The sequence below is a fragment of the Sphingobacterium kitahiroshimense genome, from assembly GCF_025961315.1.
GTDB classification, from domain to species: domain Bacteria; phylum Bacteroidota; class Bacteroidia; order Sphingobacteriales; family Sphingobacteriaceae; genus Sphingobacterium; species Sphingobacterium anhuiense.
This window is the reverse complement of the sequence record NZ_JAOQNK010000001.1, coordinates 5,305,779-5,421,121: the sequence shown is the minus strand read 5'-3', so window position 1 is coordinate 5,421,121 and position 115,343 is coordinate 5,305,779. Positions and strand designations below refer to the sequence as shown.

Genomic DNA, 115,343 nt, shown 5'->3' with positions numbered 1-115,343 from the left:
GCACGAGATAGATCCAGATCTTTCAACTTGATAGATTCTTGCGCAAACATAGATTGCCCTATTAAAAGCCCAGCACTGATCAATAATGTAGTTTTCAACATATTTTAAGATTCCTCTTTTTTAAGGTCAGTGAAAAATACATTTGATCACTGCCCTTGTAAATAATATTAGGTTACAAATTTAATTTCTAATCAATAAAATTAAAGTTCCATTATCCCCTCCCATTCTTGGCAATATTTACCAAGTGTTCCTTATTTACTAAATTGAATAGAGGTGACATTATTTTAAGATTATAATGGTTTATAAATGCTAAACTTAGATAATTTTGATTACATCCGCAATAAAATAGCACTGATTATAATCTTTAAAGCTATATATCGGTATTTATTCACGAATCTTAAAGATATGTCGACTTGTTTATCAATCCAAAACTTTCATTATTCATATTTATGATCTGAAATCAACTTTCTTTATAATATTTACATTATTTTTGCTAGTTACATTGATCTATTCTTATTATTTAGGAATTTAATTTACAAGGGTAAAACCAAAGATGTCTACAGTCTAGAACAAAATCAAGTACTATTGAAATTTAAAGACGACGTAACTGGTGAAAATGGTGTATTTGATCCTGGAGCAAATACTGTTGGGCTAACCATTGATGGTGCTGGAAAGTCAGGACTTAAAATGACCCAGTTCTTCTTCGAGCGTTTAGCTGAACAGGGTATTGCAACACATTTTGTCTCCGCTAATTTAGATGAGGTTAGTATGGTGGTTAAAGAAGCGACTCCATTTGGGAAAGGATTGGAAGTCATTTGTAGATACCGTGCTGTAGGCAGTTTCTTGAGAAGATACGCTGCTTATTGCCAAGAAGGTGATGCGCTAGATGCTTTTGTGGAAGTAACGATTAAAGATGACGAAAGAGGCGATCCTACAATTTCGGATGATGCTTTGGAATTATTAGGTATTTTATCAAAAGCTGATTATCAAGAATTAAAATCTTTAACAAAAAAAATCTGTGGAATCATAAAAACGGAATTGGCAAAGAAGGATTTAGAACTTTACGATATCAAATTGGAATTCGGAAGAGATAAAGCTACTGGAGATCTATTATTAATCGACGAGATTTCAGGTGGAAATATGCGCGTATACAAAAATGGAAGCTATATTGCCCCTTTAGATTTAGAAAAAGACTTTTTAGGAGCTTAATAGCCTACAATCAATAGTATAAGGGCTACCATTATCTCAGGTAGCCCTTTATTACTAGCCGTTAATCCCAACCGCCACCAAGGGCTCGATACAATTGAACCACAGCATACAATTTTTGACTTTGATCTGCTATATTTTTCAATTCTGCACGTAACAGATTTTGCTCTGCTGTTAGTACGTCGGTATAATTGGTGTTCTGGTGGTTCAGGAACAATTCTTTATTAAATGCAACAGCCTGCGTTAATGCTTCAAGTTGTTTTTTGCGGGATTTCATTTTTTTCATAGCCGTATCATATTCAAACAGCGCATTAGAAACTTCCTGGCTGGCTACCAATAGAGATTTCTCGAATTGATACAACGCCTGTTGCTGTCTTGCTTGAGCAGTTGACAGTCTTGCTTTATTGACACCTTTATTGAAAATAGGTTGTGCAATCCCCCCTGCTATAGAACCAAATAAACTAGCACTCGAAAACCATTGATTCCAACCAAGATTTGAAAAACCTCCAGCAGCTGTTATAGATAATGCAGGATAGAAATATGTACGTGCTACATTCGTTTCCTCAAATGCCGCTCTAAAATTAAATTCTGCCATTTGAACATCAGGACGGTGCGCGAGCAATTGTGCGGGAATTCCAGGATTTAAATCATAATTCACCTGTTGTTTCATTAGAGACTGTCTAAGGATGGCACCAGGATGTCGACCTAATAAAAAACTAAGCCTATTTTCGGTTTCTTTAATCTTTTGCTCAATATCCGGTACATCTAGTTCTGCTTCATAATAGTTTGCTTTACTCTGTACTACCGCTACGCCGTTAAGCATTGCATTTTCAAAAAGTTCCGCTATTGCGGCTGCATCTTCAGCACGATTCTCAGCAGTTTTTTTAATTATCATCAACTGTTGATCCAGTGCCAGTAATTCGTAATAATCTGAGGCGATATTGGCAATTAACTGTGTTTGCACTGCACGCTTTGCGGCATCAGTCGCTAAAAGCTGTGACAATGCAACTCGTTTAGCACTTCCAAGTTTACCCCAGATATCAATTTCCCAGTCCGTATTTAATCGCATATCATATTGGGTATTATTACGCGGATAACCAAAACTTTGAAAAGTAGGCACCTGTTGTTTATTGGCAGAGATACTAGCTTCCAATGAAGGTAAAAAAGCCGCTTTTTTTAATAGCACATTTACCTGCGCCTCTGTAATCCGCTCAACTGCAATTTTGATGTCTATATTTGCCTGTAACCCCTCTGTGATCAATTGCTGCAACATCGTATCTGTAAAGATATCAGACCATTTCACTTTAGCTATATTGGTCGTATCATGAGCTATATTCTTCACATAACCTGAATCAAGAGCACTATAAGTAGGTGACCGAAAGCTGTCTTTTACCTTATTTTCCGGTGCATTATAGGGACGGGTTACTTGACAAGAACTCCAGGCCAAAAGTCCCAGTATTGACATGAATGCCAGTCCATAGGATTTTTTTTTCAATTGAATATAATAATGTATCATATCTTAATTTTTAAATTTTCACACTAGCTTTCTCTGTTTGATCAACATGAAGCTAGCATAAGGTTACATGCGCTAAGCACGAAAATTTCATTTATTAAACGAGCGAATAACTAGAATCATAAGATGTTACTGTTCATCTTCTAATATACGGGCTGTATGACTTGGCTCCTTGACACCAAAGAGTTTCTCCTGTAATGCCTGGAAAACAATAAATAAAATAGGAATAACAAATACACCAAATACAGTCCCGATCAACATCCCCCCTACAGCCGCAGTGCCGATAGATTTATTACTTAATGCACCGGCACCAGTAGCTAGCATCAATGGAATCAATCCGAAAATAAATGCAAAGGAGGTCATTAAAATAGGTCTTAACCTTGATTTTGCGCCATAAATTGCAGACTGCACCAATGTTCTTCCGCTCAATCGATGCAAGAGTGCAAACTCCACAATAAGAATCGCATTTTTAGCCAATAAACCGATCAACATGATGAGGCTGATCTGTAAGAATATGTTATTATCTACCGCAAATAGCTTCGCAAAAATAAATGCTCCTGCCAAACCGATTGGCAATGATAAAAGAACAGAAAGTGGCAGGATGTAACTCTTATATTGAGCGCTTAAAAGGAAATAGATAAAAAGAAGGCACAGTGAAAATATTAATACTGTTTGACTACCGCTGGACAGCTCTTCGCGTGTCAAACCCGAAAATTCATAAGCATAGCCACGGTCTAAAGTTTGAGCCGCTGTCTCCTCTATTGCTTTAATAGCATCTCCAGAGCTATATCCTTCATTCGGTATCCCTGTTATGGTACTTGAAGTAAATAAGTTAAAACGTTGAATAAATTCCGGTCCATACGTCTTCTTCAAAGTAACAAATTCAGATATCGGTGCCATATTACCTTTTAAAGTTCGCACGTAAATCTTATTAATATCTTCTTCTTTTGCTCTATAATCAGCTCCTGCCTGCATCATGACGCGGTATTGCTTTCCAAAGCGATTAAGGTCGGAGGCGTAGATACCTCCAAAATATCCCTGAAGTGTCGTCAGTACCGTATTAACACTTACACCTGCGGCCTTACATTGGGCTACGTTGACATTAATTTCCAACTCAGGAAAACCAATATTAAAAGAGCTCGTAGCATAATTGATTTCAGGGCGTTGATTTAAAGCACCAATGAACGTATCGATATTTTTATTAAACTGTAGATAATTTCCACCTGTTTTGTCTTGTAGCTGCAGCTCAAAACCATTACTATTACCAAACCCCTGCAATGTCGGTGCAGCAAAAAAGATAATACTTGCCTCTTTGATATGAGCAGTTTTTTGAAATAATTTCTGAACAACAGCTGCAGCACTTTGATCTTTCCTGGCACGTTCTTTCCAGGGTTTTAATCGGATGAACAATGCTCCATAAGAACCTCCTGTACCGTGCAATAAATCCATGCCTGAGAGTGTAGAAGATAATTCGACTTCCGGTATACTGCGCGCAATACTGTCGACTTCAAATGCAATCTTTTCCGTACGTTCTAGAGTAGATGCCGGGGGTAAAACCACATTTCCATAGATAGCACCACCATCTTCATTAGGGACAAAACCAGTCGGTGTTGTTTTAACCAAGAAATAACATACCTGCGCAAATGTTGCAATACCTACAAATGAAATCCATTTATGACGGATTAAAAGGCGCACGACACCAATATATTTATTGGTTACTACTTCAAAAGCTACATTAAAACTGGTAAAAAACTTTGGCAAGAAACCCTTTGGTTTTTCAACATCTGCTACATGGGGCTTTAACAGTAAAGCACACAGAGCGGGACTTAATGTCAACGCATTTATTGCCGAAATAATAATGGCTACTGCCAATGTCAGTCCAAACTGTTTGTAAAACACTCCAGCAGATCCTGTAATGAAAGTGACTGGTACAAAAACCGCCGACATAATCAAAGTAATTGAAATAATGGCACCACTGATTTCGCTCATGGCATGCAATGTAGCTTTCTTGGCCGATTTAGCCCCATGATCTAATTTTGCATGAACTGCTTCGACCACCACAATAGCATCATCAACCACAATGCCTATGGCTAACACCAGTGCAAACAAAGTAAGGAGGTTAATGGTGAAACCAAAAAGCTTCAAAAAGAAAAATGTTCCAATAATGGCTACCGGTACTGCGATTGCTGGAATCAAAGTCGAACGCAGATCCTGTAAAAAGAGAAAGACCACTAAAAAAACCAATATAAATGCTTCAATAATTGTATAAATAACCTTCTCAACCGAAGCATCCAAAAAATCATTCGCATTCAAGAAAGTATGATATTCAACTCCTGGAGGAAAATCCTTTGACGCTTCTTTTAAAATATTTTCACAAGCAATGATCAAATCTCTTGCATTAGATCCCGAAATCTGGCTAATGGCACCTCCCGAAGAAAGCTTTCCCTGCGTAATTAGCGATGTGGTATAATCCAGAGCGCCAAATTCAATATCTGCGACCTCCTTTAACCGTAAGTAATCGCCCGCAACACCATTTTTCAAGATAATATTTTCAAATTGTTCAGGATCTTCGAGGCGCCCCGTATATTTCAATGCATATTGTAATGATTGACGGCTATTTTCGCCTATTTTCCCCGGTGCAGCTTCAATATTTTGTTCCTTTAATGCTGCCATAATGTCTTCCGGAATAAGACCATGAGTAGCCATGACATCCGGTTTCAACCAGATACGCATGGAGTATTCCTGATCACTATAAATCTCTGTAGCCCCAACACCTTCAACCCTTTTCATCTGAGGCATAATATTTATACGCAGGTAGTTATCAAGAAATTTCCTGTCGTATTTCCCATCTTTGCTGTAAAGCAAAAAACTAAAAGCCGTACTGCTCAACTGCTTGCTTGTTGTAATTCCTGCTTTAATAACTTCTGCTGGTAGCAGGCTGGTAGCTTTACTCACCCGATTCTGCACATTCACTGCGGCCATATCCGCATTCGTTCCCTGTTTAAAAAAGATGGTAATAGTTGCAGCACCATTATTGCTCCCGGTAGACGTCATGTAAGTCATATTCTCTACACCATTAATCTGCTCCTCCAATGGTATGATCACACTTTTCATAACAACATTCGCGTTTGCTCCTTGATAAGAGGCTGTTACAACAACTGTCGGAGGTGCAATTTCAGGATATTGTGAAATAGGAAGTGACATCAGTCCCAGGATTCCCAGCATTACAATTATTATCGATATTACCGTCGATAGAACGGGGTTTTCTATGAATTTTTTCAGCATCTCTTCTCTATTATTTTGTGGATACAGGACTAGGTTGAATTTGCATGCCATCTTTTAGGTTTCCAATTCCCTCAGTGATAACCATATCACCAGGCGCAAGCCCATATTGCACCACATAGTGTTGTTCCGTTGCTATCGGCAATACCTTTATTTCGGTAAGGTGTACAGTATTTTTAGCATCTACCGTATAGACATAGTAATTTCCTTGCATTTCAAAAACCGCTTTTTTAGGAACCTTCACTGCTTCATCAATTGTCGTCGGGAGCTGTAAAGTTGCGCTCGCTCCGCTCCATAATAAACCATCAGGATTTGGAAATAATGCTCTAAAATTTGCAGATCCGGTTTCTAAACTTATGACCCCGCTCAGACTCTGAATTTTTCCTTTAGACCCGTAATCTTTTCCATCAGCAGTCCGTAAATTAACTTGAGGTATATTCCTTAACTTCTCAGCCATGCTCTTACCTGCATATTGATTTAGAAAGCTATTAAGCTGTTTCTGACTCAAAGAAAAATGCGCATATACTTCCTTCGTATTCGCAATTGTTGTCAAAGCAGTTTCAGAAGTACTACTGACTAGACTGCCCTTTTTAAGTGGCAACCGTCCTACTATACCTGATATTGGGCTAACAATCTGTGTAAATGCTAGTTGTGATTGTGCATCTGACAATGCTGCTTTTGCCTGACTAAGTTCAGCCTTTTTAACCCTTTCTACATTCTTCGCTGTCGTCAGTTCAAATGAATTTACGATTTTCTTGTCCACAAGAGACTGCGTTCTCAACACTTGAATACTAGCCGTTTCTAGGGCTGCTTCCACTGCTAATACTGCCGCTTTTCGTTGATTCACATCCTGCACGAATCGATTGGCATCTATTTTAAATAGCTTTTGCCCAGTGTGCACAAGACTGCCTTCTTCGATAAAGACTTCCTCTATATAACCATCTACTTTTGAACGAATCTCTACTGTCTGCAATCCCTCTAACGTCGTTGGATACTCAACCGACAGAGTCGCTTTTTCAGATTTTAGTGTAAGTACAGGATAGGCAATTATTTCACTTGTTGCTGTTTCTTTCTTTGAATCGCAGGAGACTATTCCCGAGACGAGAAATAACAATAGATATAAGTGCATTTTTTTCATGATAATAATTTAGTAATGAAACAATAAGTAATAAACTAGGCATGAGCTTTTGCCTGAGATTCCATACATATTATCGTTAAATGACTAGACATAGGAATCCCGCTCCCCGCTCAAACCTGTATTTAGCTTGGGGATATTTTTACTCTTTTCTAGTGATAAAAACTAGATTTTAATCTTTATAGTAGTGAAATTACCTCTTCAGTATATTCCAATAGGGAACAACAGTTGTAAAGGCAAGAAATGCTGACTGAGCAATCTTTTTCGGACGGTGTATTTCTGGTGTATCTATCCACATAAAAATAATTATTACAATTCTTACTTAGCATTTACCAAATTTGATAATCAGAAGAAGTAGACTTACAGGTATCGATTTTGATAAGTGTGACAAAAGTAGTAATTTTGAATAATAAAACAACCAAATACTTGTTTTATTATTTTATGACGACAAACCGAATTTTAATGTTACTGAAAATGCGAGGTCCGTTAACGGCACTCGACATTGCCCATGAATTAAAAATAACCAAAGAAGGTGTTAGACAACAGCTGGTTAAATTTATGGATGAAGGCTTGATTGAAGTAGAGACAGAATCAAAGGGAGTCGGGCGGCCACAAAAATATTTCAATATTTCAGAACTCGGAAACAGCAAATTTCCGGATACCCATGCAGAGTTAACGGTGAAATTATTGACAATAATTAAAGAGTCAATAGGGACAGAAGCTTTACAGACGATCATTGAAGTCAATGAAGCAACAGGAAAAAAAAGATATCATGAAGAGATCGATCCTTTACCCAATCTAAAGTCTAAGATTGAAAGATTAGTCGCCATTCGTACCCGAGAGGGCTACATGGCAGATTATACTGAAGATGACGAGGGATATCTGCTTGTAGAAAATCATTGTCCTATTTGTGCAGCGGCTAAAGTCTGCCAAGGATTTTGTGCTTCAGAACTTCAGATTTTTCAATCCGTCTTAGGCGAATCCGTCTTGGTACAACGTACCGATCATATCATAGCAGGGGCGAGACGTTGTGCATACCGTATCGTATCTTCTGCAAAAGGTTTCGAATAGCATTACACAGAAAATCCTCTCAAATTAAATGAGAGGATTTTCTGTATAAATAGGAATTATATAGTATCGGTGACTGAATGACTTCGTCCAAGCCAAAGCAAATCAATATGCTCTAAAGCGTATTGATTAAACCCTTATTTATGACATTTTATCAAAACGGTCGGCATTCATCACTTTATTCCAAGTTTTTACAAAAGCATCCACAAATGACTTTTCATTGCCAGACTCAGCATACACTTCTGCAACAGCCCGAAGTTCAGCATGCGAGCCAAATACGAGATCAGCACGTGTCGCAGTCCACTTCGGTTGACCCGATTTACGGCAAGTACCTAAATACAATTCTTTCGTTTCATCCATTGGTTTCCACTGCGTTGCCATATCTAAAAGATTTACGAAAAAATCATTGGTCAGCTGTCCTGGACGTGAGGTAAATACACCGTGTTTAGATTCATCAAAATTAATATCAAGTACACGAAGACCTCCAATTAGAACAGTCATTTCAGGAACTGAAAGATTTAATAATTGCGCTTTATCGATCAATAATTCTTCGGTAGATACTGCTTTGTTTTTTAATTTACGATAATTTCTAAATGCATCTGCTAGTGGTTCTAAGAAGGCAATCGACTCTACATCAGTTTGGTCTTGAGTAGCATCTGTACGTCCCGAAATAAAAGGAACTTCCACATCGTAACCCGCCTGATGTGCCGCTTTTTCAATAGCAGCCGCACCCGATAAAACAATCAGATCAGCAATTGAAACTTTTTTCCCTCCAAACTGTGCATTATTAAACCGTGTTTGAATGTCTGTTAATATTGTTAATACCTTATTTAATTGCATCGGTTTATTGACCTCCCAGGCATTCATCGGAGCTAAGCGGATTCGAGCTCCATTTCCTCCTCCCCGTTTATCCGAATTACGAAAAGTTGAGGCCGAAGCCCATGCTGTAGATACCAGTTCCGAAATCGATAGACTTGTATTTAAAATCTGTGCTTTTAGAGATTGAATATCTGTCTCATCAATCTCAGCATAATCAACCTTAGGAAGTGGATCCTGCCATATAAACTCTTCATGAGGCACATCGGCACCTAAATAACGCGAACGAGGTCCCATATCACGGTGCGTTAATTTGAACCAGGCACGAGCAAATGCATCAGCAAACTCTTGTGGATTATCCTTGAAGCGACGTGATATTTTTTCGTATTCAGGATCAAAACGCAAAGACAAGTCTGTGGTCAGCATAGTCGGTTTTAATTTTTTATTCGGATCGTGCGCGTGCGGAATAATATCACCAGCATCTTTAGCTACCCACTGATGAGCTCCAGCAGGACTTTTTGTTAACTCCCATTCAAAATCAAACAAGTTTTCAAAAAACAGATTTGTCCACTCTGTAGGTCTACTTGTCCAGGTCACTTCCAGACCTGAAGTAATGGTATCTCCACCTCTCCCTGTACCAAAAGAATTTTCCCACCCGAGTCCTTGAGATTCTAAACCAGCAGATTCAGGTTCCTTACCAACATGATCAGCAGACGCTGCTCCATGCGTTTTACCAAACGTATGCCCGCCGGCAATCAATGCGACCGTTTCTTCATCATCCATAGCCATACGTCCAAAAGTATCCCGGATATCTTTTGCTGCCGCAATAGGATCGGGATTACCATCAGGTCCTTCCGGATTTACATAAATTAAACCCATTTGAACTGCTGCCAATGGGTTTTCTAAATTTCGGCTATGAATCTTACCATCAGCGTCATCGTCAGACACCAATACGCCATGTCCTTCCTTTACTCCCTCAGATCCATCTGCATAACGAACGTCGCCACTAAGCCATGTTTTCTCTGAGCCCCAATATACATCCTGATCTGCTTCCCAAACATCCTCACGTCCTCCTGCAAAACCCAAAGTTTTAAAGCCCATTGATTCCAAAGCCATATTCCCGGTTAAAATCAATAAGTCTGCCCAAGAAATCTTACGTCCATATTTTTGTTTTATAGGCCATAACAATCGTCTTGCTTTATCTAAGCTCACGTTATCTGGCCAGCTATTTAAAGGTGCGAAACGTTGCTGTCCACGACCTGCCCCCCCACGTCCATCACCAACACGGTAAGTCCCTGCACTATGCCAAGCCATACGAATAAATAATGGTCCATAATGACCAAAATCTGCAGGCCACCAATCTTGAGATTGTGTCATTAATTCCTTTAAATCATTTTTTATTGCATCCAGATCCAAACTTTCAAATTCTCTTTTATAATCAAAATCCAAACCCATAGGATCAGACTTTACATCATGTTGACGCAATAAATTAACTTTTAACTGGTTTGGCCACCAATCTTGATTTGTTGTACCTCCACCAGCAACAGCTTTACGCAATGTTCCATTATGAAATGGACACTTATTAATGTCATTGAATTCGTTTTCCATGGGTTTCTAATTTTTCAAAAAATTAACGTTCTATTTTGGTTATCTCAACTAACTAAATTTAAACAAAAAAAAATATCAAATGAAATTTATCTGATCTTTAAACCTTCCTAATAAATTAAGATTCAGTGAAGTATAATTACCAGAAATACAATTGTTGGAAAATCCCATAAATAGATAAACTTTTTATTTTTCTTTAATAAAAAAGAAGATAATTTTTTGCACGAACATCATTATTCCTGAAAGAAACTGCTGTACAACAATTTAAAATAAAAATAGATAGTTTCTAATAAGTAGCAATAATTACATCATAAGATAAATGATTGAATTTTATTTCGTATATTAACCCTATAATTATATACTATTTTTAAAATAAATCTAACAAACACGTTAAAGCTTATATTTCACATGGTTTGTGAGAATCAAAAAAGGATTCACGTCACGATTTATAAAGGATTCACGATCATATACCATTTATTTAATGATTAGAAAGTTTTGATACACCGAGGTACAACAAAAAGTTAGTTACCTATAAATAACCAGTATTATGAATAAAGAAGAAAACCGAAAGCCAAAATTAAGATTAAAAAGAGAAATTCAGGATAAACTTGAGGCTGAGAACATTACTCTAGAAGAATTCTTCGAGCAAAAGGAAAAGGAAAAAAATGACCGATTCACTCAAGAGCTTCAAGATTATCGTTTAAAATATCCTGAGCCTCCACAAATAGTGGCTGAAATTGAATTGACTGAAAATATTCAAAACTTAGGCTATAAAAGACAGTTTTTTAACCGTAATGATGCTAATTTTTTGGTCAAAGAGATAGAAAACTGGGAAAATGAAAATAGCTATATGGAAATAGAACCCTTCACCGGTGATCAAAAAGAAAAAATGATTCAGACTTATATCACTACTGGCATACGATATGATTTTAAAAACATCGGCATTACATTATATTATGCTCCGATATTCTACCAAAACAATTACGATAATGGTAGATCCTTGTTGAATTATGGCACTTCATTATATAAATATGATCATTTCAAAAAAGAATTTTCAATCGCTGATAACGATGATTTTCACGATATAACTTTTTCGTAAGTGAGCAGTTAAATATCTCAATTCTCAGATCTTTACCATATGTACAACAGCAAAAAAGAGCTAAATCAGATGGACATGAATTAGCTCTTTTTACTTTGACCTTTAAGCTGACTATAACTTTAGGCAAACTCACTACAAAGATAGTAGCGGTATTAGTTCTTAATATTTAAAGGAAGTTATGTTCTCTTAAAAATACCTATTTTTTTATACCACTAGATCACAGGTGTTGCTCCTTCAAACTCTGTCAATTCATATCTATTTTTATAACTGAGATCCTGCAAACAATTTATTTTCTTATCCTGATCATAAAATATTTTAAATGTTCGCGTCTCTTTATTAATTAAAGTAAGAGACATTTGAATCATATTTTGTCAGCTTCATCAGTATGCTTGAACTAATTCTACACTCTACATTAGTATCCTTTTTTCGCTCTTTTTTATCCCTAACTTCCAATCTTTAAAGGAAGCTCTGCTATCAACCCGATTACCACTTATTTCGATCACCTCTCTAAAAATAACATTTGGGGCTAGGGTCGTATCTACATTTATTTCCAAGCAAAAGCCTCGGGGAAGATAATTCAGTTTCTTTATATTCTTCATGAATTACAACTGTAGGTTGTCCAGTTATATTTGTCTTTTTGGTAGTAGCTTTTTTAGCAGATTTTGTTTGTGTATAGTCATTAGTAGCAACTAAGCTTAAACCTATGGGCAAATATTTGATGATTTTCATTTTCGAATCAACTTAATTTTCGTAATTTTTATATTTATTATTTCAGACAATCAACTAGCAAAATATCTTCTACTTGAATAGCCATTCTTTTTGCTTTGAGCAAATCGGAACAATAATCTACATCATTCAAAAGCTGTTTAATTTGCCCTCTGACATAATATGAAAACCCGTTATTAGGATCCAGCTCAATTGCCTTATTACAATCTCCCAAAGCATTTAACAGATTTGGTATATCTTTTTTGGATTTCATAACCCAGTTCATTTTAAACGGTTGATTCGGCAATTTACTGCTGATAATTATATTTGACTGTTTCGATTTTTCAGATAAACATACTTGAGCAATTGCTCTATTGACATAAGCTAACGCATATTTTTCATTGCTCTGGATGCTCTGATCAAAATCTGCCAAAGCAAGTTTATATTGATGTTGAAGCAAATAAATATATCCCCTTCTATTCCAATATAACTCCTTTTCAAAACTACTACCATTAGACATTAACGTTATTGCGCTATTTATAGCAGATAACCCTTCATCCAGATTATCAGATTGAACTTTACATTCAGCATTATTATAATATATACTTGCTGTTGATGCATTGTAATAAGATTGTATATCTTGCTCACTCATATATGCAAACCTCGGATTACGTTTTAATTCCCTCATCAACCCCTCTTTATTGACTAATGCATGATCATAATTTAATGCTGCATTTTTAAAATCTTTTAGCGCAAGATGTGTGTTACCCCGAAAAGATAAAAGCATAGCGTTATTGGGAAATTTAGTGAGCCCGGCATCATAAATTTCCAGCGCTTTATCAAACTTTTTTAAATTATAAAAAGCCACTCCGCGTTGGTAATAAAAGCTAGCTTTACTATTATCGCAAAAATCCAGCAATGCATCATCTATCCTTTTAAAAAATGCGGGGTCATTAACTTTTAACTGTTGTGCAAGCAATTTTGCAGTAGTATAATCCTGACAAGAGGCATCCATATCTTCCAACTCAAAGTGCACTTCAGCTTTGTTCAAGTAAGCTTGCAAATTATTCGGATTTAATTGGATCGCTTTAACATGATCTACCAAAGCCTTTTCCGGTTGTTTTAAATGATGATATATTGTACCTCGAGCATCAACCACTCGATCATCCATAGGATCAATCGCCACGGCCGTATCCAAGTAAGTTAAAGCTTCAGTAAAATCGCTCTTGGCGGCATAAATAAGAGCTATATTCAAATAGCAACGTGCACAGGAAGGGTTGATGGAAAGTGCCTTCCTATAGTATTGTTCGCCCAGTACTAAATTACCTATCTGGAGATATTGGTATCCCGTTAAGCGTAACAAAACCTCATTTTCAGGATGATTTTTTACCTGCATCTCCAAATATGGGATGATCTTTTCAGATTGACCAATCAAATTTAAAGAATCTACAGTCTTTTCAAAAACACTTTTACTCTGCCCATACACCTGTACAGTAAACAAAAATGAAAAGAATAACATCGTCAACACCGATCTCATAATATGAAATTTAAAATCTGATAGAGTTTATGAAACATTAGGTCTAGTAAATCGGCAAGTATTATAAAAACCTATCTTCAAAACAATTTATGCACTAATCATGCCTCATTTTTATAAGCACTTTCATAATTTACTTATATACTAAGCTACCTAATCTATTTACTTGTTATAATAAGGTAATTGGATACGCTCTTTTATTTCTTTTTTCCCTTTTCCGTCAAAGAGCTTTGTTATTTTTTTCACCAATTTACTTGATGCAATTCCTAGCACAGTATTGAACACTTTGATTCCAAACTTTGTTTTCGGATGTGCTAGCCATGGTACTCCCGGGGGTAGATTCTGAATATCTTCAACATAAGGGCGCATTAACTTTTCATAAGCTTCAAAGGCATCTTGATGATTCTGGTGTCTCGACAATTCTCCAGCCAATACATATGCACCAACTATAGAAAGACTTGCCCCCATTCCTGACATCGGAGTTGGACAATAAGCCGCATCCCCAACCATAGCACATCTTCCATTGGTCCATCGAGGTGCCTTCACTTGACTTATACTATCAAAATAAACATCTTTACTTTCCTCCAATCCTTGTAGCAGACGTGGTGCCTGCCAACCAGCATCAGCAAACTTTTGCTTCAAAATTCCTTTCTGCTCTTGCAAACTAAGTTTTTCGTACCCTTTCTCTGGCGATAGAAAAGAAAATGATGCACGGGTGGTTCCTACATTATCTGGTCTTAGGTTTAATACTCTTGATTCTGGTGCATTATACCAATAAGCCCATGACGTGTCAGAATCAATACGTGGAATAGTCAAATAAGAGCAGTAAACTCCAATATATTTGATCACGGGCTCATCTCCAAAAATTAGCTTCCGTGTTGACGAACGAATTCCATCAGCAGCAATGACCAAATCAAAGGAGCGCGGAGTACTATTTTTAAAAGTAACATTCACTTTATCTTTATCTTCTACTAAAGCTAGAATCTGATCTCCAAAAATATAGGGAATATTATCTTTAGTCGCATTAAAAAATACCTGCGCAAGATCTCCACGCAAAATCTCAAGTTCTGCGGTTCCGAATCCACCATTAGTTTTAGGAAATTCAGCTAAAGTATGATTGTTAACATCAACAAAACGGATTCCTAGTTCACCTGTATTTGCTGCTCTGATTTCATCTTCGAGCCCCATTAGCTGTACTACTTTCTGAGCTTCATCTCTAACATCTATATTTTGTCCGCCTAATCTCAATTCTTCTGCACGCTCTACGATGGTGACATCAAAACCAAATCGATGTAACCAAAATGCTAAAGCCGGACCAGCAATACTAGCGCCTGATACAAGTACTGTTCTTTTTTCCATTGATTTTTATGTTTTATGACTCATCTACAATACGAATAACAGTTGAAATTCACATCGTACTGAATTTTCACACTGCTCCCTTTATGTACCGGTTCAATTAGTCCAGAAATATTTTCACTTTCTCTAATGTAAACCTATTTTTCCAAAACTAATAATTCTTGCTATATGATTATAAATTACAAATGCATCATCATGATGATTAAATATCAAGCCACTGCGGCAGCCTGCTATTAAATAATGAAACCTAAAATTCACATTTAATTAATACCACTTACCTGCCTATCTGCTTTTTACTTCATCCAAATCACTCAACTAAAACAACCTACATATTAAATCCATATTAATTAAAAACACACTTTATGACAGATATTTTACCGATAAGCAACAGTAATAAAATAAATTCGGTATATTCAGTTATTATTAACCGTACAGAATTATAGTGATTTGAGCCAATAATATACAAAATCAGCATCATTATGTTTTTAGCAACCAAATCGAAAATCATTACAACAGCCTTATTTATAGGGTTTATGACGTCCTGCTCTGTTAATAAGAATACAGCATTTATGCTGACCCTTAAAAATAGTTATTGCATACCACCAACCTACTTTCTAAAGGCAGAGCAGACATTACCTAATTACGCTATAGATTCTCTAGCCATCCACGATGAATTAAACAGTGTATTCTCAAGACAAAATATCCTTATGCTTTATGCTCTTGGACTGACCAAGGAGATAAAAGAATTACAAAAACTTAAAGGCAATACTAGTGTTAGTGCAGAAATTCGTAAGCTAACGATCAACAATAAGGTCAATAGAACACTGCTTCTAGCACTATCAGATATCAATGCCGCAGCAGCCGAACTAGATTGTGAAGCAGAACGCGTCGATCAGGTCGCTGGATATATAGATAATATCAATGCTTCAAGAAATAATAAACTTGTCGTGGGCTCTATTGCACTGGGTGCGGCTGCATCAATAGCCGGAGCTCTCATTACCAATAATAATGTCAATAATGCAGTAGGTATTACAGGTGGGGTACTTGGTGGAGGCCTTGGTTTTTTCACCTTGAATCCCAAAGGAAAAAAGATAGAGTTTTTTCATCCTCATAACCTATTGCGAAATGTATGGACTGAAAATGATTCGGATCAAAGCTTTTCACCTTTTATCTGGTATATGCTGAGCGAGAAAGAATTTAGTAACGATGGTAATAGCTCGCTATTGCACAATCTCAAAACACGATGGATCGATTATCAGTTTGACAGCAACGAAAATCAGGGAAACCAATCTGTTATATTTTCGGATGGAGGCATTTACTTTGCTGATGATTTACACTCCAGAGCAGCTATGATCAACCAGTTACAAGCCGTTATCCGCTCCATTAACCAAAGTATCAACAACTTAATACTGGAAGCAAATAAAACACTTGAATAAATTAATTACCCAACATACTCACGCTAAAATCAATAATGATAAAACTTACCTTATTAGTTGCTTTAATATTCATTTACTTTAATCCGCTTGCTAGTGATATATATTATCTTCATGAATATTATAAGTTTATGAAGATCTTTTCCCGAAGCGTAATATTCTTGAACGCGCTTTCCGTTTAATTTAACCAATTAATACTGCTCTAAATCAAAACATAAAGAGAAATAGTCTAAGCGTAGGTAATTAGTAATTATAATAATGGTTTGGCCCCAACTTTTCATCATTTACTTTTCTTCCTGTTGTTAGATTTAGAGATGCTGTACTTGTAAGCTTATCTTATAAGGACAGAAAATTACCTCCTATCACTATATTTTATATAAAATCACTTATAAAAATCACGCAATTATTTGTCAATAATAAAAAAATATATCACAACAATAATTGACTTTTCCCCGATTTGATAGTTATAAAAAGCTATTTTCTAAAAATAATTTAAATCCATAAGTAATTGCAAATGAACACATTTTGTTCAAATTAAAATATTTTTAAAATAAAGACTACCAAAATGGTAGATTTAATATTTTTTTCTAATATATTTACATCACAATCAACAGAAATTAGCTAACCCTATGCCTTATAAAAATCATTTCTCACTGCTTCGAATGTGCCACTGGCACTTCACTAATTCTACCCCAAAAGCAACAAGTGTCTATACATCGACATTTCCATAAAAAAACATTTAGTTACTACTAAACAAATCGTCGTTTACTAAAAATTTAAATTTTCAATGAAACATATTCAATTTTCTAAATACACCCGTATTTGGCCGGGGATACCTTTGCTCATATTTACCCTCTCCACTGTAGTGGCATATGCACTTGAAAATCCCCAGTTGAAAGGCAAACAACTACAATTACCTGCATCACCTCATACTAGGTATTCCCAACTGTCAGATCAAAAAACAGTAGTCCGTGGCAAAATCCTTAACGAGTCGAATAAACCCATACGTGGGGCTACAGTTAAGTCGAAAACCTCCGGCGTGCTGGTACATTCTGACGCAGGGGGAAACTTTGAGATTCCTTCCAGTAAAGGAGATATACTAATTATCTCCTATATTGGATTTGAGACCGTTCAATACCCTTTACACAACCCGAAGGAACGAATTGATATTACGTTACGTATTCGTCAAAATGCACTTGAGGAGACCGTCGTTGTCGCCTACGGCCGTTCCAAAGCAAAAGATATTACCGGATCAATGACACGTCTTACTGAAGCTGATCTAAAAAATGCTCCTATGGGGGCCAACATCCAAAGTCTGCTTCAAGGAAAAGCTGCAGGAGTCAATGTAGCCATTCAGTCAGCCTCCCCTACATCACCAGTCAGCGTCATTATTCGAGGAGCATCTTCTTTGACCGGAAACAACCAGCCACTATGGGTCATCGATGGTGTACCTGATTATTCGAACAATACATCTGGCAATATAGCCAATACCCTTTATAATCTGAATCTCGAAGATGTTCAAAGTGTTGACATTCTAAAAGATGCATCTGCTACGGCTTTATACGGATCAAGGGCCTCAAACGGTGTCGTTTTAGTAACTACAAAAAAAGGTAAACAAGGTCAGGCACCGACTATTGAAGTTTCTTCCCGACTGGGACTACAGACTCAGAATTTCAATGATTACTCTTACTTTGACGCACCCCAATACATTGATTTTGCAGATAAGGCGGCACGCGAAGAAGTAATAAGTAGAGGATCCTTCGATTATTTCACTCGCTTATATTTAGATGAGCAAGCATTTTTTAACTTACGTACTAGCGAATATGATAAATCCGATCTCCGTATATTACCAGGCGCTTTTTATGAAGGAAACACCAACTGGTTAAACGAAATGACACAATCCCCCTGGAACCATACCCACACATTATCTTTACGTGGAGGAACACAAGATGTAGTTTATTACGTTTCCCTCAACAATCAGAATTATTATGGAGTAATACAATCAGGAAAAAGTCGACTTTATGGGGGCCGTGCAAATCTAGAAGCAAAGCTTAGAAAAGGATTAAAATTTGGTCTACAGATAAACGGTTCATCCCGCAACACTGATGATAAAGATTATATGCTCAACGTGATTAAAAAAATAAGACCTGACATTCCAGTTTACAATCCAGACGGAACACTTTTCACCCGAGATCCTTATACTGAAAACCCCTATACTACTTTATTGAATACACAAAATGGGGAGAACAAAAATTTTAATGCTACTACTTTTTTAGAAGTAAATGTATGGAAAGATTTCCTCTTTAGAACTGCCTATACCGCCAATTATAGCAATAATGAATTTCTTAAATACATGCGACGGGGCAGTACCTTTAATTACGACGGCAACCGAAACTGGCAGTATCAAAAAACGAACTCTCAAGTCTGGGAAAACACACTTACGTATGCTAAACAACATGGCAACCATGATGTGCTGGCCTTATTAGGTTATTCCTTTGAGAAAACAGGTCTCACCAATTTTGGCATGATAGCATCTAATTTCCCTGACGATGACATCCTCAATAATTTTTCTTCGGGAGCAAACAGAGGTGCTTTGGCAGAGGATTACACAGCCTACGCATTGGTATCTCAGTTCTCAAGACTACAATACAAATATAAAGACCGCTACATCCTAGGTGGAACCTTAAGAAGAGACGGCTCATCCCGTTTTGGTCCTAATAACCGTTGGGGAATTTTCCCCTCCGGCTCTTTTGCCTACCTGATCCACGAAGAATCTTTTTTTAAGAACGCAGCTATTAAAGAAAAGATCTCCTACCTTAAATTAAGGGGATCAATCGGAACAGCAGGATCACAAAATCTTGGAAATTACAGTTGGCAGACTTACATCGGCTCGGCTCGGTACAATGAAAGTCCGGCCATAAGTCCCAGCTCGATCGGCAACCTTGGCCTCAAGTGGGAAGAAACAAAAATGGTCGATATTGGGCTAGACTTTGGTTTATTCAAAGAGCGTCTCCGTGGTTCCTTTGGCTATTACTCCAAAAAATCCAACGACCTCATATATTCCAAACCCCTACCGCCCAGTTCATCATTCAGTTCCATCAGCTCTAATGTTGCTTCAATCAAAAATGAAGGAGTAGAATTTGACATCAGATATGATGTTATTAAGCACCCTAATTTCACACTTACTGTAGATGCCAATATTGCCAGCAACAAGGGAAAGGTTCTTAAGATCAACGGATCCGCCACAGAACTCAATTTTGGCAACATCGTAATCAAAGAAGGAGAACGTACAGGTCAATGGTTTGGTTATGAAACCTATAATCGTCTTTTCGTGACACAAGAAGAAATCATTGCGCTTCAGAGCACAAATGCAACAGGTGGCAAACAATATTATAGAAGTGCACAAGAAAGTATCGGAGATCTCTACTTTAAAGATCAGAATGGGGACGGTATCATCAATACCGACGACAAAGTCTCCTTAGGAAGTGCCGAACCTAAATATTTTGGAGGATTTGGTCTGACTGCTATTTACAAAAATTTCTATGCCAATGCCACTTTCACTTATGCATCAGGGATGAAAAGACTATGGAGCATGCCTATGGAGGATGTAGGCTACGTGGGCAACTACAACCACAGTAACAAGATTGCTGGGCAGAGTGCTACTCTATTGAATCCCTACACCGCCACTATCCCTCGGATGACACAGTATGGTGATGGAGCAAACAGTACTTTTTCAGATTTCTGGCTTTATGATGCTTCCTATATTCGCCTGAGTGCGCTTAACCTAAGCTACAGAATACCGCAAAAAACACTTGCCAATTCGTTAATACAAGGCATCGACTTAACTTTTCAGGCAACCAACCTACTGACCCTTACTTCATATCCAGGGTTTGATCCACAAGGAAATTGGTCCAGCTCCAGTATTGGTACTGGAATGGGGACAGACAACAGTGCATATCCAGCTGCCCGGAATTTCAACTTAGGTGTAAAACTAACTCTTAGATAATAACAATAATACTTATGAAAAAACTTACCATACATATGTTCTTGGTTTTATTTTTTGCATCGCTCGTCGGTTGTGAGAAATACTTAGATCAACAGCCTAAATTTGCCCTCACAGAATCCAATGGCATTACAAATTATGCTAAAGCTAAAGCCGCTGTCAATGGGATATATTCCACTTTCCGCAATGACAGCTGGTCTGGAGCTCTTTATGTAGCTCAAACCACCAAAGCTGGTTTTATTAACTTTTCAAGTGTAGCAGATTACAACTTATCTTATACACAGGAGTCAGGAGGAGGATCTGCCATCTGGAGCGCCTTTTACCGCAGCTTAAATGCTGCTAATTTCGCTATAACAGGCATTGAAGCACTTCCACAAACCGCTTTTACCAACAATGAACAGCGCAACTCGTTACTTGGAGATGCTAAAGCTGTACGTGCATGGATTAACCTTAACATTCTTTGGAATTTCGGTTACTGGTGGGCTGAAGATGCTAGCCCTTATGGACTTGTCTTTAGAGACAAACCCGCTTCTTTAGACAATGTCAGGGCTCCTCGAATATCCGTCGGTGAAAGCTATCGCATCATTAATGAGGATTTAGATTTTGCAATACAGCACGCATCGCAATTTGATAGCCCACGTTATATTTCCAAGCAATTTGCTCAAGTATTAAAAGCCAAAGCACTTTTGTATCGGTCAGGCTACCGCAATGAAACAGAACCGCTCAAACAAGCTCTTACTTTAATAAATAATGTCATGGAACAAGCTAGTAGTAAATTCCAGCTTCAGAGTGACCTAGCACAAGTATACCAAAGATCCTGGGAATCACCCGAAAATCTATTTGTCAAATACTTGGAGGACGATGGTTCACGTACTTCTGCAGGTGGTTATTGGTACACTTACGGCATCATATACCAAGGCAATACACTTCCTTTAGCACCTGGTGGGGCACGTACCGCTGGTCTCCGCTACGGTACAGACTGGTTTACTGGCGACCCACGCTGGCCTATTGCTACCGGAGAAGTCCGCGCTCCTGAAACATGGGACAATACTTTTCGGTATACCTTTAAAAAACTAGCGCGTTTAGGTAGCTATCAGGGCAAAGTCAATTCACCAGTTGATGAAAAATATGCGACCTATTATTTTCGTTTTGCAGAACTTTATCTGCTCAAAGCCGAACTGTTAGCACGTACAGGCGCCAGCGTAGCACAAGCTATCGCGCCGATCAATGAGCTTCGACAAAAAAGAACAGCACAAGCTTTCAACCTCCTTCAGCCTGGTAATCAGGAACAGCTTTATGACGCTATTTTTAAAGAAATATTTTTAGAATTATGCTTAGAAAATGGAAGTGAATTTTTCGCTAGTATCCGATTTAAAAAAGATAATCAACCTTGGATTGTAGCAATCAAAGATGGCTTAACTTTCGATATCACCAGAGTATCTTGGCCAATCCCAAATTCCGAGATTATCAATAATCCTGCTGCATTTCAAAACCCAGGGCAAGAGTAAACAACACTATTATTTTTACAATTATTAATTCAAAACATGAATATATTTAGAACACTCAGTTATCTCTCACTATTGGGTCTGACATTTCTCACAGCATCATGCAAAGATGAGGTCAAAGATGCTTTGGTTCCTTACCCGGAAGATATCACCTTCAATGAAATCATATTGGAAAGGTTTTCCAGCCGCATACCAGATGCACCTTTTCGATCAGGCGCCACATCCACAGGCTTTGTACAGATTAATATCCAAAAAAAAGGTGCTACAGATTTCAGTGGTTTTGCATTGTCCAATAAAAACTACCGTTCCTACCCTTGGGTCCTAAGTCCAGATTTCAGACCATCGACAGGGGTATCGGCAGATTTAAAAAGATCAGCTATAGATTCGACAGTATTTAGCGTCTACACGACCACCCCCAATAGAACAGAAACTTACCTCATCGGACACGCAAAAGATGATCAGGCATTTTTATCGTTTGATGACGCTGTCGCGCCTCAACATGTACTAATTGCTAACACAGCTTATACATATCTTCTGGCAAACTATGGATCGAACTATTCGGGCACATTGGATCCTGCCACCCAACAGTACAAGCTTGACGGAACCAAAGTTCGGAATCCCAACATTTCAAGTACCTCCACAGCAGACTATGGTCGATGGTATCTGCCCACATTAGCAGGAAAAGATCTCACCCGAATAGCAGGCTATACTGCTCTGAGCAAGACTCCAACTTATATCCGCTTGCTGATAACAGGACACCTTAAAGGTTCGCTGACAGGAACCACAACATTCTACCTGGGCACGACCAAAGGTGGTGATATTCAGAACCCAACGGTGGAGACCATTCGTTCCAACTGGACAAAAGTTGATTTGCAGCCTTTAGGGCGGGTTGACAAGATATTATTTACAATTGATGGAAATTATCGGGATGCGGAGCAAACATTATTAAGTCCCGCATATTTTGCATTAGACGGCTTACGCATTCAACATTAATACTAAAATATACAAACATGAAAAAAATCACAAAACACATCTTGCTTTTATTGCTTGCTCCGATTGTTTCGCAAGCACAGGTTTCAAAATTTGAAATCCAGGGCCATATTCCTGTTGTAAAAAAGGAATACAAAGCTTACCTGCTTAAAGGCAGTCAAACAGATTCTGTAGACATTAATCCTCAGGGTAAATTTATATTTTCCGGAGAGGTAGAAAGCCCTATAAAGGCACATCTTTTGGTTGGCTCAAGTCTAAGACAGGCCTACCGATATGCCTTTCCATTTTACATCGAGGCAGGTAAACTTGTGGTATCCAGTAAAGACTCTATAAACAACGCTACTATCAAAGGCGGTGCAGTCAATGCCGATGATCAAAAATTAACAGCACTGCTCAAGCCGTACAACGACGAGCAGACCAAACTTTACGAATGGTACAGAAACCTACCTGATACAGAAAAAGAAACCTTAACTGTGAAGCATAAAATTGATGAAACAAATAAAGAGATCAACCAAAAACGAACGACTATACGCAAGGAATTTTTAACCAAAAACCCCAACAGTCCCATTGCCTTAGATGTAGTGCAGGCAATCGGCGGGTATTCGCCTGAGTACAAAGAAATATATCCGCTTTATGATAAACTATCATCTACTGTTAAAAACAGCACTGCAGGAAAAAAATACTACGAACAGTTATTATTACACAAAGCCGTAGGTCTGGGGAGTATTGCCCCTACTTTCAGTCAGCAGGATACTTCCGGCCGAATAGTAAAATTAGAAGAATACAGAGGCAAATATGTGCTTTTAGATTTTTGGGCTAGCTGGTGTGGTCCATGTAGAGCTGAAAACCCAAATGTCGTAAAAGCATTTCATACCTTTAAGGATAAAGGTTTTACTATTATCGGCATCTCTTTAGATGATGAAAAAGGTAAAAATGCATGGCTTAAAGCGATCAAAGATGATAAACTTCAGGATTGGACCCAATTATCTGATTTAAAAGGCTGGAAAAATGATATTTCTACTCAATATGGTATCCGCGCAATTCCTTCTAACTTTTTACTAGATCCCGAAGGAAAGATTATTGCCAAAAACTTAAGAGGAGCTGATTTAGAAAAAAAACTAGCAGAAATTTTGAAACCTTAAGTATTTATACTTATAAATCCTATTACCATTAATTAAAACATTTATAAGGGTCGCCAGCCATGTGCGCTCTTTATAGATGTTTTAATTCCCAAAACGTCTCATCTTACTTAATTAATCACTCTTCAATTCGTTCACTCAAATATCATATGCATTCCTGATATATGTGTCTACAATACATTAACACGCTCTCCTTTAGAATCAACCGAAATATTATTTTAATTGATCTTCCAAATGCGAATCCAGTTTAGATTACGCTCCTGTAAACGGCATTCTAAGGTATGTTAGCTTAGCACCAACAAAAACTATAGCATAGTTGTTTTCTTGATAATTATCGTGGCACCTATCTACGGTTATTAAACCAAAGAGCTAAACCACATATCCTTTAAAAAATAAATTGTTATATTCAAAAAGACTGAGACATAGATACACAAAGAGGCACATATTAAATATCGATTTGATACAGTAACAGAATTGATAAAATATTAAAAAACGAATAACATGAAGTTTAAAACAATAATCGGTTTACTACCTTTTTTGATCTTGAGTTGCAACAATTCAAAATCAAAAAAGGTAGATGAAAGAAAAATTAGTAAAGACAGTTTAAGAGTAGATACAGTTGATTTTCCAACAAAAATAGAGGTTCCAAAAATCGATACATTAGCGCGCATAGAATCAGAAAACAACGCATCTGTTACAGTTTCTGCAGATGATGTAACAAAGGCCTACGTGGATCTGAATACTTCGGATAGCATCCTAACGCTAAACGCCAATATGAGACTTGATCATCGTATATTTGGCTATGAAAAACCTGACACCAATTCCAAAAGACTATTTTTACTATCCATTTTCACCAACGACGTTAAGAACAATCCCTTTAAACTTCCATTAGGCGCCTATTATGAAACTTCCGGCTTGGATGAGAAAGGCCTAAAATTAAAATATAAAAATATCACTGGGAACTTTGTTCAAGCCACATTTATAGATGCAACCAAAATCAAAGGAACGACCCTATACTTGGAAAAAAAATGGGTAGAAATTATCCCTAAAAAATAATTAAACTATGCAAGCAGCTGTAATAAATACATAACATTTCAACTACTCTCTCCGTATAAAAAAGCAATTCACTATCTTTGAATTATGTAATTAATTAAAAAGATGCAAACAGAAGATTTATTAGGTTATTATACCAATATAAAGAAAGAAATCCCTTTAGATCTCATCCATTCTCAACGGAATGCTTTACATTTCAATGTCATCAAAACGGAGAGCTGTATGCTAAGTCTCCCCTATGCACGCAGAGACTATTACAAAATAACACTCACACAGAATCCCGGAATTTTAATTACAGATCAGGGTGAGCTAAAAGTAGACCGGCCCACCATATTCTTCTCACGCCCGGAAGTCAATTATGGCTGGGAACCACTTGCTGCAAATCAGGACGGTTACGTCTGCCTTTTCAATGAATCATTTTTAACCAAAGAAATGAAACTAGAATTCGACCGCGTGCATGAAGAGATGATAGCGAAACCGTTTACCTACATCCATCTCGATCAGGCAAAATTCCAGGAGCTCTTTTTTTATTTTGAAAGACTTGCGTCAGAACATATGGATGGACATATGTTTAAGAATGAAATCATTGACAGCATACTGCGTCTCATTATATACAACGTTATCAAAGTACATCGCGAAACCATCGATGGACAGCGCATTCCGGCAAGCAACCGATTAGTACATCAGTTTTTCACCCTATTAAATAATCAGTTTCCACTAGAGTCACCGCAACAGATTCTGTATTTAAAAAGTCCTGCTGATTATGCCAATCGTTTAAATACCCATATCAATCATCTCAACCATCTGCTTAAGGCAATGACCGGAAAGTCGACTTCTCAGCATATTCAGGAACGCTTATTATTAGAGGGTAAAAAACTATTGGAAAATAGCGACTGGACCATCGGACAGATCGGTCAGGGTCTAGGTTTTGAATATCCGCAACACTTTACTTCCTTCTTTAAAAAGCATGCGCTTATTACGCCTAAAATTCACCGCGAAAGATTTATGAAACAAGTTTGATTTTCGTAAAAATAACTTTGAATCCTGTCTTTTTAATACATCGATCTTCCTTTAATTTTGCTGACAGCATTAAGGAAACAGGTTGATCAAGATAATATGATTTTAGGATGAGAAGACAAGAAAAGAAACACGAGGGTATCAGTACTATTTTGACATTTATGCTTATACCGCTTTCCGGTTTTGCGATGGACATTTACATCCCTTCTTTTCCGGATATGGTAACCGCATTGGGAACCTCCATATCAAGTGTCCGATTAACCCTGACAGTTTATCTCATTTTTTATGGACTGGGACAACTTCTTCTAGGAAGTTTAGTGGACAGTTATGGCCGTTACAGATTAAGCATGTTAGCATTAGTACTATTTATCCTGAGCAATATCTTACTGATCAACTCTTCCAATATTTATTTTATAATCGGTATGCGGGCCATCCAAGGCTTAGTCATTTCTATTATTATGGTATCCAAACGTAGCTTTCTCGTGGATGTTTATGACGGTGATAAATTAAAAAATTACACCTCATTACTATCTATTGTATGGTCATCCGCCCCCATTCTTGCACCATTCTTAGGCGGGTTTCTGCAAAATTATGTTGGCTGGAAAGGAAATTTTTATTTCCTTGCTATTTATGCACTCATCATGTTTCTATTGGAATACCGGTTTACAGGAGAAACACTAAAAGAACAAAAACCCTACCGCATTTCGGGTACAGTTAATGCTTTTAAAGTGATGTTGAGCACTAAAGACTTCAGCATGGGCATCGTGCTATTGGGATTCAGTTACGCTATGGCTATTGTATTTGGGATGTCTGCACCTTTTATGATCGAGCATGACTTTAATTTTTCTCCTGTCATGACCGGAAATATGTCTCTTCTTTCTGGCTTATTTTTACTGTTCGGAGGCCTACTGAGTAAAGCTATGTTAGCAAAGTCTATGCAAAAAAAACTACGACTAGCAACAATCGGACAAGCCACATTAGCCTGTTTAATGTTTGCAACAGCATTCTGGTATTACAGCTTATTTTCTCTGATGTTTTTTGCTTTATTAATGCATTTCCTGATGGGATTTATGTACAACATCTACTTCACCTATTGTTTGACACGGTTCCCACAATATGCAGGCGCAGCAGGTGGATTAACCAGTGGCGGGGCTTATATCGTGACTTCTTTTGCCAGCTACAGCCTGGTCAGTCTATTGAATGTTGGTGACCAACAGACATTAGCGATCTGCTATTTTATCTTATCCCTCTGTATAGGTTTAACTTTATTAGTAATCGGAAATAAACTAAAGAGAGCAGACTCACAATGAGCTTTCCATTTAGATATTCAATTAAAACATAAAATACTACTTCCAGTTTTTTGCTTAAACCGTCAAAAGTCTAAAATGAGAATGGAAAATTATCAGAAATAAAAAACATCATTACCTTTGTTTGGTTTTTAAATTAGAGCGACAAACTAATTCGTTAGAGAAACCGGGTCAAAAAGAAGAACTCATGGAATCGTTTTTTAAATTTAATAAAACAAGTAGACAATGGCATCTTCCCATCGTCGCAGGATTAAGTGTAGGCATTCCTATGATTCTGGGCTGGTATATGGACAACATTGAAGCTGGAAAGCTGGGATCCCTAGCTGGACTATCAATCTTATACATTCAATCAGATAAGCTTATCGAACGCATGATCTTACTGATGACTTGTTGTTTTGGGCTTATGCTATCTTTTTCGGTTGGATTGTTATTTTCGTTCAACCCAATGATTGCTCCTATTGCATTGGGTCTTTTCTCCTTCGGAGTACATTACTCCCTGCATAAGCTTCAACTTACCCGTCCACCAGGCAATTTCTTCTTCATCATGCTGGCATCTACTGCCATTTGTTCCCCTTTTCAACCTGAAAATATAGCCGAAAAAATTGGTTATGTTGCAATGGGAACCATATTAACCTGTGGTATCGGTTTAATATATAGCTTACTGACTCTAAAAAAGAATAATCAGCCCGAAAATAGCATTCATCGTAAATCGAGTTACACCAATATTGTAGAATCTCTCATTTTTGGACTCATTATGGCTTTCTCTTTAGCTGTAGCATTTTCGTTAAACATTGAAAAACCATATTGGATCCCCATCTCTTGCTTAGCGGTAATGCAGGGAAGTAGCTCTAAGCATGTTTGGCTTAGAGCAACACAGCGTATAACCGGAACATTAGTTGGTCTTGGAATTACCTGGCTAATTGCGTCCGGAAACCCAACGCCACTTATTATGGTCATAAGTATTACCCTATTGCAAGTCATCGTAGAATTTTTAGTCGTAAGGAATTATGCAATTGCAGTTGTTTTTATTACGATCCTAACTATTTTCCTCTCTGAATCTGGTAAACAGTTAACGCAAGACACCAACGAGATCTTTTTTGCACGTATGATTGATATTTTTATCGGAAGCGTCATCGGAATGATAGGCGGATGGATTTTATATAATGCCAAATTACTCCATCATGCCACGTTGCAATTAAGAAAAGCTAGAATATTAATGAAGAAGACAAACCGCGGTACAGAATAAATAACAAGAAACTATATCGGTGCTTTACATATTTGTACGCTAAACCTTTATTTACTATTAACAATAGTGAATAAATTTAACATATTATGTGAGGATGGTATTCATCTAAAAATGAGACCGATGTAGTTTACTTTTTAAACTGGCTCGGGATAACACCAAATTTTCTTTTAAAAGCCGCCGAGAAATGACGTGGATTTTTATATCCTATACTGTCAGAAATCTCACTGATACTCATATCCTGCTCGGTAATCATCAGTTTAGCCTGATTCATTTTAGCATCCGTCCAAAATCCAAAAACTGTTGTTCCAAACAACTCTTTAAAACCCTTTTTAAGTGTAAACTCATTTGTACCCACATGATGTGCCAGCTCAATCAATGAACAAGCATTATTGAGATTATTCATAATAAACTCCCGCACCGCATACACTTTATGAATATCTTCCTTTCTTAAAGAAACATGGATGTGAGCCACTTCGCTCAGTTGTTCAAACTGCAGCAATAGGAGCTCAATTACCTTTGCCTCGAGGAACATTCTTTTAAAAACACTTTTTCTCTGACAGTTCATAATGTCATCTATAATCTCATACATCTGACGACTAATTCGATTATTTTCAACATTTATTGTCTCTGAATATCCCTTTTCAATTGCATTTCGAAATCTGTCAAATAAAAGAGTATCCTCCGGAAGATATCTTTTAAAGAATGACGGGGCCAAATTAATCTCAAATAACTGAAAAACATCACTTTCCCATTTCATCTTCCCATGTAGCTGGTTGGCATAAATGATATTATGTTGGTGAGAATCAAAACTTACCTCTTTTTTAAAATGCTCTGTGACCGCAGTACTTTTACCTTTTAGAGCAAAATGCATCTCTACTGTTTCAAAATCACTTTCAAAATACAGCATTAGATTATTGGACAAAATAGCATCACCAAAACCAATATGTACTCCCTCAAAATATATTTCACGGTAACATCCCTTTCCGATTGGAAGTTCGAGATGAGTTGTATATTCCTGTATTCCACCATCCGATGCAGGTAAAACATCCGGATACTCTTTTTCCAAAAGCAAATTAGAGATATCGGTATTGTACAATCGTAGCGTCATTATATGTTTAATTTTGATTCAGTTTCTCCTTATCGCGGATCTTTTATTCCTTTTCACAGACCTTTTTAGGGTAATTAACTTCTTATATTTGCACAAATATATAAATTATTTAGAACTATTCTTAATAGTAAAGTTGAATATGCAACGCTCCACTTATCATTATTCCCATCAAGTAAAGATGCCCAAAATGAAATAATCACATAGCAGATTTTCAAGAGATCATTAAGCAAATAAGTTAATTAACGTATAAAATGAGTAAACAAAATTTCAAACCCCTACAGGCTACATTAACGGTAAGCCGTAAAGCATATATTACACCGCATTATATTCGCATATACCTCACGGGCGAAAGTGTTCCATCATTCAGTAATACGACAATCGGAGTCAATAACAAGATACTTATACCTCCCGCGGGAATCGGCACTGTTTATTTTCCAGAATTTGATTATGACAAAAAGCAGTGGAAACCCCAACCCGATGAGATTCGCCCTATAGTTCGAACCTACACACATAGGGGTATCAATCTTCAAAAAAAAGAAATTTATATTGACTTTGTTGCACATGGTGATGAAGGACCTGCATCTTCTTGGGCCATTCATGCTCAAAAAGGTGATCTACTGGGTGTTTTAATGAAAGATGGTAAAAGTGAATTATACGGTAAAGCAGCGAACTATCTCTTAGTAGGCGATGCAACTGCCATTCCGGTACTTGGAGCAATATTAGAGGATCTGCCCGAGACAGCAAAAGGTATCTGTATCATCGAAGTACACAGCAAAGAGGATGAACAGCAATTATCGACCAAAGCGGATATCAAATTTATTTGGCTCTACAACTCCAGTCCTCAATTAGGTAGTAACATAGCAACAGTTGTTAAACAACAATCACTTCCAGAGCACTCCCGCTCGGGTTATGTAGCGGCAAAATTTTCTTCTGTGAAAGAAATACGTCATTATTTACGAAAAGAAAAAGGCTGGAGACAAGAAGAACTTTATGCGTACTCCTACTGGAAATCTGGTGTAGCTGAAGATAAATCGGCCACAGAAAGACATGAGGAAAATGAAAGTGGAAAATGATAAAAACGAATGCAATAACTATCTTAGTTAAATGATTATCACAGGGGTGATTTACTTGTAAACACCCCTTATTTCAGATTTGGTTAGTGTAGAATTGCATAGACAATATTAAAATGCTTTTTGCCCATGCATAACACAACAAATTCATTTTAAAGGTCAAAATATGAAAATATCAAAAATACAACCTCCACCGGATCTAAGAAGTGTAGTTTATGAATTCTGGCACACTGTTGTCCCTAATTCCTCTTCCGCTATTGAATCCTATAAAATCTTTGCTGACGGAGCACCGGGTATAATTTTTCAGCATAACAACGGAAATTCAAACTTATATAGGGATACTGTCCCGCTACCCATTACTTTTATGTACGGTCAAAAGAGCGCCAGCCCTTGTACCAACTTCATACATAGACAATCTAGCATCTTTGGCGTCAGTTTTCAACCTGCCACAGTCAAACAATTATTTTCGATTAACAGTTACGAACTGACCGATTCACTGGTGGATATGAATATTTTTTTTTCAAAAACCTTCACCGAAAGATTATTAGAAGCTAGATCTGTCCAGCATCTTGTTGAGTTATTCAGTCAAGAAATTTATCAAAAGCTCTTACGGGCAAAAAAGGAGCACATCATCCAAGATAGTGTCCATAGAATCCGTAATTGTGAAAGTAACATTGATTCTGCTTTATTGGCTCAACAATATTGTCTATCCAGAAGGCAATTTCAGCGTAAATTCAAAGAAGAAGTAGGTGTCAGTCCTGAATCATATTTCAGAATTGTTAAATTTCAGAAATCCCTCCAGTTATTAAAAAACGGGCAGTACAATAGACTAAGTGATATTGCATATAAACTTGGATATGCAGATCACTCACATTTTAATAGAGAATTTAAATTATTTTCCAGCTTTTCTCCAAAAGAATTTTTAGAATTACAATTGCCCAAAAATACTTATGAAACTGACAAAATTGAAGATATAGGCCCACTGCGTATTATGAAACATTAACAATAATGTCGCTACAGTTCTATGATACCAACAACAGGGACCTTTTCTTTGTCTTATAGAACAACTCATAATGGAAAAAATAAAAATACATCATCTAAATTGTGTAGAAATCCAGTCTTCAATGGATCTTAGGGCTATAGGTCACTGCCTATTATTGGAAGCTAAAAATAGACTCATAATGATAGATACAGGAATTGGATTAGCTGACATACAAAATCCTATCGAACGGATTGGTAAAGAAGCTATTGAAATGGTTGGCTACCGGTTTGACGAATCTCAAACTGCTATTCGTCAAATCGAAAAGCTAGGTTTAGATCCTTCAAGAGTTACCGATTGTATTATATCACATTTGGACAACGATCATATTGGAGGTCTTCCCGACTTTCCGAACGCAACAGTTCATGTTGGTTTAGAAGAATATATTAATTTCAACTCTGGAAACCCAAGATATCTGCAAACACCCTTGCTCCATAATCCAAAGATCGTAACTTATGGGCCATCAGAAAGTAATTGGTACGGGCTTGAATCCAGACCCATCAACGTTGGTTCAATAGGCTTATCGTTCATCCCTTTGTTTGGACATAGCCACGGTCATTGCGGGATAGCAATAGATCTTGATTCGAGTAGCCTTTTTTACGTTGCAGATGCCTATTATCTTCGAGAGGAGTTAAAGGATGATACTCATCCGGTGTGTAAACTCGCGGAAAATAGAGCCGACAATAATGAGCTCAGAATAGCAACATTAAACAACATACGTCAGTTTGTCGCTCAAAATCCTGAAATAAAAGTTTTTGGTTATCACGACATTAACGAATTCAATCAATTTAGCATTAATTTATAAGGTAAACGCATGTCATAAAAATAACTACCTTTAATATGTCCATTAGCAAGCGGAGTACAAATTTCCGTAAAAACGTATAGAAATCAAAGTTAGCATTTAAAGAAATCTGCTTCATTAAGGGAAAAACAATATTTACGCTTAACCAAAATAATATGCCTAAAGTAAAACCGGAATTATTCGCTTTTTTAGATGATTCAAAAATAGAAGCCACACTTTCCAGACTATATACAGAAGCATTGAAACAAGGATGGTCAATGGTATTTCATTTCCTACCAAAAGCATTCAAAATGTTTGGAAAAGGAATTGATTGGAAAACGGAAAAAGAATCTTTTTATGATGACAAATATATCCCCATATTGCCTTACCAAGGTACATTTTTATATATGCAGGCTAGGGCATTAAATGCCAAAAACATTGTCGAATTCGGAACTTCTTTTGGGATTTCAACAATCTACCTTGCAAAAGCGGCAAAAGACAATGGTAGAAAAGTGATATCCACAGAATATATGCCGCATAAAGTCAAAATAGCGCGACAAAATATTGAAGAAGCAGGATTATCCGAGTACGCAGACATATGGGAGGGCGATGCTAGAGAAACTTTAAGAAACATAAACGAACCTATTGATTTTGTACTGCTTGACGGATGGCCGGATCTTGTTTTTCCTATTTTCAAGTTATTGGAACCAAATCTAAAAAAGGGTGCAGTTATTATAGTCGATGATGTCCAGGGCTTTCAGCCTTCTATGCAGGACTATCTGGATTATATGAGAAAGCCTGAAAACGGCTATATATCAACTACAATACGGCCTAAAAAAGCGATGGAATTTACCATTAAAATAAGTTAAAAGACTAAGAACTTAGATTTACAAGGAAAATAATAGTTATTTATAGATTATAAGCAAGCATATGTGGAGTATATTAAGAACAAATTCAGATCATCAAGATTTTAAAACTCTAACAATCCAATTAGACCAAGATCTCGCTATTAAAAATGGTGATATAAATGATTTTTTTGCGCAGTACAACAAAATAGAATTGATTAAGCATGTTGTCATTGTTTATATAAATGACGAACCTGTGGGGTGTGGTGCATTAAAAGAATATGAGGAAAGCACGATCGAGATTAAACGTATGTTTGTTTCTATTGGGCAAAGAGGAAATGGAATTGCCGGCACAATATTAAAAGAATTGGAGCATTGGGCAAAAGAATTGGATTATAAACGATGTATTTTAGAAACCGGTAATAAGATGATTGAAGCCATTGGTTTATATAAAAAACATGCATTTACTATAATTCCAAACTATGGTCAATATACAGGTATCGCAAGTAGCATTTGCTTTGAAAAAAATATTTAACTTTATTTTTTCCACAGCAAGTGCTAAACAAGTAATATCATTCCCAGAAACTTTTGATAGACTAAAACATGTAAATTTAATGTGAATCCAAATCTATTGAACTATACTTAGCAATCTATATTAAGATAAATAAAACATTATACCTTTAATAATATCTAAAAACTGTCGTTTAAATTTGCTTTCCTCAAGCTTGTAAACTCCGAATATTCCATGCCATGAGCACCCATACTTGAATTTAAGAACAGTTTTTCTATAGTTACATCGTTGCAATTCTTCTTCGCTGCTCAACAAGCTGTAATTTTTACGTGCCAAATTGAAGCCTATATCAACATAATTTCTAGTTTCACAATAAAACAAGATTAAGCTTGCTTTATTAAGTTAATCTCTTTAAATTTGTTCAAGGATTTAATTAAAACAGTTATACTATGAGCAAATTTGAACTCCCTGCCCTTCTCTATACCTACGAAGCACTAGAGCCACACTTTGACACCCTGACCATGACCATCCACCATAGCCGCCATCATCAAGCATATGTGGATAATTTAAACAAGGCACTTGAACAAGACGACATCAAAAATCTGGAACTTCCTGATTTAATAAAACATATCAGTAAATACAGTCCAGCGGTGCGTAATAATGGAGGCGGTCATTATAATCACTCCCTTTTCTGGAGTATCCTTTCACCCACAGCAAGAACTACTCCCGAAGGAAAATTGGTCGAGGCCATCAACCGGAGCTTTGGTAGTCTTGATCAACTTAAAGAAGAAATTAAAAAACTAGGGTTAGGACAGTTTGGTTCAGGCTGGGCTTGGCTATTTGTTTCCTACAGTGGTGCGCTAGCGATAAGCAGTACGCCAAATCAAGACAATCCACTGATGGATATTAATGTAACAAATCGAGGATTGCCTATACTAGGGGTGGACATTTGGGAACATGCCTATTACCTCAAATATCAAAACAAAAGAGCCGATTATCTAGATGCTTTCTGGTCAGTATTAGACTGGGCTGCTGTTGAAAAAAAATACGAAGAGGCTCTTTTAACAATTTAAATTAGTGCAACCATCTATAAATAAACGCAAAATGGCAGAGGAACAATTTATAAATAAAGTAACTGCATCTGGCATAATCGCTTTCGATCTGCTGGACTTTATGCCAGCAGATGAAATAGCAGAATTTGATATTAAAAACCTACTTTTTATGGGCATGATTGTAAAAGAGAAAGAATTCAAAATAGCTATTTCAGAAATTGATTTTTCCGTATTTGTGGCAAAAACAGTTGCAGTGTACTGTTCAGCTGATGCTATTATTCCACCCTGGGTGTATATGATTATAGCCGATAAACTACAACCTCATGCCGCTCATTTTGATTTCATAGATGTTGATTCTATGAAATTAGAACTGTGGAAATCAAATATTGAAAATGCATCTATCTCATCATTTAAAAATCAAAAAGTAGTCCTCCGCGCACGGCCTGATTTACATCCCGCACTCTATATGTTAGCAACTCAACGTTTAAAACCTATTGTAAGAACACTTATGTATGGTGAAATCGGTCTGCCTAAAGTCATTTTTAAATAATAAAATAAACGCTATGAAAGCAATAATATTTAACGGAGCATTAGAACGAAGATCATTTTCTACCTCAAACCTATTATCCAGATACATAAAATCAGGATTAGAAAATTTCGGCATTGAAAGTCACATATTTGACCTTGCAGATAGTGGTATTCCGCTATTCGACTGTACATTGACCAGAATACCTAATGGTGTACAGGTTATGAACAACCTGTTTCGGGAGGCCGATATACACTTCTGGTTAGCTCCTTTATACCATGGAAGCATCCCTGGGGTCATGAAAAACTGTTTAGACTGGCTAGAGGTAAGTGCTAAGAAAAATAATCCATACCTAACGGATAAAACAGTGGGGCTAGTATGTTGGGCAGATGGGGTACAAGCGATGCAAGGAATCAATACCATGGATGCGATCGCCAAATCACTCCGGGCATGGCCACTTCCTTACAGTGTGCCAATTTCAAAAAAAGAATTATTTGATCCGAACATAAGTGGAGAAATTTCGCAGACATACAAAGACAGACTAAATCTGTTGATCAATTTAGCTACAACAAAAACCATTACAGCTATACCAGCAATAAATCAATAAGAATGATCAAAATAGTTTTTTTAATAATTGAAATAGCTACAACAGATCTATTTATGTTATTTAAGACCGATTTACATGTCTATTACACTGTATAATGATCATAGCTAACGATACACAGTACAGCCGCTGTTATGTGATCAAAATTTCACCTTTCAAAAAATAATTATCAAAATCTAAGATATAAGCTTTAGATTTTGATAATTAACAAACCATACCTTGATTCATCTCGTTGATATCGATTACATCATAAAAAGGTTTATATCGCGAGGTTTTCTATTGGAGCGTGAATAGTGATTAACCAAAAATAGTACTGAACATTTCATCAAAAGAATTAAATATTGGTCTAACCAACTCTTTTCATTATACAGTGCCGACTTTCTAGGCTATTGAAATCATTTTAATCCCAATACTATTCTCGTATTATAAATACCCCCAATTTCGGCTATAGTTTCAAAAAGGCAAAGCTTCTAAATTTGGGGAAAATAAAATAATTAGTTATGAGAGAGAATAAAAACATTTCGGCAGACACCAATAATGGAAAGACAGTTGCAATAATAGCCTATTTAACCATCATCGGCCTTGTCGCCGCACTTGTTATGAATAGTAAAAATGCGACCAATTTAGGAAGATTTCATATTCGCCAAAGTATCGGAATAACCGTTACTGCACTAGTTGCCGGCATTTTAAGATTTATTCCCATGGTTGGTAATATTTTAGTATCGGTCATCGGAATTGCTATTCTTGTGATGCTTGTTTTAGGTATCCTAAGTGCTGCTAAAGGAGAAGAAAAAGAGTTGCCATTTATTGGACATCTTTACCAAAAATGGTTCTCAGTGATTTAACATCATAAAAAAGGAAGTGTTCTAGTTGAATACTTCCTTTTTTATACACTCCTTCACAATCACCCTCTTTTACATAGAAGCCCATCTTATAACGAATTTAAATTCATCTTTAACGAATTTAAAATGCTGTTCAAAATTTATTCAATAAAATTGTATTTTTATAAAAATAGAGAACTAACCATACAATAATAAAACGCTATATGGCATCAAAAATAAAAATACCAGCTCTGCTGTTAGCATCCCTTGGTCTTATATCCCTATCCTCTTGCAATGGTTCATCCATCGATACCATTAAAGCAATGGAATCCAATTATGACAATGAGGATAAATCTATAACATTAATTGGTGAATTTGATGCTCCCCTATTTACTTTTTCATCAGGTAAATCAACGTTCATACCGATGAATTTCGTTGTAAAATCCAGTGCATTCAGCTCGGAAAAATTTACTGCAACCAGTGTTATTCTTCCTATTGGAACGAATAAGAATAACGTGTTATTTGAGATTCCAATGGACCAAAAAAAATACTCACTTAAAGATTTTTACGTTGTTGATAATACTGGAGAAAAGATTAATCTCGAAAAACATACGACATATAAGATGACAGGTACAGTACATTACACTGAGTTAGAAAAACCTGAAAGCGAACGAGACAATACTAATTTCAATTATAAAATAACCAATGTTATAATTGAAAAAGATTAAATAACATTCATTTTAAAACATCATCAACATTTAAATCAATACTAGAATTATAATGGAAATTAAACTTGGAAATAATCTCTCATTTGGCTGGATTATCATTGCCTTTGCTATTATTATGGCCTGTGGTATTTACATTGCTTATCGAAAACAACAAGTGATCAAAATAAAATATGTAATTGCTGTCATCATCATGTTGGTCGTAGGAATTAATTGGCTTCTGGAAAATTAACATATACTTCCCAGTACTAAGCCTCTTCTTAAAAGATAGTAGCAATTCTAGATTTACAGCCGATCGCATCAATGCTACTTTCTCAATAGAAATCTTTTACGGGTAAAAAGACGCAAAGAACCTATTCATGTCTATTTATAAACTTATGAAGTTACAATATGATATTAAATCACTTAAAAAAAACGATCGTTATATGGTAATATTTTTTTTCATCATAATATCAGTCTGCGCGTCATTACCCAACTTAAAAATATGCTTATCAAACTCGATAAAATTATTTTTTTTGTAAAAATTAATCGCTCGCAGATTTTGTTCCCAAACACCTAACCATACATATTTAACCTGTTTATCATGTGCAATCTGAATTGCTTTTTCATATAGTATTTGGCCAATTTTTTTTCCTTGATATTTCTGTAATACATAAATTCGTTCGATTTCCAAACTCGCTTCATTTTTCAATTCGGTTTGTGACCTTCCATAATTTAGTTTTAAATAACCAATTACGTATTCATCATGTACCGCAAAATAGAATTCAGAGTCCCTATTCCCTAATTCTTCCCTGAGCTTTTTAACAGAAAAACCATCTTCTAAGTACTGTTGCATATTTTCCTCCGAGTTGCTGTTGGAGAATGTTTCAAAGAATGTTTCTCTGCCGATTTTCTGCAGTACTGTAATGTCATCAAGAGTGACTCTTTTTATTGCTATATTTTGCATAGTGTTATCTTATCTGGTAAAAATTCCAATTCATAATTTAAACATTTCATATTTTTTTCAGCTTCTACAATCACAAAAATTCTACCTTACGTAAGTGCTAATACAGGTATTAAATATCTCAATTATCAATGACATATCCGATTTTTGATTAAATTGCATGATGGATATTCAGCAGATTAAATACTTTCTTACATTAGCCGATGAACTACATTTCTGGAATACTTCTGAAAAAGTAGGTATTACTCAATCAGCACTTAGCAGGCAGATTATGGCCTTGGAAAGCGAATTGAATCTCAAACTTTTTTATAGAGACAAGAGAAATGTAAAATTAACGGACACAGGTATGTTTCTAAAGGATAAGTGGCAAGCAGAACTCATTAATCTTGATATCATACAGCAGCAAGCTCTTCAAATCCATTTAGGGGAGTGTGGCACACTCAAGTTGGCATATCCAGATTCCTTGTCTTCAGCGGTCCTGCCCGACATGATATCAAAAATTTCGTCCGTTTTTCCGAAATTAAAAGTAGAGCTGCTACAGCTTGCTTATGAAGAGGAAGAAGAATCACTAAAAAATTACAAAATTGATATGTTATTCAGCAGAGATATCAACCACTCCCCATTTATTAATTCGAAAAAACTGAGTACTGAAAATCTTTGTCTTGTTGTCCCTGAAGATCATGATTTTAAAACTAGCGACGATATTTCTAACGCTAATCTCAGTGCTCAAAAGTTTATACTCACATATGGAGGATTAAATAGCAGTTATGCTACTCTAATTAAAAAGGTTTTTGCCCATTATGACATAGATCCAGAATCCTACATTTCTTGTCAATTTGGATCAACTATTATACCTCTGATTAGAAAAAGGCTAGGTGTTTCTATTTTACCCCAATCATATGATCTCAACAATGCAACAGGTGTTCGTTTCATTTCACTACCTTTTTATACAGATCTTTACATCAACTGGCGTAAAGATGATCCCAATATCATTATTAAAAACGTCCTTAACCTAATCTAATTATTTGAATTCCTTACCATTTCAATATGTACGATACCATCCTCAATGTATACATCACCAATTTCCACAAATCCGAATTCGTTATAGAATTTCTTCAGGTAAAGCTGTGCACCAATTCGTATAGGCTTAATACCAAACAGCTTTTCACAAACCGCTATTGATTGTTCCATTATTTCTTTTCCTAATCCAAGCCCCCTATAAAGCGGAGATGTAATTACTCTTCCTATAGATACTTCCTCAAAACTCAATCCTTCCGGAAGAACTCTAGTATATGCAGCTAACTTGTCATCTATATAGCACATAACATGTAAACTCTCCTGATCTTTGTTATCCATATCCTGAAAAACACAATGCTGTTCTACCACAAACACCTCGCTTCTAAGCTTTAATATTTGGTAGAGCTCCTCATTAGATAGTTCTTTAAATGATTTTATTGCATATATTTTTTCCATAATCAATTTTTCATCTTATTTTTAAGCTATTTTGTAATTGGTATTATTTTATCCCATTAACATGCTGTAAAATTACCCAAATAAAAAGTTTTGAAAAATGCTATTTTGTGATTATCTAATTCAATTTTTGCATCAACAAAATGACTCTATTTTATTTCTCACCCCTCATATTTCCAACCCTATGCACATAAAAAATGGAGACAACCTAAGAAAAAAAGCGAAGCATTCCTAAGTAGCTCCCAAAATATATAAAATAATATACCCCGAAATCACTAGAAAATAAGGGTAATAAAAAAAGATTAAATAAATAAAATCTGCTCGTCAAAAAATCGTCCTGTTCATCATATGGAGCTTTGATAAATACGATGATCTCAGCGCTGTCAATTCCAAAGATTCGTTAGTTAAAGTTTGGTTATCCATTACCAATCAAAATTGCTTTCCAACATTCCCGAAAGTATATATTTCAATCTCACATGATATCTGACTATTGAAAGTTTGCTGTCCAAAAAATCAAAAATACCTCTGGCATTTTTCATATCAGGATTTTAATAAACAATCAATACGGCTTCCTAAACCTCATACAATAACAAAAAAGTATCAATTAATTAATAATTGATACCTAAAAAGTATAACTCATTTCTTTCATTTATCTCCCTGTCGCTGGATCAAAAGAGTAATTTCAATACGACACATGATCGCCTTGCTGAATAGTAAAATATCGTTGCATAGAAACTCCTGTTAATGACAAAAAAGTTGTTGTTGATGGTAAATCTAAAATGTCCCTAGCTGAGTAACTTGACCGACTCTAAAAGCCTAAAAAAGTAAATGCTCCCTCTTACATTGAGAAAAACATAGAACTGGTCAAGCCCTCAAGAGTTAATAACAAACGATTCATATTATTTTTATGAAAAAATGGCCTAGTTTTCACTAAGCCATTTCTTTTATTACAAAACCACAAATAATCATCAACCTACCTTAACATGTTGGGCTGGTCTATAAGATGTGCTGTCTTTTGGAAGGATTACAGTTAAAACTCCCTCTTCATAACTTGCTGTTAAATTGACATTAGAGACCTGCTCGTTCAACTGAAACGATCTGCTGAAAGATTGTGGAATAAATTCACGGTACATATACTGCTCTTCGCTCTGTTCCTGTACAGGGGCTTCATACGATATTGTCAATATTTTATCTTTTATTTCAATTTTAAACTGCTCTTTCTTGAGACCAGCAGCATAGAGTTGAAGTGTAAAAAATGCACTATTCTCTTCGATATTGACAAGTGGACGTATATCACGAGAAAACTCATTTCTAAACTTTCCAAATTGCTGTTCGAATTGATTTTTTAACTTGCCGTATTTAGCAAAACAGTCTGCGGTGTTATTATTTCTATTAAACATTGTCTTTGTATTAAAATTAATTGATCGGGATAATGGCGAAATTAGTGTGTTGAACTTTGTGAGAAACTGGACGCAATGGCGAACTGTTATCTGTTCTAAAATCAGGCGTAACAGGGGTCCAATATTCCCGCAACATTTTTTTAGATTTCTTATTACGCATCCTGCTAGCTATAAATATCCCTACCGCACTCAGAATCGTAGCTGCTACTAATAATTTAAAAAGCAGTCCGATGACGAAGGACAATAAACCTACAACGATTGTTACTCCTAAGAGCTTTGGTATGATAAATCGAATTTTATTTTTCATGTCTTGTTTTTTTTATAATTATTTTAAAGGCCTTTTGATAGAAGACGCACTTGAATCCATAATACTTTAAAAAAAATATCTTTTTTCAAAGTATTATGGGCCTGAAAGAAATTGTAGCGTATAAAAAAAGAGCAACAAAATGAATTTCGTTGCTCTTTTTTACTTTAATCTATATTCCTTTTACTGCTTTTTAATTTCATCATCATTTCTATTCCGATCGTGGCAAGCTGCTGAAAATCTACGTTTCCATTCTGCTTTGAATCTGGATCTATCCTCATCACTGAACTGTTGTGAAGGGTTGTTAAAATCATGTCCATGACACATGCCACCTCTACGACCTTTAAATCTAAAACCACCAAAAAGAATCTTCGATAAGAGTAGAAGACCAAAAGCCTGCCAAAAAGAGATTATCTTTAAACCAAATATTTCGGGCATAAGTACATTCCAGAGTAACTGTACTCCCCATACAAATAATAAGGCAAGTGTGATTCCGCAAGGGATCATAAAAAAAAGTTTTTTCTTTTTATTGCCACTAAATCTATTGTTCATAAGTTATCTTTTAATATTAAATTTCATTATAAAGCACGCGAAGCCTTTCTCTAAGATGCTTCACAGCATATCCTTTACGACTGATGATAGTCTTTATGCTTTCTCCTTCTTGATCTGCTATTTCCTGTAGCGTCATATCCTCAATCTCATGCCATAAAAAAGTATTTCGCTGTTTTTCGGGCAATTCATCCAAAGCTTTCATAAGCTGATCCCAAAAAAGATCTTTGAACATTTTCAGCTCGGCATCATTTGTATCATCAGCCAGTAATATTTCTTTAATCTGTATCTTTCCCTCATCATCTTCATAGGTATGATCTTCCAAAGATTCTGGTTTCTTTTTACGATATAGATCTGTTATCTTATTTTTAGCCACCGCATAAAGCCATCCGCTCATATTCTCCAACTGGTCGATATTAGAAAGCCGGCTTGTCTGATACCATACTTCTTGCAAAATATCTTCAGCATCCTCTATCTTTTTAACCTTTCCATTGATGAAACGAAGCAATTGTGAGCCATAGTTTTTGACGACCTCGGATATTGAAGATGTTTTTTTATAAGACATGTTTAAGGTATGAGTAGCATCCATGCATTTATAGACGATCGTCACGGGTTATTACTTTAAATAATTCAAATTAATTTGTACTAGTCACTTAAGCATACTTATAAACGATGATGATAAAGGTATTGTTTTAAATATAATATAGTTAAAACATTTTTGCCATCACAATTGCTGCACCATGCTTTAACTCGAAGAAATTTAGATTACAAAGGGACGATTTTTTAGATGTATTAGAATATAAAATCAGGGTAATGAAATATTCTATAATATAACAGCAATATAACTCTAAAAATTAGTTTTTGTCCAAACGAAAGTAGCTCTGTTTATTCAGTCAATCTGCTTTACTAATAAACCTCTCTTGTCGAGAAATAATTTCTCAGACAAGAGAGGTTTAGGATACAATGCAATAAATTTTCCAGAATTCTGTATGCATTGCATCAAAATGATTAGAGCATGAATTTAGTCCTTAAGACTAGTAAGATCCTGAGCAGGTATAGGTAATTGTAGATTAGCTATTTCTGTATAAACCGATTCATTAACTTTTAATCCCCATTTTCTAAAAAAGTCCGATAAATCCTTTTGTGTGATTTTACAAGTTGTAAGCATAAAATAACGCATTTTATCTTCATCGCTTGAAACGTTAGGCCTTTCCTCTCTATTTATTCTACTTAATTGAATATATAGATTATCTCCGAATGCCAATTGTAACTGATAGAACATAATAAGTTTGAGATCATTGTCTCCAGAATTATAATTTCGTTCAGATAAAGGTTTGAGAAAATAGTTACTTAGCTTCGGCCATAAGTTATTAGCTGTAATTCGACTTATTGGAAGGCCAAACCCTCTTTCAGAAGCCAAGGAGTAAACATTGACCGTTGTTTCCGTTAATCCACCCCAGGTCCATCCCTTTTGTTGATAAGTATGCCCAACTTCATGCCAAATACCCCAGCCATTCGTATTGGAAAGATATTTTGGTTGTAACATACGATAAGATAGTCCTTCTGTATAATAAATAGAAATACCAGCGGCCATATAGCCGCCCGACGCCGAATCTCTTACAGTAATCAGGTGTTTATTATCTGGTATTGCATGAAGTCCGCTTGTACCACTTAAACCACTGATGTAGTTGGAAAAATTAATAATAGAATCTAAGCGATTGACAATAAGCTGCTGATCTTCATTTTTAAATAATAAAGCCTCGTCCATATTTGCGACTAAAACTGTTCGGTCTGATGAAAACACAACATCTGGCACATTATTCTTTAAAGAATCGAGCGTTCTTATCCACTGTTGATGTGTAGTCTTACCCTTCTGAAAGAAAGGAACAGGAATAAATCCTTGATCAAAGGAAATCTCGATTTCCCCAGTTGTTGTATAATTATTAGCTGTATAGATTAAATAAACCAAACCACCATACTCATCAACCGTAAATGTCTGCTGACCGGAAGTGAGATTGAAATACTGCCTTACAGGTCTTATGTTATCTCTAAAAGGAGTACCTATGGCAAGTCGAGCCGCTGTATTACCATTAATTACATGAACATTTACAGTGATCGTACTGTTTGGAGCTGCATAATAACCTGTGACCTGCATATCGTTGTGATTGGCACGGAACTGTAATCGATCTGCTACCGTCGCCGCTGATGGAGTAACTTTAAAAAGCTGGACCGAATCTGCAATAGCTAAACCTTGTGGTTCTGGATCAGAAATGACAGGTTCCCATCCCTCAGATACTTTGCATGAGGATAGATAACTAAACAAGGATAATACAAACGCATAAAAACATAATTTTCTCATCGATAATTTAATTTAAGTTTATAATATTTCACAACTATAATAGGTTTTGGTTACCTTCTAGTTTACTATAAAAGTGATTCTTTATTTAAATTTGACAAAATAAAAGCACGAAACAAACGATTGCATAAATCACGAAAACGTTGTTTTGAAGAATCAATAATATTCTAAATCATTCATAAAGAATTACTAAAATGAATACCTTATAAAACTTTAAATCGGAGAAATTATTAATGAATAACGATTTATAAATAGTAATCATAGAAAGATTATAATAGAATTTTTCCAGTATTAGACCTCAACATTTTAATTATTGAAATTGTAGCATTACTTCGTTTTTCTGCGTTTATTTAAGTATGAAAAAGATCGTGATATTATCCATGCTCGTAGGCTTACTTTCAGGTTGCACAATGAAAAAGACTGGTGGTATGAGTACAATAGTTCTAACAGGAGAAATAACTCCGCTAGGAATGACTACTTTTCAATATGGAACACATAAGATAAATTCGGAAAATAAAACCTATGCATTGCAAAGCTCTCGCGTCAAGTTAGATGACTTTGTTAATAAATCAGTCACTCTAAAAGGTAAAAAAGTTTTAGGTTATCCAATTGAGGGTGGTCCTGAATTAATAGAAGTATCGGAAATTTCATTCAAATAAACTACCAAAGCTCAAAAATATGCTTCGTCAATTCTCTTTAATAATTGGTGTAGGAATTATAATGTTTACAGGTTGCCGAAATCAAAAAACAGTAAGCTCTGCAAGTAAAACAAAACAAACTCTTACAGTAATTCCCAAACTGGCAACACATTTGAGAGCCTATTCTAACAATTTAACCACCGATTCTGTGATATTATCCTTCACTGTGGCAAACCACTCAGATACGATGCAGCATTTTTGTAAATGGGAAACACCTTTTGAACCCTTTTTAGGTAAATACATGGAAATTATAGATGTTCAAGGGAACGAAGCCGGATTTACAGGCCCTATGGCCAAACGGATGATGCCGCCTCCTGAGGAAAGTTATATTCAAGTACCTCCTCATGATAGCGTGAGTACTGTATTTAATCTAGCAAAAAACTATTCCATAAAACCGGGAAAATACACAGTCAAATACACTGGAGGAGGTATTAGTGGTCTCGAACCAGGTAATGAAATCAAGATCGTAGTACTTGGCAAGTAATTTAGTAGAACGTAATATCGAATTTAAAGTCCAAGTTTTACCAACACTTTCAGTTATTACAATAATCAATTAGATAATGAACATTTTTTCTTTATATATATAAAAACACCTGGTAAATTAAAAATCCATCACAAAGATATCTACGCAGATGAATTAATAAGTATAGATGTCTGAGTTAAACACAATAAAAATCTAGCTTTCAAAATGAAAAGTAACTATAATAATAACGATTAATGAGCCATTCTATTAAATCATGAAGTGATGCACTTAATTACGATTTTCGCAATGATGTACAACATCATACAAAAATACCTTTATAATAAAATATTGAAGCGATCTTTTAGTACTGTTTTAGCGGCATGATAACCACACATACCGTGTACTCCTCCCCCTGGAGGAGTAGAAGATGAACAAATATAAATCTGTTGATTGGATGTTCTATAGGGTCTTAACTGTACCGTTGGTCTGGTAAATAATTGCCGGATATCTATAATACCACCATTAATATCTCCTCCAATATAGTTTGGGTTGTAGGCTTCCAATTGTGCTGTATTCATTGTACTTTTTGCAGTGATTCGTTCTTTGAATCCCGGTGCAAAGCGTTCAATCTGATTTTCAACTGCAACCGAAACATCTCTGGTCGAACCATTAGGTACATGACAGTAAGCCCAAACAGCATTTTTACCGGCAGGTGCTCGGCTGTTATCGAATTTACTTTGCTGAGCGAGCATTACAAATGGTTTTTCGGGATATCCGCCTTTTGATGTCAGTGATTCAGCAGCAGCTATTTCTTCATAAGTATTACCTAAGTGAACAGTAGCAGCATCTCCACATCGCTCATCTAAAAACGGAATTTCTCCATCAATAATAAAATCCATTTTAAAAACCCCCATGCCGTAACGATAAGATTCTAGCTTTTTTTTGTAGGCAGCTGACAATCTATGTCCTGCTATTTTTAAGATCTGCTTCGGTGTTAGGTCAAACATAACGGTATTATACGGTGCCAGCTCATCAATATTTTTTACAAAATAATTAAGTTTTAATTCGCCTCCTAAGGAAGTGTACAAGGAAACTAATGCATCGGCAATAGCCTGTGATCCGCCCTTAGGAATAGGCCATCCATATTTATGTCCAACAGCACTTAATATCAACCCTATTGCTGAAGAAGCTATATTCGTAAATGGCTGAATGGCATGCGCAGACATACCTGCCCATAATCCTCTTGTATGAGTTTCCTTGAATTTATTGACCATTGTAGCCGCTGGTTTTAAAGCCTGCAGTCCAAATTTAGCCAATAGAAGGGGGCGTTTCGGAAATTCAAAAGGACCCATTGTTGCAGAAGCGATATAATCCCACTCGGAAACAATAGGGTCAATCAAATCGCGGTACACCTTTCTGTCCAAACCTAATCCCTCGGCAGTTTCTGAAATAGAGCGACTTAAAAATGCCGAAGAACCATCATCAAAGGGATGAGCAGCCTGGTAATTAGTAAAAATAAATTCCAGTCCGTGCGCACTCAAATCCAAAGCGGTAAAAAACGGAGAAGCCAAAGCCATTGGATGGATAGCAGAACAGATATCATGTCGATATCCCGGTTCAATCAAATCGGCCGTACGCATGCCTCCTCCAACAGTATCACGACCTTCAATGATGAGCGTAGACAATCCTGCTTTCTGTAATGTAATACCTGCGGCAATTCCATTAGGTCCTGAACCGACTATAATAACATCATATGCTTTAGACATAATCGAAGATAATGTTAAAATTTAGTAATCGCATTGGAAATATCCATAATATTTAGCTCAGGTCGTAAACGCAAAATTAAACTTGCCGCTATTCCTGAGCGATAGCCAGAAGCACAGTGTACAAGTACCGTTTTTCCATCAGGAATCTCTTGCAAACGCTCCGTTAACTCGGAAAGTGGAATATTAATCACCTTATCGAAATATTTATCCTTTGCTTCTTTTTCAGTTCTAACATCAATAATGGTATATCGGTCTTGATTAGCCCTAAGGAGGTCCGAATCAAAATCATCTATACTTAAATCTGCGCTGTTTTGATTATAGACAAATATACCCTTAACAAATACTTCATATCCGATCTTTGCGGTTTTCAGTAGCATAGGCTTGATTTTTGACACCTCTGAAACCACAACATAGAATCCCTGGCGAGGGGCAATTAAAGTGCCTAACCAAGTCTCGAATTTATCAGCATCTGGAATATTTAGTGCTCCCTTCCTGTGCGCTATTCTAAAAGCTGAAGAAGGACGAGTATCAATAAAAAGCGCACTTTCTTCCCAATAATTATTGTCAAGTATTGGAACAGCTGACAATGCTTTATGCAACTCATTCGCCCCTAATTTATTGAGTTCTACATTATAAGGGAAATATTGGGGAATATCAGGCTGATCGAGCAACAGTTGTCTTACAAATTCATCCTCATCGAGCCAAGTGAAAGCAGGGTTGGTTCGTTTCTCTTCCCTAATTGTACTTTCCTTCACATTGCGAATAGCATTACCACAGTGAGAGCCTGCCCCATGTGCAGGATAGACAAGGGTTTTATCGGGAAATAGTGCGAAGATATCATGCATCGTATGAAACTGCTGCTTTGCCAATTGCTCACGCTGAGTAGTAAATTCGCCTGAATATGTTCGTAAATCTGGCCTGCCTACGGAGCCAAACAATAAGGAGTCGCCCGTAAAAACAGCATGTGGCTCTTTGTCTTTTTCTAATACAACAGAAATACTATCTGGAGAATGTCCAGGTGTAGAGAGCGCTTTTAAACTAATAGATGGACTTAATCTAATAGTGTTCCCTGTATCGAAAGGCTCAAACTCAAAACTTGCTTTCTGTAATTTACTAATATAAATCTTCGCCTTGGTATAATTAGCGATCTCGAGATGGGAACTGACAAAATCAGCATGCGGGTGAGTTTCTATGACACCAATGATCGTTGCCCCATGCTCTTTGGCAAAAGTATAATAAGATCCTGCATCACGTGCAGGATCTATTAAAATAATTTTTTTATCTACTAAGACGGCGTAGGAGAAATGTGCTAAACCTGAATCAAAAAATTGATATATAATTTGTCTATCGTTTACTTTTTTTGTCTGTGCCCATATCCCTGTCCCAGCTAGTAGTAGGCTTTGCGTGAGAAAACTTCTTCTATTTATCATCTGCTTTAACTATTTTTCTTCCTGACTGTTCCCAGCCGATTATCCCATCCTGAAGATTGTATACTTTTTTAAAACCATGCTCAATAAGCCATGATGCAGCCTTACTACTTCGGTTGCCAGATCGACAATAAATGTAAACAGGTCTTGATTTATCTAAAACCCCAATTTGAGCAACAAATACTGTCGAATCTTTCCAATCGGCCAGGGACGCTGCTTCAAGATGCCCTAAGGCATATTCTTTTGGAGTCCGCACATCAACGAGCTGATGCCGCTTTCCAGAGATCCCTTTCTCAAATTTTGTCACGGTAAGATTTTCATACGATTGCGCATTGACACCAGAACATGCTATCAGTACCAAGACAAATAAAACGATTAATTTATTGTACATAAGTATATTTTTTATTTTCTGAAAACCAGCCTCTTCCAAGTAAAGGTTGCTCTGGAATTCTATCTAAAACGACTTTAATAGAATCAAAACTCACATCTTGACCGGATAGCACAATCTGTTCTGTGGAAGGTCTTTCATATTTCCATTTGAGAATACCAATACTATCACGGATTGCTGTTTGATAAAGTTTTTTGAGATTAACTTCATTTTCTTTTTTATTTTCCTTTTCGAAGTTTTCATTAAACTTCCTTCCTTTATTGACGACATAAATCGCATTCTCCAAAGAATCAATTTCATAATATAGATATACTCTACCTCCGGCACGGCCAGTAAACTCATAATCTTTAAAAAGATCTGTCTTATGGGGAGTTCCATTTCTTAGATCTATAGGTTGTTTTTTATTAACTTTATACACCAGTGTTGAGTACCGTTCAAATACGGCATCATGCCAACGCACTGAATCATAAGGTGAATAGGTTAAGGTATCACCATTTAAGATAAATTGGCTAACCCTATAATGGCCTACTGCCTTGGAAAGTCCTGGAATAACGGGTTCTTTTAATCGCCCCTGATAATAATGAAAATCATAGCGGTAAGCACCATACACAAAGACAAATACCAAAATAAAAAGTGCTTTAGCAAGATAATATCCACGCCTTTTAGTCCTACTGTCCAACTTTATACGATAATACTGTGGCGTAATTGCTTCTTTTTTGATAAACAACCGATATAAATCTGGAATATACAGGATCAATAAAAACAAGGATAACAATACAAAGTAAGAACTATAGACATGAACAGCCCCGTCATAGGCAAAATTAGCATGGGCAATATTATATAATACACCTGCATTGATAATAGCTCCAATGGCCGTCGTGGCTCTAAAAAACATCAATGTACCCGCTCCTATTTCTAAGAAACCTAAGAATATCTGATACCAAACAGAAACTCCTACGGACTGCCAATATAATTTAAAAGGTGCGTAATCGCCCAGATCGGTATGCAGGTTTGCAATTGAAGGAAAAGGCATCTGCATCGGATAAAATTTAATAAAACCGAATGCAATCAATCCTAGACCGATACGATAGCGAACCAGTACTCTAAGCCAATAATAAAGTTGATTGTATGACAAGCGTTGGCGCCTACTAGCTAACCAAGTCCAGATTGCGGTTCCAATAGCAGAAATAATTACCGCAATAGCCCAGGTGGCATAAGAATCTATTCCCCACTTACCACTTTCTGACGAAATCTCTATAAATTCCGGTCTGAAACCGGAGACATTCGCCAATAGTCCATAAAATGAAAAATCTTCAAATAACTTTTTATACCAGGAAAATTGAATGGGAACTACCAGTAGTATAAAAAAAATAAAAGCAAATCTAAAACTTATTTTCTCCCAAGTTGACCAAGCACGATATATAGAACTTCTCTCCGGATACATATTTTTTATAGCTGACATTGTGAAATAATTTAATAAATGGAAATTGGCTTTCTACGGCCTTTGTCTAAGAGGTATTCTTTATTAACCTTGCGCAATTTAACCTGTAGGGACTCTCCTTGTTCATTCTTCCCTGACAGCAATAACACATTTTCACCACTCTTTTGCAATTCAAATTGAAATGATTGTATTGCATTTCTCTTATTTATTGCACGGACCTGATACCGTCCATCTGGAGTCTGAGCAAAGGTATAACGGTAAAATTCCCGACCACCATTTCCGATATTTTCAAAATTGCGAAGTGAATCAGCTTGCCAAATAATACGAGGTTTATGAAGATCTGCTTTGATATCTGATTTTCGTTTTATACTAAAAGTATTCCAAGATTCAAACACCACATTTTGCCACCGACTACTGTCGGTCAGGGAGTAGGCTAATGTATCTGAATTAAGAACAAACTTATCCACGTTGTATAAACCTCGGATATGCGCTATTCCAGATTCCTTTGGGTATGGGTAATTACTACTTTTCCAGGAGCTGTAGGTCAAAAATCCAAAAAGTATAAAAAATAGTAAAAACCCACCTTTGAATAGTACCCTTAGTTTTTTGAGAGGCTGTGAAACTAGCGGATTAACAATCTCTGGCTGTGTTTTCACCTGCCGAAATACTGCATTAAAAAAACGTGGTAAATCATAGGAAAATAAGGTAATGGCAATTAATAATAGGAATAGACTATACACCTGTTCTCCCAATTCATACACAAAATTGACAATGACAATATTGGCTAAAAGAGCAATTAACACACCTGCCCCTACTGCTACTGTTTTTCGGAATACCAAGAGTACACCCGCAGTTATCTCTAAAACTCCTATGCCCGGAACATACCCAGCTTTAGTGATTGCAGTACTTAAGTAATAAATCTTCCATAATAAAAAATCGCCGTATTCGGTATTATAATCACTAAGCGTTGGAGCTGGAAACTGAACCGGTACCAGCTTAACTATTCCTGAAGCAATAATGGCAAAAGCCAAACGATAACGTAAAAGTACCCTAAGCCAATAGTAGAGCTCATGTTCTTGACTCTTCCGCTTTTTAGTCCATATAACAGCACCAAAAAAAGCAATAATTAAAGCTATGAGCCAATTGTACAATCCCTCAAAATGATTCCCCACATAATCGCTTTCAGCTATAAACGATGTTCTGAAAGTCGCTAGCTGATATGCAGATTCAAAGCTGAAGTGCCGAAGAGCGTGATACAAATGAACATCATATGGGAGTGTCAAAATAATAAAAAAGATAAATAAAAGCCGGATGGAGAAACTCTCAGCTGAACTCCATTTTTTAGTTGAAATAGCTATTTCCATAAAAATATTTATTTATATTGAGGATTTTGTTCTAGATTTTTATCGATCAGAATCTGCGCATACGGAATTGGTAAAAGAAGTCGAAAATCTTCATCTATTCCAAGAACTGTTTTTGCACGTCTTGTGCGCACTAGGTCATACCAGCGATGATTTTCAAATGCAAACTCAATCCGGTTCTCCTGTTCTATGGCTAATAATAATGTTGCTTTATCAGCTATATTAAGTTCCTGAATATCGGCACGTTTTCTGATTACATTTAAGTCTGCAAGAGATTTGGCAATATCATTATCCTGCGCATATGCCTCCGCACGGATCAAGTATAGTTCAGCTATTCGGATCAGATATGCTGGATCTGTTCCATTAGTTCTATAATAGAGATTGCCGAACCAATTGTCCACACCATTTAATACTACTTTAGAAATTAAAGATTGACGCGTTCCCGCGATCGATTTATTATTTAATAAATTAACAATTCCCATTGAAGGTCGGATCCAGCCAACACCTCCCTTTGTACTGGGTTGCCATTGATAAGCCTGGGTATTAACGACATTGGTTGTATAATATAATTCCAATATGGATTCATTTGTTCCTGAAGCATTGTCTGCAAAAAATGAAGAGTAAGGTGTTAAAAGATTATAATTACTTTTATCATCAATTAATTTGCTGGCATAAGTAATTGCTTCTTTCCATTCCTCCCGATATAGATGGTAGCGTGCGCGAAGTGCCCAAACTGTTCTACGGGTTGCACGGATACGATTGGTACTATTGGGTAAAAGTTCTTCTGCTTTTATCAAATCTGCCAGTACTTGCCGGTAGGTATCTGCTAAAGAAGATCTTTTTAAATTCTCTAGATTGCTGGAAGAAGATGTTGGGACTAAGACAAGCTGTACCCCACCCCAGGTTCTACCTAGATCAAAGTAAGACAATGCCCGAAGAAAATAGGCTTCTCCGACCAGTTGATTTCTTACCGCATCTGTAAAAGTTGGAGTAACCGATAGGGCCGGTACTTTAGCAATCACATTATTCGCACGGTTGATCGTATTGTATATCGCAGTCCATGCTGTGGCTAAAGCGGGTAAATCTGCTCTTACACTGTGATTGGTTAAAGATTGGTTCACAATCTGGCTTCCTGTATATTCAATATTATCGCCGGAGAAAAAACCGATAGTCTGAAATGTATACCCGTAATATCCGTCTGACTGCAACTGATTGTATATCCCTCTAACGGCAGTGTGTGCAGAATTTTCATCATTGATTGTCACCTGATCAGAGGTAGAAATCCGAGGATCTATTTCCAAAAATTTCTCGCATGAGGACAGTGTAAACGTCACGGCCAAAGTCCATATATAGCTATATTTAAGAATTTTCATCTGTTATTTTTATCTTAGGTGAAATTATAGTGTTAGGTTAAATCCAAGCTGAAAGCTTCTGGGCTGAGGTGGAGTTCCGAATGATCCAAGTCCCTGTGCATTCGGATTTGAGGTAACATTAGATTCAGGATCTCCTGTATATTTTGTCCAAAGGAACAAATTCGAGCCTAGAAAATATATCCGAGCATTACTAATTCCAGCTTTACTCAAGAAAGATTTCGGCAGTGTATACCCTATCGACAATTGTTTAAGCCTTACAAAGGATGCGTCCTCTAAATAACGGCTGTTCTGATCAATGGTATAGTTATTCCCTATCGATGTTAATCTGGGCACATCGGTAATATCACCATCTTTTTGCCAACGGTTTAGCACATTTTCAAATACTCCCCCGCTAGTAGGGTTACGTTCTCTAAAATAGCGCTCCAGATTTAAAGTGTAGTTACCAAATTGATAAGACAGCGCTGCGCTGAGATCAAAGCTTTTATAGCTGAACGAATTATTTAAACCCCCATAAAATTTAGGATATGCATTATGCATAATTTTGCGGGCATTTACTGGAACTGTTCCATCTTCCAGCTGACCATCAAATATGGCATTTCCGGTTTTAGGATCAACAGATAACTGCTCATAGAGCCAGAATGAATTCAAAGATTGTCCTTCTTTTAAAATCACCCAATCACGTGTATACTGCGTAATTTGGGTCGGTAGTTTTTCTATTTTGTTTTTATTTCCTGAGATATTGAAACTACTTTTCCACGTAAAATTTTGATTTTGAATATTAACACTATTAATAGTCAACTCATAACCTTTGTTACTCACTTCGCCAACATTGGCCCAATACTGGGAAAAACCAGAAGAAGTCTTAATCGGTTGTTGCAGTAAAATATTGGAAGTATATTTATCGTAAACATCCAGGGTAATAGATAATCTATTTTTAAATAACTCTGCATCAAAACCGATATTATACTGTGCTGTTGTCTCCCATTTCAAGTCATCATTACCAAGTTGCTGAGGCCCTATACCTGGTAAAGGAGAACCGATAACATCGGCATACGAACTACCTCCGGACCAAAGTCCCCGTGAAGCGAAATTGCTGATCCCTGACTGATTACCTGTAATTCCATAGGATGTTCTAATTTTCAGGTCATTTAACCAGTTTACATCTTTCAAAAAGTCCTCTTGCTTCAGTCGCCAAGCAAGCGCGAAAGCTGGAAAATATCCCCAACGATTATTTTTTCCAAATTTGGAGGAAGCATCAGCTCTTAATGTCGCTTCTGCAAAATATTTATCGGAATACTGATATCCTGCTCTTCCGAAAAAAGAAGCAATAGAGTAAGCTGTCCAGTCCTGAGATGAAGTACGGGTAGAAGCTGAAGAAATTAATTTATAACTATTGTTGGCAAATCCATTACCTTCTGCGTACAAATAATTCAAAGTATTATGCTGCAAGGTATTGCCCACTAAAGCCGTAATTTTGTGAACGCTATTGAATTGTTTTTGATAGTTTAAGGTCTGCTCATTAATCCAAGTGGTATTTTCAGAAATTCCTGACGTTGCTTGTCCATTGTTAGCTCTTCCAATACTAGTATTGGTATTCCAGTACTGATTTTCATCATATTTGTTGTAATCAGCACTAAAACTGCTCCTGAATTTTAAACCGGGAAGTATATCTGCTTCAGCGAAAACACTTCCGATATAACGTAAACTTAATGTATTGACATCATAATTATCAACTAATACATAAGTATTATCAGATCCTGTAGCCACCCCTTCCTGATCGTGTGTCGCTGTATAGGTAGCCGAAGAAACTGCAGAATTCCACAAACTGACCTGCGGACCGTCACCTGTACGTGCTTGATTTCTTTTTGTTCTAGCAATATTACTTGTAATTCCGATCTTAATGCGTTCACTTAGCTGTTGATCAAAATTAAACTTAAAATTTGCTCGTGAGAAATCGATAACTTTAAAAAATGCTTCTTGATCTGTATACCCAGTACCTATATAATATCGGGACTTATTTCCTCCACCTTGAATACCTAAACTATAATCTTGCACACGTCCATTTCTTAGAATAAAATCTAAACGATCATAGGTCTGCTGCTCCTCAGGTAGGCCACGACCTCCTTCGTTAACCGGTCGAAAAGGTCTGTTAGAAAAGTTTTGATTTAATGATGGTTTATCGATCCCCGAATTAATCCACCATTCATTCGCTAATGCCGCGGTTTCTGGTCCAGATGCCAAATGTGGCAAAGTCGCTTTATCCGCTTGAACAAAACCATTGGAAAGATTAAAATCAATTTTTGTTTTTGCACCATAACTTCCCTGCTTAGTCGTTACAATAACAACACCATTAGCTCCCCTAGATCCATAAATTGCTGTTGCTGAAGCGTCTTTTAGTACTTCTATCGATTCAATATCTGCCGGATTTATATCGGCTAGTGGGGATGTAGTACGACCTCCTAAATTTGCATTTTGTAAGCTTGTATTGTTTAGAAAGACTCCATCAATAATATAGAGCGGATCACTGCTTGAATTAATAGAAGTCGTACCTCTGACACGGACAAATATACCTTCTCCCGGAACTCCAGAATTGGCTACGACCTGTAATCCAGCTGCCTTCCCCTGTAACTGAGCATCAAAACTGGCTACAGGTATTTTATTGACTTCCCCTGCATTAATCTTTGTGATGGCACCAACTACATCCTGTTTTTTTGTTGTTCCATAACCGATAACGACAACCTCATCCAAATTAGAAGCTGTGGGCAATAATTTTATGATACTTTTGGGTGATGTGATTTCTACAGTTTGCGATTGATAACCCAGAAAAGAAACGATGACTGTAGCTGGTAATTTTTGTCCCGTAATAAATTGAAAATTTCCATGACTATCTGTTTGGACAGAATGTGTCACACCTTGCAGCTTTACAGTCGCCCCCACTATTGGGTTTCCATTAACCTGGTCAACAACTTTCCCTTCAAAAGCCGCATTAACAATAGGAGTAGATTTACTTTGTGCATGGGAATAGGTTGGTTGCCCTAAATGCACAGTTAGGACAAAGAGTACCTGAAAAATCAGATACTTTTGATTTTTTTTCATATTCTTGTAGAAAATTAAGGTAAAAAAAGGTTTCTGACGACAACGCCAATTGGGAATCAGAACCTCATCTAATTTTTAAAATGGGGGAAGCTTGCTTCCCCTTTTTGTTAGTTTGTCGTTTTAACAACACATTCGAGAATCGTAATCCAGGTATTCGGAATGGAATAGGATGGTGAAAAAATTTAAGGAAGAAATTAAAACATCATCTTCATAATGTCCAAAAAGGTTTGAGTCATCAAGCGTAGAATAATATTTCATACTGCTGTTTTTTAGTTAGGTGATTGACCCTGACTGTCTCTAATCAGGGTTTAGTGTGCTTATTCTTTAAAACACTTTGCAAATATAATTTTTTATTCCAATAAAAACTACTAATCCTATAGATTTTATTACACTCATAAATAAAATAGATTTCACGCTAATAAAAGGGACACTAAAAAACTAAAGTATAGGCTTACTTAGCTTATTTTTATTCTCATACTAATGTTCCTGTTCTATCATACATGAATGATTTTTTCCTCATATTTGCTACGGGCAAAATCTGAAATTTCTATTGATCCTGCTAAAATCGAGAACTGAGTGCTATGATAGTCAAAAGATTAAAAAATAAATCGTTGTTCACAAATTAAAATATTTATCAGTTTAAATATACCCTCTTTAGTTGGCTGTTACAACGGTAATGTTTGTTTCGTAGTAAGCTCGTAATAAAAAAACATCTGAACATATGTTCAGATGTTTTAAAATTTAGGAATATGTATTTCAGTTTTAATTCTTAAAACAATCTATTACTCCACGTACCCTGGATTTTGTACAAGCAATGGATTTTTCCGAATTTCATCCCGTGATAGCGGAAGAAAATAAACTTGATTTTTCCAAACCCGGTTTTCTTTTGTATTGAATTCTTGCGGTGTGTAGGTATAATTATAAATTGACTCGTCATATTTATAAACATTTGCTAATGACTTACCTGGCTTGAAAGTAGCATCAATTTTAACAATAGTGACCTTTCGTCCTATGGTTTCATTAGCAATAAGCCATCTTCGGGCATCAAAAAAACGTTGCTGTTCATAAGCCATTTCTATACGTCTTTCTTGACGGTATATTGTCCTCAGCGTATTTTGATCTGTGGCAGTGATAGCTGGCATACCTGCTCTAAACCTAATTTTATTCAGCCAGGTTTTTGCTGTTTCTAATTCCCCTAGTTCAATACTTGCTTCCACATAATTAAAAACTGCTTCTGTATATCTAAAATAAGGCCAAGGTACAAACTGTCTTGCTTGAGCATCTACAATATTTGGATCTGGGTCAATAAACTTTTGAATGTAATATCCTGTCCAAGTTCCGTTGTGTGCCTCTTTAGGTCCTTGTTTTGTATCCAATCCTGAAAATTTTGTCAACTTACCGGCTAAAATTAGATCGTAAGCACCTGTTTGTATCTGATTAGCTGGATCGATCGGATTATTTCTCGGTTTCCAATCAGCACCGTCATATAATATGGATGCATAAAAACGAGGATCTCTGTTTTTATAAGGACTGGCTTTATGAATGGGATTGTTCCAGTCAAATTTTGTTCCATCATTCATTTCATAATCATCCACCAAAAGACCTATAGGTTGATTTCCCCCCCAGTTATTATAACCATTGGGACCATTATCTCTAGCATGTGAAGAACTCTGCTCCGTGATAAAATAACGGGCATATAGTATATCTGATGCTGCCGTGATATCCATATCTGGCGCTTTACTTCCCCCTCCCATGGCAATACTTTTGTAATTTAATCTTCCTTGTGCTGGAGTAACAGGTGCTGTAAGATTTAACTTATATCCTGTTCCTGCATCTAGAACCGCTTTTGCTGCTGCTTGTGCCAAAAGGTAGCGATCTTGTTGCGATCCTGCGGCATATGCCAATAAGGGTAGTTTTTCAGATAGGTCATTTAGATCTGTTACCTTAGAAGTAAGTTTAGCTCGATCATGTAAATCACTTGCTGCATAAATTAAAGTTCTTGATTTGAGCGCTAAAATAGTTAACGAATTAATCCTGCCTTTTTCAAGTTTACCATCCCCCAAACGCTTGTAAGCCTCATCACAGTCCTTTAAAATCTGATTTGTACAGGCTTCATAAGTTGCCCGTTCTTTTTGATAGATAATCGGGTCTTCAGAGTATGGATAACTATTTAGAATAAGAGGCACACCGCCATAATACCTTAACAATTGGTGATAACAATAAGCACGGATAAAGAAAGCTTGTGCTAATAATTCATTTTTTACTTTTATATCGCTAATACCATTTTTGGTGTCATCTCCCAGTCTTTCTATGGCAATATTACTGAATCTGATATAGGTGTACATACGCTCCCACCATCTTGATGTACCACCCCAGCCTTCATTAGCACCGTTGATCGCACCTGTGTTCAACAAAAGAAAAGCATCGGTATGGTTCCATAATGATTCGTCAGTTGCAGAAGCCTGCATCTGTTCTGTGAAACCGGAATTACTTGCTTCAAATACGTTGTAAATATCACTAACAAACTTTTCAGCCAACACTGGATCTTGCCATACGGTGGCATCTGAAAAATCATTTCGAGGTGTTACATTTAGAAAATCTGTACTGCATGCTGTCATAAACAATAGCATAACTGCTAGCATATAAAGAATTCTATTTTTGATCAATGTCTTCATTTTATTATTTTATTATTTATGATTTGATTAAAATATAGCCTTTACGCCAAAACTGATAATTTTCGATTGCGGATAGAATTGACCCGTACTATTATCAGATTCAGGATCCCAAATTTTGATTTTATCAAAGGTTAACAGATTAATGCCATTGGTATAAAAACGAATGGAGCTCATCCCTATTCTACTGACCAAATTGCTGGAAAGACTATATCCCAACTCTACATTCTTTAATCTGATATAATTGGTGCTCCGTATCCAGTAGGTATTATCGGTTGTTGTATAATAAGTATCCGAACGGTTGGTAAGTCGAGGATCAACATCACTCGGATTATCAATACTCCAACGGTTATCATAATTCCACTCCAGGTAGTTCCCTATTAATCCCGATTCTGTAGGGCCCATTCGTCGCATACCACCAGTAGCCCCCTGTACCAGTATACTGAAATCAAAACCTTTATAATCACCGCCTAATACAAGACCTCCTGTAAAAGTTGGGGTACCATTTTTGTCCAATCGCACACGATCGTCACTTGTAATTTTACCATCGCCATTATAATCGACATATTTCATATCACCAGGCAATAGCTTGCCATTTTTCAATCCTAAAGCTGTGTAATCTACAGTATTCGCATCAATAGCAGCCTGATCTTTGAAAACACCATCATATTGATACACTAGCCAAGAGTCTGTTACTCTTCCGATCTGTTGCTGATAGGGTAAGGTGTTGACAACATCGCTGGAGTATTGCACATTGTTTTTTGCATAACCACCATTAACGCCTACATTAAAAGAAAGATTACCGATTTTATCGGTATAAGTCAATTTAAACTCATACCCCTTATTGATCAGATTGCCAAGGTTGGCAATTGGCAGATTACCCGAAATACCCGAACTGATAGGTACAACTCCAGGATTCTTTGTCAAAACATTGGTCCGTTTATTATAAAAGAAGTCCAGTTCTAGCGCCAGTTTATGATTTAAAAAAGAAGCATCCAATCCAACATTGCTATTATTAGCTACTTCCCATGTGAAATTAGGGTTAGGAATGGTACTCTCATATAAAGTCTGATAGAGTTTATCACTGAATACCCCCTGCCCGGTATTCATCAATGCTAAGTATTTATATTCTTGAAAAGAACCACCATAATAAGCTTCTGCCCCCATTTGGCCCCAAGATGCTCTCAACTTCAGGTTATTAACAAACCTAACATTATCTTTGAAAAAACCTTCTTCGGATACCCGCCATCCCGCTGAAACTCCAGGGAAGAAACCAAATCTTTTATTAGGTGGAAAAACATAAGAACCGTCCACTCTCCAATTAAATTCAAAAAGATACTTTTCCTGAAAATTATAGTTGACCCTTCCATAGTAGCTTAAACGTGCACGATCGTAAGTATTCTCATTTCCCAAGGTCTGCCGTTCGCGATCACCAAAATTTAACTGTTCTATTAATGTCGAGGCGAAATCCTTACGATCTGCGTAAAAACCATTATTGGTGACAGTCTCACGAGTTAACCCTGCTATCGCGGAGATATTATGCCCTCCTGTTAATGTCTTTTCATAGGATAACAAAGCAGATAAATTGATTGCTAATTGATCCTCCGCCGCTTCACGAAGCTGAGCTTTAGGCTCTATACCTTTTGGTACATACCCTACCAGTGATGGCGTTACTCCATCGGCCTCAAAACTTACCTTATCCCAATCATAAAGAGTCCACGGGGTCTCCCATCTTTTCGATCTTGCCCAATATTTATCAATTGAAGCTGTTCCAGTTAATTTAAGTCCCTCAACACCTGGTATTCTAAAATCAATGGCACCTGTGTTCTGCAAATAATCTCTTGTATTTCTGTCATAGCCCGTTGCACCAGTGGTTATTACAACCGGATTGGCACCATTTTCTAAATCTGGGCCAGGAAGACCATTGGGCCAGGTCGCAATTTCAGTTGGCAGACCGCGAATCAAAGATCTAAAGATCGTGCCCGCTCCGCGTGTAGGGAAATTACGGGATTCTTCACGACCTGTTATGCCAAGTCTAGCGGTAACATATTTGCCCAACTTAAATTCTAGGTTTGCGCGCAAATCGTACTGTTTATAATATGTTGCTGAATTTTTGTAGATCGCATCCTGATTTAAATAACCTAATGAAATCAGATATTTGGTAGTTTCGGTACCTCCATTGATCTGTAAATTATGTCGCTGCTGTGGCGACCAATCTTTTATCGTAGAAGCAAACCAGTCTGTATTTGGATAACGTAAAGGATCTGAACCATCAGCATATTTTTGTCTCTCTTCTGGTGTAAATGCAGCCTCAATCACTCCTGTAGGAGAAGTATATTTTCCATCACCTGTATTTATTGCTTTCCAAATTTCTCCCCACTTATCACTATCTTGGGGATAAACTGTCGTTACCTCGTTTATAATAGAAGTATACTGCTCAGAATTGGCCATTTTAGGTGTACGTGTCGGACGTTGTATACCGTAAGTAAAATCGTAAGAAAACTGCGTTTTACCAACTTTACCCTGCTTCGTTGTAATGAGGATAACACCATTACCTGCACGGGAGCCATAGATGGCTGCTGATGCATCTTTCAGCACCGACACACTCTCTACATCGTTAGGATTAATACGGTCAAAACCTCCTGCGCGCTGTGGAACTCCATCAATTACAATCAATGGGCTCGTATTTCCTCCCGGTAGGGAATTGATACCACGAACACGAATAGAAGAACCATCTCCACCAGGCTCGCCACTACTTTGCATGGCGGTTACTCCAGGCAATCTTCCTGCAAAAGAATTAGAAAGATTGACTGACGATGATTTAGCAAGATCTTCTCCCTTTACAGTAGCAATAGCGCCTGAAACTACAGTTTTCTTCTGAGAACCATATCCCACTACAACTACCTCATCCATCGCCATAATGGTCTGTTCTAGCTTAACCTGTAAAAACTCGTTATTCCCAATTTGGATATCCTTATTTTTGTAACCTACCATGCTAAAATGGAGCAATGTCGCTTCACCACTCACCGAAAGACTAAACGAACCCGTCGCATCGGAGGATGTTTTATTATTTGTACCTACCTCACTTATGGTAACATTGGCCAAAGGTTGATCATTTTGATCCGAAACTTTTCCTTTGATCTGTTTTTGTATCATCTTGTCAACCACTGCAGGAGTACTTTGAACTTTTGCCGTAGTACTTTGACTCAACACAATATTATTATCAATCAATTTGTAAGTAATCTGATATTTTCCCAACAAATCATTAAGTGCTAATTCAAGTGGGATATTTTGAAATTTCACATCTATTTTTCGAATGTGAGCAATCAAAGACTCTTTATATAATATATTATAGCCGCTTTGCTTCTGTATATCCTTCAATAAAGTTTCCAGATTCACATTTTTCTTATTAAGATTGATCTTCTGACCGTAAGAATTAGCACTAACATGAAAACTTGTAGCAAATAGTAGCGGGATCGCAATCGACAACTTCATAGCCAATGGTTTAAGGGAGGAAATCTGTTTAAACTCCATAGGGATTCCCCACCGATTTTTTTTGTATTTTTGCATTCGGTTGATTTAATTTAATTTTTGTAATAAGTTGATTTGTCAGCTGTCTTATAAAGGACAAAAACTTCAGGGGCGGTCGCAACGCTCCTGAAATTTTTTTTAAAAGTTTGTATCGTTATTTTTCCATATATACTTTCCTCCCTTCAATTTTGAAATGTATACCCCTTTCCAATTCTTTTGTATTATTAATGTTCGACTTATACATTCGTCCCTTCAATAGCGATATGTATAGTTCCGATTGGTTATTTTATTACTTTAATTTTTGACATATACCTTTCTTCCTTCAATTTCAAAATGTATACCTCCTACCAATTCGATGGTCTTTAACAGTTTTCGAAAATCTTCGTATCTAGATATTGTGCCTGAAAATTCAAAATTTTCAATTTTAGTATTATAAATGACATCCACATCATACCACCGACTGATGATCCCCATTACATCTTGAATGGAGGTTTTGCTAAAAGTAAATTTCCCATCTTTCCAGGCTTTAAAATAATAGGGATCAACGGTATTTTTAATCACTTTATTTGCTTTGGTATAAAAAATAGACTGTTCCGCTGGTGCTAGATATTGATCATCAAGACGACTGTCCACAAAATTTAGTTTTACTTTACCTTCAACTAAGGTTGTTACAATGTCCTGTCCATAATTTTGAAGGTTAAATTCTGTCCCAAGCACTTCAAGCGCCTGACCACCAGTATGAATAACAAAAGGGATTCGCCGACCATCTTCCTGCTGCGCCATTACATCAAAATATGCTTCTCCCTGCAGATAAATTTCCCGCTTTATTTTATCAAACACAATGGGATACCTAAGGGTGGTCATTGCATTTAACCATACTCTGGTTCCATCTGGTAATTTCAGATTATACTCACCGCCACGGGGAGTAACAATTGTATTGTAGGCAATTTTTTTTTCATTATGATCACCCTTTTTCATGCGATATGAAATTGAACCGTCCGCCAATTTTAGGATTTCGAATGCACCATTATCAATAACCGTATCACCTGTAATTTTATCAAGGTCGATAACCTGACCGTTTTCTAAAATAATTTGAGCTCTTTCTTTTCCAGGAACAACCCAGTCTTTAGTATTACTCACCAGAGTCGGGTTGCTTTTACGATTGATATTCCAAATTAAAAAACTGCCCACAGTTGTGCACAGGATTAAGGATGCGATAGCAATTTTGAAAACTTTTGTGGAAATGAGTTTTTTACGCAGAGGTACTGTCGTTAAATATTCCTTAATTCGGGAATCGAATTTTATTTTATCAAATAATTGATCATCGTCTGGTTCTGAGGATGAAGCACGATCTAATTCATCATCATCGATCAACTGCTCCCATGCTTCTAAGAACTCAGGATCTTCTAAATACTGGGCAAAATGGGCTTTCGAATCCTCGGGGACAGACTTCGCATAAAACTGGCGAATCAAATTTTTATATGCTTCTACTTTGGACATCTTTTATTTCCCTTGCTCTATTATACTAATCGCACTAGGTAGAAAGGATGTACTAGTCAGAAAATAATTTTTATAAAAAAAAGTAGGTAAAGAATCTTATCCAATTTTAATCGTACAAAATTACAAGCTGTAGCTAGATGATTTCGTACTGTATGTTTTGATACACCAATTTCAGCAGCGATTTCCTTATAACTAAGTTCATCAAGTTTATTCATACGAAAAATTTTCTGCTGCTGCGTTGGAAGGTCTTTAATAATAGATTCTAGAATATCGGATAGATCCTTAGTTTCAATGTGGGTTTCCAGGCAGTCATATGCTTCATTAAATTGCGATTGATTTTTTAGCATATATTGTTCCCTTACCACTGCTTTCCTGAAGTAAGATATGGACATCCGCTTTCCAACTATATACAAAAAAGGAAAAATCGATTGAATATCTGGAATCTGCTGTCTTTTTAAGAATAATTGTACAAACACTTCCTGCAATACTTCTTCCACCTCGACATTGGAAGAACAAAATTGGTTAAATTTCCGAAACAGGAAAGGCTTATAAAACACAAATATCTTATGAAATACAGCTTCATCACCCAATTGGAAGCGATTAAACTCTTCTATATTGCAAGGCATTCCCTTCAAGTTCATTGTAGTATTGTGCTTAGGTTTTTCTTAAAAAAGAAATATAATTGAAGATAAATCTATAGAAATATTACAGTATATCAAAATGAAATTATCAAGAAGCCATCTGCATTTTAAGAATCGTAGACTTTTTATCTCGTCTACAGTTAATTTCAGCTTCTTGCTCAGTATATCTTTTTGCATGGGAAAATAGGTTGTTATTCTCTTTAATTATAGAACAGCAATGATGGCAAATCTGAATATACAACAACAATTATTTGCCCTGGTCACATAAATGTTGTAATTTTAGTTAGCTAGAGCGAAAGCTTATCACTCAAAAAAAAACAGGAATACACTTTGTCCCATATAACACCGGAATTAAAACCTAAAGGCGCATTATTATGAAAAAACTAACCTTACTTATATTCCTACTATCAATCACTTCATTTGTTTTTGGACAGGATTTTACAGAAAACACCACACAAATCGTTACTAAATCGGGAATTGGCTTAGGTTCGGTGATAGCAGTTGTTACTTCTTGGGATCGAAACAAATCAATACTCTGGGCCATATTCCATGGTATCTGTAGCTGGTTCTATGTCATATATTTTGCGATCACGCGATAGTAAACGAACATTTTCTACGCTATGAACTTATCATTTATCAATATCGGAACCACAGAAATGCTTTATCTTCTTGTTCCCATTCTTTTGGTCGTGTACACGATTTATCACATCATCACCAATGATAATATACCCGGTGACAAGAGGATACTGTGGATAGTAGCTGTTGTACTATTCAATGTAATTGGATGCATTTTCTATTGGTGGTTTGGAAAAGATAAATCAAATAATATATAAAGAAGATCAGTGCAATCAAAGAGATGAAATGAGTAAGTTTTAGGAAAATCGCTGTTACACTAAGTGAAAAACAACGCAGTTAATCCGATTCTAAAAAATCCATGTACCGCATTTCCAGAAGAAAGCTAGTTTCTATAGAAGCCTCAAACGAAGTTGGAATATGGCAAGAATACGAGTTAAAATTCAAAACCAGAACTGATCCTACGGTAAGCACTATAGACAAAAAACATACGATTACATGATAAATCACTTCCCGGAACACCTGATATCGTCATAAAAAAAATGTAAACTGGCTATTTTTGTCGATGGTGAATTTTGGCACGGCTTTGACTGGAAAAGAACCGAAACCGTATTAAATCTAACCGTTTATTCTGGATACCGAAAATCGAACGTAATATGCAAAAAGACGTACGCACTAATCTTGCTCTTCGTGAACTAGAATATACGATATTCCGGTTCTGGACTCAGGATATCATTAAAAAACTCCTAATTGTAATCAATCAGATTGAATTGTTTATAGAATCCCGAACGTTTTGGAAGTAAATTGACTAAATCTACCTCCTTGCCAGTACAAGAAGTAGATATTTTTCTTGTCCAAAGCACTGAAGAATTAACTATCGAGGTTTGTTTGAAGCTGGTTGATCAGTTACAAATAAAATATTTATTCCCTCTTCAATAACTAAGATTTGCTGGTCTCAGTAATTATCGCTAAATTAATTAAGTAATATAAGAAAATGAGTAGCAAAATTATAGGTACTGGACATTATACTCCATCCCACATCGTTAAAAATACATTTTTTCAAGATTCCACATTTTTTGATGAAAATGAACAGCCTCTAAAACAGTCCAATGAGATAATCACACAAAAACTAAAAGAGATTACTGGAATCGAAGAAAGACGATATGCTACGCATGATCAAGTGGCATCCGATCTAGGATTTCAGGCTGCGCAAAAGGCGATAACAAATGCGCAGATCGACCCTGAAACCTTGGATTATATCATCTTTGCCCATAATTTCGGCGATGTTAAGCACGGCTCTATCCAATCTGATATGGTACCAAGCCTTGCTTCACGTGTAAAACATCTTTTAAAAATTAAAAATAACTTCTGCGTAGCTTATGATCTGCTTTTTGGTTGTCCAGGATGGGTGGAAGGTGTTATTCAGGCAAACGCCTTTATCAAAGCAGGGCTTGCTAAAAAGTGCCTGATCATTGGTGCTGAAACGCTTTCCCGCGTCATAGATCCTCATGATAGAGATAGTATGATCTATGCTGACGGTGCAGGAGCAGTGATAATGGAATGTAGCGATGATGATTCGGGTCTTAAATCTCATATTTCGGCTTCTTTCACACTCAATGAGATTGATTATTTATATTTTGGCCCCTCCTATTTTAATCAAGATTCTGACACAAAATACTTGAAAATGAAAGGGCGAAAAATATATGAGTTCGCATTGACTAATGTTTCAAAAGCGATGAAAAAATGCTTTGACGAGAGTGGATATGACATAAAAGATCTTGCTAAGATCATCATTCACCAAGCTAATGAAAAAATGGATGAAGCTATTGTGCATAGATTCTACCAACTGTACAATACACCACAACCACCCGACATTATGCCTATGATCATTCAGAAATTGGGCAATAATAGCGTTGCAACCATACCAACTTTATTAGCGATGATACTTCAAGGGGAATTGCCTCAACACAAGATCAACAAAGGAGACATCACGCTATTTGCTTCCGTAGGTGCTGGTATGAATATCAATGCATTTGTTTATAAATTTTAAAGCTTTTAACGAAATGCAAATAAAATTATGAAGATTAATTTCAAATAACTTTCATAACCAAATAGAACTGAATCTAACATTACAATAGCAAATAAGATTCAGATCTAAACAAACAATTAGTGATTGAAAATCGCTCCTAATCTTAAATAAGAATACTTATTTTTAGGTACTATTTTCTATACAAATCCATACGTTACACATGTCCGATCGTGAAATTCTTAGAAATCATATAGAACAAACTGTCCAGCTTAGTGATGAACAGTTTGATTACTTTTTCTCATTTTTAAAACCTGTATCCTTTAAAAGAAAACAATCTGTTATAAATATAGGGGATCGTGTATTATGTGAATATTTTGTTCTAAATGGTTGCCTAAAAACTTTCTTTGTCAACGATGAACAAAAGATGCATATTCTACAGTTTGCGACAAAAACCTGGTGGGCATCTGATTATGATGCACTTCATAATAATAAAAAGGCGACTGTCAATCTAGACTGTGTTATCGACACCAATGCTCTTTGCCTATTTAGTGAAGACCGGGAAAAAGTCTGCAAAGAAATTCACGAGATAGAAACATATCTAAGATGGCGTTCAAATAAAGGATATATAGGTTTACAAAAAAGAATTCTCTCTTTGCTTAACAATGACGCTAGAAGCCGTTATGAGCAACTCATGCAACAATATCCCGATCTTTATAACCTGGTACCAAAGCATTTAATTGCGGCATATCTCGGAGTTTCGCGCGAAACATTAAGCAGACTTTATCAGGTCAAATAATCTGACATATATCACCAAAACAAACTTTCTTTAAAATGTGATGTATATCACATAAAGGTCTAATGATTTATGCCCTATTTTGTGATATCATTTTAAACATTTAAAATTTTCAAAGATGGAAAAAAAGAATTTAAAAGTATTGGTTGTACTGACATCGCATGACCAACTTGGAGATACAGGTAATAAAACAGGTTTTTGGGTTGAAGAATTTGCCGCTCCCTATTATGTTTTGGCCGATGCAGGTGTAAATGTAACAATTGCTTCTCCTAAAGGCGGACAACCACCCATAGATCCCAAAAGTGCGCTTCCAGAATTTCAGACAGAAGCAACAAAACGATTTGATGAAGATAAAGAACTGAAAATTAAATTAGCAAACAGCATTCCATTAAAGGAAATAAGTGAGCAAGATTATGATGCCATTTTTTATCCGGGAGGACACGGTCCTCTTTGGGATCTAACAAATGATAAAACGTCTATCGCACTTATTGAAGCATTCTGGAGGAACAATAAACCAGTTGCCGCAGTATGTCATGCTCCTGGAGTATTGCGCTTCGTAAAAGATACTAATGGTTCGTCATTAGTTAAAGGGAAAAAAGTTACAGGATTTTCGAACTCTGAAGAAGAAGCTGTGCAATTGACCAATGTTGTTCCCTTTTTAGTAGAAGATGAACTGGTAAAACTTGGAGGGATATACAGTAAAGGAGAGGATTGGAACAGCTATGTTTTAAAAGATGGTAACTTAATTACTGGACAGAACCCAGGTTCTTCAGAAGAAACAGCGAAAGAATTACTCGCGCTGTTAGCGAAATAAAAGTCTTCATAAGAATAATTACAATCAAGGTATACGGGCTGGATCTTACTACATCAGTTCGTATACCTTGGTTACTTTAGGTATCTTGGCTTTCTTTGTTAAGTATTATAATGTAAAATATTTAATAGATAAGTTCCAAGGCAGATTTGTAACACGATCACTTTTATTAAGTGACATAGCTATAAATTTACAATTTAAAAGGATTTACAAGTCTAAACGCATTTTCAATAAATGGGGTTTAAATCCCGCTTTTAGATAGGCATTTTTAGCAATTACATTTGCATCATAAACATCCAATTTAACTTCCGTTAAACCACGGCTTTTAGCCCATTCCATAAGTTTTTGTAAAATTACACCGTTAATACCCTGACCTCTAAATATGGGCTTCACATACATAAAACCCAAATACGCGTATTCCTTATGTTTTTGAAACGGTTTCGCCTCCAAAATTTTACCATAGCCTGAACCTACAATTTCATTATTAACAACAGCCACCAATAACGCTGCTCGCTCACTTCGAATGAGATCCATTAAATCATAGTAGTGAATCTCCCCTTCTTTTAAACTGTCATCAAAGGGTCTTTCAGCATCTACTATTCCTTTTTCAAAATTTAATAATATCTCAATATCAGATTCAATCGCATTCCGTATTTCTACCATCATTTAATTAACTAATTTAATCTATGTACAACTAATTTTTACATTTCAAGATACATAAAAATGATCCAAAGTCACATTAAATTTAAGGTTCGATTTTCCTTCATTTTTCATTACTTTGTAAAATAGATTAGGAGATAACCATTTTATACCTACTAACCTTACTTTATGAATATAAATATTGATGATTTTTTTGAGCCCGTACATTTTAAAGATACTCTTAATGAGCTGGATTATAATATAACCAAACCTATCGTAGATTTTGCGAGATCACTCAGTCAATTAACTTATCAAAGTGTGTATTTGATTGATTATTATAAAAAGGGATTTCTTTTTGTGTCCGACAATCCAATATTTCTTTGTGGTCGTACAGCTGATGAGGTTTTGAAAAATGGTTATCAGCATTATCTTGATAATGTACCTGAAGAAGATCTTCTACTATTAAAAAAAATTAATGATAGTGGCTTTGATTTCCTCAAAAATCTATCGGAAGAAGATCGGATGCAACATTCCATTTCATATGACTTCCACCTTAAGCAACCAATAGGAAAACCAATTCTGATCAATCACAAGCTAAAGCCTCTCCTACTAGACAACTCCTCAAACCTTTGGATAGCACTTTGTTTGGTGTCCATATCGTCTCATGCTAAAGCGGGAAATATTAGAATAAAGAATGAATTTGACAAATCTTATTTCGAATATGATCTGATCAATAATATTTGGTCAGAAAAACCTGCAATATTATTAAAAAAAAGAGAAAAAGATGTTCTAAGATACTCTGCCCAAGGATTAACAATGGAGCAAATAGCTGAAATCCTTTTTGTTTCTATCGATACTATTAAATTCTACAAAAAGCAAATATTCTCCAAGTTAAAAGTAAAAAGTATTACAGAAGCTACAGCCATAGCAATTGAACTGTCACTTTTCTAATTCATAGTAAGATGCACTTATGCTCATCAATTATAAAAATTAAGCAACCAATTTCGCAATATCATGCAATACTTAGCTTCTGTATATTCAATTTGATTGCAAAATGAGTATTGATTTTAATCCTACACAAAAGTGTAGATTTAATAGGATCGATGCGTACTAACAATTAAACTTAATACATTTGACTCATGGATAATGACAAACTGTTTCATCCATATACATTTCAATATTTATATTAAAAATGGAAGTTGCTACCGATCTAACCATTTGTAAATAAATACTAGCCAAATTATTAAATGAAGAGAGATGAATTGTAAAAGTTGCAACAACGAAGTATATCAGAATTACTGTTCAAACTGCGGACAACCTTCAAAACTAAAGAGAATAGATGGGCATTATATTGCACACGAGATCGAACATGTATTACATTTTGAAAGAGGTATCCTATATACCATCAAGGAATTAATAACTAGCCCTGGGGACAATGTGAGACGTTATATTTCAGAAAATAGAGCTCGACTTGTAAAACCTATTATTTTTATCATCATCACTTCCCTTCTATATACAGTTGTTAACGGATTTTTCCATATTGAGGAAGGTTATGTAAAATATGACGGAATCTCAACAACCACCACAGGCAGAATTTTCAGCTGGGTACAAAGTCACTATGGCTATGCCAACATCATACTGGGAGTATTTACTGCTTTTTGGGTTAAAATATTTTTCAAAAAATATGACTATAATTTTTTTGAAATTTTAATATTACTATGCTTTGTTACAGGTATAGAGATGCTTATATATGCATTTTTTGCTTGCTTATATGGTTTGATACAAATTGACTTAATGCAATTTGGAGGTATGATTGGTATTGCCTATTGTAGTTGGGCTATTGGTCATTTCTTTGACAAAAAGAAGACTATAAATTATTTAAAAGCATTCGCCGCATTCGTGTTAGGAATATTAACTTCTGTAACAATTGCATTAACAATAGGAACACTAATCGACTTACTTATAAAACATTAAAAATATGGACAACAGAAAATTAATATTATTTGTATTTAGCATTATCGCTATTATACTCGGAGTGACCCTATTTAAACAGTTCGACTTTGAAAATTTTACATTTGAGAAACCCGCATTAGCAGCTGTCTATTTCACCGTCTTTGCATTCTCAATATACATCCTTGTAAAAAAACCTAAAAAGCAATCTGAAAAATAAAGTAAGCAAAATCCTATAGACGAGGTAGAAAGGCCTAGTTGTTTCAATGAAATAACACCCCATCTCAATATGTTGATTTCATATTAAACCTCATACTATACACATTCTTTTTCCCTCATATAAGCAGGGAAAAAGAATAAATATTCTTACCCGCATGATATTACTACACCTTACCGGAATCTTTTTCTGAATAGCCTTTCTCCACAGACTTAGGGATCTGCAATTTATTTCGTAAACTGTATAACAAATTCACGACCAATTAGCCATGCAAGACTAACTCCTTTAAGCACTACTTATACATAAAAAAGAAGTAAACACCCTTTCAATATATCAATTTTTCACACCCGCTCATTATTCCTTTACTAAAAATCCATAACAGCAGTGAATATCTAAGCAAGTATGAATCTGTACATAAGACGCATTCATAAATTCGGTAATCCATTCTGTGCGAGCACCACAAAGCGGACAGCAAGCTGGTTTCTTTTCCATAATCAAACTATAAAGTATACTAATATTAATAGCACTAATATAACTATAATTTATTATATCTAAAAATATTAGCATATTATTTTTAGATATTAGAATTCTCCACTATATTAAAAGCAACATCACACCTCTGGAGGTCGATATACTTACTTTTAATAAGCAAATCGTTATTATAGCGGATAGACAAAATCAAGGGTAAAATATTTAAGCTTCATCATTGTATAATTGAATTATTTATAATCTATCATCCTTCGAGCAAGATTTGGATTTACGCATATACTCCAAGAAATTAAATTCAACCTTAATTGAATAATTAGTGCCAAAATTTTAACATAGACCCTATCATAACTTCTGTACAAATTTAGTTGCTTAATTTTCCAGATGGTAACAGTAAATCATCAGCCAATGAGATAATTTTGGTTATTTACTGTCTTCAAGTGACAACAAAAAAGAATAAATAACATAGGACAACATGTCCGAAATGTTAAAAAACCTTAAATATCTAATTATCTAACAGATATTTAACAAGTATACCAAAGCATCAAAAAACGACGATAACACCACTATAAATCAGTTGTTTATGATACCAATAATTATATCAAGTTTGTTACAATCAGCAATTAACATATTTTTTAAATGGTTATTAGGGCATGTGTTTTGTAAATAGTCAATCGTAATATTCTTATTACAAAAGATAGTTTATCATTTGATAGCAAAATCAAATGCATTAGCCCACACTCATAATAAAGAAGAATATGAATTACATGGAAGAAGTTCTCACTCCCTCATCGGAGGTTAAGATGCAAGTCAAGCCAGCAGTATTTAATTCAAAAGAGCTGGAATCGAAACAACAAAAAAATAATTTGTTACGTAAAACAATGCAATATGGTCTCAAAGAATATAGCATTTGGGGCTTTACATTTTTGATCTTACTAACATCGGTTTTCGGTTTGTATATGCTTCAAACAGAATTTGAAGCATTAAGATTTGAACGATTAAACAGTATAGGTGGAACATTGCTTGTTGGATTTGGTATTTTTTTACTTTTAACTAGCGTAAGCTTTTTAGTTTATCTAATTGTTTTACATATGAAGTATAAACCGATAGCTTCGGTTTCAAATGAGGAGCTGCCTTCATGTACCATTATAGTACCCGCATATAATGAAGGTCATCTGGTATATGATACCTTACACAGTCTCGCTAATAGTGATTACCCAGAAAAGAAACTTCAGATAATTGCTATTGATGATGGAAGTAAAGATGATACGTTTACCTGGATACAGCGTGCCAAAGCAGAATTGGGTGACCGTGTGGAAATCTATAAGCAACCTAAGAATATGGGTAAACGACATGCATTATATCGTGGATTCAAATTAGGAAAAGGCGATGTATTTATTACAGTTGATAGTGATTCTATTGTAAAAAAAGACACTTTGCGTAATATGGTTTCTCCTTTTGTAAAAAATGAGAATTGTGGAGCAGTTGCAGGAAATGTACGTGTTTTAAACAATAAGAAAGCAATTATTCCACGTATGCTCAGTGTTAGTTTTATATTTAGTTTTGAATTTGTACGCTCTGCACAAAGTGTATTAGGTTCAGTAATGTGTACACCTGGAGCCTTATCTGCATACAGAAAAGAATCGGTCATGAATTGTCTTGAAGATTGGATTAACCAGACCTTTATGGATCAACCATCAGATATTGGGGAAGATCGTGCTATGACAAATATGATTCTAAAACAAGGATATCACGTACTATTTCAGTCCAATGCTTATGTATATACTGATACTCCTGTACGATACAAAAATCTATATAAAATGTATATCCGTTGGGAGAGAAGTAATGTACGCGAAAACATCATGATGAGCCGTTTTGCTTTTACCAACTTCCGAGAAGGTAAAAAATTGGGTACGCGTATCTTATTGCTTATGCAGTGGAAAAAAGTCTTACTTTCTTATCCTTTGCTTGTATTAATGCTATGGACAATATTTCATTATCCACTAATGTTTCTGAGTGCTACTTTTGTCGGTATATTGATTTTTTCAAGCGTCCAAGCATTCTTTTTTGCTTCAAAAAGTGATAATAAGAAGGAAGCAATCTGGGCATATACATATAGTATTTTTTACGCACTTTCACTATTCTGGATCACACCTTATGCAATTGCAACTGCGGGAAGAAGTGGTTGGTTAACCAGAGGATAATTTAACGTATAATACTTCCATGTATTAGTTACAGTAAATATAAATGCACTTAATGGGCAAGAACTAAGTAAACTTCACTTAGTTCTTGCCCATTAATCATTACAAGATGCATTAGATTATTCTAGACTTCATTGATAATGCAAATACTTTAGACTTCAATCTTCTCAATTTTCGTAAATTATATAAATTCGGGTACTTACAGCTGTAGTGAATAAGTACGATAATTATTTAAACAATTTATTGCAATACATTGAAATCGATATTCTGTCGGATTACAGGGGTTTCTATTTGTTAGGATAGGAAATTAATCATTCCTATATAGTAAGTATGGTGATCAGCTTAACCTTTATAATTCAACTTAATCTCTTAAAAAATTATTTATATAAACCAAAAAGGATAGAAATAATTTTATAGAGCTATACCTAGATAGACTACATGTCCAGATCATTTAATTAATTTCAAAAATAAAAAACAAGTAATTGCAGAAGTAAGAATCAAAAAAAAAATCTCATTTTTAAAACATTCAATAACTATTAAAGTATGTTCTAAAAACAAGAAATTAAAATAGTAAGTAATCTTTCTTACAAACTATACGGAACCATTTATAAAATTAAGCTACTATTTTGAAAGTTCAGCAAGCTCAGCTTTTGAGAATGCATGATCTCCCTTAAGATAGCTGTTGGCTTCGCTCAGATATTTATAAATTATTTTTTTTCCTTCCTGACTCGGTAGTTTTTTTAGATTATGCACCAAAAACTCTTTATCATCTATTCGATCTTTACTATAATTGAGAAATGAGGGTGCATGGGTTTGCACAGACCAACGGATAAAACGCAGATCGATATTGTCTTTTTGTTTGACAATAACAGATTCTAATAAGTTTTTACCCTTCTTAAACTGGCTTAATTTGGTAAATGGATTGTTTTTATGTTTTGCCCAAAGAATCTCATATGCGGCAAGATATCCTTTTTCGGTTACTGTATTTGCTCCCTCATCTAAGATTTTAAGATTCGTTTCACAGAGCTTTTTATCTTTTACAGCTAAAGCATAATCTGAGCGCATCTTATCAATATTGATTTGACCAAAACATGTGATCGAGCTTACCACGAAAAAAATACAGACATAAAAACGTATTCCCATACTCAATTTAATTAAAAAAATGATACTCAATGATATAACCTCAAAAACCTGTTATATATTATATTATTCAACAAAATAGTTCCACAAGTACAACTCATAAGCTGTCTTTGACCGAACATATTTTTATTATATAACAACACAGAACGGCTTTAAGTTTGTTTGTTTTTTACTCTTCTCGATTAGTCTAAGTAGCTGTAGACTATAATCCCGAGCAAATTATAAAAAAACGATCCGTTAAAAATCATGAATCTTTTTCTATATGTTAAATTATCTATTTTATATTATTTTGTCAAGTCCAAATCAAAGATCAATTTTCTTTTCGATTATTATAGCAAAAGATATCCATAAATAATTTATCATTAGGCTGACAAGAAACATAAAAAGGCCGCCAACTTAAATGTAGCTGACGGCCTCTAATGATATAAATGTTAAGACTTCTTATTTTTGTTTTGCTAGAAACGCAACTAGTGAAGCAAATTCTTCAACTGTTAATGAATTTGCCAATCCAGCGGGCATCATCGAGTTACCCATTTCCGTACGTTTTGCAATATTAGCTTTTTTGATTGTCGTAACAGATCCAGCAATATCTCTCAATACAACTTTATCAGCAGTTTCCTGTGTCACAAAACCCATAAAACTCTTTTTGTCTTTAGTGCTGATCAAAACTGTTGCAAATCCTTGAGAAATTGAAGCATTTGGTTTTAAAATTGATTCGGCAATTTGTTCACGATTCATGATTGCACCAATTTGTCCCATAAATGGTCCTTTCATCGTTTCACTTTTACTAAGACTATGACATGCAAAACATCCTTGTTTTGTAAATAGCGCTTTTCCTTTTACCGGATCACCTTTTATTTTAGCTAATGCTAACATAATATCCTCAATGGATGTTTTTCCTACTTGCCCTTTTTGGTTTTTGATTTTTTCTAAATCAACTTTTTTCTCCTTAACTTCTTTTACAGCAACCTCTTTCTTAGCAACATTAAAAGAAGCAATTTCCATACGGAATTTCTCATTCAGATCCGAAAAAAATTGTTTTTTCGTCGCTCCAGCTTTTACGCTCTCTGCCTTCAGGAATTTCTCAATGACCGGTGAAGATTCCCAAACAACTCCTTTATAGTATGGCCCGTGCGAATCAGGACGAGTTCCCCACCACCACGAAGCATCATAAGCATCTTCTTTCTTATATAAGCGAGCTAAGGTTACTAGAATCTTATCTTTAAATTTTTGATCTTTTGATTTTCCATAAGCAGCGATTAAGCCATCAACTGCTCTGGCATCGTGCATATAACGCATAGCCCATAAAGCTAGATCAGGATTTTCTGTTCCCAAAAAACCTACACTTGCATTAACTGCATTTAAGCGAACTAACGCTTTAACCGCTAGATGTGCAGGTATAATGGCGGCATTAGGTTTATCGTGTGGCCCCTCCACTCCTTTAGCGGGAGCAACAAAAGATGCCGGCACCTTTGTCTGCAATAATGCATTAGCAGCTTCTACTCGGCCCAAGCGACCCAAACCAACCATTGAAGCCGTTTGTACACGTACGGAAGCATCTTTCAATCCATCAATGAATGGATCAATTGGCACTTGCTCTAATGATCCCATACGGTCAGCCAAAGCACGTAACGCAAATTCACGGATCTGATCCTCCTTTGTAAGTTCAACCAAAACCGGAATTGCTTTTTCCTTTGCCAACTGTGCATAAGTATATATTGCGGCAACACGAGCACTGAGCCCTAAACTCTTGTCTTTAGCAATACTAATAGCAGCTGCTGTTGCTTCATCTGATGATCTGGAAACAAGTTCTTGTGACGCGTAAAGCCTAGTTGTTGCACTACCCGATTTCAAAAGATTAGTTAACTCGCCAATAGATGCTTTCTTCGTATTAGGAAAAGCTTTGTATGTCCATCCTTTTGGTACTACGCGCGCAACATAACCTTTATCCGGGTTACCTGAGTAACCAGCTCCATCCCAAGCTGCTAGATATAACCTGCCGGAACCATCCACATCTAAATCTGTAATTTGTGGCAATTGGATAAATTCTTCTTCTTTTTGTGTAAAACTTGGTCCATCTGGTGTAACATGATGCATATATAAGAAACTTCTGCCCCAATCCGCCATCATCGGTACCTTATTATATTTTTCAGGCCAAGTATCCTCGTCCATATATAAAGATCCTGTACCCGATCCACCACCTAACATGGCCAAAGCAGGAATAATCTCTTCTGTAAAATTTTGGAATAACAAAGGATAGCCGTACTCTCCAGATTGAATCTGATGCGAAAAACGAATGTCCCAACCGCCACCATCATTGGTATTATCACGGGTAAAGATATTCATATATGGATCAATAGCGACATCATAGATATTACGTAATCCATGTGTATATATTTCCATTTCTTTTCCATCAGGACGCACACGTAAAATTCCTCCCCCCAGCATGGTCAATTTCTTGCCATCTGTACCTGTTGCATTATGAAATCCAAAATCACCAACTGCAATATACATCCAACCATCAATACCCATCCTTATTCCATTAGTAGCATGATCCGTACCACGCTCTTGAATATATTTGGTATTACTTAGACCCACTATAAGTGGTTTAGCTACCCCATCCGCAACCCCATCTTGATTTTTATCTTCAAATACAACTAAATCCATTCCTGTTGCTTTTCCAGTCGATGCATCAAACGTCGTATGCAAAACGAAAACTTGATCACCTAAAACAAAAATACCACGGGGATTATCAACACGTGCAAAATCAGTATGCTTATCCATTTTCCCGTCGTTGTCCGTGTCAACAAATCTGCGGATAAACCCTTTACCCATATCTTTTCCTAAAGATCCGATCATATCAACCCCAACGTAAACTTCACCCGTAGGCGCCACAGCTAAACAAGCTGGACTAGGAGTAAGATCCGCAGCTGTAAAAGAGGTCATAATCAGGTCTGCCGGAGCTCCTGATAAAGTTTTTAAGCTATCCTGAGCATGTAATGTAGCTGTCGTTGAATAATGTACATTTTCATTTTTTACTTTTTGATGTACTGGCTTTTCAATATTATTGGTAAATCCCAATAATATAGGAAAGAGAAATAATAGGTTTAGTTTCCTTTTCATTGTAAGGTATTATAATTGCATAAATATTGAGCAAATTACAACTAATGAATCTAATAACTATAATAATAGCAAAAATATTACGAAAATTGAAAGAAATTTCCATTTTTTAAGATCATAATTATTTCAAAAACTGTAATTAATTCCTATATTCACGGTCTTTTGGCTATTCAATAAAAATATACTACTAATCAAATTTGTCTGCATGCTAAACACACAAACCAATTCGCTCACACACGATCTTAATAAACCACATTACAACGTACTGGATGGACTTCGGGGTGTAGCAGCAATTACTGTGGTATGTTTTCACATTTTTGAAGCATTTGCGACCAGTCATTTGGATCAACGTATCAATCATGGTTACCTAGCTGTTGATTTTTTCTTCATTTTATCTTGATTTGTTATCGGTTATGCTTATGATGATCGCTGGTCAAAAATGTCTACAAAAGATTTTATCAGACGCAGAATCATACGGCTACACCCGATGGTTGTAATGGGAGCTGTTATAGGTGCAATTATGTTTTACTTTCAAGGATGTTCAGTATGGGATGTATCATCCGTAACTGTAATGGCTTTACTTGGAGCAACATTATTAAATGCATTACTTATTCCGGCCATGCCGGGACATGAAGTTAGGGGTCTAGGTGAGATGTTTCCGCTAAACGGACCGAGCTGGTCATTATTCTTTGAATATATTGGAAATATTCTTTATGCCTTAATTATGCGAAAATTTTCAACCAAGATTCTAGCATTATTAGTTTTTATTGCAGGTTGTGGTTTAGCAACATTTGCCATTGCAGGACCGTATGGGGACATTTGTGCCGGTTTCTCGTTAACTGAAATAGAATTTACAGCAGGATTTTTACGCGTTCTATTTTCTTTCTCTGCCGGCTTATTGCTCTCCCGAATTTTCAGACCCGCTAATATTAAGGGAGCCTTTTGGATATGCAGTATCACTATAGTCACCCTATTAGCCCTACCCCGCCTAGGTGGAGCAGAGCACTTATGGATAAATGGGCTATATGACACCATTTGTTGCGTAGTAATATTCCCTATTCTTGTCTATCTAGGCGCTTCAGGCAAAAGCACAGATAAATATACAACTCGATTATGTCGATTCTTAGGAGACATTTCTTACCCATTATATACTGTACATTATCCTTTTATTTATCTTTACTATGCCTGGGTAAAAAATAATAAACTCACTTTCGAGCAATCCTTACCTGGCGCGGCAGCTGTAGTCATAGGAAGTATTATTTTGGCTTATATCTGTTTAAAATTATATGATATTCCTGTTAGAAATTACCTAGCAAAACGATTTGCAAAGTCAAAAAAAGATTAAGTTTAAAACTTATGAATAACAGATAAAAACAATTAAACTAACCTTTGCTTTTCACTGTAGTAAAAATCGACAAAAAAAATAGCGATATTAAATTTAAATTATTAAAACGAAACCTATTTATGAATAAAAAACCAATCAGTGAATACAGCAATGAAGAATTGCTGCAAGCAAAAAAAACAACGGCAGTCATAGCCATTACGTTAACCTCAATGTTGGTATTGCTATTAGCAATGGGGATTTATATTTCCATAACCAAAAAGTTCAGTGCCCTTTTAGCGATACCTTTTTCACTATCAACGATCGCAATCATTCTTTTCAAAAAGCTAAAGGAAATTACAGCGGAACTGAAAAATAGAGAAACAAATGAATTCAAAAACAAAACTGAAATCTAAACTTTAAGAATTGTCATACATTAAGGTTGAAAATTAAAACTTATTAAATCATGAGATAATCCATTATTCCATTCCAACATGCAGTCGTTACAAACCCTACTAAAATACTGATCCCTATGATCAGATTCACCAACCGGGCATTTAACCGAAACTGCTCTGCAATAATGCCCGAGGTAATTAATGTTGGCATAGCGGCTTCAAATATACTGATGCGGGCGATATCCCCTTTAATACCCATAATAATCGCAATACACAGTACCAAACCAGGTGCAATCACCAGTTTATATAACATCGCCATTGAAAGTTGTGAAATTTGCTGTTTCCACCCTTTAAACTTGAGCTGTAGACCTACAGAAAACAAAGCAAGCGGACCAACAGTAGCTGTTAATTTATTGATAAATGGTTCAGCTACCTGCAAATCGATAAATTTGGACAAAAAAAGAGCGCTAACACAACCGATAAAAGGAGGAAAAGTAAATAAGCGTTTAATTAATAAAGAAACTTTAACTCCCCCTGTATCGGAAGGATTTCCTTTAACTGCCGCAATAATTCCAAGAGTAGACAAAAGAACAAACATCACCTGATCACAAATAATAGCAATACTCAGATCATGTTCTCCAAAATAGGCCGTAATTAAGGGAAATCCAATAAAAGAAGTATTACTATAACCGCTAGATAATTCTAAAGTACTGCGGGTACGTTGCCCATACTTTTTATAACGACAGTAGAATTCCATAAATATCCAACTTCCTGCCCAGACAATAATGGGAGAGATTGCAGGAAAAACCATCTGATTACTCCATGTGATATGTGGAATATACTTAAATGATACAGCTGGTAAAGCTAGATACAATATCCAGATATTAATACCTCTATGTGCATCATGAGGCATGAATTTGGCATGCTGAAAGATCATTCCTGCACTAATACAGAAAGCGATCATTACAAAATTATCCATGTGAAAATTTGCTAATTTATGACAGCAAAATTATCACCCTGTTTATCCCTATCGCATGTATAAAAACAACATTAGTATGTATATTTGTTTTAAACAAAAAATAAAGAAGTTATAATAATTATGGTAATCAACGGTATTTAGAACAATTTTTGAGTATTGGAAAAGATGTATCACGAAGTTTAACAAAGAGAAGTATTACATAAATCAGCCTCGCATATGACCAAACTCAAGCAATTTGATGCGTTGAAGTTATTTGACTTTGAGGAATCCAACTTCCACCTAACCGTTCATGGACAGAACTACTATGAGCTGGTATATATTTATAAAGGGTCGGGAATTCATGAGATCAACAACAACAGCTTAGCCTATAACGCAGGAGATCTCTTTGTAATATCACCTGAAGATGAACATAATTTCAAAATTGAAAAAAGGACAAGGGTAATAGCAATCAAATTCACTGACGATTATTTCAGTAATAGCAATCATTGGACGCAACAGAATCAAACACTAAATAAGCCTATTGCGATCATGAATAATAAAATATTGAAAGAAATAAAACTAGAATTCAATCCAGAGATAAGGAAAATATTAAGGAATACAATAGATAATATCTTACTTTATAATAGTGTTGGATCACTTTCCACATCTCCACTTGTTTTCCATCAGATTCTTTCCATATTCGGGATAATCATAGAAACGATGACAAAAATGTTATTATTTGGAATAAATAATTTCCCGGCAAAGGAACTTCTTGTTTCTTATATTCACCAACATATTTATGAACCAAAGCAAATACAAATTAAACAAATTGCAGCCCACTTTAATATTGCACCTACTTACTTCAGCACCTATTTTAAAAGAAACTTCGACATGGGTTATCGCGACTATCTAACAGCATATAAAATAACATTGATCGATAAACGATTAGCGTCAGGACTTTTTACTTTCAGACAGATTGCTGACGAATTTGGATTCAACGACGAAAGTCATTTCTCTCATTTCTATAAAAATAGCAAAGGCGTCAGTCCATCTGCTTATTCCAGATCAAAAAAGTAGGAATTAGATTACGCATTTGCAACTTATTCAGATCCTGTATAATAAAAAAGAGACTTTTAAAAAGTCTCTTTTCAACCTACCCTCTTGAAATATCCTGAATGTTTATCAGTAAGTTAAAGTTTATGCATTTCCTCTAATAACGCGCAACAATACAACAATTATTGCAATGACTAATAAAGCGTGGATGATACCGCCACTGTAGAAACCTCCTAAAAAACTGATCGCCCAGATAATGACTAAAATGACTGCGATTATATATAATAAATTTCCCATAATATATGTTATTTTAATGTTTTTAATATTTAGCAACTTAATAATATAACAATAGTAACCGAGCATAAGTTTGTTTGTCTAAACAAAAAACTGATGATTTTTTTTTAATCATTTAAACAGCGTTCCGAATAAAACTGAAAATCAACATCTTAAACAACTCACTATCTGTCCCACATTCTTTTATTACACTAAAAATTGCGCAATCGATTTCATTAAAATCAGCTGCTAATTATACAAAGAAAACTTCCTACCTTAATACCATTGCGTCAAGAATACGCAATAATAACCCATTATAAACAGATCCTTTTATGAGAAAATTAATGATTCACAGCGTATTTCTCGCTGCATTGAGCACAATAGCGTGTTCAAAGGAAATTGTAAAATCGGGATTAGAAAAGCCTTCAAATCTAATCTCACAGAGTGACAAAGATTTACTTAACCTCACATTGACAGGTAGTAATGCAGCTCCTTCACAACATCTTGTTTACAATTTCACTTCTGATGCAATATTGAAAATGAGCAAAATAAAGATCACAAATACGGCAAAAACGGAATACTTTTCTGTCCTAAATTATAACGGCGGTTATATGGGACTTCAAGATACACCAGACCTGCGCTATGGCACTTCCAATATTATGCTCGCATCACTGTGGGACAAAAATACTGCAACAAATAATTTAGCGTTTTACTCTTATCTCGATAGCAAAACAATTGCCAGCCGATTTGGTGGTGAAGGCGATGGGCAAAAGACATTAAATCCTTATAATTGGACGCTCAACACTTGGTATAATATGGTCATTCGTTCCTGGAAGGAAAATGGAAAAATATATATTGCCAATTTCGTTCAAGATTTATCTACAGGAAAATGGTTGCATACCTCTACAATTGGCCGTGAAGCAAGCGCAGGATATCTGGGGTCAGGTACTGGAACATTTTTAGAAAATTGGGTCGGAGATAATCCAAATTATGATGGTAGATTTCACCGTAAAGCATTTCTTAAAGACAATTGGAATTTAAGTATCAATAACGTTTGGGAAAAATCAAGTAGCCGATATTTCTCTGCCAATGACAATGATTCAGTACGTAATGGTCAATTTGATCGCGCCTTTAATGTCGGATACAACAGTACAGAAGACGCATATTTCATGGAACACGGCGGTTCCACCACGCCAGATCCAGCCTTTGGTACAGGGCGGGTACTAAATTTACCAGAACAGGCAGGTCAAGGTAATGCACCGGAATTAACGACCATAGAAAACAGCTATAGTACTGCACGTTACCACAACAACAAGCTGATTGTATCCTGGGGAATAAATGAAAACAAATCACCGCAGCTTAGTTATAAACTTGAGCTTTTAAATGCTTCAGGGTCTGTAATACAAACGCAGGAGAAAATTAAACCCGAAAAAAGAGTGGACACGTTATCAAGCAGTTTAACATCAGGAAATTATACAGTCCGCATAACATTAACAGATATTTTTAATCAACAAGCAGCCTCAAAATTAATTCCGCTCACCATTTTCAGTGCGAATGATACCTACAAAATAAAAAATGTAAGCAGCGGTAAATACCTCACTGTTCGCGATAATAGTACCGCTAATGCAGCTCAGATCGTACAGTATAGCAATAGCATAAGTGATTCACAAAAATGGAAAATCGTTGCCGGAAGCGCTGGGTATGCTTTAGTAAACGTTGCTAGTTCCAAATCTATCGATATTCCAGGAAGTATAGATGACATCAACACAGGATTAATTCAATATACCAATTCGACAAACCAAAATCAACAATGGACCATCAATTTTCTGGAAAGCAATAATACAGTTTACATTAAAACCATTCTCAGCAAAGGATACATCATCGACAATCCCGGAAGTAGCACGAGTGATAATACACAACTTGTATTATACAGTATCAATAATAATATTGGTACTAATAATCAAAAATAGGTTCTAGAAAAGCAATAAATTAAAATCTCCAGTAGTAGATCCAATTCTGGTACTACTGGAGATACCTTGAGAAAATCAAATCGCAGATTGATTATTTTTTTTCAAAAACTTTTACTTTTTTGCGCGATACACTGTTCCCGAATTTTGGTTTCAGAACAATTAGTAAAGTATAGATCAAATAAACAATTGCTAATAACTTTAATTCTTCATGAAAGTACGATCGAGATCTATTTATTAATATTTTTACCTAACGTAGTTTCAAAAATCGTCATCACAGCAGCATGATCAGAAGCCCAAACGTCATCAATTTCCGGACTTGTCCTAATGATTTTTGATGAGATCGCCTGAATAGCCCCCTTATAGTAAATAAAATCTATTCTGGCATCAGGCATTTGACCATATATAGGTGCAAAAGTTCCGCCCTGATTACCTAATTCGTCAGGATTAATTTCACGAAAAGAATCCTTAAAACCGTTTTCTATCATAAACTTCGATGTCGGAAATGGTACAGCACCATAACCAAAATGCAGATCTTTAGTTTTCTCTGTCCAGTCCAGGTGACTATAAGAATTGAAATCTCCGCCTATTATAATAGGTTGATCTACAGATTCAACATAAGGATCAACATCCTTTTCTAATAAATTTCTCACATCCACCAAAGAAAGTATAGCGTCTTCTGCAACCCAGGTTTTAGGTTCCATACCAAAGTTTTGATAACCACTTGTATATTCAGGTCGATACGCATATCTAAGCCAGCAGCCATTCACTATAATATCACGTCCATTAGGTAGTTTGATCGTTGCAGGATTAGATTTAAACGGTTCACTTGATTGGATCTTCTTGATAGGATATCTACTGAACAATGCCAGATTGTCCTTTGAAGATTTGGTTTGTAAATAAAATCCCAAAGTTTTTGCGATCGTATCCTGTGCACCATACCCTTCCTGCATGGTAATAATATCCGCATTAGAAGTTTGGATCAAATCAATAATGCGTTCTCGGCCTTTATCTTTACCCAAATGCACTCCACCATGCCAGATATTCCATTGTAGCACTTTAACAAAATTATTCTTGTCTTTAGGAGTAACAAACTGTTTCACCTTTGATTCCTCGATCTCAGGTTTATATTTTTTTCCAGACAAAACGAAATGAGTAATGAGCGCACCCAGTTGATGCCCGACTTCCGCTTTATCTTGAACAGCAGCACTGACGAGAAAATAATTAACACCTGGTTTTAAGTAAAATTTATCCTTTACATCCTTATTCCTAAAAATCATCTTCCCTTCGAGATGCTGTGTACCATCAAAAATAGGCTGTTTAATATTCGATTTAGGATACTGTCCCGTATAAAACAATTTTATTTCATTGAAATCCTTCAAGGAAGAGTTTTGCGTGAGATCAAGATTAATTTCGTCCAAGCTAAGCGCTTTTTGATCCCCCTGTACCACGATCCTCAATTTTAATAGCTGGCCATCTACAGTACCTTGCTCTAAATCCCATTCATTCTGTACGACGACCGCATTAAACAATTGCTGTTTCTTATTAAAATTTTGAAAAGAAACATTGGTATTTTCTACCGTATATGCCATAGGAAGCTCACCATAATAGTCACTGCGCCCATTTCTCAAGTGATAAGATAGATGTCCCTTTCCTACCCAGTTTACCGATACCACATCTTTAAAATCATCAAATGTATAATAGCCTACAAGGGTCGAAAACTGGGGGTGCGATCTTTCAACAGATTTATTTTTCCACTTTTTGATTACGTTGATAGAAACAGCTTTTGACCATATTCTAACCTCATCAATCAATCCGCCAAAACTTTGTTTTTTCTCGTTAAGACCGATTGCGCCCGGCAATATGGCAACAACTGTATCTTTACGAGCCACTTCTTTACCATCTAAGTATAAAAAGGTAGACATCCCATTACAGGAAACCGCTACATGATGCCAATTATCATCCAATTTCTCTGGAGCAATAATCCCTGCGCCATTACTATGCAAATAACCATTTTTAACCACTAACGGCATATTATCACAACTATTTAGATCGCTATACTCACCTCCACCAAAAATAGCTTCATATTCTTTCCATATACGATCATCACCTTTTATCCATGCTTCTATCGTCCATTCATTCCGTAAAACACCCATCCCCGTTCTTACATCATTATCATGGCCATCTAGACGCAATGCCAAGTTCTGATTAGATTTTCGAGGATAACTTTCAGTTTTTTGCACAGCAAATGAGTACATGCAAACAAAAAGAATAAATGATAACAATTGATATCTTAGGTACATAATTATTGGTTTGAAATATGACAAAACGAGCAGATCTTAATTATCGACGCACATAAAAACGATAACAATAAGCCCCTCCTTCCATTGTATTTCAAATATATAATAATATACATTAAAGGCAATTTTTACACCAGATTCTCCAGAAACGGATGATAATTATCCGAAAGTCCCTAGACAATCTAGTCAAACGTTTGATTATAAAAAAACAACTCATTGAGCTGTTCTAAAATTGAGTTTTGGTACTCAAAATGTTACAAGTAATCCTAAAAGATCAAAGCATTTTAAGCTTCAAAATAGTATTAGAAACTTAAAATTACAATTTCTAAAACTACTAATTGCTGGCATTAGCAAAAAGACCATCCTATTTACTGATATGTTCTACGAGCAATTTTTCACATACCATACTACTTAAAACCTCGGTTCCATCACCCGAGTAACTAACAGACATGCTCTTATCAAATAATTCAACAGATTTTATCGTAATCACAGCCCCAAGAATCAATTGACGGCTATTTAAAAATTTAAGCAATTCTTCCGAAGAAGGTCTAACAGCCATAAATTTTACGACATCACCACTTTTACAATCGCTCAATTTAATAAACTCTTTTAATTTTAATTTACCATTTACATCTGGTATGGGAGAACCATGAGGATCCACTTCAGGAAAACCTAAAATTTCATCCATTTTCTCAAAAAATGCCGGAGATTTTATATGTTCAATTTGTTCCGCAATATTATGTACCTCTTCCCAGCCAAAACCCATTTTCTCCACAAGATACATTTCCGTAAGACGATGCTTCCGAATAATCAATGATGCCTCTTTCTTACCCTTTTCCGTAAGTTTCAAAGGTTTATAACTCTCATAAATAACAAAATCCTTTTCACTGAGGCGTTTCATCATACCATTAACGGTAGGCATTTTTATATCCAGCAGTTTACTTAATTCATTTACGCTGGCTTCACCTTTTGTACTCGTCAAAGCAAATAATGCTTTCAGATAATTTTCTTCAGTCTGTGATATCATTATAACAAAATTACTAATTATTAGCACAATCTAACAATATTGTTATAAATAATTTGTTAGTTCATGCAAACTTTATAGATTTGCATGACTAACAAATAATATTTACACAATGAACATTAACATTTTTTTAATAACAGGAGTACTCATTTTGATGAGTTTGACTCTTTCTGCCCAAACTGCACGTCTAAAAGGTAAAATAACAGATAGCGAAGGAGAACCTATTGAATGGGCCACAGTAAGCATTCCCCTATTAGGTCTTGCCACAAAAGCAGACAGCACAGGAAATTATGAATTGCAAAATATCCCTGTAGGTTCGCATCAGATCAAAGTAAGTTTCATTGGTTTTGCGACAAAGCTTTTAACGTTAACAATAGCAGATACAAAACTTCAAGTAAGAGATGTAGCATTGACCTCGATCAGCAATCGCTTAAATAGTGTCGTTGTAACCGGTACCCGCACGGCGCGTAAAAGGTCTGAAAGTCCTGTAGCAGTCAATATCCTAGATAGTAGAACATTCAATATTACACAATCCAACACCTTAGCCGACGGATTATGTTTTCAGCCCGGTTTACGGATGGAAACAGACTGTCAGACCTGCAATTACTCTCAATTGCGGATGAATGGATTAGGAGGTTCTTATTCACAGGTTTTAATTAATAGTCGGCCCGTATTTAGTTCATTGATGAGTTTATATGGATTAGAACAGATACCTGCCAACATGATTGATCGTGTTGAAATTGTCAGGGGGGGCGGATCAGTCTTATATGGTTCATCAGCTATAGCCGGAACAGTCAATATTCTGACCAAGCAAGCCCAAAAAAGCTCCTTTACACTTTCAAATAACAGTTCATTAATGGGCAACAAAACCTGGGATCATTTTTTAAATGCCAATCTAACAGCAGTCAATGAAGAGCAAAATGCGGGAGTTTCTTTCTTTGCATCTCACCGCAACCGTAATTCTTACGATGCAAATGGCGATGGTTTTTCCGAAATGCCTATGTTACAAAACAACTCCTTTGGTTTCAATTCATTTTTTAAGTTATCTCCTCAGGATAAACTAGAAATAAATGGTTGGAGTATCAACGAAGAAAGAAAAGGTGGAAATAAATTGGATCTGCAAGCCGACAAAGCCGACCAGTCCGAATATCGGTTACATAATATCTTAGTAGGAGGTTTCAATTATGAACATCAGGCAAAAGATAAAGAAAGCTCATTTAGCGTTTATGGCGCTGCTCAAAATACAAAAAGAACACATTATACAGGCATAGATCAAATCGATGCCTGGGGCCATACAAAAAATTACTCCATTCAAAGCGGAGTCCAATACAACTACATCAGCTCTGATTTTCTGAATGGAAAAAACACCTTCACCAGCGGAATTGAAAATCAATATGAATATACTTTCGATGAAATTAAGGCATATGATTATCTCATTGATCAGCATGTAAATCTATTAGGTGCTTTTTTACAAAGTGACTGGGAAGTAACCCGAAAATTAACCGTGCTATCAGGACTACGGTTAAATAAATCCAATCGTATAGATAAACTTGTACTGACCCCTAGGTTAAGTGCATTATATAAACTTGGTACTGAAACCCAGCTTCGCACATCCTATGCGAGAGGGTTTAAAGCACCGCAAGCATTAGAAACCGACATGCATATGGCTTTTGCCGGAGGTGGAGTTTCCGTCATTAGAACAGATGACAACTTGATCGCAGAAACGTCCAATAGCTTTAACGTTTCATTAGATTTCAATAGAGCAAGCGAACATTTTATCTACGGTTTCACGGTAGATGGCTTTTTCACACGACTGTATAATACTTTTGTTTTAGAAGAAATCGGTACCGATCAAAATAACAATCAGCAACTCTTACGAAAAAATGGATCCAGCTCATCCGTAAGAGGAATCACAGCTGAAGGAAGATTCAATTATGATCAGAAAATACAGCTTGAGACGGGTTTAACATTCCAAAAATCAACCTATGATGAAGCTGTATCTTGGTCTTCTACTATTTCAGGAACAAGAAAATATCTGCGTTCGCCCGATCTTTACGGTTATTATACACTCAGTTTTTGGCCCCAGAATCGCTTCAATGCCGTTTTATCAGGAGTTTTGACTGGTCCGATGAAAGTACCTCATTTTGCAGGTGCCCCAGGCATTGATCAGGATGTCCTTAACACCTCACCCACATTTTTAGAAAATAACATCAAATTATCCTATCGATTTACCTTAAAACAAATTAAGCAGGATCTTCAATTCAATATCGGTATTCAGAATATGTTCAATCAATATCAGAAAGATTTTGATATCGGTAAAAATAGAGACAGTAATTATATTTATGGTCCTAGTCGACCAAGAACTTTTTTTATCGGATTGAAATTTGGACTGATGTAAACCTGTCCTTATTAAAAACAACTTCGTACCGCTCCTTTGTTATGAGCGGTACGAAGTTGTTAGGAAAAAAAATATGTCTAAGCTGAAGTTAGCCCCCGTCAAGAATTAATGATGCTCATCCTCTTGCACCGCCAGTCCAATAAAAAGAGAGGAAAGCATTGTAAAGATATAAGCTTGTAAAAATGCCGCCAATAACTTGATAATAAACAAAAAGGACGTCAGTAAAAGTGAAACAACAATACTTCCCCCCAATGTCAATTGATTATTCAATAAGTAAATAATTGCAATAAGCCCCATAATAACAGTGTGACCAGCTACATTATTGGCGAACAGTCGGATCATTAAGGAGAAAGCTTTGGTAAAAATTCCGATAACCTCAATCGGCATCAATGCGATACGAAAAGGAATTGGAACACCTGGCATCCAGAAAATATGCTTCCAATAACTCCTAGATGCCTTCATATTGGTAATGATTAAAGTAAATAAAGCCAAACATAATGTCACCGTAATATTTCCAGTAACATTAAAACCTAAAGGAGTTAACCCAATCAGATTTAAAATCCATATTAAAAAGAAAACAGAAAGAAGATAAGGCAAAAACTCCTGATATCTAGAGCCGATATTAGGCTTAGCCATTTCATCGCGCACATAGATAATAAGAGGCTCTAACACTCGTCCAAATCCCTGTGGCAACTTATTTTTCCGGTATGATCTTGCCAATGCTATAAACATAAAAAACATTAAACCAGCAGTCAAAATCAAACCAACAACATTTTTTGTCATAGACAAATCGATCGGTTTTACAAATTTATTAGCTTCAACTAGCTTATCGCCATTCCCATCAGTTCGATAAATTTTATTATGATCTATACGATAAAACTTATCCCCGATCTTGACAGGACCATCCGTATGGATAAACCTAGATGATGAAAATATGTTAATACCCTCATCTATTAATATCACTGGCAAAGGAAATCCATAAGTGAGGTTATTCTCTTCGTCTTTAAACAACGAAAAATAATAGTCATCCTCCAGATGGTGCTGTATGAAGCGATCTATATTTTCCTTTTGAGAACTCTTTGCATCCGAAGCATTCCCCTTTGATACAGACACAAACAGTGTGAAAAGAAACAAACAGAACCATCTCAGATTTTTGATATCATGCATTATTCAATTATTAAAAATTTTAGATTTATGGTGTGCATCACGAGATGCACACCATAATGAAGAAATATGTTATCGATTTAAAAGATAGGCAAAGATCAAAGGAGCAACTATTGTTGCATCGGACTCAATAACATAACTAGGAGTATCCACGTCCAGTTTACCCCAGGTTATTTTTTCATTCGGGATACATCCGGAATACGAACCAAACGAAGTAGTTGAATCTGTGATCTGACAATAATATCGCCACTTTTTAATATTTTCCATTTCAAGATCCTGCTCCAGCATTGGCGCTACACACATCGCAAAGTCGCCCGCAATTCCACCTCCAATTTGAAAGAAACCGATACCTTGATCAATAGCATGCTTCGCATAGTAGTCAGCTAACCAGACCATATATTCAATACCGCTCTTAACCGTTGATGATTTTAATTCATTTTTTATAACATAGGAAGCAAAGATATTTCCCATAGTCGAATCCTCCCATCCTGGGACCACAATCGGTAGATTCTTTTCCGCTGCGGCAAGCATCCAGGAGTTTTTAGGATCAATTTCATATACATCCTTAAGAACACCACTTAATAAAAGTTTATACATATACTCATGCGGAAAAAATCTTTCACCAGCTTGCTCAGCATCTTTCCAGATTTTCTCAATATGAACCTGTATTTTCCGGAATGCCTCCTCTTCCGGTATACAAGTATCCGTCACGCGGTTATATTTACTTTTAAGAAGATCTAACTCATCTTGAGGAGTTAAGTCCCTATAATTTGGAATTCTTTTATAATGCGAGTGTGCAACCAAATTCATAATATCTTCCTCGAGGTTAGCACCCGTACAGCTTATGATCGCGATTTTATCCTGTCGAATCATTTCTGCCAATGAAATTCCCAGCTCAGCAGTACTCATTGCTCCGGCTAATGAAACCAACATTTTACCCCCCTGCTCCAAATGAGCTTCATAACCTTTCGCTGCGTCAACCAGACTCGCCGCATTAAAATGTAAAAAATTAGCTTCAAGAAACTGCCTAACCGATCCTATCGTTTTTTCCATATCTGAATTTTGTTTATTTAGCAAATCATATTTAATATGGGTGTAAAATTGATAAATCAAAAACAGATAAAAATTTACATATGTTAAATAATACCTACATACAAATAAGTTCTTTCTTAATGAATCCAGCAGTACCAGACCTCCGAACTAAAATAACAAAAAGGTTTTCAGCCAATTGGATGAAAACCCTTTTATAATTACTCCTTGCAGCAAATAAAACGTTCATTATTAAATGCGTTATAATAATATTGCCCTAACTTTTTTTTCTGATCCTACTTAGCGTAACTTGCGTTATCCCCAGGTAAGAGGCCAAATATTTCAATTGTATCCGACGCAATAAACTCGGATTTTTACTCACCAACAACTCATACCTTTCTTTTGCAGATTGTATCTCCCGGGATATCAATTTATTTTCAACTTTTATCAATTCCTTTTCAGCAAGTTTTCGACCCCAATTAGAAATGTAAATATCTTCGTTAAATAAATGTTTTACTGCTTTTATCTCAAGTTCATAAAGTTGACAAGGTTCCATTAATTCTATAAATTCATAACTCCTTTCATTTTCAGCATAGCTTTTCATGGAAAGAATAGTTTCACCTTCCTCACCGAACCAAAAAGTACGTTGTAAACCTTCATGCTCAGCATAAGCTCGAACAATTCCCTTTTTGATAAAATATATCGACTTTTCGATTTTATTAGCTTTAATAATAATATGCCCCTTTGGAAAATGAACTTCTCGAATTAATAGCAGCAACTTCGAAATCGATTCTTCAGGCAATGGATAAATTTCCACTAATATCTTCTTAAGATCCATACTTACTCATTTATAATCAATTCAATTTTATACATCTATTGTAATCAACCTATCATGCGGAGTACAAAATTGACCAAAAGCATTGATTATAAATTTTACATATGTTAAAAAATGATCCTATCATATGCTATGAAGAATCAGGAAATTCAATGCGTCAGCTTATCCCTTATTAATATCACGACATAAATCCACTAGATCAGCATCAGTTACAATAGATTTAGTATCCGCTAACCGCAAAAAACAGTCATAATACAACTCAAATTCCTTTTCTACAAATTGTATATCTAGCGTTTGCATCCTATTTTTCAATGCAGCTCTACCGCTTCGGGCTGTCAGTATAAGATCCGGTAACTCGAAACCGATCATCGCAGGATCGATTATTTCATAATTGCTTCTGTCCTTCAGTACACCATCTTGATGAATTCCCGAAGAATGCGCAAATGCATTTCTCCCAACAATAGCCTTATTCGCCTGAACATCATTCGACATAGCCCTCTCGACCATTTTACTCAACTTACTAATATAGATCGGATTCACAGTCGTATACACTGGCAGATCTTTGATCATAAGCGTCATAATGATTTCCTCCAAAGCGGCATTTCCAGCTCTTTCACCAACACCATTTACAGTGCCTTCCGCTTGGCTAGCGCCAGCCAGCAGACCTGCGATCGTATTTGCAGTTGCCATTCCCAGATCATTATGGCAATGGACAGAGATTTTAGCTTTATGAATATTCGGAACAGTGTCAATCACAAATTTTATCTTTTCATAATATTCAAATGGTGTGCAAAATCCATTTGTATCTGGTAAATTAACAACCTTTGCTCCCGCATCAATTACATTTTCAACCATTTTTGCTAAGAATAAATTATCAGCTCTACCAGCATCCTCAGCAAAAAATTGCACCTCTTCAATTTTTTTTGACGCATACCTCACCATTTTAAATGCTACGGCTAAAATTTCATCTCTGGTACTATTAAATTTATTTTTAATATGAATATCCGAAGTCCCGATACCAAGTTGCACACGAGGGCACACTGCATTTTTGAGGGCATCAACCGCAATGTCAATATCCAGTTCACGAGCTCTTGCCAATGCGCACACTTTAGCATTTTTAATTAATTTTGAAACTTCCTGTACGGCTTTAAAATCGGCAGGAGAACTCACAGGGAAACCGGCTTCTATAATATCAACACCGAGAAATTCAAGCTGTTCGGCTATTTCCAGTTTTGATTGAAGAGTCAGCAAGCACCCAGGTCCCTGCTCGCCATCGCGAAGAGTTGTATCGAAAATATCTATTTTTTTCTTATTCATCCTATTTCTTTTTCCCAAAAATAAAGACAGATTTTATTTTGTTATATTTGAAAATAGAGCAATACTTATCTAATTATGCCAAAAGCTTATATATCAACACTAGATTGTACAAAAGTTATTGAAGATGGAAATATTGAGATCCGGTATTTTGGTCAATTTAATACCGAGATACATGATCATGAAAAAGCACAGCTGATCTCCCCCGAAATGAGCGCCGTATATCTCTACTCGGAAAAGGGAAGTTTTTGTATCCCTGCCCGCCACTACGCTTATGTTGACGCACATATCAAACATAAATTAATATCAAGATCGCCCAATTTAAAACTCAAGACGATCTTTCTTGATTTGAATAAGGAACACTACCCTATTGCACATTGGGGAAATATCGCTATTTTCTCTCCATCAAACTTACTTGATAATCTTCTAGCCTTTGGCGTTCAACATTGGTCCGATAAAGAAATGAAAGAAGTTGGGTTAGCGTCTTTAAAAAAAATGTTATCATATATATTAGTCAGCCCCCTAAAACTTCATGCACAACCACCAAAATCCGAGTCACTCCTAAAAGTTGTTGAATATATTACGCAATCAATCAGTGAACAGATTACAATAACATCCTTATCCAAACACGTAAATATTCCCGAGCGGACATTGTCAAGACAATTTAAAAAAGAAACAGATATAACCATTTTTCAGTTTATAAAATTAAGCCGTATGCAGCTCGCATTAGAATTATTAGAAGATCAATCACTGCATATTAGTGAAATTGTTTACAGAATCGGTTACGACAGTATTCCGACTTTTTCAAACCTATTCAAAGAATTAATAGGAATCAGCCCTCAGAAATATCGGCAAACCTTCCTCTAACTCTAAAAACTTATCCTAGAAAGACAGAATACCCCTAACCGATTCTTATCAAAGAGGAAGTTTAACGAACAATGCATATGTCGATTAGGGGTCGCAGTATGATACCCATTAATCCTTTATAAACAACAAGCATATGCAATTAGGAATAGCGTCAAATTTTTAAAAAATTGATGACCTATAAATATTAATTGTACATTTACCTGTTCGATTTCATACATTATTTTAGCATATAAAGAAAAGATATGGCAACACTATATATAAAAAACATGGTATGCGACCGCTGTATCATGGTGGTACAGAGTGAATTAAAAAAACTTGATATTCAGACAGAAAATGTGACCCTTGGAAAAGTGGCTTTGAAGCAAGAATTATCGGACGATCAAATTAAAATGCTGAATGAAAATCTATTAGCAAGAGGATTTGAAGTCATTGACGATAAAAAAAGTCAAATCATTGAGGGTATCAAAAACGTTATTATTGAGTTGGTACATTACCAAGACAGTGAAACAAAAAATAACCTATCCGATATTTTGAGCAATAAGTTACAACATGATTATAATTATCTTTCAAACCTATTCTCAGAAGTTGAAAGCACGACGATCGAAAAATACTTTATTGCCCAAAAGATTGAAAAAGTCAAAGAACTGTTAGGATACGACGAATTGTCTTTAAGCGAAATTGCTGACAGCCTTAACTATTCCAGTGTTGCATACTTAAGCAACCAGTTCAAAAAAGTAACAGGGCTTACACCAAGTCAGTTCAAGCAGATCAAAGAAGACAAAAGAACACCGTTGGACGAGGTGTAAATCTTACAACTCTTTTCCATTAAAGTGCAATACCCAAAACCTTAATTGTTCTCAACTTTGTATCATAAAATAAAAGATACAAAATATGGCAACGAATAATAGGCAACCAATATTCCTTCCTTTAGAAGATGTAGACAGCGAACATTGTGCTTTGATTATAGATAAAGGATTAGCACAGGTCAAAGGTATTGAAAGCCACAAAGTAGAGCTAAACAATCGCCGTGCAACGATAACGGTCAATGATACCGATACCGTGACGGCGGCTGTTAAAGCCATCCAGGATTTAGGTTATGGCGTTACTACTGTAAAACAATCCTTTCCTGTCCTTAATATGACCTGTGCGTCTTGTGCCATCAGTGCAGAAAGCGGTGTTAAATATGCTGACGGCGTCGTCAATGCAGCTGTCAATTTTGCTACAGCAAGACTATCCGTAGAGTATCTTCCCAATATGACCAACCCATTAGCGCTCCAAAAAGCAGTGCAGTCCATCGGATTCGATTTACTCATTGAAGACGAAGCCAAAGAACAGGAGACGTTAGAGGCAATACATGAAAAGAAATTCCGTACACTAAAAAATAAAACCATTTGGGCGATCCTACTTTCACTTCCTGTAGTGACTATCGGTATGTTTTTTATGGATATGCCCTATGGCAATGAAATCATGTGGTTTTTTGCCACACCAGTTGTCCTATGGTTAGGTAAAGATTTTTATATCAATGCATGGAAACAAGCAAAACACCGTTCGGCCAATATGGACACCCTAGTAGCCTTAAGCACAGGTATAGCCTATATATTCAGTGTATTCAATATGATTGCACCCGACTTCTGGCATGCAAGAGGATTACACGCACACGTTTACTTTGAAGCTGCTGCCGTGGTCATCGCATTTATTCTCTTAGGAAAACTACTTGAAGAAAAAGCGAAAGGAAACACCTCGTCGGCTATAAAAAAACTGATGGGATTACAACCTAAAACAGTGATGGTGATACAATCTGACGGTACTGAGAAACAAACAGCAATTGAAGATGTAAATGCAGGCGATGTTATATTAGTAAAGCCGGGAGAAAAAATTGCTGTAGACGGTATAGTAAAATCAGGTAATTCGTATGTGGATGAAAGCATGCTAAGTGGAGAACCTGTTCCTGTGTTGAAAATCGAAAATGAGAAAGTATTTGCAGGAACCATCAATCAGAAGGGAAGTTTCCAATTTACCGCGGTCAAAGTTGGTAAGGAAACAATGCTTGCTCAAATCATCAGAATGGTTCAGGATGCACAAGGAAGCAAAGCTCCTGTACAAAAACTTGTCGATAAAATCGCAGGTATCTTCGTTCCCGTAGTTATTGGCATTGCGCTTATCACTTTTGTGTTATGGATTGTATTAGGTGGAGAAAGCGGTTTAGTACAGGGTCTTCTGGCTGCAGTAACAGTATTAGTGATTGCATGTCCATGTGCTTTGGGATTAGCTACACCTACCGCAATTATGGTCGGTGTTGGTAAGGGAGCAGAAAATGGAATTTTGATTAAAGATGCTGAAAGTCTTGAATTAGCAAAAAAAGTAAATGCGATTGTTTTAGATAAAACTGGAACCATCACTGAAGGAAAACCACAGGTTACCGGTATCAAATGGTTAAATGAGGATGAAACAGTAAAGCAGATTTTATTCAGTTTAGAAAAACAGTCTGAACACCCTTTAGCTGAAGCAGTCGTTAAACATATGGCAGGTACAGCTCCCGTTTCACTAAGCACATTTGAAAGTATAACAGGCAAAGGTGCAAAAGCAGGTTACAATAATGAAAATTATTGGGCAGGTAATAGAAAATTACTCCTTGAAAACAACATCATAATTGCAGATGAACTGCGGCTTCAGGCCGATAAATGGAGTGAACAATCTAAAACGGTCATCTGGTTTGCAGATAGTACACAAGCATTGGCAGTGTTAGCAATCTCAGATAAAATTAAAGAAACCTCTATTGCAGCTATTAAACAATTGCAACGGATGGGTATCGAATTGTATATGCTCACAGGAGATAATGAAGCAACCGCAAAAGCCATCGCACAGCAGACCGGTATAGCGAACTACAAGGCCGAAGTACTACCGCAACATAAAGCTGATTTTGTAAAAAAACTACAACAAGAAGGTAAAACAGTAGCAATGGTAGGCGATGGTATTAATGACAGTACCGCACTAGCTACGGCAGATGTCAGTATTGCCATGGGTAAGGGAAGTGATATAGCAATGGATGTCGCCAAAATGACTATTATTTCATCCGACTTGTCAAAAATCTCACAGGCTATACGTCTTTCGAAACAGACTGTAGCAACAATTAAGCAAAACCTGTTCTGGGCATTTATCTATAATCTTATCGGCATTCCCATTGCTGCAGGAATTCTTTTTCCGATCAATGGTTTCTTGCTCAATCCCATGTTTGCTGGAGCAGCAATGGCCCTAAGCAGTGTAAGTGTGGTAAGCAATAGCTTGCGGTTAAAATGGAAAAAATAACCCAATAAGAGCTAGAAGATGATAAACTATTAATCGTAACAATATGAAAATAAACAAATTTATAATAGCGATACTGACCTTGGCAATTGCATTTTTATCAGCTTGTGCCAGCGATAACACAAGTGCAAAAAAAGGACATGATCATCAAGATGGAGATACTCCCAATCATACGGAAGTTGCTCAGAATAATGGGGCAACAAAAAGAGTAAACAAGTACGAAAATGAACTCGGTCACGCACTTGATAAAAATGGTAATTTTATTACAGGTTGTCCATCACATAAGGAGATGATCGGTATAGAAGGAGACCAATGTCCGAAATGCGGCTATATGACCATGCTTCCTATTACATGGTCTTTGGAAGGGATCGATACGATAAGAGTAACGAATCTTCCCGGCTACACACCTATTGCAAAAAAACAGTAACTATAATTTCGACTTTAAATAAAAAGCACAATATTTAAATCGGCGGTTCCATCATTAAGGGCCGCCTTTTCTATTGAACCACCTTCATCAATTACAGAGAACAGTCTCGACTTCGACACAATACACCATTCCATCAGTAAATATCGCAAATCAAATAGGAAAAAGTGTAATATAGGATTCAATAACTATCCGGTAATTTGCTATATCAAAATTAGTTAAAAATGAAAAAAATAGAATTGAGTATACCAGACATGCAGAGTGCTCATTGCCAAACAAGAGTGAACAGTGCTGTGCAAGGTATCGCAGGCATTACAATCGAAAAAATTGAAAGTGGCAAGTTGTTCATCAACTATGAAGATGACAATGAAAAAAAGGAGGTAATTGAAACGATTGAAAAAGCGGGTTATAAAGTCGCTGATAACATCACACAAGACTCAAGTTGCGCAACAGGTTGTTGTGGCAATTAAAAGATTTTAAATCTCAGGGATACCTTAAAACACAATAAAGTATCCCTGAAATTATGTTTAGATTATAGCTGATTAATAATAACACCCTGTTTACACCTACTTTATTGAACACTTTTTCCCGACAGATACTACTTATCGGATATTTCATTTAGAAATCCTCTTTTAATACATCTTTCAGTTTACGATATTGCAAACTTAAATCAGCATACATCGTTTTCAACCTATAATTTTCGTCATGTAGATCTATAAACTCTTTCAAGATATCTGTCCCTAAGTCCTTATATTTTTTCTTCAGTTCAAAAATATTTGTCCCTGATACACCATATTTAGCAAACAGCTCCGAACCACTTTTTACTGATTCATAATCTTTAAGCACATTTAAAATTTGATCTTCCGTATTTTGTCTATTTTTCATTTTTTTTGCGTTTTTACTTCATACAAAAATCTGCATGATTGATCGTAAATTATTGCTGCTTTTACTTGTTTAGTTTGTAATTTTTAATGCTAATAAATTTGTCGATTATTTTCATGATTCTTAAAATTTCATAAAATAAACAAGAAATAACGTAATATTTTATTACTGATAAAAACGCAATTTTGATCACATAACACAATCAATATTAAACATTTATTTTATCCATGAAACTATTAATCAAAGGAATGGTGTGCGATAGGTGCATATACATTCTGTCAGAAGAATTACCAAAGCTTGGTCTGGAGATTTCCGACATACGCTTAGGTGAAGTAATTCTAAAAGTAAGGGATAAAATCCTTGAAGAGCAAGTTATCAAAACCATGTTGCAGAAGTATGGTTTTGATTTACTATATAACAAAGATCAGAGACTCATCTCGCAGATTAAAAGCGCTGTAGAAAAAGGCATTCAAAAACAATTAGACACTGGCGAACGCATTAAATTCTCAACACTTATCCGCGACGAATTACGTAAAGATTATGATTCATTAAGTGCATTATTCTCATCCTCAGAAGGATGGACACTTGAAAAATTCATTATCTCAAGGAAGATAGAGAAAGTAAAAGAACTGTTATTTTATACACAACTCTCCTTATCTGAAATTGCCTATAGTCTAGGGTACAGTAGTCCTGCACACCTGTCAAACCAGTTGAAGAAATACACAGGTTTTACATCTTCCCATTATAAAAGAATGAAACGCAATAAACTAGCAATTATAGAAGAGCAATCAAAAAATAAAAACCAAGTTTAGAAAACTGCTAAAGAAAATTAGCGGTAATAGACCGCATTAATTAATTCAAATATTTATTCGAACTCCTGTTTATATACATAAACAGGAGTTCCTATTTTTTGCCAAGATGTTAAGCGATTCCACTCACGCCATTCAGCAAAAAACGATATAAAACATCAAAATAAATATCATAACTCTTATCTGTAATTCTGTAAAAGTACGGTCGCATTTGTATCTAATTTTGGCAATGAAATTTAATCGATTGTTAAAAATAAAACATCAAAACATGTTATACAAATACACAATACAAAGATTAGGAATTTTAATTCCCATACTAAGCATCTTACTTGTTTCTTGTGAAAATAAACAAGAAAAAACGTCAGAAAAAGCACCAACACCATCCGCAGATGCCAGTAAATTACCCGTAGATATCATCATCGCACAGGAAGAGCAACTCGATCAAAAAGAAGCCGTCGTCGGCACCATGATGCCTTATCGAGAAGTTTCCATAGTTGGCGAGCTCCCTCAGAAGATTACTCAGGTATCTTTTAAAGACGGTAGTTATATCAGTCAAGGAACCGTACTTTACAAACTCAATGATGCCGATATCAGATCCCGTTTGAAACAAGTAGGTGCCGAATTGAATCTCGCTAAATTGAATAAAGAAAGACTTGGCAATCTATTAAAAACCGAAACCGTAAAACCGCAAGAATATGATGAGGCCGTTATGCGATTCGAATCTTTAAACGCACAAGAACAGCTGCTTCGAGTAGATTTAGAAAAGACCATAATCCGGGCGCCATTCTCCGGGAAAATTGGTATTTCAAAAGTACATCTCGGAGCCTATGTATCTCCCGGAGAGACACTCGTGACCTTACAGGATCAAAGCGCTATTAAGATCAACTTCTCTGTCCCAGAAAAATACTTACCATTAATAAAGACAGGAAGCAAAATTAAGTTTACATCCGAATTATCCGATACCGAATATTTCGCTACAATAACAGCTACAGAACCAGGGCTTGAAGCACAAAGCAGAAGCTTACAGGTACAAGCAATAACAAATAATGCTGACGGACAATTCCGGGCAGGTCTATCGGCTAAAGTGTACTTCCAAGTAAATAATCAAGGTGCAAAAGGAATAACAGTTCCAACTGAGGCTTTAGCACCAGGTGAAAAAGGCTATGCTGTTTTTGTTATCAAAAATGGGGTTGCAAAACCAATGGCAGTCACCGTAAGTAACAGAACAGAAAAGGACGCAATCATAACGTCTGGTATCATGCCAAACGACAGCATCATTGTTTCCAATATGCTGCGCTTAGGAGACGGTACCCCTGTAAAAGCAGTCCTGTCAAATTAATTAATTTCAAATCTTAGCTTCATGAGTATATCAGATTTAAGTATAAAAAAACCCGTCTTGGCCGGGGTATTTTCTCTCCTTATCGTCATATTAGGAATAATAGGATGGAAACAATTAGGTATCCGCGAATTCCCGTTAACAGAACCACCCGTCATTACGGTCATTACCTTCTATCCTGGTGCAAGTCCAGATGTAATTGCATCTAAACTGACCAGACCGATGGAAGAATCCATTGCCGAATCAAGTGGCATACGGACCATATCATCCGAATCGCGAGAACAGGTAAGTGTTATTTCCATCGAATTTAATCGGGAAATTGACATTGAGGATGCGCTGAACGATGTTAGAGACAAAGTCTCCAAATCTCGTAAACAGCTCCCGAGCGATGTCGATCCACCAATCGTACAAAAGGCATCATCACCAGACAATCTGGTGGCATTCCTGGAAGTGGAAAGCGACACCAAAAATATAAAAGAAGTAAGTCACCTTGCTTCTACGACTATCAAAGATAGAATGCAGTCTATCCCTGGTATTAATAATGTAGCCATCGTAGGCGAGCATAAGTATGCTATGCGATTGCGCTTTGAACCAGCAAAACTTGCGGCATATCAACTTACTCCTGCCGATATAAGACAAGCATTACTCCGCGAGAATATTGACTTGCCGGCAGGTCGAATCGAAGGAAACAACAGTGAGCTTAGCATCCGGACGATGGGACGCCTAACTTCTGTAAAAGATTTTGAAGAAATGCTCATTAAGCAAGTTGACAATACCATCATAAGATTAAAAGATATTGGATCAGCCGAATTAGGAGAAGAGAATGAACGTACAGCCATCATCAACGAAACAGGAAATCTGAACCGTATCGGTGTCGGTGTTGCTATTCAGATACAACGTGGAGCAAATGCCATAGAAGTAGTCGATGAGTTTTACAGAAGGTTAGATCAATTAAGAAAAGAAGTTCCTTCAGAATATCGTTTGATCGTAGGGTTCGACTATACGCGCTCCGTACGCGAATCCATTAAAGAGGTCGAAGAAACGTTATTCATAGCATTCGGACTCGTGGTCTTGATTATCTTTCTATTCCTGAGAGACTGGAGATCTACTATTATTCCCGTTCTTGCCATTCCGGTATCCATTCTTTCCGGATTTTTCATTATGTATATTGCCGGTTTCACGATCAATATCTTGACACTTCTTGGATTGGTACTTGCCATTGGACTGGTCGTAGATGATGCGATTGTCGTGTTAGAAAATATTTATAAAAAAATTGAAGAGGGTATGTCCCCTATTCAGGCGGCATTTAAAGGTACAAGAGAGATTTATTTTGCGGTTATTTCCACGACAATTACGTTAGCAGCCGTATTTTTACCCATTATTTTTATGGGTGGAATCAGTGGACAACTTTTCAAAGAATTTGCCATTGTCGTATCAGGATCAGTATTGGTCTCAGCATTTGTAGCGCTTACACTGACCCCTATGCTAAGTGCATACTTTTTGAAGAAAAAAGAAAAACCGAGTTGGTTCTATCGCGTCACCGAACCCTTTTTCGTTAGTCTAAACAATGGCTACGCATATTTACTGATTGCATTTATGCGCGTTCGATGGTTAGCTTGGGTCTTCTTAACTGGCACTACCCTGCTTATTTATGCTATAGGTAAGCAACTTCCTTCAGAACTAGCTCCGGTAGAAGATCGTTCCAACATGAACCTCATCGCTATAGCTCCTGAAGGTGTCTCTTTTGATTATATGAAAAAACACATGACCGAAGTTGGAAAGTATGTAAATGACTCGACCGAGGGATTGTACCAAACCTACTCCATGGTCGCTATTTCATTCATTCCGGCCCCAGCACCGGTCAACGTAGCTGTGCAGAGTATCTATCTTAAAGATCCAAAGGAAAGAAAATCCAGCATTCAGGATCTATATAACCAATATGGAGCAGCTGCGGGTAAATTTAGAGGCTTTCTGCTCTTCCCTTATTTACCTCCAACAATCGGAACCCGTTATGGTGGTGGTATGCCTATTCAATATGTTCTTCAGGCTCCGAACTTAGATAGTCTGACTACCGTGCTTCCAAAATTCCTGGCTGCTGCACGCCAAAGTAAAAAACTGCTATTCATTGACGCTGATCTTAAGATCAACAAACCTGAGGTGAAAGTAAATATCGATCGTGCAAAAGCTTCTATGATGGGCGTATCCATCGAAGAAATAGCCCATACCTTACAACTCTCGTTCTCAGGACAGCGTTACGGATATTTCTTACGTAACGACCGTCAGTACGAAGTGATCGGACAATTAGACCGCCAGTACAGAAATGATAAAAGCGACCTGAATACGATTTATGTCCGTTCAACTTCAGGACAGATGATTCCACTTAATAACCTGATAACAATGGAAGAAGCCGTTAGTCCGGCGGCCATTTATCGCTATGATCAGTATACATCAGCAACTGTATCTGCGGCAACAGCGCCAGGAGTAAGTCTCGCAGAAGGTATACAGGAAATCGAAAAAATAAAAAAAGAAGTACTGGGCGAAACATTCAAAAGTTCACTTGCCGGTCAGTCCAGAGATTATACCGAAAGTCAAGGCAATATCACCTTTACGCTCATCCTGGCACTCGTACTTATTTATATGATTCTGGCAGCACAATTTGGAAGCATGCGCGATCCACTTACCATTATGCTTACCGTACCCATGGCAATTGCTGGAGCAGTGCTTAGTCTTTACTGGTATGAGCAGAGTTTAAATGTATTTAGCCAGATCGGGATTATTACATTAGTAGGACTGATTACTAAGAACGGAATTCTGATCGTTGAATTTGCCAACCACCTCAAGGAAACAGGCCTTTCGAAATACGATGCTGCGATTCAAGCTGCAGAGCAGCGTTTTAGACCGATCCTTATGACGTCTCTTGCCATGATATTTGGTGCATTACCCATTGCACTGACAGCCAATAGCCGCCAGTCATTAGGAATCGTGATTGCCGGAGGACTTGTCTTTTCAGGTATCCTCACCCTATTTATCATTCCGGCAGTTTACTCGTATTTATCAAGTAAGAAAACTCCAAAAGCTGTTGTTGAGGAACCAACTGAAGAGCGCGCTATCGAAATACAACATTAAGTTAAACTGAAACAGATCATGAGCATACCCACACAAAAAAAACGATGAAGCGATCGAAAAATCTTGAATAGGGTTACAAATAAATCTAAAAGGGAAAAAATATGCTCATGATGGTTTCATTTCCTCCGCAATAAGCAGCGATTTGCTTAGCAAAAAATAAAGGAATAGCATGTATACCGTAACAAGTGAACATCACCACAAATTATAATTCAATGAAAACAAATATCCTATATATCGTTACCCTACTGCTACTCATTGGTAGCAGTAAACCATTGCATGCCCAGAAAAAAATGCTGGCACTCAAAGATGCTTTGGAAATGGCAAAACAGGGAAATAAAGCAATACAGGTGCAAATATTGGAAGAAATCCATGCCCGAGAAATAACCAATGAAGTCAAAGGTGGATTACTTCCAAGTATCTCGGCTAATGCTGCATACTCGCGCTATTTTGACAGACAGGTTATCTTCCTCCCGGGTTCATTTGCAGGTACTGATAAAGCAGTACAAGATGTGGCTATCGGTGGTAAAAATGTCTATCATGTTTTTGCTACCCTCAACCAGCCCATTCTTGCACCTGGTACGCATCATCTGACAAAAGCTTCAAAGATTAATGAATCGATTCAAAATGAAAAAACAGCTGACCTCAAAAGCCAGATTGCCCTTTTGGTCTCTACACGTTATCTTGATATGTTGATGATGAACAGTCAGCTTGATCTACTAGAACAAAGTCTTCAGAGAAATAAAAAAGCACTGCAAGATTCCCGTTCATTATTAGCCCAGGGCAGAGGTTTAAAATCAGATACATTAAGAAGCTTCGTTGCTGTCGCAAATTTGAAATCATCCGTTTCTTACTTAAAAAACAATGTAACGGTAGCAGGCATTGAACTCAAAAGACTGATCGGACTAGAAGATCCTGCAGAAATTGAGCTATCTGACAATCTAGAACTGAACATCGAAACAAGTCAGCATGAGTTTCATCAAGTTGATGCCGCATTGGCTATTGCCGAAAAAAACAGAAAAGATCTCAATATTCAAGAACTTACCATAGAACTGCAACAGAAAAATATGAAGGTGATCCAAGCGGAGCTATTGCCACAGCTTTCTCTAATCGGTCAGTATCAGCTGCAGGCACAAGCGGATAATTTTAAGTTTGGTCAATATGCATTACCCAGAACATCCTTCTTAGGGCTCCAGCTTACAGTACCTGTTTTCAATGGCAACCGTACCAAGTCCAAAATCAACCAGTCCAAAATCAAAATGAGACAGGAAGAAATACGATTAAGCGATTTAAAAGATGAAGTTAAAACCGAGCTTGCAACGTTGATCAGTCAGTGGAAGGAAGCAGTTAACCAATTAAACATCCAAGAAAAAACGGTGCAGTCTGCCACATTAAACCATCAGATGGTAGATGACCGTTTCAAAAACAGTCTGGGGTCAAGACTTGAGTTGACAGATGCTGAACTGGCATTGACACAAGCAAAGATCAACAACCTCAATGCGAAATATAAGATACAGGTTCTACATGTAAAATTAAAACATGCTGTTGGGCAGCTAAGCCTATAATTACTTACCATTAATTAAATAAAAAATGAATAAAAATAAAACAGGTACCGTAAATCCAACTGCTCCGTACAGTAAACGCTGGGCAGCACTATTTTTACTATGTACCGCACAATTTATTGTGATCATGGACACTTCTATTATTGGCGTGGCATTACCGGCAATAAAAGCCGATCTTGGCTACTCACAAAGTGGCTTACAATGGATTTTTAATGCCTATGTAATTCTATTTGGAGGTTTCTTATTGCTAGGCGGACGTTTATCCGATCTCTTTGGCGCACGTAAGATTTTCATGTGGGGTTTTGCCATTCTCTCAGGAGCGTCACTTTTAGCGGGTGTGGCCTGGTCAGAGGCCGCCCTCAATACCGGAAGAGCTTTACAGGGCTTAGGCTCTGCACTTATAGCCCCTGCAGCACTTACCTTAGTACTGTCCAAATTTACCGATCCCAAAGAACTCAATAAAGCATTAGGTTTCTGGGGGGCTTCTGCTGCTGCAGGTGGTTCAGCCGGTGTATTCCTTGGTGGAGCCATAACCGAATGGCTCTCGTGGCATTGGTTATTCTTAATTAATATTCCAGTAGGACTTGCTGTATTATTTTTCAGTCAAAAACTACTGTTCAAAGGAACTACCCGTAAAGGAAAAGTAGATATCGTCGGTGCAATTTTAGCAACGGTAGCCCTTATTGTGATGATATATGCTATTATATCTGCAGAAAATGCCGGTTGGATATCAGTCCAAACCATTGGATTACTGGGCTTATCATTGTTGCTGTTCATTATTTTCATTATCATACAGAAACAGAAAAGGGAGCCTTTAATTCCTCTTGCTATTTTTAAAGTCCCTAATCTTTTATCAGGTAACGTGGTGATGGCATTATTAGCGGCAGCATGGATACCCTTATGGTTTTTTCTCAATCTTTACCTGCAGCAAACCCTGCATTACACAGCTTTCAATAGTGGACTTGCTCTTTTACCGATGACAATTGCGATCATGTTTCTGATGGTTGGTCTTACAGGTAAATTAGTCGCTCGATTTGGCTTCAAAGCAAATATGGTAGCAGGTCTGCTTGCCTTAGCAGGTTCACTCCTTCTTTTTAGCACAATCCCTCCTGATGGTACATTTATAATCAATGTATTGCCAGCATCTTTATTAGGCGCTTTAGGTATGTCACTAACGTATATACCTGGCACTATCGCTTCGATGTCAGGTGCCAAACCTGAGGAAACCGGCCTTGCTTCCGGTCTGGTAAATACCAGCTATCAAATCGGTTCAGCTCTAGGACTGGCTATAATAGTTGCCATTTCCGCGGCAAAAACCAATGCTATAAAAGCAACAGGAGCCACAGAAGCTACCGCTTTGAACACAGGTTTTCAAACCGGTTTTTTTGCAGCTTCCATCATATGTCTCATTGCAGCAGTCATGGCTATAATTTTCATTAAGACACTTAAAAAGTAAACGTTAAAACCATATGAAAAAATATAAATGGACCACGCATCAGGTTATACAGGAGACTAAAGATGCTGTAACCATATTTTTCAGTACTGACCAGGATACGATTGAATATCAGCCTGGTCAGTATCTTAATATTTCCTGTATTGTTAACGGAGAACCCCTACAGAGATCCTATTCCTTTAGCTCCGCACCTGCCGATAAATTCCCGTCCATTACAGTTAAACGAGTTGCTGGTGGAAAAATGAGCAATTATCTAGTGGACAATGCAAAAAATATTAGCGAGTGGGATATCGATGCACCTATAGGCAACTTTATCTTGAAGAAACATATTATCCATGATTCAGAACTTGTTTTTCTTGCAGGTGGAAGTGGAATATCACCCTTGTTCTCTATGCTAAAAAGTCTTATTAAAACAGCTTGTCCCCCTCTGTTGCTATATTCCACCAGCAGCCCGGAGGATACCATATTCAAATTCCAACTGGAAGAAATGGAAAAGAACAAGCAGTTGCATATTTTTCATTCATTTACGCGTCTTAATAAAGAGATTAAAGGCATTAACAGTATCTCCGGTCGATTTTCTCAACCGATCATTAAAAGCTTGATCGGACAGTATATTAAGCAAAAAAATAAAGCTCATTACTTCATATGTGGTCCAGTAGAACTGATGCAGTTGTATCGTGAGACACTGCGCGCTTTACAGATTCCCGAATCAAATATCCATACCGAATATTTTGATCCGGTCATAACCGATAAGATCATCGTTATCGAGAACGAAGAGCACAGAGAAATACTGGTCAGCTACTTTGAGACTCATTACAGAGACAATGAAGAACAGACCTACGAGTGTACTTCTCTCATTGATGTACAACCAGGACAATCCCTTTTAGAAGCCATTAGTGCCCATGCCATTCACGTGCCCAGTTCATGTAAAAAAGGCACCTGCGGTTCATGCTGGGCAATCCAAGAAAATGGCCAGATCAAAATGGTAAACAATTATGCCCTCTCGGATGAAGAAGTCACTGAAGGTAAAATTCTACTTTGCCAGAGCTATCCATTAGATCAGTCTGTTTCCATTGTCATCGCATAATAGTATGATGCCGTCTAAACACTATCCGGGATACTATTGAGAGCAAGATTACACATGACACGATAATAAAAACAGCATAATCAATAGCATGACTATAATCAGTAAATATTACAAATCAAATAGCAAATAACGTAAAGTGCCACCGTATTTTTTTACTGAAATTTGTACTATAAACAAACGCTAAAAAATAAAATAAAATGGATAGCAATAATCAAAATTTTCAATTCAAGACCAATATTAACTGCAGTGGCTGTGTAACCAAAGTAACTCCTTTTCTAACTGATAAAACGGGTATTAACCATTGGGAAGTAGACGTTGCCAGTAGAGATAAAGTACTTACAGTTAAGACAGATGGGATATCGGAACAGGAAGTTATCGAGATCGTAGAGAAATCAGGTTTTAAAATCGAACCTTTAAAATCTTAAAAAAGAATTAAACAGATTCTTTAAGCACTAAGAATTTTGGGTTAAGTAATTGCGGAAGCATATCGAAATTCCGCAATTACACCCAAAGCAAATTTTCAGATATGGAAAACCACCGCCATGCATCTCAGATGAGCATATACACCTGTCCTATGCCCCCCGAAGTAAACGGGACTCAAGGCAACAGCTGTTCGACATGTGGAATGGATCTGAGATCTGTTCAACAGGAAAATCCAGATCAATATCAGGTACAATTAACAACTTTACCACAGATTATTGAAGCAGGACATCCCGTTAGACTACTATTTGCAATCAAAAAAAACCAAAAACAAGTAGCATTGGACATTTCTGATGAAATGAACATTCATGTCATGGTCATTAGTGAAGATCTTAATTGGTTCAGACACATCCATCCAGTGCTGCAGCAAGACGGTAGCTATGCTGTAACAGAGACTTTTCATAACAGTGGAAAATACCATTTGTTCACCTATTTTAAACCTCTTGGCAAAGAACATGTCTTAAACATGTTAGAAATCGAAGTGAAAGGTTACTATATGACTTCTCGTGAGGTCACTTCAAAAAAACCGATATGTTACATAGATGACTATAAGGTTATCCTTGAAAATACCGATAATTTTAAAACCGGCAACATACAACGTATAAAGATAGCCATCGAAAAATGCGAAAAGAAACTGTATAACAGTAGTTTGGAACAGTATTTGGGAACATCAGCTCATATATTAATGATCAATAAGACGGATAAAGAGTTTTTACAGATCCGGCCCATACCACATGTACAATACCCGATATACGCAGAAACAAACATTACAAAGGCTGGTAAATACAAGATGTGGGTGCAGTTTAAAATACATGGAAAAGTCCATACAGCAGACTTTAATATTGACATAAGATCAATAAAGGAAAGCGAAAAGGAAGTACAGCTTCGTCAGCATCAGGTATAGCAAAATGTGAAGCCGAGTGCATTTGAAAGACACAGAATACAGAACCTCTGCTTTAGAAATCGAGAAAATAACGAAGCAGTTCAAAAGTAAAATTTTAAAACTATCTTTAAATGATTAACGAAAAATAGATATGAAAAAGAACTTATTGATATTGGCAATTTCACTATTTGGACATGTGGCACTTGCCCAAAATACAGAAACACTATTAAGTAAATATTATGGTGTAAAAAATGCATTGGTAAACAGTGATGAGAAAAAGGCTTCCGAATCCATTCAAGCACTTCAGAAGGTGGTAAAAGCAGAAAGCGCTTTCAAACTGAAAGATAACTTGATCCTTGAAGTAGATAAATTAGAAAAAGCAGGCAATCTTGAAAAACAGCGTGCATCATTCAACGAAGTTTCAACGATCATGTGGCAAATCGTAAAAAACAGTGATAAGGTCAGCCAACCAGTGTATTATCAATATTGCCCGATGAAAAAAGGCTATTGGTTAAGCAATGAAACGGCGATTAAAAATCCTTACTATGGATCTGCGATGCTTACCTGTGGTAAAGTTACTGAAACCAAGAAGTAACCCGTGAAAAGCTGATCATTCGATTCAAATAAAAAACTCCGAACCAACAATATCCAATTGTTTGTTCGGAGTTTTTACTTTCCATAGCATCAAATTCATTATCTTCGAATACATAAACCAGTATTCATTCATAAAGATACCCCATGATAGCTATAAAAGTGACTTATACCATCAAAGAAGACTATGTTAATGCGAACAAAGAAAACATTCAGATTTTTCTTGATGAGTTTAAAGAATTGGACAATCATCAATTTGTATATACGATATTCCAGGTTAATGGCAGCAACACCTTTATTCATATGTCACAATATAAAAATGAGGCCATTCAAAAAGAATTATTAAATATGCCCGCTTTCTTAGAATTCCAAAAACAACGCGATCTACATCTGCTCTCTGAACCAATTATTGAATCCTTAACACAGATCGGTATATCAAAAAATATATGGTGATGAAATAGTTTAAAAAGCAAGAGCCCTGACAATACTCAAAAACTTCATAATCAATTCATACACAGTTAACATATGCTTTGTAAATTTATATAAGCAAATTAATGTAAACAGTGGTTTAAAACATTTGAATTATGAAAACGATCACACATTTCTTCCAAAGGGTATTATTTCGTATCTTTCTAGTGCAGTTTAGTTCATTCTATTCTCCTCTTAGATTTCACAAATATTAAAACAACTTAAATAAGTGATATTTGCACCACTTGAGAAAATAAATTCCGTAAATGATTTTAACTAAAGATTCCTTTGGCGAAGATTTTATTTGGGGAGTTTCTACAGCCGCCTACCAAATTGAAGGAGCTCATGATATACATGGAAAAGGCCTTTCTATTTGGGATACTTTTGTAAAAAAAAAGAATAAGATCTTTAAAAACCAGCACGGAGATATTGCTTGCGATTTCTATAATCGCTACATAGCAGATCTCCATTTGATGCACAGCTTAAATATTAGGAACTACAGGTTTTCCATTGCCTGGAGCCGTATTCTACCGCAAGGTACAGGAGAAGCCAATCCATCAGGCATTGACTTCTATAATAAACTCATCGATCTTTCTTTAGAATTAGGGATTACACCTTGGATAACACTCTATCACTGGGATCTGCCGCATGCCCTGGAACAAAGAGGTGGATGGATCAACAGGGAAATCACCGATTGGTTTGCTGATTATGTAGCACTCTGTGTCAAACACTTTGGCGATCGGGTAAAAAACTGGATGGTTTTAAATGAACCTGCGGTATTTAGTGCCGCTGGATACTTCTTTGGCGTACATGCACCTGGAAAAAAAGGAATCGATTACTTTTTAGCAGCTGCACATCATGCATCACTAGCACAGGCTAAAGGTGCAAGAATTATTAAATCACTACAACCAGACAGTACCGTTGGAACCACTTTCTCCTGTTCGCATATTGAACCGTTCACCGGAAGAGAAAAAGATATCCTTGCGGCTAAAAAAGCAGATGTATTACTCAATAGATTTTTCATAGAGCCCCTGCTAGGTATGGGCTATCCTACAGATGAGATCAAAATTCTGAGAAGAATTGAAAAATATATCAAGCACAATGATGAAAACGAGCTAAAGTTTGATATGGATTTTATCGGAGTACAAAATTATACCCGAGAAATCATCCGTCATTCCTTATTCGTCCCCTACCTACGCGCAAAAATTGTAAGTGCAAAATCGCGCAAGGTCGAACTCACGGCCATGAATTGGGAAGTATTTCCTGAATCCATGTACCATGTTTTGAAAAAATTCAGTGCCTATCCCAACATACCGCCACTGATTGTCACTGAAAATGGAGCCGCTTTTCCAGATGAAGTCGTTAACAATCAGGTCGATGACCCGAAAAGAGTGCAGTATTTACAGTCGACCATTGCCCAAGTACTTAAGGCCAAACAAGAAGGAGTTCAGGTCAACGGGTATTTTGCATGGACTTTTCTCGACAACTTTGAGTGGGCAGAAGGTTATCATCCCAGATTTGGTTTAGTATATGTTGATTTTGAAACGCAACAACGCATCGTTAAATCGTCGGGACATTGGTATGCTGATCTTCTGAAGGAGAAGATATAGGTTCAAGCTATTCGACATTAGCTAAGTGGTATTGATTATAAAATCGATACTACTTACCATATTAATACCTATCATTCACATATTCCGACAGTAACTTCAAGTTCTGAATCGCGTCGCCCATTGTATTGTTAAAATAAGTGAAAACCTCTTTCCCTTCAGCTAACCACTCCCGAATATATGAACTATATTCCTGTAGAAAATCATCTTCATAACTGCCCCGGTAATTACCATTGGGACCATGAAATCGCAGATAAATAAAATCTGTTTCACTATAGGACAATTGCATACCATTACTGTTCTTGTCGTGCAGCACAAGACTGGCTCCGTACGAATTTAACAGGCTAAATGTATCTTCACAATGCCAAGATGGATGCCGAAACTCGACGCATACCCGCCATCCCTTTATATGCTCATCATTAACAACAGTCTCTAGCAAAAGATTGACATGCACAGCAGCATTAAACGTAACAGAGGGGGGAAACTGAATCAGTAAACAACCTTTCTTCTCGCCTGCTTCGGCAATCACCTTCAAAAAATGAGCAACATCATTCGGGTCAAAGATCAAACCTTTTGCGTGAGTAATTCCCTTCCATAATTTAAAGGTGAAACGAAACCCATCCGGTACTTCATCTGCCCATCGTTTCACAGTTTCTTCACGTGGTATTTTATAGAATGAACTGTTTACCTCCAACGAATTGAATAATAAAGCATAGACCGCAAGCCTGCTTTTCTCCTGAAGATTTTCGGGATAAAAACTTTTATTTTTATAAGGCAGTAAAATACCGCTCGTACCAGAAAAATACAAAGACTCCATAACCATACAACAAGCACCTCGGAGAGAAGTTATTTTTAATCCTAAATATTAAGATTACATTAGGCAAAAATTACTCAGGATTCCAAATTGAACCATCTAAATATTTTCGGATGTATGTCGACTGGACAAATGCTGAAGTACGATTTGATAGGCCGACTTTTTCTCCCACTTAGCGATCAGCCATGAAA

The 115,343-nt window shown here is 36.3% G+C and carries 99 protein-coding genes (2 of these 99 cut by a window edge); 57 read left to right on the top strand and 42 right to left on the bottom strand.

Going from position 1 to position 115,343, the window contains the following annotated elements:
- On the bottom strand, positions 1 to 101 hold the 5' portion of the coding sequence (locus tag M2265_RS23290) for a hypothetical protein (protein WP_207902430.1). Its footprint begins 52 nt before the window's first position; only the first 101 of its 153 coding nucleotides appear in the window; the start codon lies at positions 99 to 101; the stop codon falls past the left edge of the window.
- 376 nt (positions 102 to 477) lie between these two features.
- On the opposite strand from M2265_RS23290, the gene M2265_RS23285 reads away from it, so the two are divergent.
- Positions 478 to 1,209: a phosphoribosylaminoimidazolesuccinocarboxamide synthase gene (locus tag M2265_RS23285; protein ID WP_319801178.1), complete on the top strand. Its 732-nt coding sequence runs from the start codon at positions 478 to 480 to the stop codon at positions 1,207 to 1,209.
- 61 nt (positions 1,210 to 1,270) lie between these two features.
- On the opposite strand, the gene M2265_RS23280 is transcribed toward M2265_RS23285, so the two are convergent.
- From M2265_RS23280 to M2265_RS23270, 3 genes are all read right to left on the bottom strand, one after another.
- Positions 1,271 to 2,722 (bottom strand): efflux transporter outer membrane subunit, encoded by a 1,452-nt coding sequence (locus M2265_RS23280; RefSeq protein ID WP_243655417.1) that lies wholly within the window; start codon positions 2,720 to 2,722, stop codon positions 1,271 to 1,273.
- A gap of 126 nt (positions 2,723 to 2,848) precedes the next feature.
- Entirely contained in the window at positions 2,849 to 6,055 is a 3,207-nt protein-coding gene (locus M2265_RS23275) for an efflux RND transporter permease subunit (RefSeq protein WP_317126539.1), read from the bottom strand.
- Positions 6,015 to 7,139, bottom strand: a complete 1,125-nt coding sequence (locus tag M2265_RS23270) for an efflux RND transporter periplasmic adaptor subunit (protein ID WP_132770282.1) — start codon at positions 7,137 to 7,139, stop codon at positions 6,015 to 6,017. Before M2265_RS23270 ends, M2265_RS23275 begins: the two co-directional genes overlap by 41 nt.
- 459 nt (positions 7,140 to 7,598) lie before the next feature.
- On the opposite strand from M2265_RS23270, the gene M2265_RS23265 reads away from it, so the two are divergent.
- Entirely contained in the window at positions 7,599 to 8,207 is a 609-nt protein-coding gene (locus M2265_RS23265) for a helix-turn-helix transcriptional regulator (protein WP_243656011.1), read from the top strand.
- Positions 8,208 to 8,345: 138 nt separating this feature from the next.
- Here the strand turns inward: M2265_RS23265 and katG are convergent, their stop codons facing one another.
- Positions 8,346 to 10,628 carry a catalase/peroxidase HPI gene (gene katG / locus M2265_RS23260; protein ID WP_132770284.1) on the bottom strand — a complete coding sequence of 761 codons (2,283 nt, stop codon included), beginning with the start codon at positions 10,626 to 10,628 and terminating at the stop codon, positions 8,346 to 8,348.
- 544 nt (positions 10,629 to 11,172) lie between these two features.
- Between katG and M2265_RS23255 the strand changes: the two genes are divergently transcribed.
- A complete protein-coding gene (locus M2265_RS23255; protein WP_132770286.1) occupies positions 11,173 to 11,724 on the top strand; it encodes a hypothetical protein in 552 nt (183 codons plus the stop codon).
- A gap of 212 nt (positions 11,725 to 11,936) precedes the next feature.
- On the opposite strand, the gene M2265_RS23250 is transcribed toward M2265_RS23255, so the two are convergent.
- From M2265_RS23250 to M2265_RS23235, 4 genes are all read right to left on the bottom strand, one after another.
- Positions 11,937 to 12,080, bottom strand: a complete 144-nt coding sequence (locus M2265_RS23250) for a hypothetical protein (protein WP_165905894.1) — start codon at positions 12,078 to 12,080, stop codon at positions 11,937 to 11,939.
- Between the two features lie 151 nt (positions 12,081 to 12,231).
- Positions 12,232 to 12,453: a hypothetical protein gene (locus tag M2265_RS23245; protein WP_132770288.1), complete on the bottom strand. Its 222-nt coding sequence runs from the start codon at positions 12,451 to 12,453 to the stop codon at positions 12,232 to 12,234.
- Between the two features lie 37 nt (positions 12,454 to 12,490).
- Complete coding sequence (locus tag M2265_RS23240; protein WP_132770290.1) at positions 12,491 to 13,966, bottom strand: tetratricopeptide repeat protein; 1,476 nt, start codon at positions 13,964 to 13,966, stop codon at positions 12,491 to 12,493.
- Positions 13,967 to 14,125: 159 nt separating this feature from the next.
- Entirely contained in the window at positions 14,126 to 15,322 is a 1,197-nt protein-coding gene (locus M2265_RS23235) for an FAD-dependent monooxygenase (RefSeq protein WP_132770292.1), read from the bottom strand.
- 476 nt (positions 15,323 to 15,798) lie between these two features.
- On the opposite strand from M2265_RS23235, the gene M2265_RS23230 reads away from it, so the two are divergent.
- From M2265_RS23230 to M2265_RS23190, 9 genes are all read left to right on the top strand, one after another.
- Positions 15,799 to 16,755, top strand: a complete 957-nt coding sequence (locus M2265_RS23230) for a hypothetical protein (RefSeq protein ID WP_132770293.1) — start codon at positions 15,799 to 15,801, stop codon at positions 16,753 to 16,755.
- A 784-nt stretch (positions 16,756 to 17,539) separates the two neighbouring features.
- Positions 17,540 to 20,758 (top strand): SusC/RagA family TonB-linked outer membrane protein, encoded by a 3,219-nt coding sequence (locus M2265_RS23225; protein WP_132770295.1) that lies wholly within the window; start codon positions 17,540 to 17,542, stop codon positions 20,756 to 20,758.
- Positions 20,759 to 20,772: 14 nt separating this feature from the next.
- Complete coding sequence (locus M2265_RS23220) at positions 20,773 to 22,263, top strand: RagB/SusD family nutrient uptake outer membrane protein (protein WP_132770297.1); 1,491 nt, start codon at positions 20,773 to 20,775, stop codon at positions 22,261 to 22,263.
- A 36-nt stretch (positions 22,264 to 22,299) separates the two neighbouring features.
- Positions 22,300 to 23,253: a DUF4465 domain-containing protein gene (locus M2265_RS23215; protein WP_132770299.1), complete on the top strand. Its 954-nt coding sequence runs from the start codon at positions 22,300 to 22,302 to the stop codon at positions 23,251 to 23,253.
- A gap of 17 nt (positions 23,254 to 23,270) precedes the next feature.
- A complete protein-coding gene (locus tag M2265_RS23210) occupies positions 23,271 to 24,392 on the top strand; it encodes a TlpA disulfide reductase family protein (protein WP_132770301.1) in 1,122 nt (373 codons plus the stop codon).
- Between the two features lie 498 nt (positions 24,393 to 24,890).
- Positions 24,891 to 25,445, top strand: coding sequence for a hypothetical protein (locus tag M2265_RS23205; protein WP_132770303.1), 555 nt, complete (start codon positions 24,891 to 24,893; stop codon positions 25,443 to 25,445).
- A 102-nt stretch (positions 25,446 to 25,547) separates the two neighbouring features.
- Complete coding sequence (locus tag M2265_RS23200) at positions 25,548 to 26,462, top strand: helix-turn-helix domain-containing protein (protein WP_132770305.1); 915 nt, start codon at positions 25,548 to 25,550, stop codon at positions 26,460 to 26,462.
- Positions 26,463 to 26,569: 107 nt separating this feature from the next.
- Positions 26,570 to 27,769: an MFS transporter gene (locus M2265_RS23195; RefSeq protein ID WP_132770306.1), complete on the top strand. Its 1,200-nt coding sequence runs from the start codon at positions 26,570 to 26,572 to the stop codon at positions 27,767 to 27,769.
- A gap of 184 nt (positions 27,770 to 27,953) precedes the next feature.
- The gene (locus tag M2265_RS23190) at positions 27,954 to 29,012 is read left to right on the top strand and encodes an FUSC family protein (RefSeq protein WP_132770308.1); all 1,059 of its coding nucleotides are present in this window, start codon (positions 27,954 to 27,956) and stop codon (positions 29,010 to 29,012) included.
- 127 nt (positions 29,013 to 29,139) lie between these two features.
- Here M2265_RS23190 and M2265_RS23185 read toward each other — a convergent pair whose 3' ends face one another.
- Entirely contained in the window at positions 29,140 to 30,120 is a 981-nt protein-coding gene (locus tag M2265_RS23185; RefSeq protein ID WP_132770310.1) for a helix-turn-helix transcriptional regulator, read from the bottom strand.
- Positions 30,121 to 30,371: 251 nt separating this feature from the next.
- Between M2265_RS23185 and M2265_RS23180 the strand changes: the two genes are divergently transcribed.
- The 11 genes from M2265_RS23180 (at position 30,372) to M2265_RS23130 (ending at position 38,326) form a co-directional block, all read left to right on the top strand.
- Positions 30,372 to 31,193 (top strand): siderophore-interacting protein, encoded by an 822-nt coding sequence (locus M2265_RS23180; RefSeq protein ID WP_132770311.1) that lies wholly within the window; start codon positions 30,372 to 30,374, stop codon positions 31,191 to 31,193.
- 163 nt (positions 31,194 to 31,356) lie between these two features.
- On the top strand, positions 31,357 to 32,193 hold the full coding sequence (locus tag M2265_RS23175; protein ID WP_132770313.1) for a helix-turn-helix transcriptional regulator: 837 nt from the start codon (positions 31,357 to 31,359) through the stop codon (positions 32,191 to 32,193).
- Positions 32,194 to 32,263: 70 nt separating this feature from the next.
- Entirely contained in the window at positions 32,264 to 33,034 is a 771-nt protein-coding gene (locus M2265_RS23170) for an MBL fold metallo-hydrolase (RefSeq protein WP_132770314.1), read from the top strand.
- 152 nt (positions 33,035 to 33,186) lie between these two features.
- Positions 33,187 to 33,879 (top strand): O-methyltransferase, encoded by a 693-nt coding sequence (locus tag M2265_RS23165; RefSeq protein ID WP_132770316.1) that lies wholly within the window; start codon positions 33,187 to 33,189, stop codon positions 33,877 to 33,879.
- Positions 33,880 to 33,940: 61 nt separating this feature from the next.
- A complete protein-coding gene (locus M2265_RS23160) occupies positions 33,941 to 34,390 on the top strand; it encodes a GNAT family N-acetyltransferase (RefSeq protein WP_132770317.1) in 450 nt (149 codons plus the stop codon).
- Positions 34,391 to 34,815: 425 nt separating this feature from the next.
- Positions 34,816 to 35,439 (top strand): superoxide dismutase, encoded by a 624-nt coding sequence (locus M2265_RS23155; RefSeq protein ID WP_132770319.1) that lies wholly within the window; start codon positions 34,816 to 34,818, stop codon positions 35,437 to 35,439.
- Between the two features lie 31 nt (positions 35,440 to 35,470).
- The gene (locus M2265_RS23150) at positions 35,471 to 35,968 is read left to right on the top strand and encodes a DUF2480 family protein (protein WP_132770321.1); all 498 of its coding nucleotides are present in this window, start codon (positions 35,471 to 35,473) and stop codon (positions 35,966 to 35,968) included.
- A gap of 13 nt (positions 35,969 to 35,981) precedes the next feature.
- Positions 35,982 to 36,551 carry an NADPH-dependent FMN reductase gene (locus M2265_RS23145; RefSeq protein ID WP_132770323.1) on the top strand — a complete coding sequence of 190 codons (570 nt, stop codon included), beginning with the start codon at positions 35,982 to 35,984 and terminating at the stop codon, positions 36,549 to 36,551.
- Between the two features lie 497 nt (positions 36,552 to 37,048).
- On the top strand, positions 37,049 to 37,393 hold the full coding sequence (locus M2265_RS23140) for a DUF4870 domain-containing protein (protein ID WP_132770325.1): 345 nt from the start codon (positions 37,049 to 37,051) through the stop codon (positions 37,391 to 37,393).
- 200 nt (positions 37,394 to 37,593) lie between these two features.
- Complete coding sequence (locus M2265_RS23135) at positions 37,594 to 38,097, top strand: hypothetical protein (RefSeq protein WP_132770327.1); 504 nt, start codon at positions 37,594 to 37,596, stop codon at positions 38,095 to 38,097.
- A 52-nt stretch (positions 38,098 to 38,149) separates the two neighbouring features.
- Positions 38,150 to 38,326, top strand: a complete 177-nt coding sequence (locus M2265_RS23130) for a hypothetical protein (protein ID WP_021189353.1) — start codon at positions 38,150 to 38,152, stop codon at positions 38,324 to 38,326.
- 189 nt (positions 38,327 to 38,515) lie between these two features.
- Here the strand turns inward: M2265_RS23130 and M2265_RS23125 are convergent, their stop codons facing one another.
- Positions 38,516 to 39,040 (bottom strand): GNAT family N-acetyltransferase, encoded by a 525-nt coding sequence (locus tag M2265_RS23125; protein WP_132770329.1) that lies wholly within the window; start codon positions 39,038 to 39,040, stop codon positions 38,516 to 38,518.
- Positions 39,041 to 39,197: 157 nt separating this feature from the next.
- Between M2265_RS23125 and M2265_RS23120 the strand changes: the two genes are divergently transcribed.
- A complete protein-coding gene (locus tag M2265_RS23120; RefSeq protein WP_207902431.1) occupies positions 39,198 to 40,058 on the top strand; it encodes a LysR family transcriptional regulator in 861 nt (286 codons plus the stop codon).
- Here the strand turns inward: M2265_RS23120 and M2265_RS23115 are convergent.
- From M2265_RS23115 to M2265_RS23090, 6 genes are all read right to left on the bottom strand, one after another.
- Positions 40,055 to 40,510: a GNAT family N-acetyltransferase gene (locus M2265_RS23115; RefSeq protein WP_132770331.1), complete on the bottom strand. Its 456-nt coding sequence runs from the start codon at positions 40,508 to 40,510 to the stop codon at positions 40,055 to 40,057. The genes M2265_RS23120 and M2265_RS23115 overlap by 4 nt on opposite strands.
- Before the next feature lie 965 nt (positions 40,511 to 41,475).
- On the bottom strand, positions 41,476 to 41,907 hold the full coding sequence (locus M2265_RS23110) for an Hsp20/alpha crystallin family protein (protein WP_132770333.1): 432 nt from the start codon (positions 41,905 to 41,907) through the stop codon (positions 41,476 to 41,478).
- A gap of 16 nt (positions 41,908 to 41,923) precedes the next feature.
- A complete protein-coding gene (locus M2265_RS23105) occupies positions 41,924 to 42,214 on the bottom strand; it encodes a hypothetical protein (protein ID WP_132770335.1) in 291 nt (96 codons plus the stop codon).
- Between the two features lie 180 nt (positions 42,215 to 42,394).
- Entirely contained in the window at positions 42,395 to 42,763 is a 369-nt protein-coding gene (locus M2265_RS23100; protein ID WP_132770337.1) for a hypothetical protein, read from the bottom strand.
- A gap of 16 nt (positions 42,764 to 42,779) precedes the next feature.
- Complete coding sequence (locus M2265_RS23095; protein WP_237682795.1) at positions 42,780 to 43,325, bottom strand: RNA polymerase sigma factor; 546 nt, start codon at positions 43,323 to 43,325, stop codon at positions 42,780 to 42,782.
- A 456-nt stretch (positions 43,326 to 43,781) separates the two neighbouring features.
- A complete protein-coding gene (locus M2265_RS23090; protein WP_132770340.1) occupies positions 43,782 to 45,119 on the bottom strand; it encodes a M60 family metallopeptidase in 1,338 nt (445 codons plus the stop codon).
- Positions 45,120 to 45,472: 353 nt separating this feature from the next.
- Between M2265_RS23090 and M2265_RS23085 the strand changes: the two genes are divergently transcribed.
- Together M2265_RS23085 and M2265_RS23080 are read left to right on the top strand one after the other, a co-directional pair.
- On the top strand, positions 45,473 to 45,775 hold the full coding sequence (locus M2265_RS23085) for a hypothetical protein (protein WP_132770342.1): 303 nt from the start codon (positions 45,473 to 45,475) through the stop codon (positions 45,773 to 45,775).
- A gap of 19 nt (positions 45,776 to 45,794) precedes the next feature.
- Positions 45,795 to 46,298, top strand: a complete 504-nt coding sequence (locus tag M2265_RS23080) for a hypothetical protein (protein ID WP_132770344.1) — start codon at positions 45,795 to 45,797, stop codon at positions 46,296 to 46,298.
- 314 nt (positions 46,299 to 46,612) lie between these two features.
- On the opposite strand, the gene M2265_RS23075 is transcribed toward M2265_RS23080, so the two are convergent.
- The 11 genes from M2265_RS23075 to M2265_RS23025 form a co-directional block, all read right to left on the bottom strand.
- Entirely contained in the window at positions 46,613 to 48,043 is a 1,431-nt protein-coding gene (locus tag M2265_RS23075) for a phytoene desaturase family protein (protein WP_132770345.1), read from the bottom strand.
- Positions 48,044 to 48,057: 14 nt separating this feature from the next.
- Positions 48,058 to 49,473, bottom strand: coding sequence for an MBL fold metallo-hydrolase (locus M2265_RS23070; protein WP_132770347.1), 1,416 nt, complete (start codon positions 49,471 to 49,473; stop codon positions 48,058 to 48,060).
- Entirely contained in the window at positions 49,463 to 49,861 is a 399-nt protein-coding gene (locus tag M2265_RS23065) for a rhodanese-like domain-containing protein (RefSeq protein ID WP_132770348.1), read from the bottom strand. Before M2265_RS23065 ends, M2265_RS23070 begins: the two co-directional genes overlap by 11 nt.
- The gene (locus tag M2265_RS23060) at positions 49,851 to 51,320 is read right to left on the bottom strand and encodes a hypothetical protein (RefSeq protein WP_132770350.1); all 1,470 of its coding nucleotides are present in this window, start codon (positions 51,318 to 51,320) and stop codon (positions 49,851 to 49,853) included. Before M2265_RS23060 ends, M2265_RS23065 begins: the two co-directional genes overlap by 11 nt.
- Positions 51,321 to 51,331: 11 nt before the next feature.
- Complete coding sequence (locus tag M2265_RS23055) at positions 51,332 to 52,663, bottom strand: beta-carotene 15,15'-monooxygenase (RefSeq protein ID WP_132770352.1); 1,332 nt, start codon at positions 52,661 to 52,663, stop codon at positions 51,332 to 51,334.
- Between the two features lie 8 nt (positions 52,664 to 52,671).
- A complete protein-coding gene (locus tag M2265_RS23050; protein WP_132770354.1) occupies positions 52,672 to 54,033 on the bottom strand; it encodes a RagB/SusD family nutrient uptake outer membrane protein in 1,362 nt (453 codons plus the stop codon).
- Positions 54,034 to 54,057: 24 nt separating this feature from the next.
- Positions 54,058 to 57,129 (bottom strand): SusC/RagA family TonB-linked outer membrane protein, encoded by a 3,072-nt coding sequence (locus M2265_RS23045; protein WP_132770356.1) that lies wholly within the window; start codon positions 57,127 to 57,129, stop codon positions 54,058 to 54,060.
- Positions 57,130 to 57,911: 782 nt separating this feature from the next.
- Entirely contained in the window at positions 57,912 to 59,804 is a 1,893-nt protein-coding gene (locus tag M2265_RS23040) for a RagB/SusD family nutrient uptake outer membrane protein (RefSeq protein ID WP_132770358.1), read from the bottom strand.
- 27 nt (positions 59,805 to 59,831) lie between these two features.
- On the bottom strand, positions 59,832 to 63,371 hold the full coding sequence (locus M2265_RS23035) for a TonB-dependent receptor (RefSeq protein WP_243655420.1): 3,540 nt from the start codon (positions 63,369 to 63,371) through the stop codon (positions 59,832 to 59,834).
- Between the two features lie 255 nt (positions 63,372 to 63,626).
- Positions 63,627 to 64,832: a FecR family protein gene (locus M2265_RS23030; protein WP_132770360.1), complete on the bottom strand. Its 1,206-nt coding sequence runs from the start codon at positions 64,830 to 64,832 to the stop codon at positions 63,627 to 63,629.
- 56 nt (positions 64,833 to 64,888) lie between these two features.
- Positions 64,889 to 65,473 (bottom strand): RNA polymerase sigma factor, encoded by a 585-nt coding sequence (locus M2265_RS23025; protein WP_132770362.1) that lies wholly within the window; start codon positions 65,471 to 65,473, stop codon positions 64,889 to 64,891.
- Positions 65,474 to 65,847: 374 nt separating this feature from the next.
- On the opposite strand from M2265_RS23025, the gene M2265_RS23020 reads away from it, so the two are divergent.
- The 5 genes from M2265_RS23020 to M2265_RS23000 all read left to right on the top strand — a co-directional run bounded on the left by M2265_RS23020 (position 65,848) and on the right by M2265_RS23000 (position 69,682).
- Positions 65,848 to 66,072 carry a hypothetical protein gene (locus tag M2265_RS23020; protein ID WP_132770364.1) on the top strand — a complete coding sequence of 75 codons (225 nt, stop codon included), beginning with the start codon at positions 65,848 to 65,850 and terminating at the stop codon, positions 66,070 to 66,072.
- A 21-nt stretch (positions 66,073 to 66,093) separates the two neighbouring features.
- The gene (locus M2265_RS23015; protein WP_021190273.1) at positions 66,094 to 66,306 is read left to right on the top strand and encodes a PLDc N-terminal domain-containing protein; all 213 of its coding nucleotides are present in this window, start codon (positions 66,094 to 66,096) and stop codon (positions 66,304 to 66,306) included.
- Between the two features lie 734 nt (positions 66,307 to 67,040).
- On the top strand, positions 67,041 to 68,096 hold the full coding sequence (locus M2265_RS23010; RefSeq protein ID WP_021190272.1) for a 3-oxoacyl-ACP synthase III family protein: 1,056 nt from the start codon (positions 67,041 to 67,043) through the stop codon (positions 68,094 to 68,096).
- Between the two features lie 199 nt (positions 68,097 to 68,295).
- Entirely contained in the window at positions 68,296 to 68,871 is a 576-nt protein-coding gene (locus M2265_RS23005) for a Crp/Fnr family transcriptional regulator (protein ID WP_132770366.1), read from the top strand.
- Between the two features lie 115 nt (positions 68,872 to 68,986).
- On the top strand, positions 68,987 to 69,682 hold the full coding sequence (locus M2265_RS23000) for a type 1 glutamine amidotransferase domain-containing protein (protein WP_021190270.1): 696 nt from the start codon (positions 68,987 to 68,989) through the stop codon (positions 69,680 to 69,682).
- A gap of 204 nt (positions 69,683 to 69,886) precedes the next feature.
- On the opposite strand, the gene M2265_RS22995 is transcribed toward M2265_RS23000, so the two are convergent.
- Positions 69,887 to 70,345, bottom strand: a complete 459-nt coding sequence (locus M2265_RS22995) for a GNAT family N-acetyltransferase (RefSeq protein WP_207902432.1) — start codon at positions 70,343 to 70,345, stop codon at positions 69,887 to 69,889.
- A 162-nt stretch (positions 70,346 to 70,507) separates the two neighbouring features.
- Here M2265_RS22995 and M2265_RS22990 point away from each other — a divergent pair, with 162 nt between their 5' ends.
- The 4 genes from M2265_RS22990 (at position 70,508) to M2265_RS22975 (ending at position 75,175) form a co-directional block, all read left to right on the top strand.
- Positions 70,508 to 71,269 carry a response regulator transcription factor gene (locus M2265_RS22990; RefSeq protein ID WP_132770368.1) on the top strand — a complete coding sequence of 254 codons (762 nt, stop codon included), beginning with the start codon at positions 70,508 to 70,510 and terminating at the stop codon, positions 71,267 to 71,269.
- Positions 71,270 to 71,575: 306 nt separating this feature from the next.
- On the top strand, positions 71,576 to 72,292 hold the full coding sequence (locus tag M2265_RS22985) for a DUF3667 domain-containing protein (protein WP_132770370.1): 717 nt from the start codon (positions 71,576 to 71,578) through the stop codon (positions 72,290 to 72,292).
- Positions 72,293 to 72,296: 4 nt separating this feature from the next.
- Positions 72,297 to 72,488, top strand: a complete 192-nt coding sequence (locus tag M2265_RS22980) for a hypothetical protein (RefSeq protein WP_021190266.1) — start codon at positions 72,297 to 72,299, stop codon at positions 72,486 to 72,488.
- 1,241 nt (positions 72,489 to 73,729) lie between these two features.
- Positions 73,730 to 75,175 carry a glycosyltransferase gene (locus tag M2265_RS22975; RefSeq protein WP_207902433.1) on the top strand — a complete coding sequence of 482 codons (1,446 nt, stop codon included), beginning with the start codon at positions 73,730 to 73,732 and terminating at the stop codon, positions 75,173 to 75,175.
- A gap of 618 nt (positions 75,176 to 75,793) precedes the next feature.
- Here the strand turns inward: M2265_RS22975 and M2265_RS22970 are convergent.
- Together M2265_RS22970 and M2265_RS22965 are read right to left on the bottom strand one after the other, a co-directional pair.
- Positions 75,794 to 76,315, bottom strand: coding sequence for a hypothetical protein (locus M2265_RS22970; protein ID WP_132770372.1), 522 nt, complete (start codon positions 76,313 to 76,315; stop codon positions 75,794 to 75,796).
- Positions 76,316 to 76,753: 438 nt separating this feature from the next.
- Positions 76,754 to 79,435, bottom strand: coding sequence for a c-type cytochrome (locus tag M2265_RS22965; protein ID WP_132770374.1), 2,682 nt, complete (start codon positions 79,433 to 79,435; stop codon positions 76,754 to 76,756).
- Between the two features lie 202 nt (positions 79,436 to 79,637).
- On the opposite strand from M2265_RS22965, the gene M2265_RS22960 reads away from it, so the two are divergent.
- The 3 genes from M2265_RS22960 (at position 79,638) to M2265_RS22950 (ending at position 81,169) form a co-directional block, all read left to right on the top strand.
- Positions 79,638 to 79,832: an acyltransferase family protein gene (locus M2265_RS22960; RefSeq protein WP_243655421.1), complete on the top strand. Its 195-nt coding sequence runs from the start codon at positions 79,638 to 79,640 to the stop codon at positions 79,830 to 79,832.
- A gap of 6 nt (positions 79,833 to 79,838) precedes the next feature.
- Positions 79,839 to 80,777, top strand: a complete 939-nt coding sequence (locus tag M2265_RS22955; protein WP_262708423.1) for an acyltransferase family protein — start codon at positions 79,839 to 79,841, stop codon at positions 80,775 to 80,777.
- 119 nt (positions 80,778 to 80,896) lie between these two features.
- Positions 80,897 to 81,169 (top strand): redox-active disulfide protein 2, encoded by a 273-nt coding sequence (locus tag M2265_RS22950; RefSeq protein ID WP_132770376.1) that lies wholly within the window; start codon positions 80,897 to 80,899, stop codon positions 81,167 to 81,169.
- A 43-nt stretch (positions 81,170 to 81,212) separates the two neighbouring features.
- On the opposite strand, the gene M2265_RS22945 is transcribed toward M2265_RS22950, so the two are convergent.
- Entirely contained in the window at positions 81,213 to 82,127 is a 915-nt protein-coding gene (locus M2265_RS22945; protein WP_132770378.1) for an AEC family transporter, read from the bottom strand.
- Between the two features lie 216 nt (positions 82,128 to 82,343).
- Here M2265_RS22945 and M2265_RS22940 point away from each other — a divergent pair, with 216 nt between their 5' ends.
- Positions 82,344 to 83,183 carry an AraC family transcriptional regulator gene (locus tag M2265_RS22940; RefSeq protein WP_132770380.1) on the top strand — a complete coding sequence of 280 codons (840 nt, stop codon included), beginning with the start codon at positions 82,344 to 82,346 and terminating at the stop codon, positions 83,181 to 83,183.
- Between the two features lie 120 nt (positions 83,184 to 83,303).
- Here M2265_RS22940 and M2265_RS22935 read toward each other — a convergent pair whose 3' ends face one another.
- Positions 83,304 to 83,456, bottom strand: a complete 153-nt coding sequence (locus tag M2265_RS22935; RefSeq protein WP_108158845.1) for a lmo0937 family membrane protein — start codon at positions 83,454 to 83,456, stop codon at positions 83,304 to 83,306.
- A 308-nt stretch (positions 83,457 to 83,764) separates the two neighbouring features.
- On the opposite strand from M2265_RS22935, the gene M2265_RS22930 reads away from it, so the two are divergent.
- Positions 83,765 to 85,402, top strand: coding sequence for a DUF3472 domain-containing protein (locus M2265_RS22930; RefSeq protein ID WP_165905895.1), 1,638 nt, complete (start codon positions 83,765 to 83,767; stop codon positions 85,400 to 85,402).
- 227 nt (positions 85,403 to 85,629) lie between these two features.
- Here M2265_RS22930 and M2265_RS22925 read toward each other — a convergent pair whose 3' ends face one another.
- Together M2265_RS22925 and M2265_RS22920 are read right to left on the bottom strand one after the other, a co-directional pair.
- Positions 85,630 to 87,642 (bottom strand): endonuclease/exonuclease/phosphatase family protein, encoded by a 2,013-nt coding sequence (locus tag M2265_RS22925; RefSeq protein ID WP_243655423.1) that lies wholly within the window; start codon positions 87,640 to 87,642, stop codon positions 85,630 to 85,632.
- A 421-nt stretch (positions 87,643 to 88,063) separates the two neighbouring features.
- A complete protein-coding gene (locus M2265_RS22920; protein WP_132770384.1) occupies positions 88,064 to 88,726 on the bottom strand; it encodes a metal-dependent transcriptional regulator in 663 nt (220 codons plus the stop codon).
- A 109-nt stretch (positions 88,727 to 88,835) separates the two neighbouring features.
- On the opposite strand from M2265_RS22920, the gene M2265_RS22915 reads away from it, so the two are divergent.
- Positions 88,836 to 91,121 carry a TonB-dependent receptor gene (locus M2265_RS22915; RefSeq protein ID WP_132770386.1) on the top strand — a complete coding sequence of 762 codons (2,286 nt, stop codon included), beginning with the start codon at positions 88,836 to 88,838 and terminating at the stop codon, positions 91,119 to 91,121.
- A gap of 105 nt (positions 91,122 to 91,226) precedes the next feature.
- Here the strand turns inward: M2265_RS22915 and atpB are convergent, their stop codons facing one another.
- The 4 genes from atpB to M2265_RS22895 form a co-directional block, all read right to left on the bottom strand.
- The gene (atpB, locus tag M2265_RS22910) at positions 91,227 to 92,288 is read right to left on the bottom strand and encodes a F0F1 ATP synthase subunit A (protein WP_132770388.1); all 1,062 of its coding nucleotides are present in this window, start codon (positions 92,286 to 92,288) and stop codon (positions 91,227 to 91,229) included.
- A 69-nt stretch (positions 92,289 to 92,357) separates the two neighbouring features.
- Positions 92,358 to 93,338 (bottom strand): deoxyhypusine synthase family protein, encoded by a 981-nt coding sequence (locus tag M2265_RS22905; RefSeq protein ID WP_132770389.1) that lies wholly within the window; start codon positions 93,336 to 93,338, stop codon positions 92,358 to 92,360.
- 253 nt (positions 93,339 to 93,591) lie between these two features.
- Positions 93,592 to 94,152 (bottom strand): Crp/Fnr family transcriptional regulator, encoded by a 561-nt coding sequence (locus M2265_RS22900; protein WP_132770391.1) that lies wholly within the window; start codon positions 94,150 to 94,152, stop codon positions 93,592 to 93,594.
- A 159-nt stretch (positions 94,153 to 94,311) separates the two neighbouring features.
- Entirely contained in the window at positions 94,312 to 95,466 is a 1,155-nt protein-coding gene (locus M2265_RS22895) for a 2-isopropylmalate synthase (RefSeq protein ID WP_132770393.1), read from the bottom strand.
- 75 nt (positions 95,467 to 95,541) lie between these two features.
- Here M2265_RS22895 and M2265_RS22890 point away from each other — a divergent pair, with 75 nt between their 5' ends.
- The 5 genes from M2265_RS22890 (at position 95,542) to M2265_RS22870 (ending at position 100,527) form a co-directional block, all read left to right on the top strand.
- Positions 95,542 to 96,330 carry a helix-turn-helix domain-containing protein gene (locus M2265_RS22890; RefSeq protein WP_132770394.1) on the top strand — a complete coding sequence of 263 codons (789 nt, stop codon included), beginning with the start codon at positions 95,542 to 95,544 and terminating at the stop codon, positions 96,328 to 96,330.
- Between the two features lie 242 nt (positions 96,331 to 96,572).
- Positions 96,573 to 97,136 carry an AraC family transcriptional regulator gene (locus M2265_RS22885; RefSeq protein WP_132770396.1) on the top strand — a complete coding sequence of 188 codons (564 nt, stop codon included), beginning with the start codon at positions 96,573 to 96,575 and terminating at the stop codon, positions 97,134 to 97,136.
- 85 nt (positions 97,137 to 97,221) lie between these two features.
- A complete protein-coding gene (locus tag M2265_RS22880; RefSeq protein ID WP_132770398.1) occupies positions 97,222 to 99,636 on the top strand; it encodes a heavy metal translocating P-type ATPase in 2,415 nt (804 codons plus the stop codon).
- A gap of 43 nt (positions 99,637 to 99,679) precedes the next feature.
- Complete coding sequence (locus M2265_RS22875; RefSeq protein WP_132770399.1) at positions 99,680 to 100,060, top strand: hypothetical protein; 381 nt, start codon at positions 99,680 to 99,682, stop codon at positions 100,058 to 100,060.
- A gap of 221 nt (positions 100,061 to 100,281) precedes the next feature.
- Positions 100,282 to 100,527 carry a heavy-metal-associated domain-containing protein gene (locus M2265_RS22870; RefSeq protein WP_021191687.1) on the top strand — a complete coding sequence of 82 codons (246 nt, stop codon included), beginning with the start codon at positions 100,282 to 100,284 and terminating at the stop codon, positions 100,525 to 100,527.
- A gap of 148 nt (positions 100,528 to 100,675) precedes the next feature.
- On the opposite strand, the gene M2265_RS22865 is transcribed toward M2265_RS22870, so the two are convergent.
- Positions 100,676 to 100,942 carry a hypothetical protein gene (locus M2265_RS22865; RefSeq protein ID WP_132770401.1) on the bottom strand — a complete coding sequence of 89 codons (267 nt, stop codon included), beginning with the start codon at positions 100,940 to 100,942 and terminating at the stop codon, positions 100,676 to 100,678.
- Between the two features lie 224 nt (positions 100,943 to 101,166).
- On the opposite strand from M2265_RS22865, the gene M2265_RS22860 reads away from it, so the two are divergent.
- The 11 genes from M2265_RS22860 (at position 101,167) to M2265_RS22810 (ending at position 114,341) form a co-directional block, all read left to right on the top strand.
- The gene (locus M2265_RS22860; RefSeq protein ID WP_021191689.1) at positions 101,167 to 101,751 is read left to right on the top strand and encodes a helix-turn-helix domain-containing protein; all 585 of its coding nucleotides are present in this window, start codon (positions 101,167 to 101,169) and stop codon (positions 101,749 to 101,751) included.
- Between the two features lie 265 nt (positions 101,752 to 102,016).
- A complete protein-coding gene (locus M2265_RS22855) occupies positions 102,017 to 103,087 on the top strand; it encodes an efflux RND transporter periplasmic adaptor subunit (RefSeq protein ID WP_132770402.1) in 1,071 nt (356 codons plus the stop codon).
- Between the two features lie 21 nt (positions 103,088 to 103,108).
- Positions 103,109 to 106,210 (top strand): efflux RND transporter permease subunit, encoded by a 3,102-nt coding sequence (locus M2265_RS22850; protein ID WP_132770404.1) that lies wholly within the window; start codon positions 103,109 to 103,111, stop codon positions 106,208 to 106,210.
- Between the two features lie 212 nt (positions 106,211 to 106,422).
- The gene (locus M2265_RS22845; RefSeq protein ID WP_132770406.1) at positions 106,423 to 107,772 is read left to right on the top strand and encodes a TolC family protein; all 1,350 of its coding nucleotides are present in this window, start codon (positions 106,423 to 106,425) and stop codon (positions 107,770 to 107,772) included.
- A gap of 25 nt (positions 107,773 to 107,797) precedes the next feature.
- Positions 107,798 to 109,225 carry an MFS transporter gene (locus M2265_RS22840; RefSeq protein WP_132770407.1) on the top strand — a complete coding sequence of 476 codons (1,428 nt, stop codon included), beginning with the start codon at positions 107,798 to 107,800 and terminating at the stop codon, positions 109,223 to 109,225.
- Between the two features lie 13 nt (positions 109,226 to 109,238).
- A complete protein-coding gene (locus tag M2265_RS22835; protein ID WP_132770409.1) occupies positions 109,239 to 110,309 on the top strand; it encodes a flavin reductase family protein in 1,071 nt (356 codons plus the stop codon).
- Positions 110,310 to 110,506: 197 nt separating this feature from the next.
- A complete protein-coding gene (locus M2265_RS22830) occupies positions 110,507 to 110,734 on the top strand; it encodes a heavy-metal-associated domain-containing protein (RefSeq protein WP_132770411.1) in 228 nt (75 codons plus the stop codon).
- A gap of 101 nt (positions 110,735 to 110,835) precedes the next feature.
- On the top strand, positions 110,836 to 111,693 hold the full coding sequence (locus tag M2265_RS22825; RefSeq protein WP_132770412.1) for a heavy metal-binding domain-containing protein: 858 nt from the start codon (positions 110,836 to 110,838) through the stop codon (positions 111,691 to 111,693).
- A 130-nt stretch (positions 111,694 to 111,823) separates the two neighbouring features.
- Positions 111,824 to 112,267 carry a DUF3347 domain-containing protein gene (locus tag M2265_RS22820; protein ID WP_132770414.1) on the top strand — a complete coding sequence of 148 codons (444 nt, stop codon included), beginning with the start codon at positions 111,824 to 111,826 and terminating at the stop codon, positions 112,265 to 112,267.
- A gap of 143 nt (positions 112,268 to 112,410) precedes the next feature.
- Complete coding sequence (locus M2265_RS22815; RefSeq protein ID WP_132770416.1) at positions 112,411 to 112,716, top strand: hypothetical protein; 306 nt, start codon at positions 112,411 to 112,413, stop codon at positions 112,714 to 112,716.
- Positions 112,717 to 112,997: 281 nt separating this feature from the next.
- Entirely contained in the window at positions 112,998 to 114,341 is a 1,344-nt protein-coding gene (locus tag M2265_RS22810; RefSeq protein ID WP_132770417.1) for a GH1 family beta-glucosidase, read from the top strand.
- Between the two features lie 61 nt (positions 114,342 to 114,402).
- On the opposite strand, the gene M2265_RS22805 is transcribed toward M2265_RS22810, so the two are convergent.
- A complete protein-coding gene (locus M2265_RS22805; RefSeq protein ID WP_237682793.1) occupies positions 114,403 to 115,155 on the bottom strand; it encodes a DUF72 domain-containing protein in 753 nt (250 codons plus the stop codon).
- Positions 115,156 to 115,251: 96 nt separating this feature from the next.
- Positions 115,252 to 115,343 carry the end of a hypothetical protein gene (locus M2265_RS22800; protein ID WP_132770421.1) on the bottom strand. The gene runs 1,417 nt beyond the window's last position, so only the last 92 of its 1,509 coding nucleotides appear in the window; its start codon lies off the right edge, out of view; its stop codon occupies positions 115,252 to 115,254.

Coding starts and splice junctions, on each gene's coding strand:
- M2265_RS23115 (WP_132770331.1), bottom strand. CDS start 40,510: ATGGAAAAAATATATGCAATAAAATCATTTAAAGAACTATCTAATGAG.
- M2265_RS23105 (WP_132770335.1), bottom strand. CDS start 42,214: ATGAAAAATAAAATTCGATTTATCATACCAAAGCTCTTAGGAGTAACA.
- M2265_RS22920 (WP_132770384.1), bottom strand. CDS start 88,726: ATGATATCACAGACTGAAGAAAATTATCTGAAAGCATTATTTGCTTTG.
- M2265_RS22900 (WP_132770391.1), bottom strand. CDS start 94,152: ATGGATCTTAAGAAGATATTAGTGGAAATTTATCCATTGCCTGAAGAA.
- M2265_RS22870 (WP_021191687.1), top strand. CDS start 100,282: ATGAAAAAAATAGAATTGAGTATACCAGACATGCAGAGTGCTCATTGC.
- M2265_RS22950 (WP_132770376.1), top strand. CDS start 80,897: ATGAATAAAAAACCAATCAGTGAATACAGCAATGAAGAATTGCTGCAA.
- M2265_RS23155 (WP_132770319.1), top strand. CDS start 34,816: ATGAGCAAATTTGAACTCCCTGCCCTTCTCTATACCTACGAAGCACTA.
- M2265_RS22805 (WP_237682793.1), bottom strand. CDS start 115,155: ATGGAGTCTTTGTATTTTTCTGGTACGAGCGGTATTTTACTGCCTTAT.
- M2265_RS23225 (WP_132770295.1), top strand. CDS start 17,540: ATGAAACATATTCAATTTTCTAAATACACCCGTATTTGGCCGGGGATA.
- M2265_RS22830 (WP_132770411.1), top strand. CDS start 110,507: ATGGATAGCAATAATCAAAATTTTCAATTCAAGACCAATATTAACTGC.
- M2265_RS23065 (WP_132770348.1), bottom strand. CDS start 49,861: ATGTACAATAAATTAATCGTTTTATTTGTCTTGGTACTGATAGCATGT.
- M2265_RS23185 (WP_132770310.1), bottom strand. CDS start 30,120: ATGACGCTACGATTGTACAATACCGATATCTCTAATTTGCTTTTGGAA.
- M2265_RS22915 (WP_132770386.1), top strand. CDS start 88,836: ATGAACATTAACATTTTTTTAATAACAGGAGTACTCATTTTGATGAGT.
- M2265_RS23000 (WP_021190270.1), top strand. CDS start 68,987: ATGGAAAAAAAGAATTTAAAAGTATTGGTTGTACTGACATCGCATGAC.
- M2265_RS23050 (WP_132770354.1), bottom strand. CDS start 54,033: ATGAAAATTCTTAAATATAGCTATATATGGACTTTGGCCGTGACGTTT.
- M2265_RS23080 (WP_132770344.1), top strand. CDS start 45,795: ATGCTTCGTCAATTCTCTTTAATAATTGGTGTAGGAATTATAATGTTT.
- M2265_RS22975 (WP_207902433.1), top strand. CDS start 73,730: ATGAATTACATGGAAGAAGTTCTCACTCCCTCATCGGAGGTTAAGATG.
- M2265_RS23100 (WP_132770337.1), bottom strand. CDS start 42,763: ATGAACAATAGATTTAGTGGCAATAAAAAGAAAAAACTTTTTTTTATG.
- M2265_RS23215 (WP_132770299.1), top strand. CDS start 22,300: ATGAATATATTTAGAACACTCAGTTATCTCTCACTATTGGGTCTGACA.
- M2265_RS23060 (WP_132770350.1), bottom strand. CDS start 51,320: ATGTCAGCTATAAAAAATATGTATCCGGAGAGAAGTTCTATATATCGT.
- M2265_RS23175 (WP_132770313.1), top strand. CDS start 31,357: ATGAAAATATCAAAAATACAACCTCCACCGGATCTAAGAAGTGTAGTT.
- M2265_RS23020 (WP_132770364.1), top strand. CDS start 65,848: ATGAAAAAACTAACCTTACTTATATTCCTACTATCAATCACTTCATTT.
- M2265_RS23170 (WP_132770314.1), top strand. CDS start 32,264: ATGGAAAAAATAAAAATACATCATCTAAATTGTGTAGAAATCCAGTCT.
- M2265_RS23130 (WP_021189353.1), top strand. CDS start 38,150: ATGGAAATTAAACTTGGAAATAATCTCTCATTTGGCTGGATTATCATT.
- M2265_RS23235 (WP_132770292.1), bottom strand. CDS start 15,322: ATGGAAAAAAGAACAGTACTTGTATCAGGCGCTAGTATTGCTGGTCCG.
- M2265_RS23165 (WP_132770316.1), top strand. CDS start 33,187: ATGCCTAAAGTAAAACCGGAATTATTCGCTTTTTTAGATGATTCAAAA.
- M2265_RS22845 (WP_132770406.1), top strand. CDS start 106,423: ATGAAAACAAATATCCTATATATCGTTACCCTACTGCTACTCATTGGT.
- M2265_RS23010 (WP_021190272.1), top strand. CDS start 67,041: ATGAGTAGCAAAATTATAGGTACTGGACATTATACTCCATCCCACATC.
- M2265_RS23210 (WP_132770301.1), top strand. CDS start 23,271: ATGAAAAAAATCACAAAACACATCTTGCTTTTATTGCTTGCTCCGATT.
- M2265_RS22960 (WP_243655421.1), top strand. CDS start 79,638: ATGCTAAACACACAAACCAATTCGCTCACACACGATCTTAATAAACCA.
- M2265_RS22990 (WP_132770368.1), top strand. CDS start 70,508: ATGAATATAAATATTGATGATTTTTTTGAGCCCGTACATTTTAAAGAT.
- M2265_RS22835 (WP_132770409.1), top strand. CDS start 109,239: ATGAAAAAATATAAATGGACCACGCATCAGGTTATACAGGAGACTAAA.
- M2265_RS23025 (WP_132770362.1), bottom strand. CDS start 65,473: ATGAACTTGAAGGGAATGCCTTGCAATATAGAAGAGTTTAATCGCTTC.
- M2265_RS23180 (WP_132770311.1), top strand. CDS start 30,372: ATGAGTAAACAAAATTTCAAACCCCTACAGGCTACATTAACGGTAAGC.
- M2265_RS22875 (WP_132770399.1), top strand. CDS start 99,680: ATGAAAATAAACAAATTTATAATAGCGATACTGACCTTGGCAATTGCA.
- M2265_RS23250 (WP_165905894.1), bottom strand. CDS start 12,080: ATGTCTCTTACTTTAATTAATAAAGAGACGCGAACATTTAAAATATTT.
- M2265_RS23110 (WP_132770333.1), bottom strand. CDS start 41,907: ATGTTTAATAGAAATAATAACACCGCAGACTGTTTTGCTAAATACGGC.
- M2265_RS22850 (WP_132770404.1), top strand. CDS start 103,109: ATGAGTATATCAGATTTAAGTATAAAAAAACCCGTCTTGGCCGGGGTA.
- atpB (WP_132770388.1), bottom strand. CDS start 92,288: ATGCATGATATCAAAAATCTGAGATGGTTCTGTTTGTTTCTTTTCACA.
- M2265_RS22885 (WP_132770396.1), top strand. CDS start 96,573: ATGGCAACACTATATATAAAAAACATGGTATGCGACCGCTGTATCATG.
- M2265_RS23145 (WP_132770323.1), top strand. CDS start 35,982: ATGAAAGCAATAATATTTAACGGAGCATTAGAACGAAGATCATTTTCT.
- M2265_RS22855 (WP_132770402.1), top strand. CDS start 102,017: ATGTTATACAAATACACAATACAAAGATTAGGAATTTTAATTCCCATA.
- M2265_RS22970 (WP_132770372.1), bottom strand. CDS start 76,315: ATGGGAATACGTTTTTATGTCTGTATTTTTTTCGTGGTAAGCTCGATC.
- M2265_RS22935 (WP_108158845.1), bottom strand. CDS start 83,456: ATGGGAAATTTATTATATATAATCGCAGTCATTTTAGTCATTATCTGG.
- M2265_RS22860 (WP_021191689.1), top strand. CDS start 101,167: ATGAAACTATTAATCAAAGGAATGGTGTGCGATAGGTGCATATACATT.
- M2265_RS23220 (WP_132770297.1), top strand. CDS start 20,773: ATGAAAAAACTTACCATACATATGTTCTTGGTTTTATTTTTTGCATCG.
- M2265_RS23125 (WP_132770329.1), bottom strand. CDS start 39,040: ATGCAAAATATAGCAATAAAAAGAGTCACTCTTGATGACATTACAGTA.
- M2265_RS22895 (WP_132770393.1), bottom strand. CDS start 95,466: ATGAATAAGAAAAAAATAGATATTTTCGATACAACTCTTCGCGATGGC.
- M2265_RS23265 (WP_243656011.1), top strand. CDS start 7,599: ATGTTACTGAAAATGCGAGGTCCGTTAACGGCACTCGACATTGCCCAT.
- M2265_RS23135 (WP_132770327.1), top strand. CDS start 37,594: ATGGCATCAAAAATAAAAATACCAGCTCTGCTGTTAGCATCCCTTGGT.
- M2265_RS23205 (WP_132770303.1), top strand. CDS start 24,891: ATGAAGTTTAAAACAATAATCGGTTTACTACCTTTTTTGATCTTGAGT.
- M2265_RS23055 (WP_132770352.1), bottom strand. CDS start 52,663: ATGGAAATAGCTATTTCAACTAAAAAATGGAGTTCAGCTGAGAGTTTC.
- M2265_RS23090 (WP_132770340.1), bottom strand. CDS start 45,119: ATGAGAAAATTATGTTTTTATGCGTTTGTATTATCCTTGTTTAGTTAT.
- M2265_RS23095 (WP_237682795.1), bottom strand. CDS start 43,325: ATGTCTTATAAAAAAACATCTTCAATATCCGAGGTCGTCAAAAACTAT.
- M2265_RS23075 (WP_132770345.1), bottom strand. CDS start 48,043: ATGTCTAAAGCATATGATGTTATTATAGTCGGTTCAGGACCTAATGGA.
- M2265_RS22965 (WP_132770374.1), bottom strand. CDS start 79,435: ATGAAAAGGAAACTAAACCTATTATTTCTCTTTCCTATATTATTGGGA.
- M2265_RS23040 (WP_132770358.1), bottom strand. CDS start 59,804: ATGAAGACATTGATCAAAAATAGAATTCTTTATATGCTAGCAGTTATG.
- M2265_RS22815 (WP_132770416.1), top strand. CDS start 112,411: ATGATAGCTATAAAAGTGACTTATACCATCAAAGAAGACTATGTTAAT.
- M2265_RS23140 (WP_132770325.1), top strand. CDS start 37,049: ATGAGAGAGAATAAAAACATTTCGGCAGACACCAATAATGGAAAGACA.
- M2265_RS22865 (WP_132770401.1), bottom strand. CDS start 100,942: ATGAAAAATAGACAAAATACGGAAGATCAAATTTTAAATGTGCTTAAA.
- M2265_RS23005 (WP_132770366.1), top strand. CDS start 68,296: ATGTCCGATCGTGAAATTCTTAGAAATCATATAGAACAAACTGTCCAG.
- M2265_RS23120 (WP_207902431.1), top strand. CDS start 39,198: ATGATGGATATTCAGCAGATTAAATACTTTCTTACATTAGCCGATGAA.
- M2265_RS23015 (WP_021190273.1), top strand. CDS start 66,094: ATGAACTTATCATTTATCAATATCGGAACCACAGAAATGCTTTATCTT.
- M2265_RS22880 (WP_132770398.1), top strand. CDS start 97,222: ATGGCAACGAATAATAGGCAACCAATATTCCTTCCTTTAGAAGATGTA.
- M2265_RS23035 (WP_243655420.1), bottom strand. CDS start 63,371: ATGCAAAAATACAAAAAAAATCGGTGGGGAATCCCTATGGAGTTTAAA.
- M2265_RS22905 (WP_132770389.1), bottom strand. CDS start 93,338: ATGGAAAAAACGATAGGATCGGTTAGGCAGTTTCTTGAAGCTAATTTT.
- M2265_RS23190 (WP_132770308.1), top strand. CDS start 27,954: ATGGAATCGTTTTTTAAATTTAATAAAACAAGTAGACAATGGCATCTT.
- M2265_RS23230 (WP_132770293.1), top strand. CDS start 15,799: ATGTTTTTAGCAACCAAATCGAAAATCATTACAACAGCCTTATTTATA.
- M2265_RS22930 (WP_165905895.1), top strand. CDS start 83,765: ATGAGAAAATTAATGATTCACAGCGTATTTCTCGCTGCATTGAGCACA.
- M2265_RS23195 (WP_132770306.1), top strand. CDS start 26,570: ATGAGAAGACAAGAAAAGAAACACGAGGGTATCAGTACTATTTTGACA.
- M2265_RS22825 (WP_132770412.1), top strand. CDS start 110,836: ATGGAAAACCACCGCCATGCATCTCAGATGAGCATATACACCTGTCCT.
- M2265_RS22980 (WP_021190266.1), top strand. CDS start 72,297: ATGGACAACAGAAAATTAATATTATTTGTATTTAGCATTATCGCTATT.
- M2265_RS23280 (WP_243655417.1), bottom strand. CDS start 2,722: ATGATACATTATTATATTCAATTGAAAAAAAAATCCTATGGACTGGCA.
- M2265_RS22840 (WP_132770407.1), top strand. CDS start 107,798: ATGAATAAAAATAAAACAGGTACCGTAAATCCAACTGCTCCGTACAGT.
- M2265_RS23255 (WP_132770286.1), top strand. CDS start 11,173: ATGAATAAAGAAGAAAACCGAAAGCCAAAATTAAGATTAAAAAGAGAA.
- M2265_RS23240 (WP_132770290.1), bottom strand. CDS start 13,966: ATGAGATCGGTGTTGACGATGTTATTCTTTTCATTTTTGTTTACTGTA.
- M2265_RS23070 (WP_132770347.1), bottom strand. CDS start 49,473: ATGATAAATAGAAGAAGTTTTCTCACGCAAAGCCTACTACTAGCTGGG.
- katG (WP_132770284.1), bottom strand. CDS start 10,628: ATGGAAAACGAATTCAATGACATTAATAAGTGTCCATTTCATAATGGA.
- M2265_RS22810 (WP_132770417.1), top strand. CDS start 112,998: ATGATTTTAACTAAAGATTCCTTTGGCGAAGATTTTATTTGGGGAGTT.
- M2265_RS23150 (WP_132770321.1), top strand. CDS start 35,471: ATGGCAGAGGAACAATTTATAAATAAAGTAACTGCATCTGGCATAATC.
- M2265_RS23045 (WP_132770356.1), bottom strand. CDS start 57,129: ATGAAAAAAAATCAAAAGTATCTGATTTTTCAGGTACTCTTTGTCCTA.
- M2265_RS22820 (WP_132770414.1), top strand. CDS start 111,824: ATGAAAAAGAACTTATTGATATTGGCAATTTCACTATTTGGACATGTG.
- M2265_RS23270 (WP_132770282.1), bottom strand. CDS start 7,139: ATGAAAAAAATGCACTTATATCTATTGTTATTTCTCGTCTCGGGAATA.
- M2265_RS22995 (WP_207902432.1), bottom strand. CDS start 70,345: ATGATGGTAGAAATACGGAATGCGATTGAATCTGATATTGAGATATTA.
- M2265_RS22945 (WP_132770378.1), bottom strand. CDS start 82,127: ATGGATAATTTTGTAATGATCGCTTTCTGTATTAGTGCAGGAATGATC.
- M2265_RS22985 (WP_132770370.1), top strand. CDS start 71,576: ATGAATTGTAAAAGTTGCAACAACGAAGTATATCAGAATTACTGTTCA.
- M2265_RS23200 (WP_132770305.1), top strand. CDS start 25,548: ATGCAAACAGAAGATTTATTAGGTTATTATACCAATATAAAGAAAGAA.
- M2265_RS23085 (WP_132770342.1), top strand. CDS start 45,473: ATGAAAAAGATCGTGATATTATCCATGCTCGTAGGCTTACTTTCAGGT.
- M2265_RS23160 (WP_132770317.1), top strand. CDS start 33,941: ATGTGGAGTATATTAAGAACAAATTCAGATCATCAAGATTTTAAAACT.
- M2265_RS22940 (WP_132770380.1), top strand. CDS start 82,344: ATGACCAAACTCAAGCAATTTGATGCGTTGAAGTTATTTGACTTTGAG.
- M2265_RS22890 (WP_132770394.1), top strand. CDS start 95,542: ATGCCAAAAGCTTATATATCAACACTAGATTGTACAAAAGTTATTGAA.
- M2265_RS23275 (WP_317126539.1), bottom strand. CDS start 6,055: ATGGCATGCAAATTCAACCTAGTCCTGTATCCACAAAATAATAGAGAA.
- M2265_RS23245 (WP_132770288.1), bottom strand. CDS start 12,453: ATGAAAATCATCAAATATTTGCCCATAGGTTTAAGCTTAGTTGCTACT.
- M2265_RS23030 (WP_132770360.1), bottom strand. CDS start 64,832: ATGTCCAAAGTAGAAGCATATAAAAATTTGATTCGCCAGTTTTATGCG.